This window comes from Novilysobacter erysipheiresistens, from assembly GCF_036663935.1.
Taxonomy (GTDB): Bacteria; Pseudomonadota; Gammaproteobacteria; order Xanthomonadales; family Xanthomonadaceae; genus Novilysobacter; species Novilysobacter erysipheiresistens.
In genome coordinates this window covers 1-114,949 of sequence record NZ_JAXGFP010000004.1, presented here as the reverse complement: position 1 = coordinate 114,949, position 114,949 = coordinate 1, and the positions used below count along the sequence as shown (strand labels likewise).

Here is a 114,949-nt window from a genome sequence, read left to right as displayed (position 1 = left end):
ATGCCGGTGATCGCCTCGATCGGCGTCGGCCCGCGGCGCCTGCTCAAGCCGCTGCTGCTGCTGGTAGTGCCGGTGGTGCTGGTGGTCGGGCTGTGTTCGCTGTGGCTGGGGCCGATGGCGGAGCGGATCTCGCGGCAGATGATCCAGGAGGCCAACCGCAACCTGGTGGTGTCGGGGCTGGAACCGGGCAGCTTCACCGAGTTGTCGGCGGGCGGAGTGGTTTACGTCGGCGCGATGTCGGCCGACGGCAGCCAGTTCCGCCGGGTCTTCATCTACCGCGAGTCCGAAGACCGGCTCGACGTCACCACCGCCACCACCGGCAAGTTGACCGTAGACGCCAAGGGCGAGCGCTACCTGACCCTGGACGAGGGTTTCCAGGTCGAAGGACCGATGGACGGCGGCCTCGACTACCGGCTGATGCGCTACGCCAGCAACGACGTGCGCCTGCCGGCCGGCGAGGCGCGGTTCGATCCCAACGACCCGGAAATCCTGCCGACCGGCGAGCTGCTGGGCGACGAGCGCCCGGGCGCCAATGCCCAGTTGCACGCCCGGCTGGCGCCGCCGCTGCTGACCCTGGCATTCGCGCTGATGGCGATCCCGCTGGCCCGCAGTACCCCGCGGCAGGCGCGCTACGGCCGGCTGATGATGGGCTTCCTCGCCTACCTGGTGGGGATGCAGATGATGCTGATGGGCACCGACTGGCTCGAAACCGGCCGCCTCGCGCCGGCACTGGGCCTGTGGTGGCTGGTGCTGCCGCTGCTGGGGCTGGCGCTGTGGCTGTATTTCACCGACGGCCGCATGCGCCGGTCGCGTGGGATCGTCGCGCCGCAGGAGGCGACGCCATGATGCCGTTCCCGAAGATCCACGACCTGTACCTGGGCAAGGTGGTCATCGGCACCGTGCTGCTGACGTGGGGCGTGCTGCTGGGGCTGGATTTCATGCTCAGCCTGGTCGGCGAGTTCGGCGATGTCGGCGAGGGCGATTACGGTGCGGTCGAGGCGTTCGCCTACATGCTCTACACCGTGCCGCGTCGGGCCTACACCCTGTTCCCGACCGCCGCAGTGATCGGCTCCCTGATGGCATTGGGACAGCTGGCGGCGACCTCCGAGCTGACCGCGTTGCGCGCGATCGGCCTGTCGCGTCGGCGCCTGACCGTCGCGGTCGCCGCCGCGCTGGCGATCCTGACCCTGCTGATGGTGGTCAACGGCGAGACCCTGGGGCCGTGGGGCCAGCGCCGCGCCGACGCACTGAAAGCCTCATCGCGCTCGGACGACCTGATCGTCGCCCAGTATTCCGGCGTGTGGGCACGCGAGGGCGACATCATCCTCAACGCCGAGGGCGGCGAGGAGCACGACGACGGCACCGACAAGTGGCTGGAGCTGCGTGACGTGCGGTTGTACGAGTTCGCCGACGATGGCCGGCTGGAGTCGCTGGCGCTGGCGAAGGTCGCCGAGCATCGCCCCGGCGGCTGGCTGTTGCGCGACGTCACCCGCACCACCTTCGGCGACGATTCGGTCAGCCGCACCAAGGTCGCCGAGGAGCGCTGGGAGTCGCAATTGGACGCGACCGCGCTGAGCGCCGATATCGACCGGCCGCGTTATCTGAGTTCGAGCGAGCTGCACGACGCAATCCAGTACCGCCAGCGCAACGCGCTGGATGCGGGCGAGTACGAGGAGCACTACTGGGGGCGCTGGTTCTATCCGCTCAACGTGCTGGCGCTGTGTCTGGCGGCGATCCCGTTCGCGTTCGGCAGCCTGCGCAGTGGCGGACTCGGCAAGCGGCTGTTCATCGGCATCATTTTCGCGTTGGGGTTCTGGCTGGTGCAGACGCAGTTCGTGAAGATGGCGAGCGCGTTCAAGTTCGACTTCCGCCTGGCGTATGCGTTGCCGACGGTGATCATGGTTGCGGTGTCGATGTTCCTGTTCAAGAAGCGCTCGGGCTGAGTTTCGCGACCGCGGCAGGCATCAGCGGCGGGACAGGAATAACGACGGCGACAGCAGCGCAACAACAACGCAACAGCAACAGCAAACTTCTCGGCTTCGGGCGGGAGCGCCGCCCTGTCCGGGCATTGCTACTCGGTTCGGGCGGCCATCCATGGCCGCACTCACCGCCGTGCGCCATCCATGGCGCACTCTCCGCAATACTCGGACAGGACGCCGCATCGCGCGTGTGGGGCGCGGGTTCCTGGTTGGATCTCGTCGTGGTGCATCCACCGGCTTTTGCTTAGCGTATGCGCGGGCTTCTGTAGGAGCGGCTTCAGCCGCGATCGGATAACCATTCGCCCGCGCCGACTCCAGATCGCGGCTAAAGCCGCTCCTACAAAAGCCCCAACACCCGCGCCGACATTCGCTCAGCCCCGATGTAGGAGCGACGTAAGTCGCGACCCGCCGAACCGTGAGGCGATGTACAGGTAGCGACTGACGTCGCTCCTACCCGAGGCCCGTCCCCGAAGCCGCAGACAACCGGGCAGGAGGTGGACGGCGGGGGGATTGCGCAAAAGCGGGCCAAGGATGGCCCGCGGCCCGCCTCAGGGCAGGATTGCCCTGACGAAGGGCTGGAGCAATCCCCCCGCCGGCCGCCTCCTGCGCGCGGTCCTTCCGAAGGTGCTGCTAAGCCTTAGCTTTACTCGTCGCCACCAGTCTGTGCGACGCCGTCACTACTTCGATTTCGGTTCCCGTCGAATCCGCGTCCCACTCGCGCGGTCATGCCAGGTCAACCGGTCGCGATCGAACCAGGCCCACCAGAAACCCAGCCCGCCCAACAGCAGGGAAACAGTTCCGACCGCGTACCGCTTCATCAGCGCGCGCAACGCCGGTGGCCTGCCATCGACACCGACCACCCGCAGCCGCCATGGCCGCATGCCCAATGTCTGGCCACCGCGACGCCAGCTGGTCACCGCGTAGCCACCCGCCAGCAGCCAGCACACCAGCCACAGCAGGATCTGCAATGGACTGAAGGGTGCGATGTTCTCGTGCGGGTCGTGGCCGGCAAGGGTGTAGCCGACCGCGAACACGGTGCCGGCGACCATCCACAGCGCCAGCACCGGCCACAGGTCGTACAGCAGGGCGAGCAGGCGCCAGCCGATCAAGGCGGCAGGGCGTGCGGCAGTCGCAGGCGGGGCGGAGTCGCTCATCTGGGGTCGAGGTGCAAACGGTGAAGTGGAAGCAGCGGTGGCAGTTTAGAGCAGCCGCGCGGCCGCACCCGGTCGTGTCCACGCGCGCAGATCGCAATAGCCGTTCGACTAAGCTTCCTGCATGAGCCCGCGCACGCCCGCCGATCGCCGCCAGACCGCCATGGCGTTGCCGCCGCTGCCCGAGGCGGACGCCGCTGCGATCAACGGCTTCCTCGATGCGATCTGGGCCGAGAACGGCCTCGCCCAGCCGACCCTTGACAGCTATCGGCGCGACCTCGAAGGCCTCGCCCGCTGGCGCGACGGCCGTGGCGGCGGACTGGCCGGGGCCGATCGCGGCGCCCTGTTCGATTATCTCGCCTGGCGCACCGGCCAGGGCTACTCGCCGCGCAGCAACGCCCGGCTGCTGTCGGCGCTGCGCGCGTTCTTCGGCTGGCGGCTGCGCCGCGGCGAGCGCGACGACGACCCGGCCGCGCTGCTGCAGCCGCCGAAGCTGCCGCGCTCGTTGCCCAAGGCGCTGGCGGAGAGCCAGATCGAGGCACTGCTGGCCGCCCCCGACATCGATACCCCGCTCGGTCTGCGCGACCGCGCGATGCTGGAGCTGATGTACGCCTGCGGCCTGCGCGTGAGCGAACTGGCCAACCTGCCGGCGACCGCGATCAACCTGCGACAGGGCGTGTTGCGGGTGATGGGCAAGGGCAGCAAGGAGCGGCTGGTGCCGCTGGGCGAGGAGGCCCAGCACTGGGTCGAGCGCTACCTCGCGCAGGCGCGGCCGCAACTGGCCGGCAAGCGCGCGCTGGCGCCGCTGTTCATCGGCGCCAACGGCGAGGCCCCGAGTCGCCAGCAACTGTGGCAACTGGTGAAGCGCCATGCCGCGGTGGCCGGCATCGATCCCTCGCGGATCAGCCCGCACGGCCTGCGCCACAGCTTCGCCACCCACCTGCTCAACCACGGCGCCGACCTGCGCGCGCTGCAGATGCTGCTCGGCCACAGCTCGCTTTCGACCACCCAGATCTACACCCTGGTCGCGCGCGAGCAGCTCAAGCAGCTGCACGCGAAACACCATCCCCGCGGCTAGCTGCTTTTGTAGGAGCGGCTTCAGCCGCGATCTGGAGCCGGAGCGGGTCGACGATTCCAGATCGCGGCTGAAGCCGCTCCTACAGGCAGGGGGGAGGCGTCCGTGGCCGTGCCACAATCGAACATTCCCCGACCGGGGCGGTCCAACCACCGCTCCCCGCCTGCAGGACATTCGATGAAGCGCATCCTCCTCGCCGCCGCGTTCGGCGCGATCAGCCTCTCCGCCTGTGCCAAGACCCCGGATCCGGCGGCTGGTGCCAACACCGCCGCGGCCGCGACCGCCACCACCGCGGCGGCGGTCAAGCCCGCGCCCGGTACCGCCGATGCGCGGGCGGTGGCGGCGATCGCCGGACTCAACCCCAATGTCACCGTCGAAACCGTCGGCGCGGCGCCGCTGCCGGGCTTCCGCGAGGCGATCGTCGGCGGTCAGGTGGTCTACGTCTCCGACGACGGCCGCTACATCTTCCTGCCCGGCGCCGGTGGCGCCCTGTTCGACAGCAAGGCCCAGAAGAACCTCAGCGAGGCCGCACTGGCCGGCATGCGCATCAAGCTGCTGGCGACGATCCCGCAGAGCGAGCGGATCGTGTTCGCGCCGGAGAACCCGGTGCACACCGTCACCGTGTTCACCGACGTCGAGTGCGGTTACTGCCGCAAGTTGCACAGCGAGATCGCCGAGTACAACGCCCAGGGCATCGCGGTCGAGTACCTGGCGTTCCCGCGGATGGGGATCGGCAGCGAGGATTTCGAGAAGATGGTCTCGGTCTGGTGCGCCGACGACCGCAAGGCCGCGCTGACCCGGGCCAAGGACAGCGGCAAGGTCACCGACAAGGACTGCAAGAACACCGTGACCATGCAGTACGACATCGGCCAGCGGGTCGGCCTGACCGGCACCCCGATGATCTTGGCCGCGGACGGCACCCAGCTCGGTGGCTACGTCCCGCCGAAGGCGCTGCGCGAGGCGCTGGACAAGCTGGCCGCGGACGACAAGGTCGCCGCCGCCGACGGCGCCTGACTTCTTATCGGAGCCTAATGTAGGAGCGACGTGAGTCGCGACCTGTACATCGCCTCAAGCGTTCGGCGGGTCGCGACTCACGTCGCTCCTACACGGCGGGGCTCCGGCGCCGGGGACCGCACGGCGGTCGCGTGACTGCCTTACAATAGCCGGCCCCGTCGACCTAACGGTTACCCCGGACATGATCGTCCTCGAGGGCGCTTCCGCCCTGTCCGCGTTCCGCCGCGAACGCCTGCAAGCCCGCCTCCAGACCATCCATCCGGACATCCGCGTGCTCGATGCATGGCCGGTCTACTGGGTCGAACCCAAAGCCGGCGCGACCCCGGACGATGCCGCCCTGTGGCGGATCCTGCAGGCCGAACCCGCGGCGGCCGACCGCGCAGACGGCGCGGTCTCGCGCTACGTCACCCCGCGCCTCGGCACGCTGTCGCCGTGGGCGAGCAAGGCCACCGAGCTGCTGCATGGCGCCACCCTGCCGGTCAAACGGGTCGAGCGCGGCACCCGCTACGACCTGCTCGGCTGGCCGTCCGACGCCGCCACCCAAGGCGAACTGGCCAGAGTCCTGCACGACCCGATGACCCAGTCGCTGCTGGAGTCGCGCGACGACGCGGCCGCGCTGTTCCAGGTGCCCGCGCGCGGCGAGCTCGAGCGCATCGCACTGGACGAGCTGGAAACCGCCAACGGGCGCCTCGGCCTGGCCCTGGCCGACGACGAGATCGCCTACCTGCGCGAGCGCTACGCCGCGCTCGGCCGGCAGCCGTCCGATGTCGAACTGATGATGTTCGCGCAGGCCAACTCCGAGCACTGCCGGCACAAGATCTTCAACGCCAGCTGGACCATCGACGGCCGCGAGCAGACCACCTCGCTGTTCAAGATGATCAAGCACACCCACGCGCAGACGCCCGAGAACACCCTGTCGGCTTACAGCGACAACGCCGCGGTGGTCGCCGGCTACACCTCGCAACGCTTCCGGCCCGACCCCGCGACCGGCGGCTACCGCGCCGAAGCGCCGGTGGAGTCGGCGTTCTGCATCAAGGTCGAGACCCACAACCACCCGACCGCAATTGCCCCTTTTCCAGGAGCCAGCACCGGCAATGGCGGCGAAATCCGCGACGAAGGCGCGACCGGCCGCGGCGGCAAGCCGAAGGCCGGCCTGTGCGGCTTCAGCGTCTCGCACCTGCGCATCCCGACGCTGCCGCAGCCGTGGGAAGGCGAACGCGCGCTCAACCCGCGGATGGCGCCGGCGCTGGAAATCATGCTCGACGGCCCGATCGGCGCGGCCGCGTTCAACAACGAGTTCGGCCGCCCGAACCTGACCGGTTACTTCCGCACGTTCGAGCTCGACGAGGGCGCGCATACCCGCGCCTACGACAAGCCGATCATGCTCGCCGGTGGCCTTGGCGCGATCGACCGCAGCCAGGTCGAGAAGCTCGGCCTCAAGCCCGGTTACGCGGTGATAGTGCTCGGCGGTCCGTCGATGCTGATCGGCCTCGGCGGCGGCGCGGCCAGCTCGGTCGCCTCCGGCGACAGCCACGAGGCGCTCGACTTCGCCAGCGTCCAGCGCGACAACCCGGAGATGGAGCGGCGCTGCCAGGAAGTGATCGACCGTTGCGTCGCCCTCGGCGACGCCAACCCTATCGCCAGCGCCCACGATGTCGGCGCCGGCGGCCTGTCCAACGCCATCCCCGAACTGCTGCACGACTCCGCTCTCGGCGGAGTCATCGATCTGGCCAAGGTGCCCAGTGACGACCCGTCGCTGTCGCCGATGCAACTGTGGTGCAACGAGTCGCAGGAGCGCTACGTGCTTGGCATGCCGGTCGCGCGTGTCGCCGAGTTCACCGCGATCTGCGAGCGCGAGCGCTGTCCGTTCGCGGTGGTCGGACATGCGACCGCCGAGGAGCGGCTGGTGGTCGGCTACGGCGCGACCGTCGAGTCGGTCTACGGCGACGAGGCGGTGGCGCAGGACTGGCCGATCGACCTGCCGATGGACCTGCTGTTCGGCAAGGCGCCGAAGATGCAGCGCGACACGCAGCGTCCCGGTGATGCGCCGTGGCCGTCGCTGGACTGGAGCGGGCTGGACCTGCACGACGCCGCGCTGCGGGTCATGGCGCACCCGACCGTCGCCTCCAAGCAGTTCCTGATCACCATCGGCGACCGCAGCGTCGGCGGTCTGACCGCGCGCGACCAGATGGTCGGCCCGTGGCAGGTGCCGGTGGCCGATTGCGCGATCACCTTCGCCGGTTTCGACGGCTTCGCCGGCGAGGCGATGGCGATCGGCGAGCGCACGCCGCTGGCTCTGCTCGATGCCGCCGCGGCGGCGCGGATGGCGGTGGGCGAGGCGATCACCAACCTGTGCGCGGCGCCGATCGAGTCGCTGCAGCGGATCAAGCTGTCGGCCAACTGGATGGCCGCGGCCGGGCATGACGGCGAGGACGCGCTGTTGTTCGACGCGGTCCGCGCGGTCGGACTGGAGCTGTGCCCGCAGATCGAGCTGAGCATTCCGGTCGGCAAGGATTCGCTGTCGATGCAGGCGCAGTGGCAGACGGACGGGACGCCGCAGAAATCGGTGTCGCCGGTGTCGCTGATCGTCAGTGCGTTCGCTCCGGTGCTCGACGTGCGCCAGCAGCTGACCCCGCTGCTCAATCGCGAAGAGGATTCGGAGCTGTGGCTGATCGGCCTCGGTGCCGGCAAGCAGCGCCTCGGCGGCTCGGTGCTGGCGCAGGTCCATCCGGAGGCCATCGGCGGCAATGGTGGTGACAACGCGTTGCCAGCGTTCGCCGGACAGTCGTCCGAGGACGGCCGCCGCAATGCCGGCGTGCCCGACCTCGACAACCCGCAGCGCCTGCGCGACTTTTTCGAACTGATCCGCGAGGCGCGCGAGGCCAACCTGCTGCAGGCCTACCACGACCGTTCCGACGGCGGCGCGTTCGCGGCGCTGTGCGAGATGGCGTTCTGCTCGCACCTCGGGTTGGAGATCAACCTCGACGGTTGGGGCCAGGATCCGTTCCGCACCCTGTTCAACGAGGAACTCGGCGCGATCGTGCAGGTCACCGCCGAGGACCGCGCCGACTTCGCCGACCTGGTCGCACGCCATGGCCTGATCGACTGCGCCCAGCGCATCGCCAAGCCGACCACCGCCGCCACCGTGCGCATCCGCGAGGACGGCGACACCCTGGCCGAGTGGCGCTGGGACGAATTGTTCGACGCCTGGTGGTCGACCAGCCACGCGATGCAGAAATTGCGCGACAACCCCGAGTGCGCCGACGAGGAACGCCTCGCCGCACGCGACTTCAATGCGCCGGGACTTGTGCCGAAGCTGGGCTTCGACCCAGCCGAGGACATTGCCGCGCCGTTCATCGCGACCGGCGCGCGGCCGAAGGTCGCGATCCTGCGCGAGCAGGGCGTCAACGGTCAGATCGAGATGGCGGCGGCGTTCGACCGTGCCGGCTTCGAGGCGTTCGACGTGCACATGAGCGACCTGATCGCCGGCCGGGTGCAACTGGCCGACTTCAAGGGTTTTGCCGCCTGCGGTGGCTTCAGCTACGGCGACGTGCTCGGCGCGGGTCGCGGCTGGGCGACCAGCATCCTCGAGCGCAGCGCGTTGCGCGAGCAGTTCGCGCAATTCTTTTACCGCGACGACAGCTTCGCTCTGGGTGTCTGCAACGGTTGCCAGATGCTCAGCCAGCTCAAGCCGATCATTCCCGGCGCCGAGCATTGGCCGACCTTCCTGCGCAACCGCAGCGAACAGTTCGAGGCGCGGCTGAGCCTGCTGGAAGTGGTCGAGTCGCCGTCGTTGTTCCTGCGCGGCATGGCCGGATCAAGGATCCCGGTGGTGGTCTCGCACGGCGAGGGCCGGGCGGTGTTCGACGGCAACCTCGACCAGGCCGCCGTGCGCACGTCTCTGCGCTACATCGACGGCGGGGGTTCCGTGGCCGGCCAGTACCCCGCTAACCCCAACGGCTCGACCGACGCCATCGCCGGCCTTTGCAGCGACGACGGCCGGGTGACCATCCTGATGCCGCATCCGGAGCGCACCCTGCGCACAGCCAACTTGAGCTGGGCGCCGGCCGAGTGGGGCGAGGATTCGCCGTGGCTGCGGATGTTCCGCAACGCGCGGGTGTTTGTCGGCTGATTCGCGAAGCGGGGCGCCGATGGGTGGCGCGCCGCGGGAGGCGCCCGGCGGGGTATTGCTGCAGCCCTTCATCAGGGCAATCCTGCCCTGAGGCGGGCCGCAGGCCATCCATGGCCGGCTTTTCCGCAATACCCCCGCCGGCCGCCTCCCGCCCCACCTTTTCGTTGGCCTCCGGAGAAGAGCCGTCGCCTGGTTGTAGGAGCGACGTGAGTCGCGACCTGTACCTCGTCCCCAGCGTTCGGCGGGTCGCGACTTACGTCGCTCCTACATCGGAATCGGCCCCTGTCGCACGAAGCGGCCGACACCTAAACACCGACGCGGCGTCCTGTCGGGGTCGGGCGAACAGTGCGCCATGGATGGCGCACGGCAGCGAGTCAGGCCAAGGACGGCCTGACCGAGCCGGGCAGCCCGACCCCGGCAGGTCGCCGCTCCCGCATGACGCCGGCTTTTGCTCCGCGCTTTGCTTCGCTTGTTTGCCTTTTCAACACAGACGGCACCCGTTTTTCGAACCCCGGAAACCGACTGAACCGCGAGCAAATAGACACCTCCGCCGACCTGCTAAAGTCGGCCGTTGAAGGACTCGGAGAGCGATGTGAACGCAACGGCAGACACACTCGCGGGCGGCACGGATGACCGCGGCATCGACAGCAATCCTGTCGAGGGCAATCCCGTGGAAGAACGGATCGTCGACGCCCTGCTCGCGAAAGGCCGGCTCAAGGAAGCCGACCTCGGCCGCGCGCGCCGCTTGCAGGCCGAGACCGGCGGCAGCCTGCTCGCGCTGCTGACCCGGCTCGGGCTGGTGTCCGAGCGCGACCATGCCGAGACCGTCGCCGAGGTGCTCGACCTGCCGCTGGTCAGCGCCAAGACCATGCCCGAGCTGCCGCCCGAAGGCGTATCGCTCACGACCAAGTTCATGAAGCAGTTCGCGGTCTGCCCGGTCGCCGAGACCGAGAGCAGCGTCGCGATCCTCGCCGCCGATCCGCAGGACCCCTACACCCTCGACGCGGTGCGGCTGGCGACCGGCCGCGAGGTCCATGCCAGCGTCGCCCTGCGCTCGGAGATCGACGAGCTGATCGAGCGCTGGCACGGCCAGGGCCGCAGCGCGATGGGCGCGATCATCGAGACCGCCGAGGGCGAGGGCAGCGACCTCGACGACGTCGAGCACCTGCGCGACCTCGCGTCCGAGGCGCCGGTGATCCGGTTGGTCAACCTGGTGATCCAGCGCGCGGTCGAGCTGCGCGCGTCCGACATCCACATCGAGCCGTTCGAGAACCGGCTGAAGGTGCGCTACCGCGTCGACGGCGTGCTGATCGACGGCGAGAGCCCGCCGGTCAACCTGACCGCGGCGGTGATCAGCCGCATCAAGATCATGGCCAAGCTCAACATCGCCGAGCGCCGGTTGCCGCAGGACGGCCGGATCATGCTGCGGGTGCAGGGCAAGGAACTCGACCTGCGCGTCAGCACGGTGCCGACCGCGCACGGCGAGAGCGTGGTGATGCGCCTGCTCGACCGCGAAACCGTGGTGCTGGACTTCCACGGCTTGGGCTTCACCGACGAATTCCTGCCACAGTTCCAGCACGTGTTGCAGCAGCCGCACGGGATCCTGCTGGTGACCGGCCCGACCGGCTCGGGCAAGACCACCACGCTGTACACCGCGCTGAGCAAGCTCAACACCCCCGACGTCAAGATCATCACGGTCGAGGACCCGGTCGAGTACCAGATCGAGGGCATCAACCAGATCCAGGCCAAGCCGCAGATCGGCCTCGATTTCGCCCAGGCGCTGCGCTCGATCGTGCGCCAGGATCCGGACATCATCATGATCGGCGAGATGCGTGATCTGGAGACCGCGCGCATCGCGATCCAGTCGGCGCTGACCGGCCACCTCGTGCTCAGCACGCTGCACACCAACAACGCCGCCGGCGGCATCTCGCGGCTGCTCGACATGGGGGTCGAGGACTACCTGTTGACCTCGACCGTCAACGGCATCCTCGCCCAGCGACTGGTGCGGCGGCTTGAGCCGACCCATGCCGAGAAATACCCCGCCTCGCCGGAAGAGATCGCCAAGTTCAACCTGCGCCGGCACCAGCCGCACGGCGACATCTTCCTGTACCGCCCGAAAAGTTCCGCGATCGCGCCCACCGGCTACCAGGGCCGCACCACGATCATGGAATTCATGGTCATGAACGACGAGCTGCGGCGCGCGGTGATGCGCCACGCCGGCATGGGCGAAATCGAGCAACTCGCGCGCGACGCAGGCATGCGCACGATGTACGAGGACGGCATCGTCAAGGCGCTGGCCGGGCTGACCACGATCGAGGAAGTGCTGCGCGTGACCGAGGACGCCTGATCGCATGGCGCTCTATACCTACAAGGCGCTCAACGCGCGCGGCGAGATGCTCGACGGCCAGATGGAAGCCGCCAGCGATGCCGACGTCGCGGCAAAGCTGCAGGAGCAGGGCCACCTGCCGGTCGAAGCAAAGCTGGCCAGCGAAGGCGGCGGCGCGTCGGTATGGAAAGACCTGTTCAAGCCGAAACCGTTCGCGGGCGAGCGCCTGGTGCAGTTCACCCAGCAGCTGGCGACGTTGCTCGGCGCGGGACAACCGCTCGACCGTGCATTGACGATCCTGCTGGAACTGCCCGAGGACGAGGCCGCGCGCCGTACCGTCAGCGACGTGCGCGACGCCGTGCGTGGCGGCACTTCGCTGTCGACCGCACTGGAACGGCAGCACGGCACGTTCTCGCGGCTGTACGTCAACATGGTCCGCGCCGGCGAGGCCGGCGGCAGCCTGCACGAGACGCTGGCGCGGCTGGCCGATTACCTGGAGCGTTCGCGCGCGCTGCAGGGGCGCGTGATCAACGCGCTGATCTACCCGGCGATCCTGCTGGTGATGGTCGGGTTGAGCCTGCTGTTCCTGCTCGGCTACGTGGTGCCGCAGTTCGCCCAGATGTACGAGAGCCTCGACGCCGAACTGCCGCTGTTCACCCAGATCGTGCTCGGCGTCGGCCTGTTCGTGCGCGACTGGTGGATCGTACTGGTGGTGGTGCCGGCGCTGGCGCTGCTGTGGATCGACCGCAAGCGCCGCGACCCTGTGTTCCGCGAGGCGCTCGACGGCTGGCTACTGCGCCGGCGGTTCTTCGGCGGGCTGTTCGCCAAGGTCGAGACCGCGCGGCTGGCGCGCACCCTCGGCACCCTGGTGCGCAACGGCGTACCGCTGATGACCGCGCTCGGCATCGCCCAGAAGGTCATGGACAACCGCGTGCTCGCCGCCGACGTCACCGCTGCCGCCGACGAGGTCAAGAACGGCGTCGCCCTGTCGACCGCATTGGGCCGCGGCAAGCGCTTCCCACGATTGGCGCTGCAGATGATCCAGGTCGGCGAGGAGTCCGGCGAACTCGACACGATGTTGGTCAAGACCGCCGAGACCTTCGAGCACCAGACCTCGCTGGCACTGGACCGGATGCTGGCCGCGCTGGTGCCGATCGTCACCGTGGTGCTGGCCGCCGTGGTCGGCATGGTGGTGATGGCGGTGCTGACCCCGCTGTACGACCTGACCAGCCAGATCGGTTGAGCGCCCTCCAACTTTTCCTTCCAAATACGGATAACCGCAATGCGAAACAGACGTTCCCTGACCCGAAATTTCCGCGCCCCCTCCGCCGCGCGCCAGGCCGGCATGAGCCTGATCGAGATCATCATCGTGATCGTGCTGATCGGCGCGGTGCTGACCTTCGTCGGCTCGCGGGTGCTCGGCGGCGCCGACCGCGCCAAGGCCAACCTGGCCAAGTCGCAGGTGACCACGATGGCGCAGAAGGTGCAGGCGTTCCAGATGGACACCGGGCGCCTGCCGCTGACGCTGGAGGAGCTGGTCACCGCGCCCGGCGATGCCGGCGGCTGGCTCGGCCCGTATGCCAAGGCGGCCGAGCTCAACGACCCGTGGGGCCATCCGATCGTCTACCGCGCGCCCGGCGACGGCCAGCCGTTCGACCTGGTGATCCTCGGCAAGGACGGCGAAGTCGGCGGCACCAGCGTCGACAGCGACATCGCCTACGAGTAACCGTGGCCGCCGCGCGCACATCGCAATGCCAGCGTGCGCGAGCGGCGATGACCGCGCGCAGGCGCAGCCAGGCCGGCGTCTCGTTGCTGGAGATGCTGCTGGTGGTCGCGCTGATCGCGGCCGCCAGCCTGCTCGCGGCGGCGGCGTTCAGCGGCGGCCTGAAAGGCATGGAGTTGCGCGCGACCGCCAAGGAGATTGCCGCGGAGCTGCGCTTCACCCGCACCCGGGCGATCGCCAGCGGCCAGCCGCAGCGTTTCGTGATCGACCCGGTCGCGCGCACTTGGAGCGCGCCGGATGACCATGCCGGGGAGATCCCCGAGGACCTGCAAGTGCGCTTCATCGGCGCGCGCGAGGTCCAGCCGCGCGAAGGCGAGGGCGCGGTGATGTTCTTCAACGACGGCGCTGCCACCGGTGGCCGGATCCAGCTCAGCCGCGAGGGCGCGGCCTGGAACGTCGACGTCGCCTGGCTGACCGGCGAGGTCACGTTGGCGCGGGCGGAGCCGGGCCCATGAGCGCAGGTCGCAACGCATCCCTTCGCGGCAGCCAGCGCGGCTACTCGCTGATCGAGGTGATCGTCGCGTTCGCCCTATTGGCGCTGGCGCTGACGATGCTGCTCGGCACGCTGTCGGGCGCGAGCCGGCAGGTGCGCTGGTCCGGCGACGCCGGCCGCGCGGCGCTGCACGCGCAATCGCTGCTCGACACGGTCGGCGTCGGCGCGCCACTGCAACCGGGGCAACGCACCGGAGAGTTCGACGACGGCCGCTATCGCTGGACCCTGCAGGTCAGTCCGTGGACGGATCCACTGGTCGCTGGCGCGCCCGATGCACCGGCGGCGCAACAGCTGTACGAACTGGCGCTGACGGTGCAATGGGACGACGGCGGCCCGCGCGAGCGCCTGCAGCTGCGCAGCCTGCGGCTGGCACCGCCCGACTTGCAGGCCGGCTTCCTGTGAGCACGCGGGCGCGCGGATTCACCCTGATCGAAGTGCTGCTGGCCACGGTGCTGCTCGCCGCCGGCCTGGCCATCGCGTTCTCGACCCTGACCGCGGCCGCCCAGACCGCCACCGGTGGCGAGGCGCTGGCCCAGCGCAGCGAGCGCATGCGCGCGGTCGAGGGCTTCCTGCGCAAGCGCCTGACCGCGGCGCGGCCGATCGCATTCGGTTCCGACGAGGCCACCCTGAACCCGCAGCTGTTCATTGGCACGGCCGACCGCATGCGCTTCGTCGCCGACCTGCCGGACTACCTCGGCCGCGGCGGGCCGTACCTGCATGACCTGCAGGTCGTGGACGACGGCGAAGGCCTGCGCATCGACCTCGCCCTGGCGATCGTGCTTGCCGGCGAGACCGTCGCCGATCCCGATGCGGTCCCGCCGGAAACGCTGGTCGACGAGCTGCAATCCGCGCGCTTCCGTTACCGCGGCCTCGATTCCGAAAGCGGTGAACTCGGCGAGTGGCAGGACAGCTGGGAAACCGTCGAGCAGTTGCCGCTGCTGGTCGAGGTCACCCTGGCCGGAATCGACGGCCACGAATGGCCGCCGCTGGTGGTCGCGCTGCCGCTGGCGGCGCACACCGTGCACGGCGGGCTGACGTTTTGATCGTGCAACGCCTCCGTTACTGCGGCGCCCCCGGCCCCTCGACCCGCATTGGCGGCGCGGCGTTGTTGCTGGTGCTGTGGCTGATCGTGCTGCTGACTGCGCTGGTCGGGGGCTTCGCCGTGGTCGCCCGGGTCGAGCGCCTGCAGGGTCGGGTACTGGTCGGCGGTCTCGAGGCGCGCGCCGCGGCCCGTGCCGGCCTCGAGTACGCCCTGACCCGGCTCGAGCAGGCCGATCCGCGCCTGCAATGGCGGCCCGACGGTCGTCCGTATTCGTGGCAGTACGCCGATGCGCAGCTCGAGATCCGGATCGTCGACGAGAACGGCAAGGTCGATCTCAACCAGGCCGACATCACCCTGCTGACCGAGTTGCTGCTGGCGCTGGGCAGCGAGCCGGCGGCGGCCGCGCAGGTGGCCTCGGCAATCGTCGACTGGCGCGACCCCGACGTGCTGACCCAGGCCGCCGGCGGCGCCGAGGACGGCGACTACGCCTCCGCCGGGCGTGCCTATGGTGCCAAGGACGGCGAGTTCGAGGGCATCGCCGAGTTGCAACAGGTACTCGGCGTCACCCCGGAGCTGTACGCCCGGCTGGCGCCGCACGTGACGGTGTTCAGCGGCCTGCCGCGACCGGACCCGCAATTCGCCTCGGCGCCGGTGCTGGACGCGATCGGCCTGGACGGCGCAGCGGTGATCGAGGCTCGTGCGCAGGCCGACCCCGTCACCGGCGCGCCCGCCGCGGGGTCGATGCCCGGTATCGGCCCACCCGGCGCGCGCGGCAGCGGCACGTATAGTATCGACAGCCTTGCACGGACCGCCGATGGCCGCGAGTCGCTGTTGCGGGCCGTGGTCCGCGCGGGCCAGGGCGTTGTCCCCGGTAGCGCGTACCTTCCGTTGCGTTGGGAAGAGGATTCGTCACGAAGATGAACTTGCTCGGGACCAGCTCTGGTGGTCGTCTCGGTCGACTTGGCGCGCAGTTGCGCCCGGGCGCGGGCGGCTTTCTGCGCTGGTGGGGACAGGCGCTCGCTTCCTGGCTGCCGATGCGCTGGCGACGCGCGCTCGGCCTCGACCGCGGCCGCCTGCTGCTGCAGGTCGACGGCGACGAGCTGCAACTGCGCCTGCAGCAACTCGGTGAACTGCGCGATCTCGGCCGGGTGCCGATGCCGCCGTCGGCCGCTGGCGCGGTCGCCGCCATCGACCCGCTGGCGCCGCTGCTGAATGCCCGCATCGCCGACCTGCCGCGCTGGCTGTTGCTGGCGCCGGCCCATGGCCTGCGTCGCCGGATCCACCTGCCGGCCGCGGCGGCCGATCGCCTGCGCGACGTGGTCGGCTTCGAGATCGACCGGCAGACCCCGTTCACTGCCGACGCAGTGGCGTTCGACGCCCGCGTGCTCGGCCGCCGCGAGGCCGACGGCCAGATCGAGGCCGAGCTGGTCGCGGTCCCGCGCCGCGTGCTCGACCCGCAACTGGCCGCGCTGGGCCCGCTGGCCACGACCCTGGCCGGTGTCGATGTCGCCGACGATGCCGGTCCGCTCGGGGTCAACCTGCTGGCGCCGTCGCAACGGCGACGCTACCGCGACCCCTGGACGCCGTGGAACCTGGCACTGGCGGCGGTTGCCGCGATCGCGGTGGCGGCGTTGCTGTGGCAGCTGTTGGCCAACCGCCGCGCCGCCGCCGATGCATTCGAGCAGCGCATCGCCGCCCAGGCCGACGCCGCCCGTCGCGCCGGCGCGCAGCGGCAACAACTGATCAACCTGATCGAAGGCCAGGCCTTCCTCGACCGCGCCCGCGCGCAGCGGCCGACCACCGTCGAGGTGATCGACGAGCTGACCCGGCGCCTGCCCGACGGCACCTACCTGGAAAAACTCTCGATCGACGACGAGGAGCTGATGCTGATCGGCCTGAGCCGCGAGGCCGCCGCGTTGATCGGGCAACTGCAGGACACCGAGCTGTGGACCTCGCCCGCACTGGCTGGCGCGTTGCAGCCCGACCCCGGCAGCGGCCGCGACCGCTTCACCCTGGTCGCCGACCTCGGCACGGCGCCGCCGGCGGCCCCGGCTCCCCCACCTGCGGCAAAGGAGGCCGACGATGGCCCGACCGACGCGGCCCGCTGAGGACGCCGGCAAGCGCGACCGCTGGCTCGCCCTGGGCCTGCTGCTGGCGTTGCTGGCGGTGGCCTATGCCGTCCTGATCCACCCTTGGTGGACGGTGCCGATGCTGGAAGCCGGCGCCCGGGTGGAATCGCTGCAAGAGCGCGAATTGCGCCAGCGCATGCAACTGCAGCAGGCGCCGCAGGTCGCCCAACGCCTGGCCGAGGTGAGCGCGCAGCAGGGCGCGCGCCCGGGCTTCCTGCCGCAGTCCAACCCGCAACTGGCCACCGCCGCCCTGATCCAGCGCCTCGAGACCGTGGTCGCCCAGGCCAGCCCCGGCAACCGCAGTTGCGCGATCACCAACCGCTCGCCGCTGGATCCGGGCACGCGCGAGCGTTACGCGCGGGTGGTGGTCCAGGTGCGGCTGCGCTGCGGCACGCGGCAACTGGCGACGGTGCTGCACTCGCTGGAAAGCGGCGCGCCGCGGCTGTTCGTCGACAACCTCAACATCCTCGCCCAGCGCATGTATTTCGATCCCGGCCGGGGTGCGCCCAGTGCCAATGGCGGGCTCGACGTCTCGTTCGACCTGTACGGCTACCTCGCCCCCTCAGCGGAGACGCCCCGTGCGCCTTGACGACGCCGGCCCGCGCACCTGGTTGCTCGCCGCCGTGGCCGGCTGGGCGCTGGCGGCCTGGCTGCTGGCTGCCGCCGGCATGGGTGGCGCGGTCGAGCCGCTGGCCGACGACCCCGGCCTGCTCGAGCCATTGCCGCCGGTGCGGCCGTCGCCGCCGCTGCGCCTCGGTCCGCTCGGCCAGTACGACGCCATCGCCAGCCGTCCGCTGTTCTCCGAGGACCGCGAACCGCAACCGTTCTTCCTGCAGGGCGAAGGCGAAGAGGCGGAAGAGCGGGCTTTCGACTACGTGCTGACCAGCGTGCTGATCACCCCGCAACTGGAAATGGCGATCCTGCAACCGCGCGAGGGCGGCGAATCGGTCCGGGTCCGGCTCGACCATGCACCGCAATCGCATCCGGGCTGGCGGCTGGTCGAACTGGACCAGCGCAGCGCGGTGTTCGAAGGTCCCGAAGGGCCGCTCACGCTGCAGTTGCGGGTCTACGACGGTGTCGGCGGCGAGCGGCCGACCGCGGTTGCCCGCCCGCAACCGGACCGGTCGCGGATCCCGATCATTCCGCCGCCGGTCAACCGGGTCGACGACGCCGTGGCCAAGCCGCCCGAAACGGTCGAATCGGCCGCCGAGGCGACGCCGCAAGCGCCGGCAGAGGAAGAGGCCGGGGATGACCCCGGTTTCGCCGACGAGATGACCGAGCAAGCCCAGATGGACGCCATCCGCGAGCGCATCGAGGCGCGTCGCAACCAACTGCGAAATGAACAGAAATCGAAACCGCCGGTCGATAGTCCCTAGAGTGCACGCATGAAGACTTCCCCCGCCAACATTAGCCAGCTGCCCCTCGCCGTCTGCATCGCCAGCCTGCTGGTCGCGTGCACCAGCACCCCGGTCGCCAGCGTCCGCCGCGACGGCGTCATGCCGCCCATCGACGTCGATATCCGCTCCGATGGCACCGATGCCATGGCCGCGCAGGCGGTTGTCGATGGCGTGGCGGGCGACGGCGTGCAGACCGAGGTGCTGGCCACCGACGACATCGGCGCGCAACCGCAGATCCGTCGCGGCACCGGCCAGGTGATCAACCGCGAAGCCGCCAGCGCGCCGCCGCCGAACCTCGGCGGCACCACCGGCGCCGCCACTTTCAACTTCGAGGGCGAGTCGTTGCACGCGGTGGTCAAGGCGGTACTCGGCGACATGCTCGGGCAGAACTACGTGATCGCGCCGGGCGTGCAGGGCACCGTGACCCTGGCCACGCCGAATCCGGTCAGCCCGGCCGAGGCGATCAGCCTCCTCAACCAGGTGCTGGGCTGGAACAATGCCCGCATGATCTACAGCGACGGCCGCTACAACATCGTCGCCGCCGACGCCTCGTTGTCGGGCAACGTCGCCGCGCGCACCGGCAGCGCCGCCAACGCGCGTGGCTTCGAGGTCCGCACGGTGCCGCTGCAGTACGTCTCGGCGACCGAGATGGAGAAGATCCTGGAGCCGTACGCGCGGCCCAATGCGATCGTCGGGGTCAACGCCGCGCGCAACGTGATCACCGTCGCCGGCACCCAGGCCGAGCTGCAGAACTACCTGCGCACGATCGAGGTGTTCGACGTCGACTGGCTGTCGGGCATGTCGGTCGGGGTGTTCCCGCTGCGCTCGGGCAAGGCCAGCCGGGTGGTCGCCGACCTCGAAAAAGTGTTCGGCGAAGCCAGCGAGTCGCCGGTCGCCGGGATGTTCCGCTTCATGCCGCTGGAAGGCGCCAACGCGGTGATGGTGATCACCTCGCAGGCCGACTACCTCGACGACATCCAGCAGTGGCTGGACAGGATCGACAACGCCGGCGGCGGCGTTCAGCTGTATTCGTACCAGCTCAAGTACATCAAGGCGCGCGACCTCGCCGACCGGCTGGCGGAGGTGTTCGGCGGCTCGTCCGGCGGCGGTGGTGCCGACAGCGGCGGCCGGCCATCGCTGATGCCGGGGCTGGACTCGGTCGAGATCGAGTCCGGCAGCGACGGCACCAGCAGCGTCAGCATCGGCGGCAAGGGCGGTGGCGGCTATGCCGGCGAAAGCGGCAGTGGCTCCGGCGGCAGCGGCTCGATGTCGCTGGGCGCCGACGAGGAAGGCAATGCCAGCGTCAACCTGGAGATCGACGGCAGCGAGGTCGGGGTGTCGGCGGTGGAGGAGACCAACGCCCTGCTCGTGCGCGCCAGCCCGCAGGCCTGGCGTGCGATCACCGACGTGATCGAGCAGCTCGACGTGATGCCGATGCAGGTGCATATCGAGGCGCAGGTGGTCGAGGTGCAGCTCAGCGGCGCCCTCGAGTACGGCGTCAACTGGTTCTTCGAGACCGCGGTGACCGATGCCGGCCTGCCCAGCGCGCTCGGTCGCGACACCTGGAGCACCATCAAGGGCAGCGTGACGTCCGCCGCCGGCAACCCGGCCGGCCTGGCCTGGACGTTCCTCGGCCGCAATGCCGCGGCGGTGATCAGCGCGCTCGACCAGGTCACCGACCTGCAACTGCTGCAGACCCCATCGGTGGTGGTGCGCAACAACGCCGAGGCGACGCTCAACGTCGGCAGCCGGATTCCGGTGTCGTCGGTCACGGTCGATCCCGGTGATGGCGGAGATACCCGCTACAGCCAGGTGCAGTACCTGGACACCGGCGTGATCCTCAAGGTGCGCCCGCGCGTCACCCAGGACGGCATGGTGTTCCTCGACATCGTGCAAGAGGTCTCCTCACCCGGTGGCGAGCGCGACGTGAACGGCAATGTCCGCATCGACACCCGCAAGCTCAAGACCGAGGCGGCAATCCAGAGCGGCGACACGGTGATGTTGGCCGGCCTGATCAGCGACGGGGTAACCCGTGGCTCGTCGGGTTTCCCCGGGCTGAGCCGGATCCCTGTGATCGGCGGCCTGTTCGGCACCCAGACGTCGCGGACCGACCGCAACGAGGTCATCGTGCTGCTGACCCCGACCATCATCCGCAACCCGATGGAGGCGCGTGAGCTGACCGACGAATACGGTCGCCGTTTCCGCGCGCTGGAACCCTTGCACCGCCAACCGGAGCCGTGACCCGGGCATGACGGTGACCATCGGGGGAGGTCGGTTGAACGGGTGGGACGGACGGCATGACTGAATTGCCGATCGTGGTGCTGCCGGTCGGCAGCGATGACGACGTGCTCGATGCCTGCCTGGCCGCGATCGACAGCGCCACCCCGGTTGGCACCCGGGTGTGGCTGGCCGACGACGCCCGATCCGGCCCGCGCGGCCACGCAATCATCGAGCGCTGGCTGCAGCGCACCGCGCTGAAAGCCGACTACACCCGGCGGCAGCGCTCGATCGGCGAGGTCGCCCACCTCGACGAGGTGCTGGCCGCGTGCGGCGCCGCCGATGTCGCCGTGCTCGCCGCCGATGCGCTGCCGTTGCCGGGCTGGCTGGAGCGGCTGGTGGGGTGCCTGGCCAGCGACGGCGCGATCGCCAGCGCAACCCCGTGGTGCAATGCCGGCGAGACCGCCGCATGGCCGCGCATCGGCGAGATCGCCGCGATGCCGTCCGACCCTTCCCGGTTGGCCCGCGCCACCGCGCAGATGCCGCCGACCCATCCGGAACTGCCGGCCGCCGTTGGCCATGCGGTGCTGCTGCGCGGCAACGCGCGCGAACGCGCGGGCGGACTGGATACCGCCAGCTATGGATCGTGGTACGCGGCCCTGATCGACCTGTCGCTGCGGTTGTCGGGACTGGGCTGGCGCAACGTGCTGTGCCAGTCGGCGTTCGTCGCCCGCCGCGGCGAAGGGAACGCGTTAGACGGCGACATGGACCGCCTTGCGGTGCGCTGGCCGGATTGGCATGCGCGTGTCGCTGGCTTCCTGATGCGTGATCCGCTGCGCGAGGCGCGCGAACGACTCGACCGGTTGGTCGCGACCATCGGCCCGCCGCCACCGCAACCGGACCTGTTTGCCCCCGCGCACGCCGACGCGCAGGCCGAAAGCGACGACGACACAGCCCCGGCGACCGCCACACGAATGTCATGACAACAGCGCCACTCCCTCCCACGACCGCCGGTCCCGATGCCGACATCGCCGTCGTCGTGGTCAGCCACCAGAGCGCCTCGACGCTGGACGACTGCCTGGCGCGCGTGCGCGCGGCGGCCGGCGTCGGTGCGATCCGGGTGGTCGACAACCAGTCCAGCGACGGCACCCTCGAGATCGCCCAGCGCCACGCCAGCGCCGACCCGCGGCTGCGCTTTATCGCCAACCCCGATAACCCCGGCTTCGCTGTTGCCTGCAACCAGGGCGCGAGCGATGCGGCGGCTGCCATGCACGCCTGCCGCTGGCTGGCCTTCGTCAATCCCGACGCGATGATCGAGGTGGACACACTGTCGCGGTTGCGCGAGCTGGCATCGCCGCTGGGCGACGCCTTGCTCGGCGTCGACCTGGTCGACGAGGCCGGCGTGCGCGACCCGGCGGCGCGTCGTCGCGACCTCGATTTCGGCGCGATGCTGGCCGGCGTGCTGAGGGTCGATGGGCGCACCGGCCGCGCGATGGCGGTGGCTCCCGACGATAGCTTGGCACTGCAGCCGGTTGCCGCGATCTCCGGCGCGTTGATGTTCATCAGTCGGGATCTGTTCGAGCGCCTCGACGGCTTCGACCCGGGCTACCGGCTGCACGCCGAGGACCTCGACCTGTGCCGCCGCGCGACCGCCGCCGGCGCGTCCATCGCGGTCGCCAACCGGGTGCGGGTGCTGCACGTGCGCGGCGTGTCCAGCCGCTCGCGGCCAATGTTCGTGGAGTGGCACAAGCACCGAGGGCTGTGGCGCTACTTCAACAAGTTCGAAGCGCCGCAGAGTACGGCATGGCTTCGCGCCGGCGTATTCGCCGCGATCTGGTTGCGCTTCCCGCTGGCGGCGGGGCGAGCCTGGCTCAAAAGTCGTTGATGCCGGCGCGAATTGCGGGCTTTTGTAGGAGCGGCTTTAGCCGCGATCTGAAGATCGTTCGCCCGCGCCGATTCCAGATCGCGGCTAAAGCCGCTCCTACAACCGCAGGAAGTCCAGTCGGACAAAAGCGCGTCACGCGCGATCGCGCCTTCAGCGATACCGATTGATCTGGTCACGCAGGCGCTTCGCCTCGGAGGCCGCCGCATCGGCAAAGTCCGCGCCATCCGACGCATACAACACCGCACGCGACGAACTCACCACCAGCCCAGTGCCGTCGGCGGTCTTCGCGTTGCACACCACCGCCTCGACATCGCCGCCCTGGGCACCGACACCGGGCACCAGGAACGGCACCTCGCCGACGATCTCGCGCACTTCGCGCAACTGCTCCGGCCAGGTCGCACCGACCACCAGCATGCAGTTGCCGTGGGTATTCCATTCGTTCGCAACCTTGGCCGCGACGTGCTGGTACAGCGGCCGCGCGTTGCCGTCGCCATCCTGCGCCACCAGGTCCTGCAAGTCGGCCGCGCCGGGGTTGGAGGTCCGGCACAGGATCACCACGCCGCGATCGCTGCAGTCGAGGAACGGCTGCAGCGAGTCGCGTCCAAGATACGGATTGGCGGTGACCGCGTCGGCGCCGTAGCGGTCGAACGCCTCGCTCGCGTAATGCTGCGCGGTGCTGCCGATGTCGCCGCGCTTGGAATCCAGGATCACCGGGATCTCCGGATGCGCGGCATGGATGTGCGTGACCAGCCGCGCCAGTGCATCCTCGGCGCCGAGCGCGGCGAAGTGGGCGATCTGCGGCTTGAAGCTGCACACGTAGGGCGCGGTCGCATCGACGATCGCGCGGCAGAAGTTGAACACCGCGTCGGGGTCGTTCGCGAACTGGGCCGGAAACTTCGACGGTTCGGGATCGAGCCCGACGCAAACCAGCGAGTCCGCGTCGTCCCAGCGTTGCCGCAATGCCTGCATGAAGCTCATGGTCGTGTCCTTCTCGTAGGAGCGACGTCAGTCGCGACCTGTACATCACATCCAACGTTCGGCGGGTCGCGACTTACGTAGCTCCTACATGAAGCCCATCTTTCGCGCCTATCCTAAAAACCGCGTCCGGAATCACCGCGGGCGCCACTCCATCACTTCAGCGCCTTGAACCGCAGGCGGTGCGGACGCGCGCCTTCCTCGCCGAGGCGACGCTTCTTGTCTTCCTCGTACTCGCGGTAATTGCCCTGGAAGAACTCCACGTGGCTGTCGCCCTCGAACGCGAGGATATGCGTCGCGATCCGGTCCAGGAACCAGCGGTCATGGCTGATCACCACCGCGCAGCCGGGGAACTCCAGCAGTGCGTCTTCCAGCGCGCGCAGGGTCTCGACGTCGAGGTCGTTGGACGGTTCGTCGAGCAGCAGCACGTTGCCGCCCTGCAGCAGGGTCTTGGCCAGGTGCAGGCGGCCGCGCTCACCGCCCGACAGGGTGCCGACCAGCTTCTGCTGGTCCTGCCCCTTGAAGTTGAAGCGGCCGATGTAGGCGCGCGACTGGATCTCGATGCCGTTGATGTTGAGGATGTCGGCGCCGCCGGAGACTTCCTGGAAGACGTTGTGGTTGCCCTCCAGCTTGTCGCGGCTCTGGTCGACGTAGGCGACCTTGGTCGATGGGCCGGTGACGATCTCACCCTTGTCCGGCGTTTCCTGTCCGGTGATCATCTTGAACAGGGTCGACTTGCCGGCGCCGTTGGGGCCGATGATGCCGACGATCGCGCCCGGCGGGATGATGAAGCTGAGGTCGTCGATCAGCAGGCGATCGCCGAACGACTTGGACACGTTCTTGAACTCGATCACCGAGTTGCCGAGGCGCTCGCCCGGCGGGATGAAGATCTCGTTGGTCTCGTTGCGCTTCTGGTACTCGACCGAGTTGAGCTCCTCGAACCGCGCCAGTCGCGCCTTGCCCTTGCTGCGACCACCCTTGGCGTTGCTGCGCACCCACTCCAGCTCCTTCGCCAGCGCCTTCTGCCGCGCCTTCTCGCCGGACTCTTCCTGCTTCAGGCGCTCGGACTTCTGCTCCAGCCACTGGGTGTAGTTGCCCTTCCACGGAATGCCGCGGCCGCGGTCGAGCTCGAGGATCCACTCGGCGGCATTCTCGAGGAAGTAGCGGTCATGGGTCACCGCGACAACGGTGCCGGTGTAGCGCGACAGGAACTGCTCCAGCCATTCGACCGACTCGGCGTCGAGGTGGTTGGTCGGCTCGTCGAGAAGCAGCATGTCGGGCTTCTGCAGCAGCAGCTGGCACAGCGCGACGCGGCGTTTCTCGCCGCCCGACAGCTTGCCGATCACGGCGTCCCACGGCGGCAGGCGCAGCGCGTCGGCGGCGATCTCCAGCTGGGTTTCGAGGGTGTGCGCGTCGCCACTGGCGAGGATCGCCTCGAGCCGCTGCTGCTCGGCGGCGAGCTTGTCGAAATCCGCGCCTTCCTCGGCATAGGCCTCGTAGACCCTGTCGAGCGCGGCCTGGGCGCTGAGCACGTCGCCGACACCGACCTCGACCGCCTCGCGCACGGTGTGCTCGGGATTGAGCTGCGGCTCCTGGGCGAGGTAGCCGACCTTGATGTCCTTGGCCGGGCGCGCCTCGCCGGTGAAGTCCTGGTCGACGCCGGCCATGATCTTCAGCACGGTCGACTTGCCGGCGCCGTTGAGGCCGAGCAGGCCGATCTTGGCACCGGGGAAGAACGACAGCGAGATGTCCTTGATGATCTGGCGCTTCGGCGGCACGGTCTTGGACACGCCGTTCATGGTGTAGATGTATTGCGACATGGTGACTCCGTGGATGCGGCGCCCGGGTCCGGAAGGGAGGGCGACGCAAGGGCGTACGGCGGCGACCTGCAGGTCGGGGCAGGGGCCGGAGGTGGTTCGGGAATTGCCCATTATCCCGGATGCGCGGGCCGGGTGCCATGTTGTTGGGCCGCGTCGAGGCTTGGGGCTTGGGGTTTTGGTGGAAGGAGCCCGCTCGCCACGAGGGGTTGCGCCGAGGTAAGTCGCGACCCGCCGAGCCCGTGAGGCGATATGCAGGTCGCGACTCACGTCGCTCCTACACGAAGCCAACTCCACGAAGCCGAGACATCCCGGGCAGGAGGTGGCCGGTGGGGGGGGGGCGGAAAAGCGGGCCATGGATGGCCCGCGGCCCGCCACAGGGCAGGATTGCCCTGACGAAGGGCTGGAGCAACACCCCACCGGCCGCCTCCTGCGCGAGAAACCCGCCCGAAGCCTGGTCTTGCTCTATGCATCGCCCGACCTAGCGCCACCCCCCCCCCAAACCCCAGTCGACGCTAAACTCGGAGTTTCTCCCCAACCCCACCCCGGAGTAGCAATGTTCCCGCGCGACGCACGTATCGAAGGTTATGACCCCGAACTCGCCCAGGCCATTGCCGACGAGGCGCGCCGCCAGGAAGACCACGTCGAGCTGATCGCGTCGGAGAACTACGCCAGCCCGCGGGTGATGGAGGCCCAGGGCAGCCAGCTGACCAACAAGTACGCCGAGGGTTACCCGGGCAAGCGTTATTACGGTGGCTGCGAATACGTCGACGTCGCCGAGAAGCTCGCGATCGACCGGTTGAAAGAATTGTTCGGCGCCGACTACGCCAACGTCCAGCCGCATTCCGGCTCGCAGGCCAACCAGGCCGTGTACCTGTCGCTGCTGCAGCCGGGCGACACCATTCTCGGCATGAGCCTCGCCCACGGCGGCCACCTGACCCACGGCGCCAAGGTCAACATTTCCGGGAAACTCTTCAACGCCGTGCAGTACGGCGTCGATGCCGATGGCCTGATCGACTACGACGAGATCCAGCGCCTCGCCACCGAGCACAAGCCGAAGATGCTGATCGGCGGCTTCAGCGCGTACTCGCAGAAGATCGACTGGGCGCGCATGCGTGCAATCGCCGACTCGGTCGACGCGATCTTCTTCGTCGACATGGCGCACGTCGCCGGACTGGTCGCGGCGGGCGTCTACCCGAACCCGCTGCCGCACGCGCACGTGGTCACCTCGACCACCCACAAGACCCTGCGCGGCCCGCGCGGCGGCATCATCGTGGCGAAGGATCCGTCCGATGACCTGGTCAAGAAGCTGCAGTCGATCGTGTTCCCCGGCATCCAGGGCGGCCCGCTGATGCACGTCATCGCGGCCAAGGCGGTCGCCTTCAAGGAAGCGCTCGATCCCGAGTTCAAGGCCTACCAGCAGCAGGTCGTGAAGAACGCGCAGGCGATGGCCGAGACCATCATCAAGCGCGGCTACAAGATCGTTTCCGGCGGCACCGAGAACCACTTGATGCTGGTCGACATGATCGGCAAGGGCATCACCGGCAAGGATGCGGAGGCGGCGCTGGGCAAGGCCCATATCACCGTCAACAAGAACGCGGTGCCGAACGATCCGCAGAAGCCGTTCGTGACCTCGGGCCTGCGCATCGGCACCCCGGCGGTGACGACGCGTGGCTACAAGGAGGCCGACTGCGTCGCGCTGGCCAACTGGATGTGCGATGTGCTCGATCACCCGGCCGACGACAAGGTCATCGCCGGGGTGCGCGAGAACGTGACGAAGCAGTGCGCGCAGTTCCCGGTCTACGGCTGAGCCGCGGCTAGCCCTTGCACTGCCCCTTCTGCCAGCACAGCGACACCCGCGTGATCGACTCGCGGGTGTCCGATGACGGCGCCACGATCCGGCGCCGCCGCGTGTGCGAGGCCTGCGGCGAGCGCTTCAGCACGCTGGAGACGATCGAGCTCAAGCTGCCGGTGATCATCAAGTCCGATGGCCGCCGCGAGGCGTTCGACGCACGCAAGCTGCGTTCCGGTTTCGACCGTGCGCTGCAGAAGCGGCCGGTCGCCGACGAGCAGATCGAGGCGGCGGTGCGCGCGGTCGTGCACCAATTGCGGATGACCGCCGAGCGCGAGCTGGCGTCGCTGCGGGTCGGCGAGTTCGTGATGGCCGAACTGCGCAAGCTCGACCACGTCGGCTACGTGCGTTTCGCCTCGGTCTACCGCGCGTTCGAGGATGTCGCCGACTTCCGCGAGGAGCTCGACCGCCTGGAGAACGACAGCTCCGGCGAAGGCCAGTTGCCGCTGCTCGACGGCGAGTCCGTGCCGCCGGCCAAGGGCCGCAAACGCTAGCGAAGCGCCGCATCGGCGGCGTGGCCGAACAACCAGACGAGGAACTGCCAACCGATGTCCGACTTCACCGCCACCGACCACCTGATGATGGCCCGCGCCCTGCGCTTGGCCGAGCGCGGCGCCTATACGACCCGGCCCAACCCGATGGTCGGCTGCGTGGTCGCGCATGGCGACGAAGTGGTCGGCGAGGGTTTCCACCAGCGTGCCGGCGAGCCCCACGCGGAAGTCATCGCGCTGCAGGCGGCGGGCAAGCGGGCCAAGGGCGCGACGGTCTACGTGACCCTGGAACCCTGCGCCCACACCGGCCGCACCGGGCCGTGCGCGGAGGCACTGGTCAAGGCCAAGGTGGCGCGGGTGGTGGCGGCGATGCGCGACCCGTTCCCGCAGGTCGACGGCGCCGGTTTCGACAAATTGAAGGACGCCGGCATCGAGGTCGCCAGCGGGCTGATGGAAGCGCAGGCGCGCGAGCTCAACCGCGGCTTCCTGTCACGCATCGTGCGTGGCCGGCCGTGGGTGCGGGTCAAGCTGGCGACCAGCCTCGACGGCCGCAGCGCGCTGGCCAACGGCGATTCCAAGTGGATCAGCGGCGAAGACTCGCGCGCCGACGTGCAACGCTGGCGCGCGCGCGCCGGGGCGATCGTGACCGGCGCCGGCACCGTATTGGCCGACGATCCCTCGCTGACCGTGCGGCTCGGCGACGACACACCGTTCGAGCCGCCGTTGCGGGTGGTGCTCGACCCCGGGCTGGCGACGGTCTCGCGCGGCAAGGTCCGCGAGGGCGAGGCGCCGACCTTGTATGTGCACGCACCCAACACCAAGCTCAGCCGCGGGATCGATGCGCAACTGGCGGTGGCCGATGTCGCGCACGGCGAGTTCGACCTGCTGGCGGTGCTCAAGCTGTTGGCCGATCGCGAGATCAACGAGATCCACGTCGAGGCCGGCGCGACCCTGGCCGCCTCGTTCCTGGAGGCCGGGCTGGTCGACGAGTTGCTGCTGTACGTCGCCCCGGTGATCCTCGGTTCGAAGGCGCGGCCGCTGTTCGACGGCCTCAACATCGACTCGATGGCCGACCGGCTGGAGCTCGACGTGGTCGAGTCGCGCCATTTCGGCCGTGACATCCGCGTGCTGTTGCGCTCGCGCGCGGCCGTTGCGTGAGCCAACCCGGCTTCAAGGACCACTTTTCCGGCGCCGCCGACGCCTATGCCAGCGCGCGACCGGAATACCCGGAGGCCCTGTTCGACGCCATCGCCGCGGTGGTGCCGGCATCGGCCGCGGTGTGGGAGGCCGGTTGCGGCAGCGGCCAGGCCACCCGCGGGCTGGCGATGCGATTCGCCCGGGTCCACGCGACCGACCCGAGCGCGCAGCAGCTGGCGCTGCATTGGGCGAATCACACGCCAGGCAACGTCACCGTCGCGGTCGAGCCCGGTGAATCCACCACGCTGGCCGAGGGCTCGGTACAGCTGGTCGCGGTGGCGCAGGCTCTGCACTGGTTCGATCGCAGGGCGTTCTTCGCCGAATGCGAGCGCGTGTTGGCGCCGGGCGGAGTATTGGCGACGTGGGGCTACCCCGATTTCATCATCCCCGACGGGATGGAGGCGGCCGTGGCCGACTACCGCGCCACCATCGAGCCGCACTGGCCGCCGGAGCGGGTCCAGGTCGACAGCCACTACGCCGGCTATGACTGGCCATTCCCCGCGTTGCCGGTGTCCGAGCTGGTGCTGGAAGCGACCTGGGCCCTGCCGCGGTTCATCGGCTACCTCTCCAGCAACTCCGCGCGGGCCCGCTGCCTCGCCGCCACCGGGGTCGACCCGGTGCAGCGTCACGGAGCGGCACTTGCCGCGGCGTGGGGCAATGCCGACAGCGAGCGCACGATCCGCTGGCCACTGTTCCTGCACCTGTGCCGCAAGCCGGATCGCTGACCGGGGCGACCAGGCCACCGGGCCCTTGTAGGAGCGGCTTCAGCCGCGATCTGGAATCGGCGCGGGTAGACAATTCTCCGATCGCGGCTGAAGCCGCTCCTACAAGATCTTGCCCCCGCCAACGCAGCGTTCCATCGGCGCGGCGGGCACCACTGGCGCGGATGCTAGAATCGCCATCGCCGCCCACGCGGCACACGTAACGTCTTCAGGGCGGGGCGAAACTCCCCACCGGCGGTAGGTCGCCCGGTTCCTCGAACCGCACGACAAGCCCGCGAGCGCCTCCGGCCACGCCGGAGGGTCAGCAGATCCGGTCCGATTCCGGAGCCGACGGTCACAGTCCGGATGAAAGAAGACGGCAAGTCCATGGCCTCCGTGGCCATGCGCATGCCATTGCCTTGTGACGTTTTTCGCCAGCCTTCCACGCGGGAAACGTTCCATGTCCAGTCCGATCAAGCACCTCTTGAACACCTCCCCGGGCCTTTTCCGGATGGAGGCGCGCTGATGTTCACCGGAATCATCGAAGGCGTCGGCCGGCTGGCCGCGCGCGACAGCATCGGCGGCGACGCCCGGTTGCGGATCGAGGTCGGCTCGCTGCCGTTCGATCGCGTCGCCCTTGGCGAGAGCATCGCGGTCAACGGCACCTGCCTGACGGTGGTCGCATTCGACGCCACCACGTTCGAGGCCGACGCTTCCAACGAAACCCTCGCGCTGACCACTCTCGGCCGGCTGCCGCTCGGCGCCGCGCTCAACCTCGAACGCGCGATGCGCCCCGACGACCGCCTCGGCGGCCACCTGGTCAGCGGCCATGTCGATGGCGTCGGCGCGGCCGCATCCATCACCGACGACGCCCGCGCGCAGCGCTGGCGCTTCAGCGCGCCGCCGGCAGTGCTGCGCTACGTGGCGAAAAAGGGCTCGATCTGCGTCGACGGCGTCAGCCTCACCGTCAACGAGGTCGACGCGACCGGTTTCGAGGTCGCGCTGGTGCCGCACACCGTCGCCCAAACCGCGTTCGCCACCACCGCGGTCGGCGACGCGGTCAACCTCGAGGTCGACCTGGTCGCCCGCTACGTCGAGCGCCTGCTCGGCCCCTCCGCATCGCAACCGGGAGCCACCCGATGAGCTTCGCCACCGTCCCCGAACTGCTGGAAGAGATCCGCGCAGGCCGCATGGTCGTGATCGTCGACGACGAGGACCGCGAGAACGAGGGCGACCTGATCATGGCCGCCGAGCTGGTCAAGCCGACCGACATCAACTTCATGGTCACCCATGCGCGTGGCCTGGTGTGCCTGTCGCTGACCCGCGAGCGCTGCGCCCAGCTCGGGCTGCCGCCGATGGTGCGCGACAACACCTCGGCCCACCACACCAACTTCACCGTCAGCATCGAGGCCGCAGAGGGCGTCACCACCGGCATCAGCGCCTACGACCGCGCCCACACCGTGCGCACCGCGGTGCGGCCCGACGCGTCGCCGGCGGACCTCAGCCAGCCCGGCCACATCTTCCCGCTGCAGGCCCAGCCCGGCGGTGTGCTCAACCGCGCCGGCCATACCGAGGCGGCGGCCGACCTGGCGTTGATGGCCGGCTTCGAACCCGCCGGTGTGCTGGTCGAGATCCTAAACGCCGACGGCAGCATGGCGCGGCGGCCGGAGCTGGAGAAGTTCGCCGCCGAGCACGGCCTCAAGATCGGCTCGATCGAGGAGCTGATCCGCTACCGGCTCGACACCGAGCACACAGTCGAGCGGATTGATGCGCGCGAGATCGAGACCGAGCATGGCCCATTCCAGTTGCTGACCTATCGCGACCGGCTCAGCCACGGCCTGCATTTCGCGCTGCTGCGTGGGGAGCCGGATCCGGAAACGCCGACGCTGGTCCGGGTCCATGTGCAGAACCCGCTGGCCGACGCGTTGCACTGGCGCCGGTCGGACTTCGGCCCGGCGGTCGGGGACGTGCTCGCCGCGATCGCCGCCGAGGGCCGCGGCGCGCTGGTTCTGCTGGGTGACCACGCCGACGCCGACGCGTTGCTGGCGCGGATTCGCCAGCAACCGCATGGCGACGGCAAGCCTTCGCGCGGGCATGCGCTCAGTGAATGGCGTCGCAACGGTGCCGGCGGCCAGATCCTCGCCGACCTCGGCCTCGGCAAGCTGCGCGTGCTCGGCACCCCGCGCAAGCAGATCGGCCTGGCCGGCTTCGGGCTGGAAGTCGTCGAGTACGTGTAAACCTCAGGGGTCGCTTGCCTGCGCCTCTCCCCGGGCTTTTGTAGGAGCGGCTTCAGCCGCGATCGTGGAATCGTCCGCTCGCGCCGGCTCCAGATCGCGGCTGAAGCCGCTCCTACAGGTCTCGCGCGCCGGCAGGGGCGCCCAAGCCGGCTAAACTACCCATCCAATCGCCACAGACCCGCCCATGCCCCACATCGAAGGCGACCTGCGCAGTCCCAAGGACGCGCGTTTCGCGATCATCGCCAGTCGCTGGAACCCGCGCATCACCGACACCCTGGTGGCCGGCGCGCGCAAGTGCTTCGCCGACCACGGCGTGGCCGAGGACGCGATCGACGTGGTCCGGGTCCCGGGCGCGTGGGAGCTGCCGCTGGCCGCCGCTCGCCTCGCCGGCGCCGGCAAGCATGCCGCGATCGTCGCCCTCGGCTGCGTGGTCCGCGGCGATACCCGCCACTACGAACAGGTCGCCGACGGTTGCTCCGACGGCCTGATGCGGGTCCAGCTCGACCACGGGTTGCCGGTCTGCAACGGCGTGCTGGCGGTGGAGAAGTTCGAGGACGCCCAGGCCCGCGCAGGCGGCAACCACGGCAACAAGGGCGAAGAGGCCGCGCTGGTCGCGATCGAGATGGTCGACCTGCTGGAGAAACTGCCATGAACCGTCGTCGTCCCGATGGCATCGACCCGGTCGCGCGCTCGCGTGCGCGTCGCCGCGCGTTGCAGGCGGTCTATGCCTGGCAGATGTCGGGTTCCAGCGCCCGCGAGGTGGTCGCCCAGTTCGCCCACGAGCAGGCCAAGGAAGTCGCCGACCTGGCGTATTTCGAAGACCTCGTGCACGGCGTCGACAAGCACCGCGACGAGCTCGACCGCGCGCTCAAGCCCTTTCTCGACCGCGAGATCGAGCAGGTCGACGCGATCGAACTGGCGGTGCTGCGCATCGCCGCCTACGAGCTGCGCCATCGCCCCGACGTGCCATACCGGGTGGTGATCAACGAGGCGATCGAGACGGTCAAGCGCTTCGGCGCCGAGCACGGCCACACCTACGTCAACGGCGTGCTCGACCACGCGGCCGCCGAGTGGCGCGCGACCGAGGTCAACGCCGCGCGTAGTCGGTAGACGCTGATTTGTCTTTCTCCCGCAAGCGGAGAGAGGGCGCATGCGAAGCGGAGGGAATCTTGGAATTCGACCTCATCGACCAGGTCCGCGCCCGCATTCACCCGCGCCCCGACGTCATCCTCGGCATCGGCGACGACGCCGCGATCCTGCAGGTGCCACCGGACCGGCAACTGGTCGTCGCCACCGACACCCTCAACGCCGGCGTGCACTTCCCGGTTGATACCGCGCCGGCCGACATCGGCTGGAAGGCACTCGCGGTCAACCTGTCCGACCTCGCCGCGATGGCCGCCGAGCCGGCCTGGTGCACGTTGTCGCTGTCGTTGCCGGATAGCGATGCGGACTGGCTCGACCGGTTCCTCGACGGTTTCCTTGACCTCGCCGCACGACATCGCATCGCGCTGGTCGGGGGCGACACCACCCGCGGCCCGTTGTCGATCGGCGTCACCGTGCACGGCCTGGTCGAGCCCGGCCGCGCGCTGCGCCGCGATGGCGCGCGGGTCGGCGACGACATCTGGGTGACTGGCTCGCTCGGCGACGCCGCCAGTGCGCTGGTGCTGCTGCAGCAGGCGTCGGAGCCGATGCTGGCGTCGGCCTGCGAAGCCGGGCCGATCCTGCCCGCCGATGATGCGGTGGATCTACGAATCGCCGAGGCATTGGCGGGACTGCGGTCACGACTGGATCGGCCGACGCCACGGGTCGAGATCGGCCGCGGTCTTGCTGGTGTTGCCCATTCCGGGATCGACATTTCCGACGGCTTGTTGGCCGACCTCGGCCACATCTGCCGCGGAAGTCGGCTCGCCGCCGAAGTCGAAGTCGACCGGTTGCCGTATTCGCCGGCTTTGGCCGAGAGCTTCGGCGATGCCCGGCGCTACGAGCTGCAGGCCACTGGCGGCGACGACTACGAGTTGTGTTTCACCGCAGAGTCGGCGATGCGGGAACGCATCGGGTTGATCGCGGTGGCGAACGCGACGCCGATCACCCGCATTGGCCGCATGATCGAAGGGGAGGGCGTGCGTGCGATTGGTCGTGACGGCGCGCCGTGGCACCCGCAGAGAGGTGGTTACGTCCACTTCTCCGATTGAGGACGGAAAACGGTTCGCGTTGTAGGAGCGACGTAAGTCGCGACCCGCCGAACCCTTGAGGCGATGTACAGGTCGCAACTTACGCCGCTCCTGCATCAACGCCAAGATTGCGGGCGATCGTCAGCGCGGCTGCAACAGCCCATCCACTTGTTCCCTCAACGTCGGCAACACCTCGCCCTCGAACCACGGGTTCGCCTTGAACCAGGCGACATTGCGCGGACTCGGGTGCGGCAGCGGCAGTTGCGACGGCAGGTATTCGCGCCACGCCCGCATGGTCGCGGTCAGGCTGCCCTTGCGCCGCGCGCCGAGGAAATATGCCTGCGCGTACTGGCCGGTCAGCAGGGTCAGTTCGACCTTGGGCAACAGCGGCAGCAATCGCGGATGCCAGGTCGCGCGGCATTCCGGCCGCGGTGGGGCATCGCCGGAGCCGGCCTTGCCGGGATAGCAGAAACCCATCGGCACGATCGCGACCTGTGATTCGTCGTAGAAGGTGCCGGCGTCGATCCCAAGCCACTCGCGCAGGCGCCGGCCGCTGGCGTCGTCCCACGGCACGCCGCTGGCATGGACTTTTGCACCTGGCGCCTGGCCGACGATCATCAGCCGTGCTTCGGCGCCCGCGCGCAGTACCGGCCGCGGACCCAGCGCCAGCTGCCCTTCGCAAATGCGGCAGGCGCGGATGTCGCGCAGCAGGTGGTCGAGTTCGGCGGTCACGCGAACGTCCCCATGCCGGTTACCGCGCCGCCCGTGTCGGCGCCGTCAGAACACGGCACGCATGCAACGGCGCTGCAGTCGAGCATCGAGCACATCACGGCGGCAGCAGCTTGCCGGGATTGAGGATGCCGTCCGGATCGAACGTCGCCTTGATCTGGCGCATCAGCGCGAGTGTTGGCGGGGTGATCGCGGTCGGCATGAAATCGCGCTTGGCCACGCCGATGCCGTGCTCGCCCGACAGCGTGCCGCCGAGCGAAATCGCGAGTTCGAACACCCGCGCCATCGCCGCCTTCGCGCGCGCATCCTGCGAGGCGTCGCCCGGGTCGTACATCAGGTTGACGTGCAGGTTGCCGTTGCCGGCGTGGCCGAAGCAGACGATCGGCAGGTCGAATCCGGCGGCCAGCGCCTGCACGCCGTCGACCAGTTGCGGGATCCGCGACACCGGCACCACCACGTCCTCGTTGATCTTGCCCGGTGCCAGTGTGCGCAACGCCGGCGACAGCGCCTTGCGCGCGGCCCACAACTGCGCGCGGCTGGCCTCGTCGGCGGCGTCGTCGAGCGAGACCAGGCCGTCGCCGCCGGCCGCGCGCATCAGTGCCTCGATGTCGTGCGGCAATGTTTCGGCGTCGCCATCGGCTTCGATCATCAGCAGTGCGCCGGCATCCGGTGGCAGCTCGGCGCCGCCGACATCGCGCGCCAGCCGCACCGCGTGCGCATCCATGAACTCCAGCATCGACGGGGTCACCGGTTGCGCCATCAGCCGCGCGACCGCCAGTGCCGCGCTCGAGACGTCGCGGTAGATCGCGCGGATGGCGCGGCGCGCGGTCGGCGCCGGGGTCAGCCGCAGCGTGGCCTCGACGATCAGCGCCAGGGTGCCCTCGCTGCCGACCAGCAGCCGTTGCAGGTCGTAGCCGGTCGACCCCTTGGTGCTCGACGTGCCGCATTCGATCAGTTCGCCGGCGCCGGTGACCGCGGTCAGCGCCAGCACGTTGTCGCGGCTGGCGCCGTACTTGACCGCGCGCGGGCCGCCGGCGTTGCAGGCGAGGTTGCCGCCGACGGTGCTGTAGGCGGCGCTGGTCGGGTCGGGCGGCCAGAACAGGCCATGCGGGGCCAGCGCGGCCTGCAGGTCGCCGTTGAGCACGCCGGGCTCGACCACGGCGCAGCGGTCGCCTGGACGCAGCTCGATGATCCGGTCCATGCGCTCGAACGACACCACCACCCCGGCCGCGACCGGCACCGCCGCGCCTGTGGTGTTGGTGCCGCGGCCGCGCGCGACCACCGGCACCCGATGCGCGCGGCAGGCGCGGACCAGCGCGCCTACCTGTTCGCGCGTGGTCGGCAACGCCACCGCATCGGGCAGCGACTGGCGCCGCGAGTTGTCGTAGGCGTAGGTCAGTCGCTCGGCGGGGTCGACCAGCCAGCCGCTGCCGAGCAGGGCGGCCATCTCGTCGTACAGGGAAGCGGGCAGGGACATGTGTCGGGCGTTTTCGGCAACTGCGAAGATTGCGGTCAGCAATCGTCCGCCCGGAACGCGTCGCGCAGCCAATTCAGCCGCGGCGCAGCGGGATCGCCGTCGGCCTCGACCACGTCGAAGCGACATGGCGAATCGGCAAATCGCCGGTTGCGCAACAGGAACACCTGCGCCGCGCGCACCAGCTTGCGTTGCTTGCGCCAATCGACCGAGGCCGCGCCACCACCGAAGCGGCTGTCGCCACGGTAGCGCACCTCGACGAACACCACGATGGTGCCATCGCGCCCACTGTCGTCGAGCATGACCAGGTCGATCTCGCCACAGCGATAGTTGGCGTTGGCCGCGAACGGGCGCAGGCCGGCCTGCAACAGGTAATCGCGGGCGGCGGCCTCGACCGCCGCACCACGACCGCGTCGGTCAATAGCGGCCGGCATTGCCCAGCGACACCGGCACGCCACCGCTGAAGGTCGACCACGCCGGCGTGCGCTGGATATTGCCGAAGCCGTCGATCCGCAGGGTGCCGGTCGCACCCTCGACATGGCCGTCGGCCGACAGCGCCAGCTTCTCCAGGTAGGCGGTCAGCAGCCAGGCGTCATATCCGAACGCGAACAACCGGCTCGCGCCACCGCGCGCGGTCGGCAGGGTCTGGGCGACGGTGGCTTCCGGCGCCAGCCCGGCGACATGGCCGCCGCTGGTCCAGGGTTCGGTCGGGAACGCGATGCCATCGAGCACCCGGTCTTCCTCGGCCTTGCCGGTTCCAGACAGCAATTGCGAAGTGGCGACGCGCGGCTTGCCGGCAAGTCCCGCCAGCGCCAGCTTCGGCATCAGCTCGCGCGCCGCGCTGCCGCGCACGGCCAGGAACACCGCGTCGATGCCGCCTTCCTTCTGCGCGAACGGGACCAGGTCGGCGATGCCGACGTTGACCACGTCGGTGACCACCGCGCCGCGCTCGCCGAGCCGGTCGCGCAGCGCATCGACCGAGCGTCGCTGGCTCGCGTCGTTGCCGGCGATCACCAGCACCCGGCGCGCGCCGCGTTCGATCAGCAGCTCGGCCGCGGCGACACCCTCGTCCTCGGGCGACAGCGAGAAGCTGGCGTTGCCGGCGGGTGGGCGCCCGTTGCCGCGGTTGAGCGCGAGTACCGGCACCGGCAACGCGGCCCGGTCGAACAACGCGCTGACCTGCTCGCGGCCCAGCGGGCCGACCACGAAATCGTTGCCGGCGGCTGCCGCCTGGTCGTAGGCGGATAGGGCGCCACCGGTGGTGCCGTGGGTGTCGTAGAACTTCACCTCGGGCCGACGACGGTCCTCGCCGTAATAACCGGCGAGGAAGCCATCGCGCACCGGTGCGGCCGCCTTCGACATCTCACCCGACAGCGGTAGCAGCACCGCCAACCGCAGTGGCGGGCGGTAGCCGTCGGCTGCGGCCGGTGGCCGACTGCTGGCATCGAACTGCCAGGCGCTGCGATCGAATGGCCGGGGCAATGGCAGCCCGCGCCGCAGCAGTGCGCGGCCGACGTAGTTGTACAGCGGGTCGCCGGCGGCCAGTGCGGCGGCTTCGGCGGCGAGGGTGGCGTCGTCGAGCTGCGACAGCAGCGCGTCGATCTGGTCGGCATTGGCACTGCCGCCGGCCTGCGCCAAAGGGCTGGCCTGGGCGATCAGGGGATGCTGGGCGCGCGGCGCGGGTGCGTCGGTGGTGGTGCGGCTCGGCATGACCGTGCAACCGCCGAGCACGGTGGCGGTGATTGCCAGGGCAAGCAATCCGCGCAATCGGAGGCGGCGGAAACGGCAGGTATGGGCTGCGGAATTCATCGGCATGCGCGCGCCGCGAGCGGCGTTCCAGTGGGGACGGTCGATTCTAACGAACCGCAGGCGCGGCGTCCGGCGGCCATGGCGGAAGACATCGGCGACGGCGGCCCCTACCATCGTGGCGATGCAGACTCCCGGCACCCTCCACATCGTCGCCACGCCGATCGGCAATCTCGGCGACCTGTCGCCGCGCGCGCTCGACATCCTGAAAACCGTCCAGGCGATCTGCGCCGAGGACACCCGGCATACCCGGCAATTGCTGTCGCACTTCGGGCTGGAACGGCCGTTGCTGGCGTTGCACCAGCACAACGAGGAGGCGCAGGCGGCGCAACTGGTCGCGCGATTGCAGGCTGGCGACTCGCTGGCGTTGGTGTCGGATGCGGGGACTCCGCTGGTCAGCGATCCAGGCTACCGGCTGGTTCGCGCCGCGCGCGCGGCCGGGGTGCGGGTGTCGCCGGTGCCCGGCGCCTGCGCGGCGGTGGCGGCATTGAGCGTGGCGGGGATCGCGTCGGACCGGTTCGTGTTCGAAGGATTCCTGCCGGCCAAGGCCGGGGCGCGTCGCGAGCGCCTGGCGCGGCTGGCCGCTGAGCCGCGTACGTTGATCTTCTACGAGTCGGCGCACCGGATCGAGGAGTCGCTGGGCGACCTGGCCGCGGCGTTCGGCGACGACCGGCCGGCGGTGCTGGCGCGGGAATTGACCAAACTGTTCGAGACGGTGCTCGATGGCGGCCTGGCGGAGTTGCGCGAGCGGGTGGCGGCCGATCCGAACCAGCGCAAGGGCGAGTTCGTGCTGATCGTCGAAGGTGCGGGTGACGACACCGACGCGCGACTGGTCGAGGGGCGCCGGCTGTACCGGAAGCTGTCCGAACACCTGCCACCGTCCGCCGCGGCGAAACTCGCGGCGGAATTGAGCGGCGCGCCGCGCAAGGAGCTGTACGGGACGACGGGCTGAGTGGGGACAGGACGCCGCGTCGCGCGTGTGGGGCGCGGTTCTCAATGGATCTGTTGTGGGGCAGCACCGGCTTTTGCTTAGCGTCTGCGCGGGGTTTTGTAGGAGCGGCTTCAGCCGCGATCGGACAATTGCTCGTTCGCGCCGACTTCAGATCGCGGCTAAAGCCGCTCCTACAAAAAGCGCCGACATTCTCAGCCCCGATGTAGGAGCGACGTAAGTCGCGGCCCGCCTCAGGACAGGGTGAGCGCAGGCGGCTTGCGCGGCGCTGCCGCGCGCCTGCGCGAACGCCCGGCGCGCTGCGCCGGGCCGGACCGCGGAGCGGGCCCTGACGAAGGGCTGGAGCAATTCCCCCGCCGGCCGCCTCCTGCGTAACGAACGCACCCGAAGATCGCCCTTGCTCTGAACGAACCCTCCGGATAAAGGCATCACAACCCACCTGCAACCTGCATCACCCGCTAAACTGCACGCGGCGGAGTCGGCCAGGCAGTCGCGTCACCGGATCGGGTTTACCCGTGACGGTGCCGAGGAAAGTCCGGGCTCCACAGGGCACGGTGCCAGGTAACGCCTGGGCGGCGCGAGCCGACGGAAAGTGCAACAGAGAGCAGACCGCCGAACGGCCTGGTGTTCGAAAGGATGCTGGGTGCGTGGCAAGGGTGAAACGGTGCGGTAAGAGCGCACCGCGAGTCTGGCAACAGACCGGCACGGCAAACCCCACCGGGAGCAAGACCAAATAGGGACCTAATGGCGCGGCCCGCGTCGGGTCCGGGTAGGTTGCTTGAGCGTATCGGTGACGATGCGCCTAGAGGAATGACTGCCCACGACAGAACCCGGCTTACGGCCGGCTCCGCCCCTGTCCACAGCGCGTGTTGCGCGCTGTGGACAGGGGCGGGCGCCACACGCGCTCTGCGCGAAATTGAGCATGCTGTGCTGCGCGCGAAACCTACCATGCTGCGCTTCCGGGTCGCCGCACATTGCGCGCGACCTCTTCACGCCTCTGTAGGAGCGGCTTTAGCCGCGATCTGAAGGTTGGTCGTCCGCGCCGACTCCCGATCGCGGCTAAAGCCGCTCCTACAAAGACCACCGCCAGCGATTGAGCGCCGATTGCTGCGCTGCGTCATGTCGCGGGAGTCAGTGGGGACGGGTTCCTGAACCGAATTTCACATCTGTCCTAACGCCCTCCAGTCTCAAAATATGAGACTAAACAAGGGTTAGTGGATAAGTCTTGAATAAGACTCTGAAGTTCGCTGCAACTTATTGATCCCGTTAATGAAATTGCGCCCGCAAAGTTGTTGACAAGCCATTTTGGCCTGCCTAAGGTGGGCCCCAGAGGGAAAACCGGGTTTTTTGTGGTTTTCAGTGGCTACATCGGACTTTCCTAGCCCGATGTCCGACAGGCAAACCGTCCGCAGAGACGGGCCAACAACCAGGTGCGCAATGTTCCAGGGCGAGACCGCCATCACGATAGACGACAAGGGCCGGCTGGCGGTGCCCACCGCCCACCGCGATGTTGTCGCGCGTGAGTGCGGCAACCATCTGGTGATCACCTACAACCCGTTCGAATCCGGTTCCCTCTACATCTACCCGCTGGCGATCTGGGAACGCGTGCGCGACCAGGTCAACAAGCTGCCCCGGGCCAAGAAGGTCAATCGCAACCTGCAACTCAAGCTGGTCGGTGCGGCCACCTTCGTGGAGCTCGACGGCAACGGCCGCATCACCGTCCCGGCCAGCCACCGCGCCGCGGTCGGGATCGAGAAGAAGGCCGTGCTGCTGGGCATGGGCGACAAGTTCGAATTGTGGAGCGAGCAGGCGCATCACGCGCAGATCCGTCAGACGGTCTCCGATGACGACCTGAGCGACGAACTGCTCGACCTGCAGCTATGACGGGCGGTGGCATGGAGCGCAACGCGACCTCCGGCCACCTCCCCGTGATGTATCGGCAGGTCCTCGATGGCCTGCGGGTGGGCGGGAGTGGCACCTACCTGGACGGTACGTTCGGGCGCGGTGGCCATGCGCGTGGCGTGCTCGAACAACTCGGCCCCGGAGGCCGGCTGCTGCTGATGGACAAGGATCCCGACGCGATTGCCGTGGCCGAACGCGAGTTCGGGACGGATCCGCGCGTGTCGATCTTCCGCGGCAGCTTCGCCGACCTCGGTAATTGGGACGCGGCCGCCGCCGGCCTCGACGGCGTGCTGTTCGACCTCGGGGTGTCGTCGCCACAGCTCGATGTCGCCGAGCGCGGCTTCAGTTTCGGCAAGGACGGTCCGCTCGACATGCGGATGGATCCCGACAACGGCCAGAGCGCGGCCGAATGGCTGGCGAGCGCGGACGACCGCGAGATCGCCGACGTGCTGTGGACCTATGGCGAGGAGCGCCAGTCGCGCAAGATCGCGCGCACGATCGTCGCCCGCCGCGAGGAGCAGCCGCTGGTTCGCACCGCGCAGCTGGCGGAACTGATCGCCTCGGTGATGCCGCGCGGCAAGGACAAGATTCATCCCGCGACTCGCAGCTTCCAGGCGATCCGGATTTTCATCAACCGCGAACTGGCCGACCTCGAGGCCGGCCTCGACGCGGCGATGGCGCGGCTCAAGCCCGGCGGACGCCTGGCCGTGATCAGCTTCCACTCGCTGGAAGACCGCATCGTCAAGCAGTTCATCAACCGCCACGCCAAGGCGCCGCCGAGCAATCGCCGGCTGCCGGTCGAGGTCGAGTTCATCCCGGCGCTGCAGGCGATCGGCGGCGCGCAGAAGGCCGATGACGACGAGACCGCGAGCAATCCGCGCGCGCGCAGCGCGGTGCTGCGGGTCGCCGAGAAGCTCGCCGTGCGGGAGGCCGCATGAGCGCCCGACTGCTGCTGACCGTGCTGGTGCTGGCCGTCGTCGTCAGCGCGCTCGGCGTGGTCCATGCGCGGCATCGCCACCGGGTGTTGTTCGTGCAGGTCAGCCAGTTGGAGAAGGCACGCGACGAACTGAACATCCAGTTCGGCCAGTTGCAGCTGGAACAGGCAACCTGGGCCGAGAGCAACCGCATCGACCAGGTCGCGCGCGACCGTCTCGGGATGAAGTTTCCTGAAGGCGCCGAAATCGTGGTGATCCGTCCATGAGTTGGCGCGACGGCCCGCGCAAGCCACGTCGCGATGATCGCGGCGGTCGCGACGGCGGCCGCGGTGATTCGGGCCTGTCGTGGCGCGCGCTGTCGGCGCTGTTCGCCAGCGACGACAGCCGCCCGCGCCGCGGCGTTCGCTACAACCCGCGCCAGCGCGTGACGCTGGTCGGCGGCACCCTGGCGCTGTGCTCGGTCGCGCTCGTCGGCCGCGCGTTCGACGTGCAGGTGCTCAACAACGATTTCTACGTCGAGCAGGGCGACGCCCGCGCGCTGCGCGAGATCCCGATCCCGACCTCGCGCGGCATGATCACCGACCGCAACGGCGAGCCGCTGGCGGTGTCGACCCCGGTCGAGTCGATCTGGGCCAACCCGCAGGAGTTGCTCAAGCACCCGGGGCAGATTCCCGAGTTGGCCGAGATCCTCGGCCTCAACGCCGACGACCTCGGCCGCCGCCTGAGCCAGCGCGCCGACAAGGAGTTCATGTACCTCAAGCGCCGGATCAGCCCGGCGCAGGCGCAGCGCGTGCTGGCCCACGAAATCCCCGGCGTGTTCTCGCAGCGCGAGTTCCGCCGCTTCTACCCGCAGGGCGAGGCGCTGGCCCACGTGCTGGGCTTCACCAACATCGACGACCGCGGCCAGGAAGGGCTGGAGCTGGCGTTCGACGAGTGGCTGCGCGGGACCCCGGGCTCCAAGAGGGTCGTCCGCGACGGCCAGGGCCGGATCATCGAGAACGTCGACCTGATCCGCCCGGCCCAGCCCGGCCACGACCTGACCCTGACCATCGACCGCCGGATCCAGTACCTCGCGTTCCGCGAATTGCGCCGTGCGTTGCAGGAACATTCCGCGTCCAGCGGCTCGGCAGTGGTGCTCGACGTCGACACCGGCGAGGTGCTGGCGATGGCCAACCTGCCGAGCTACAACCCGAACGACCTCGAGGGCGGGCGCCAGGACGCACGCCGCAACCGCGCGGTGACCGATGTGGTCGAGCCGGGTTCGACGATGAAGCCGATCACGATCGCGGCCGCGCTCAACGCCGGCATCGTCGAGCCGAATACCCCGATCAACCTGTCGCCGGGCTACATCGTGGTCGGTGGCTACACGATCAACGACTTCCGCAACTACGGCCTGCAGACCACCACCGGGGTCATCACCCACAGCTCCAACGTCGGCGCGGTGATGCTGTCGTCGCGGCTGAAGAACGACTACTTCTACGATTTCGTGCGCAGCTTCGGTTACGGCAGCAAGCCCGGCAGCGGCTTCCCCGGCGAGGCGTCGGGCCTGCTCGCCGCGCCCGACCAGTGGAGCGGCTCGACCAAGGCCAGCATGTCCTACGGTTATGGCCTGTCGGCAACGCCGCTGCAGATCGCGATGGCGTACGCCGCGCTCGCCAACGGCGGCCGGCTGATCGCGCCGACCTTCGTCAAGGGCCAACGCAATCCGGCCGAGCAGGTGCTCGACCCGACCACCGCCCGCCAGGTCATGCGGATGATGCAGACCGTGACCGAGACCGGCGGCACCGCCACCGGCGCGGCGATCCTCGGCTATCACGTCGGCGGCAAGACCGGCACCGCGCGCAAGTTCAGCCCGAGCGGTGGCTACTCCGACGAGTACATCGCCCTGTTCGCCGGGGTGGTGCCGGTCGAGAACCCGCGCTTCGCGATGGTGGTGGTGGTTAACGAACCCGACGCCAGCGCCGGCCACGGTTACGGCGGCGGCGCGGTCGCCGCACCGGTGTTCAGGAACGTCATGGCTGGCGCGTTGCGGCTGATGGACGTGCCGCCGGACGACATCGAAACCTGGCTGGCGGCGCAGGCCGCCGACCAGGCCAAGCGGATCCGCGCCAACGGCGGCCGGCCCGGCGAAGACACCCCGGTGCTGCCGGCGGTGGCGAACGTCGAAACCATCGACGACAGCGGCCTGCCCGACCCGGTCACGATCGGGGGTGCGCGATGAACCGGCGCATGGCCCTGGCCGAACTGTTGCCGGACGTCGCCGGCATCGACCCCGGTCTGGTCATTACCGGGCTGGTGCTGGACAGCCGCGCGATCAGGCGCGGCGATGCATTCGTCGCGATCGGCGGCTTCGGCACCCATGGCCTGAAGTTCGTCGAGCAGGCCCGCGCCGCCGGTGCCAGCGCGATCCTGTTCGAGCCGCCGGCATCGATCGAGATCCCCGCACCCGACGACGCGATCGCGGTGCCGAACCTGCGCGCGCGCCTGGGTGAGCTGGCCGACCGCTTCCACGGCCGGGTCAGCGATTCGATGACAGTGGTCGGGGTCACCGGCACCAACGGCAAGACCTCGACCGTGCAACTGCTCGGCCAGGCTTGGCACCTGCGCGGCGTGCGCGGCGCGACCATCGGCACGCTTGGCGCGGGCCTGTACGGCGAGGTCAAACCGACCGGCTTCACCACTCCTCTGGTGCTGCAGTTGCACGACCTGATCGATGAACTGCACGACGCCGGCGCGCAGGCGCTGGCGATGGAGGTCAGTTCGCACGCGCTCGACCAGGGCCGGGTCGATGGCGTGCATTTCGACGTCGCCGTGTTCACCAACCTCAGCCGCGACCACCTCGATTACCACGGCGACATGGCTGGCTACGGCGCCGCCAAGACGCGGCTGTTCCTGTGGCCGGGACTGAAGGCGGCGGCGATCAATCTCGATGACGCCCACGGCCGGGCGATGCGCGATGCGCTGCCGGCCGACGTGCGGGCGATCGGGCTGAGCTCGCGCGACCAGCTCGGCGCCGATGTGCGCGCCGACGCGCTGCGCTTCGACAACGTCGGGATCGGTTTCGACCTGGTGATCGACGATGAGCGCCATCCGGTGCAATCGCCGCTGCTCGGCCGCTTCAACGTCGACAACCTGCTCGCGGTTGCCGGCGCGCTGTACGCGCTGGATGAAACCCCGGCGCAGATCGCCGACGCGCTGTCGCAACTGCAGCCGGTGCATGGCCGCATGAACCGGCTCGGTGGCGATGGCCGCCTGCCGCTGGTGGTGATCGACTACGCCCATACGCCCGACGCGCTGGAGCAGGCGCTGGTGTCGCTGCGCGCGCACGTCGGCGCGCGGCTGGTCTGCGTGTTCGGCTGCGGCGGCGAGCGCGACCGAGGCAAGCGGCCGCAGATGGCCTCGATCGCGCAGACCCATGCCGACGTGGTGATCGTCACCGACGACAACCCGCGGCGCGAGGACGGCGATGCGATCGTCGCCGAGATCATGGCCGGCTTCATCGGCGCCGACGTGGTGACCGTGCAGCGCGATCGCGCCGCGGCGATCGCCCGCGCGGTCGGCGAAGCCGGGCCGGACGACGTCGTGCTGATCGCCGGCAAGGGTCACGAGCCGTACCAGGACATCAACGGCGTGATGCATCCGTTCGACGATACGCAGGTCGCCCGCGCGGCGATGGAGGCGCGGGCATGAGGCCTCTGTCGCTGTCCGAAATCGCGCGCATGACCGGCGGTCGCCTGCAGGGCGACGACGCCACCATCGATGCGGTCGCGACCGACACCCGTGCGTTGCCGGCGGCCGGCACGGCGCTGTTCGTCGCGCTCAAGGGCGAGAACTTCGACGGCCATGACCATGTCGCCGCCGCGGCCGACGGCGGGGTGACCGCGGCGCTGGTCTCACGATTGGTCGACGTGGCGATCCCGCAGGTGCTGGTCGCCGACACCGAGCGCGCGCTGGCCGACTTCGCCACCGCGATGCAGGCCGGGCGCGACACCCGGGTCGCCGCGATCACCGGCAGCAACGGCAAGACCAGCGTCAAGACCCTGCTGCTGGCGATCCTTCAGGCCAGCGATGGGTTGGTGTACGCCAACCCCGGCAACCGCAACAACGAGATCGGCCTGCCGCTGGCGGTGCTCGACGCGCCGGAGGACGCGCGCGTCGCGATCTACGAAATGGGCGCCGGCAAGCCCGGCGACATCGCCTACCTGACCGCGGTGGCACGGCCCGACGTGGCGCTGGTCAACAACATCGCCCCCGCGCACCTGGAGCGGATGGGCAGCCTGCTCGGGATCGCCGACACCAAGGCGGCGATCTATGACGCGTTGCCGGCCGACGGGGTTGCGGTGGTCAACGCCGACGACGCGTTCGCGCCGTACTTCGGTGAACGCGCGCACGGCCGGCGGCTGATCCGGTTCGGGCTGGAGGCCAGCAGCGATGTCGGCGCGCGCGATATCGTCGTCACCGCCGATGGCTCGCGTTTCACACTGGTGGCGCCCGGTGGTGAGGTCGCGATCGCGCTGGCGATGCCGGGTCGGCACAACGTGCGCAATGCGCTCGCCGCCGCGTCGATGGCGCTCGGCCTCGGCGCCTCGCTGGAGGCGATCGCGCGGGGCCTGAACGAAGCGCGCCCGGTCGCCGGCCGGCTGGTCGCGCATACCCTGCGGGGCGGTGCGGTGCTGGTCGACGACAGCTACAACGCCAACCCCGGTTCGCTCGCCGCGGCGATCGATGCGCTGGCCGAGGCGCCGGGCGAGGGCTGGCTGGTGCTCGGCGACATGCGCGAGCTCGGCGACGACGCCGAGGCGATGCACGCGCAAGCCGGGCGTCGGGCGAAGGCGGCGGGGATCAAGCGACTGTTCGCGCTGGGCGATCTCAGCGCCGCCGCGGCGCGCGCGTTCGGCGAAGGCGGGCAGGTGTTCGGCAGTCATGCCGCGCTGATCGACGCGCTTCGTAACGAGTTGGCTGGTGTAGGAGGGGCTTCAGCCCCGATCGAGAACCGGCTTCAGATCGGGGCTGAAGCCCCTCCTACAAGAGCGGGCAGCCGCGAATCGAGCGCGGATCAAACGGGCAGCCGCGAATCGGGTGCCGGCATCCGGATTCTGGTGAAAGGTTCGCGCGGCAGCGCGATGGACAAGGTCGTGACGGCGCTGCTGTCCGACAACGAAGGGGATACCGATGCTGCTTGAACTGGCACGCTGGCTCGAACAACTGCAGAGCAGCTTCGCGCTGTTCGGCTACCTGACCTTTCGCGGCATCCTCAGCGCGCTGACTGCACTGGCGCTGTCGCTGTGGTGGGGGCCGGCGGTGATCCGCAAGCTGGCCCAGTACAAGGGCGGCCAGCCGATCCGCAGCGACGGCCCGCAGAGCCACTTCTCCAAGGCCGGCACCCCGACCATGGGCGGCGCCCTGATCCTGTTCACCGTGCTGGCCTCGGTGCTGCTGTGGGGCGACCTGCGCAACAAATACGTGTGGCTGGTGCTGGCGGTGATGGTCGCGTTCGGTGCGATCGGCTGGTGGGACGACTGGATCAAGATCGTCCATCGCGATCCCAACGGTATGAAGTCGCGCTGGAAGTACCTGCTCCAGTCGCTGTTCGGGTTGGCCGCGGGCGTGTTCCTCTACGTCACCGCCGACGCGCCGTCCGCGACCACCTTCTACGTGCCGCTGTTCAAGGCGCTGGCGCTGCCGCTGGGCGCCGGCCTCATCGTGATCGCCTACTTCTGGATCGTCGGCTTCTCAAACGCGGTCAACCTGACCGACGGCCTCGACGGCCTGGCGATCATGCCGACGGTGCTTGTCGCCTGCGCTTTAGGCGTCTTCGCCTACGCGTCCGGCCACGCCGAGTTCTCCGAATACCTGCAGATCCCGCCGGTGCCCGGGGCCGGTGAACTGGTGATCATCTGCGCGGCGATCGCCGGCGCCGGGCTCGGCTTCCTGTGGTTCAACACCTACCCGGCGATGGTGTTCATGGGCGACATCGGCGCGCTCGCGCTGGGTGCGGTGCTCGGCACCATCGCGGTCATCGTCCGCCAGGAACTGGTGCTGGTGATCATGGGCGGCATCTTCGTGATCGAGACACTGTCGGTGATGATCCAGGTGGCGTCGTTCAAGCTCACCGGCAAGCGCGTGTTCAAGATGGCGCCGATCCACCACCACTTCGAGCTCAAGGGCTGGCCGGAGCCGCGCGTGATCGTGCGCTTCTGGATCATCTCGGTGGTGCTGGTGCTGGTTGGCCTGGCGACGTTGAAGGTGCGCTGATGACCGAAACCGCGCGCCAGGCGACACGTCTCGACGCGATCAGCGGTCATTACGACCGCTGGTTGCTCGGCGCCGTGTGCGCGTTGGCGTGCCTGGGCGTGGTGATGGTCGGCTCCAGCTCGATTGCGATCGCGCTCGACTACGGCGTCGGTCCGTTCCATTACCTGATCCGCCATGTCGCGTTCCTCGGCATCGGCGCGGGGCTCGCAGTGTGGTTGATGCGCACCGAGCTCAAGACCATCGAGTCGCACAACCACTGGCTGCTGCTGGGCTGCTTCGCGCTGTTGATCGCGGTGTTCATTCCCGGCCTCGGCGACGAGGTCAACGGCGCGCGGCGCTGGATCAACCTGGGGGTGTCGAGCTTCCAGGCGGTCGAGGCGGTCAAGCTGCTCTACATCATCTGGCTGGCGAGCTATCTCAAGCGCTACAGCGAGGAAGTCACCGCGACCTGGTCGGCGATGCTGAAGCCGCTCGGGGTCGCGCTGCTGATGGTGGTGCTGCTGATCCTGCAGCCGGATTTCGGCTCGCTCGCGCTGATCCTGGCGATCACCGGCGGCATGCTCGTGCTTGGCGGGGTCAACATGCCGCGGATGTTCGGGCCGGTGCTGGTGCTGCTGCCGTTGCTGGCGGTGGTGGCGATCGCCGAGCCGTATCGCGTGCGCCGGCTGACCTCGTTCCTTGATCCGTGGGCCGATCCGTTCAACTCCGGCTACCAGCTGACCAACGCGCTGATGGCGGTCGGTCGCGGCGAGTGGTTCGGGGTAGGTCTCGGCGGCTCGGTGCAGAAGCTGTCGTACCTGCCGGAAGCGCACACCGACTTCATCCTCGCGGTGATCGCCGAGGAGCTCGGCTTCGTCGGCGTGTGCGCGGTGATCGGGTTGTATGCGCTGCTGGTCGGACGCGCGCTCTGGCTGGGTTTGAAGTGTGTCGAGATGCGCCGTCATTTTTCCGGCTACTGCGCGTTCGGCATCGCCTTGTGGATCGGCCTGCAGAGCTTCGTCTCGATCGGGGTCAACCTCGGGCTGCTGCCGACCAAGGGCCTGACATTGCCGCTGATCTCGTCGGGTGGCTCCAGCGTGTTGATGACCTGCGCGGCGATGGGTCTGCTGCTGCGGGTGTCGTACGAACTCGACCGCGCGCGGCGCCAGGTCGCGCGGCTGCGCGGCGATTCGGGCGTTCCGATCGATGCGTCCCCGGCGGCGACGCCCGCGACGTCGCGCGCCGGTCACGGCCGATCCGCGCCCGCACCGGCCACGTCGCCCAGTGCCGTGCGTGGCACCAGTCGCCTGCGCCAGCGGGTCGAGCCGATCCTCGGGAGGCTCGGATGAGCGTCCCGACCCAACAGCACGATTCGCGTCCGGTGATGATTCTCGCTGGTGGCACCGGCGGTCATATCTTCCCCGGCCTCGCGGTCGCACGCGCGTTGATTGAACGCGGCGTGCCGGTGACCTGGCTCGGCGCCGAGGGTGGCATGGAAACCCGGCTGGTGCCGCAACATGGCATCGAGATCGACACGATCGCGGTGCGCGGCCTGCGAGGCAAGGGCGTGGCGACACTGCTCGGCGCGCCGTTGAAGGTCGTCGGCGCGGTGCGTGCGGCGGCGACCGTGCTGCGTACGCGGCGTCCACGCGCCGTGGTCAGCTTCGGAGGCTACGCCGCCGGACCGGGCGGACTGGCGGCCCGGCTCGCCGGCATTCCGCTGGTCGTGCACGAGCAGAACCGCGCCGCCGGCATGACCAACCGGGTGCTGGCGAAGTTCGCCGGTGCCGTGCTGAGCGGTTTCCCCGGCACGTTCGCCAACGAGCAGGTGGTCGGCAACCCGGTGCGCACCGAGATCGCCGCGGTCGCGCCACCCGAAGTGCGTTTCGCCGGGCGCAGCGGCGCGCTGCGGATCCTCGTGCTCGGTGGCAGCCAGGGCGCCCGCGCGCTGAACCAGGCGGTGCCGCGGGCATTGGCCGGCCTGCGCGGCCGGATCGACGGCTTCGAGGTGCGCCACCAGTGCGGCGACAAGCAGGCCGACGACGCCCTCGCCGCGTATGTCGAGGCCGGCGTCGAAGCCAGCATCGAGCCGTTCATCGCCGACATGGCCGCGGCCTACGGCTGGGCCGACGTGGTGGTATGCCGGGCCGGCGCATTGACCCTGGCCGAGTTGTGCGCGGTCGGCGTCGGCAGCGTGCTGGTGCCGTTCCCGCAGGCGGTCGACGACCACCAGACCAAGAACGCGCAGTTCCTGGTCGATCGCGGTGCCGCGCATGTGCTGCCGCAAGGCGGTGACCCGCGCGGCGACCTCGCCCAGCGACTGTCGGCGACCCTCGAGATCCTGTCCCAACGCATCGACCTGATGCCGATGGCGCAGGCCGCGCGTGCGCTGGCCCGCCCCGATGCGGCCGCGCGGGTGGCCGCGATCGTGATCGATACCGCGTCCAACACCTCGTCCAACACCCCCTCAAACCAGGAGCCCGCTGCATGAGCAGTACCGTGCGCCGTCGGCTGCAGCACAGCGGCGATCTCGCCAAGGCCTTTCCACGCGTCCACTTCGTCGGCGTCGGCGGCACCGGCATGAGTGGCATCGCCGAGGTGATGTGCACGCTCGGCTACCAGGTGTCGGGGTCGGACAAGGCCGACAATGCGGTAACCCGTCGCTTGGCCAAGCTCGGCATCGCGGTGCAGCGCGACCACGCCGCGGCGAATGTCCTTGGCACCGACTGCGTGGTGGTGTCCAGCGCGATCAAGGCCGACAACCCGGAATTGCTGGAGGCGCGCGCGCAAGGCATTCCAGTAGTCCCGCGCGCGGAGATGCTGGCCGAGCTGATGCGCTTCAAGCGCGGCATCGCCGTCGCCGGCACCCACGGCAAGACCACCACCACCTCGCTGACCGCCAGCGTGCTGGCCGAGGGCGGCATCGACCCGACCTTCGTGATCGGCGGGCAACTGCTCGCCGCGGGTGCCAACGCCCGGCTCGGCGGTGGCGACTGGCTGGTCGCCGAGGCCGACGAGAGCGACGGCAGCTTCCTGCGGCTGAATCCGCAGATCGCGATCGTCACCAACATCGACGCCGACCACCTCGAGAACTACGGCGGCGACTTCGCCCAAGTCCAGGCCGCGTTCGACGAGTTCATGCACCGGCTGCCGTTCTACGGGCTGGCGGTGCTGTGCATCGACGACCCCGAAGTCGCTGCGCTGGCCGAGCGCACCCCGCGCCACGTAATGACCTACGGCTTCAGCGAGGACGCCGACGTGCGCGCCGAGGACGTCAGCCAGCAGGGCGCGCGCATGCACTTCACCCTGAGCCTGCCCGACGGCGTGCGCTGCCCGGTGACGCTGGCGCTGCCGGGCCGGCACAACGTCCAGAACGCGCTGGCCGCCGCGGCGGTGGCATGGCAGCTCGGGGTTGAGGCGACCGCGATCGCACGCGCGCTGGAAGGTTTCGCCGGCATCGGCCGTCGCTTCAACCTGCTGTCGCAGACGCCGCTGGCAAAGGGTGGCACGGTCACCGTGGTCGACGATTACGGCCATCACCCGAAGGAACTGGAAGCGGTGTTCAGCGCCGCCCGCGGCGGCTGGCCGGACAAGCGCCTGGTGGTCGCATTCCAGCCGCATCGCTACAGCCGCACCCGCGACCTGTTCGACGATTTCGCCGCGGTGCTGTCGAGCGTCGACGCGCTGGTGCTGACCGAGGTCTATGCCGCCGGCGAGACTCCGGTGACCGGCGCCGACGCCAGGTCGCTGGCCCGCGCGATCCGAGCGCGCGGTCGGATCGACCCGGTCGTGGTCGGCGCGGTCGGCGAGTTGCCGGCGGTGCTCGGCGACGTGCTCGAGGACGGCGACCTGCTGCTGATGATGGGCGCCGGCGATATCGGCCAGGCCGCCCAGCACGTGGCGATGCACGGCTTCGTCGCACCGAACGGAGATGCCGCATGAACGCCGCGCTGTCGCTGCCGCGCACCACCGACCCGACCGCGTTCGGCCGCGTCGCGGTGCTGATGGGCGGCACCAGTTCCGAGCGCGAGGTCTCGCTCGACTCCGGCCGCAACGTGCTGGAAGCGCTGCAGTCGCGCGGGGTCGACGCGTTCGCGGTCGACGGCATTCCGGCGCTGGTCGATGCGATTCGTGCCGGCAAGGTCGACCGCGTCTTCAACATCCTCCACGGCAACAAGGGCGGTGGCGAGGACGGCGTGTTGCAGGGCCTGCTCGATGCGCTGAAGGTGCCGTACACCGGTTCCGGCGTGCTCGGTTCGGCGCTGAGCATGGACAAGATCCGGACCAAGCAGGTGTGGCTCAGCGTCGGCCTGCCGACACCGGGCTACCTGCGGCTGGGCAAGGGCGACGACGTGCATGACGCCGCGCGCAAGGTCGGCATGCCGCTGATCATCAAGCCGTCGTGCGAGGGTTCCAGCGTCGGCATCTCGCGGGTGTTCGACGACGCCGGACTCGACGACGCGGTGTCGCTGGCAGCGCGCTACCCCGGTGAACTGTTGATGGAGCAGATGGTGGTCGGCGACGAACTGACCGTCGGCATCCTCGCCGACGGCGGCGGCCACGTCGCGCTGCCGTCGATCCGCATCGTGCCCAAGGGCGAGTGGTACGACTACAACGCCAAGTACGTCGCCGAGGACACCCAGTACCTGTGCCCGGGACTCGACGGCGCCGCCGAGGACGAGATTCGCGCGATCGCGCTGGCCGCGTTCGAGGCCGCCGGCTGCAACGGCTGGGGCCGGGTCGACGTGATGCGCGACCGCGCCAGCGGCGCGTTCTTCCTGCTGGAGGTCAACACCGCGCCGGGCATGACCAGCCACTCGCTGGTGCCGAAGGCGGCGCGCGAGGTCGGCGCCGATTTCGAGGAGTTGTGCTGGCGCGTGCTGGAGACGTCCTTGTGAGCGCCCTCATCCACGCGGCGCGCGCAGACATGCTCCAAGTACGGGTTGCGTCGCAGCCTTGTTGTAGGAGCGACGTGAGTCGCGACCCGCCGCACGTTGGAGGTGATGTACAGGTCGCGACTTACGTCGCTCCTACGTGCAACCACTTGGGGGCAAGGCTGTGAACGCCTTGCTGCGCCTGTTCGGCTGGACCCTCGCGGTGGCGCTGGTAGCGCTGCCGCTGGTGGCCGTGCTCAACGGCTGGGTCGGCGCCGAGCACTGGCCGCTGACCAGGCTGCGCGCGACCGGCCAGTTCGACCGGGTCGACGACGCGCAGCTGCGCAAGACCCTGATGCCGTACGCGCGTCAGGGTTTCTTCGCGGTGCGGCTCGACGAGGCGCAGGCCGCAGTGGCGAAGCTGCCGTGGGTCGAGCATGCCGAAGTGCGCAAGCGCTGGCCCGACGTGCTCGAGGTCAGCGTGGTCGAGCACGTGCCATTCGCGCGCTGGGGCGAGGCGCAGGTGCTGTCGGAGCACGGCCGCATCTTCCCGGCGACCGGCATCGAAGTTCCAGCAGGCCTGCCGCGGCTGCACGGCCCGGAAAGCCGGGTCGAAGACGTCGTCGCGCTCTACAACGAGGCGCAGGTGCTGTTCGGCCCGCTCGGCATCCGGGTCGAGGCGGTTGAGCTCGATCCACGCGGCAGCTGGACGCTCGGCCTGGGCAACGGCGCGCAGGTCTTGGTCGGCCGCAGCGAGGCGCGCGCACGGCTCGGCCGGTTCGTGCGGCTGATGCCGCAGTTGCTGGCCCAGCAGGTGCAGCGGCTGGTGCGCGCCGACCTTCGTTACACCAATGGTTTCGCGCTGAGCTGGACCCCGATCACGGGTGCCGGCGCGGCGGACAAGCAGGGAAAGTCATGAATCGCAAAGGCGACAAATCGCTGATCGTCGGGCTCGACATCGGCACCTCCAAGGTGGTCGCGCTGGTCGGCGAGTACTCACCCGGCAATCCGATCGAGGTGATCGGCATCGGCTCGCATGAATCGCGCGGCCTGCGTCGCGGCGTGGTGGTCGACATCGAGTCGACCGTGCAGTCGATCCAGCGCGCGATCGAGGAGGCCGAACTGATGGCCGGCTGCGAGATCCGCTCGGTCTACGCCTCGATCTCCGGCAGCCACGTGCAATGCCGCAACTCGCAGGGCATCGCGCCGATCCGCGACGGCGAGGTCAGCTTCAACGACCTCGACCGCGTGCTGGAGGCGGCCAAGGCGGTCGCGATCCCGGCCGACCAGAAGATCCTGCACGCGATCCCGCGCGACTACGTGCTCGACGACTCGCAGGAGGGCATCCGCAACCCGGTCGGCATGACCGGTGTGCGTCTGGAGGTCCACGCCCACTTGGTGGTCTGCGCGCAGTCGGCGGCGGCCAACGTCAGCAAGTGCGTGCAGCGCTGCGGACTGCAGGTCGACGACCTGATCCTCGGGGTGCTGGCGTCGGCCAACGCGGTGCTGACCAGCGACGAGCGCGAGCTCGGCGTGGTGCTGGTCGACATCGGCGCCGGCACCACCGACATCGCGGTGTTCGTGCAGGGCGCGATCGCGCACTCGGCCAGCCTCGGCATCGCCGGCGACAAGGTCACCGAGGACATCGCCCACATGCTGCGCACGCCGACCCCGGAGGCCGAGCAGATCAAGGTCCGCTACGCCTGCGCGCTGGCGCAGATGGCGACCGCCGAGGAGTCGATCCAGGTGCCGTCTGTCGGCGACCGCCCGCCGCGCCGGATGCCGCGCCACTCGCTGGCGCAGGCGGTGCAGGCGCGCTACGAGGAGATCTTCGAAATGATCCAGGCCGAGTTGCGTCGCAGCGGGTTCGAGCAGCACGTGCGCGCCGGCATGGTCCTGACTGGCGGCGCCTCGAAGATGGAAGGCGTGGTCGAACTGGCCGAGGAAATGCTGCAGATGCCGGTCCGCGTCGGCATCCCGCAGCACGTGACCGGCCTGGGCGAGGTGGTCGGCAATCCGGTCCACGCCACCGGCGTCGGCCTGCTGCTGATGGGCAGCCAGATCGAGAACCCGCGGCGCCCGACGATCAACACCGGCCGCGCGGGCAGTTTCCTCAACCAGCTCAAGAACTGGTACCGCGGACATTTCTGAACAAGACAAAGGCCGGCGCGAGGGCGCGGCGGCCAGGAGCAGGGGCGGCAGTAGACGGCAGCAACGCGAAGCACGGCAGCACCACATAACTAGACATACGAGGACACGGACATGGCGCACTTCGAACTGGTAGAAAACATGGCACCCAACGCGATCATCAAGGTGATCGGCGTCGGCGGCGGCGGCGGCAACGCGGTCGCCCACATGGTCAGCGGCAACGTCGACGGGGTGGAATTCATCACCGCCAACACCGACTCGCAGGCGATCAAGAACTGCGGCGCCAAGCTGCAGCTGCAGCTCGGCAGCAATGTCACCAAGGGCCTAGGCGCAGGCGCGAACCCGGAAGTCGGCCGTCAGGCCGCGCTGGAGGACCGTGAGCGCCTGATGGACGCGATGCAGGGCGCCGACATGGTGTTCATCACTGCCGGCATGGGCGGCGGCACCGGTACCGGCGCGGCGCCGGTGGTCGCGCAGCTGGCGAAGGAGATGGGCATCCTGACCGTCGCCGTGGTCACCAAGCCGTTCCCGTTCGAAGGGCGCCGGCGCATGCAGGTCGCGCTCAAGGGCATCGAGGAGCTGAGCCACCACTGCGACTCGCTGATCACCATCCCCAACGAGAAGCTGATCACCGTGCTTGGTCGCAACGCCACCATGATCCAGGCCTTCCGCGCCGCCAACGACGTGCTGCTCGGCGCCGTGCAGGGCATCGCCGACCTGATCGTGCGACCGGGCCTGATCAACGTCGACTTCGCCGACGTCCGCACCGTGATGTCCGAGATGGGGCTGGCGATGATGGGCAGCGGCTCCGCCCGCGGCGACGACCGCGCCCAGGCCGCGGCCGAGGCGGCGGTGCAGAACCCGCTGCTCGACGACGTCAACCTGCAGGGCGCCAACGGCATCCTGGTCAACATCACCGCCGGCCCGGACTTCACCATGGCGGAGTTCGACGAGGTTGGCCGCACCATCGAGGCCTTCGCCTCGGAGGACGCGACCGTGGTCATCGGCACCGTGCTCGACCCGGACATGCAGGACGAGGTCAAGGTCACCGTGGTCGCCACCGGCCTCAACCGCGCCGTCGCCCGCCAGGGTCGGCCGAACGAGAACCGCGCGCCGATCCAACTGGTCCGCGACGGCACCACCGGCCAGCCGATGTTCCCGATGGACGACGCGGTCGCCGCACCGATGCCCAGTTTCGGCGGCAGCCTGCGCGGCAGTGCCGGGCGCTCCGAGGCCCCGGCTACGGCACCGGCGTCGGCGGCGGCCGATTTTGGCAGCGACAGCAGCTACCTCGACATCCCGGCGTTCCTGCGCCGCCAGGCCGACTGAGGCGGCGGTTCCGATATGCGGTAACCATGCAGTAACCATGTCCGCAAGTTTGGTCCCGGGGCCCCCATGCCCGGGGCATTTGGACCGGTCGGCCGCCCGCGCGGTGGCCGACCGGTCGGTTTAGCGCCACCCCTCACAGATCCTTCCACCCGGATTCAGCACCCGGGGTGTTAATCTTCCCGCCCGAAAACAAAGGCCCGTCCCCAGCCGATGCTGCGCCAGCGCACCCTCAAGAACGTGATCCGCGCCACCGGCGTGGGCCTGCACAGTGGCGAGAAGGTCTTCCTCACCCTGCGTCCGGCCCCGGTCGATGCCGGCATCCTGTTCCGCCGGGTCGACCTCGATCCCGTGGTCGAGATTCCCGCGCGCGCCGAGCTGGTCACCGAGACCGTGCTGTGCACCGGCCTCAGCCAGGGTGCCGGCAAGGTCATGACCGTCGAGCACCTGCTGTCGGCACTGGCCGGGCTGGGTATCGACAACTGCTATATCGACCTGTCCGCGCCGGAAGTGCCGATCATGGACGGCTCGGCCGGGCCGTTCGTGTTCCTGCTGCAGTCGGCCGGCGTCGCCGAGCAGGAGGCGCCCAAGCGCTTCATCCGCATCAAGCACCCGGTCGAGGTCCGCGACGGCGACAAGCTCGCCCGGTTTGAGCCCTACGATGGCTTCCGCCTCGGCTTCACCGTGGTGTTCGACCATCCGGCGATCCCCGAGACCCAGTCGCGCGCCGAGGTCGAGTTCTCGACCGCCAACTACATCAAGGAAGTCAGCCGCGCCCGCACGTTCGGCTTCATGCACGACCTGGAATACATGCGCGAGCGCAACCTCGGCCTCGGCGGCTCGATGGACAACGCGATCGTGCTCGACGAGTTCCGCGTATTGAACGAGGACGGCCTGCGCTACGCCGACGAGTTCGTCCGCCACAAGATCCTCGATGCGGTCGGCGATCTCTACCTCGCCGGCCACGCCATCATCGGCGCCTACGAGGGCCACAAGTCCGGCCACGCCCTCAACAACAAGCTGGTGCGCGCGTTGCTGGCCGAACAGTCGGCTTGGGACATCGTCAGTTTCACCGACGAGAACGGCGCCGTACCGATGGCCTACAGCCGCCCCGCGGCGATCTGAAGTCGGGTAGGAGCGACGTGAGTCGCGACCTGTACATCGCCTCGAGGGTTCGGCGGGTCGCGACTCACGTCGCTCCTACAACAGAACCGGCTGCTGAAATCGGGGACTGAACCCCCGGTCGCTGTTTCCCGGTGCGCTCCATCACGGATGTGAACACCCCGTGACATCTTAACTATTCTTTAACTAAACTCTTCTTGTTTCTTAACAAGCAGAGCCATCGCGCGTTCTAGGATGCCCCGTCGATGGTCATTGGGTCTTCACGACAAACGTGCATCGCGCCGCAGACCGGCCGAACCCGACGACTCATCCGGCCTCATCCGGCCCCGACGGCTTGCCGGGTTTGAGTGAGGCCAAGGCGGCCTGCAGGGCTTCTTTTGCGGCCGGCGACATGGTCACGGTTTTCCGGGGCGCCTGCAGGGGCGGCGTGTTCGGAACGAGGCTCGTCTTGACGACGAACTCGGCCGGAGCCAACCCGATGGATCGGGCGGCGTCGAGCAGTTCCGGGGCGAGCAGGCGAAGCCTGGCCCGCCATACCGGGGCATCGACCACAAATACGAGCCTGCCGCGCTCGTAGTTCGCCAGCCGCGCATGCGCGGCGAGCGGGGGCGGCAGGAGGGGGCGTAACCGACGGTCCAACTCGTCAAGCCACATGGCACGACGGATCGGGTCGCCAGCGGACTCCGCCAGCAGCGCATCGAGCGCGGCGGTGGGGGTCGAGGGACGACGCGGTGGGTTGGACCTGGAATCAGACATCGGACATATGACCTACACCAACATGTTGGACAAATCGCGTGAAGCGCTGGCGACCCAGGCCAGCCGCTTCGCAAACTTCCTCGCCCATCATGGCGCGCGGCGCCCGGGCGTGGCCAGCGCCTTGCTGCTGGGTACCGGCCTGGCGGTCGGCATCGGCGGCGGCATCGCCGGCAACCTCAGCCTGCGTGCGCAGGTCGAGCAACAGCAGGCCCAGATCGAGGCCACCCGCGCCGATGCCCAGCGCGAGATCAACGCCCTCGCCGCGCGCCTCGGCGAGCTGCAGGCCGAGGCCAACCGCCTCAACGCCCTCGGCGAGCGCCTGACCCGGATCGGCCAGCTGCAGGACGGCGAGTTCGACTTCAACAAGCCGGTCGGCGTCGGCGGCACCGGCGAGGTCGAGGACATGCCCAAGGCCGAGCTCGACAGCGGCCTGGCCCAGCTCGACGCCCAGTTCGAGGCCTCCGGCGAGCAGTTGTCGGTGCTCGAGTCGCTGCTGTTCAACCGCCAGCTGGACATGAACGCGGTGCCCTCGCGCGAGCCGATCGACAGCTACATCACCTCCAACTACGGTGGTCGCGCCGACCCGATCCGTGGTGGTCGCGCCTTCCACAAGGGCATCGACTTCGAAGCCGACGTCGGCGACCCGGTGATGGCGGTGGCCGACGGCGTGGTCAGCTTCTCCGGCCGCCGTTCGGGCTACGGCAACACCATCGAGATCGACCACGGCAACGGCTACGTGACCCGCTACGCCCACAACTCCCGGCTGGAGCGCAAGGTCGGCTCGCTGGTCCGGGCCGGGCAGGAGATCGCCAAGGCCGGCTCGACCGGTCGTTCGACCGGCGCCCACGTGCACTTCGAGGTGTGGAAGAACGGCGCCGCGGTCAACCCGAAGCAGTTCCTGCAGCAGCAGTCGCCGCTGCGCGGCTGAGCGGCTGCGGGCCCCGCCTGCCGCGATGCCCTTCCGGCCATCGCAAGCAAGATTTTCGTCGGCCCACGACGCCACACGGCGCCGTGGGCTTTTTTGTTTTGGGTAGGAGCGACGTGAGTCGCGACCTGTACACCGCCTCAAGGGTTCGGCGGGTCGCGACTCACGTCGCTCCTACATCGGGGACGGATTCGGGACAGCCGGCACCTTGCAAGCACCCAATGCCACCCCCACGCTAGAATGAACGTTTCGCCACGACGGGGCGCCCAGCGCCCCGTTTGCGTTGGCCGACCGTCTTCGGCCCCCCAATCGGACCGCACATGCTCAACAACCTGCTTACCAGCGTCTTCGGCAGCCGCAACGACCGCCTGTTGCGCCAACTGCAACGCTCCGTCACCAAGATCAACGCGCTCGAGCCGGAGATGCAGAAGCTCAGCGATGCCGAGTTGCAGGCCAAGACGCCGGAGCTGCAGCAGCGCCTGAAGGACGGCGCCAGCCTCGACCAGTTGTTGCCGGAAGCATTCGCGGTCTGCCGCGAGGCCAGCGTCCGGGTGCTGGGCATGCGCCACTACGACGTCCAGCTGATCGGCGGCATGGTCCTGCACCTGGGCAAGATCGCCGAGATGCGCACCGGCGAGGGCAAGACCCTGGTCGCGACCCTCCCGGTCTACCTCAACGCCCTGACCGGCGACGGCGTCCACGTCGTCACCGTCAACGACTACCTGGCGCGGCGCGACTCGGCGTGGATGGGCAAGCTGTACAACTGGCTCGGCCTGTCGGTCGGGGTGGTCTACCCGGGCATGCCGCATTCCGACAAGGCCGCGGCCTACAACGCCGACATCACCTACGGCACCAACAACGAGTTCGGCTTCGACTACCTGCGCGACAACATGGCGCTGTCGAAGCAGGACCGCCACCAGCGCGGCCTCAACTTCGCGATCGTCGACGAGGTCGACTCGATCCTGATCGACGAGGCGCGCACCCCGCTGATCATCTCCGGTCCCGCCGACGAGTCGCCGGAGCTGTACATCAAGGTCAACCGGCTGGTTCCGTCGCTGATCAAGCAGGAGACCGAGGAAGGCGAGGGCGACTACTGGGTCGATGAGAAGGGCAAGCAGGTCCACCTGTCCGAGGACGGCCAGGAGCATGCCGAACAGCTGTTGCGCGATGCCGGGATCCTCGGCGGCGGCGAGGAGGAGGGGCTATACAGCCCGCAGAACCTCAGCGTGGTGCATCACCTCAACGCGGCGATGCGCGCGCACGCGATCTACCAGCGCGACGTCGACTACATCGTCCGCGACGGCGAGGTGGTGATCGTCGACGAATTCACCGGCCGCACCCTGGCCGGGCGCCGCTGGTCCGACGGCCTGCACCAGGCGGTCGAGGCCAAGGAAGGCGTGCCGGTCCAGCGCGAGAACCAGACGCTGGCCAGCATCACCTTCCAGAACCTGTTCCGGATGTACAACAAGCTGGCCGGCATGACCGGCACCGCCGACACCGAGGCGTTCGAGTTCCAGAGCATCTACAGCCTGGAAGTCGTGGTGATCCCGCCCAACCGCCCGGTGCAGCGCAAGGACAGCCCGGACGCGGTGTTCCTCAACCGCGCCGGCAAGTACCGCGCGGTGCTGGCCGAGATCAAGGAAGCCAACGCCAAGGGCCAGCCGGTGCTGGTCGGCACCACCTCGATCGAGGTCTCGGAGATGCTCTCCGAACAACTGCGCGAGGCCGGCATCCACCACGAGGTGCTCAACGCCAAGCAGCACGAGCGCGAGGCGACCATCGTCGCCCAGGCCGGCCGTCCCGGCGCCATTACGATTGCCACCAACATGGCCGGTCGCGGCACCGACATCGTGCTCGGCGGCTCGTGGGAGAACGAGATCGAACAGATGGAAGCCGCCAGCGGCGAGCCGGTCGACGACGCCACCCGCGAGCGCCTGAAGGCCGAATGGCGCGAGCGCCACGAGGCGGTCAAGGCCGCCGGCGGCCTGCACATCGTCGGCACCGAACGCCACGAGTCGCGCCGCATCGACAACCAGTTGCGCGGCCGCGCCGGCCGCCAGGGCGACCCGGGGTCCTCGCGCTTCTACCTGTCGCTGGAAGACAACCTGATGCGGATCTTCGCCGCCGACTGGGTTCAGCGGGTAATGGCGCGGATGGGCCTGAAGGAAGACGACATCATCGAAAGCCCGCTGGTGACCAAGCAGATCGCCAGCGCCCAGCGCAAGGTCGAGGCCCACAACTTCGACATCCGCAAGAACCTGCTCGACTTCGACGACGTCAACAACGACCAGCGCAAGGTGATCTACAGCCAGCGCGACGAACTGCTGGACGCCGAGGACGTGCGTGACAACATCGAGGGCATCCGCGAGGACGTGATCGCCGACACCGTGGCGCGGTTCGTGCCGCCCAACTCGGTCGACGAGCAATGGGACCTGCCCGGGCTGGAGACTGCCCTGGCCCAGGACTTCGGCGTGCGCACCGATCTGCAGGGCGTCGTCCGCGAACGCCAGGACATCGACGCCGACGAAGTCGCCGAACACGTACAGGCCGAGGTCCTGCGTCACGTCGCCGAGCGCGAGGCCCAGCTCGGCGCCGAGACCATGCGCATGCTCGAGAAGCACATCATGCTCAACGTGCTCGACCAGAGCTGGAAGGAGCACCTCGCGCAGATGGATTACCTGCGCCAGGGCATCCACCTGCGCGGCTACGCCCAGAAGCAGCCCAAGCAGGAGTACAAGAAGGAGGCCTTCGAGCTGTTCAGCGACATGCTGGAGAAGGTCAAGCGCGAAGTCGTGACCCTGCTTGCCCGCGTGCGTATCCGCAGCGAGGAGGAGATCGCCGCCCTCGAAGCGCAGGAACGCGCACAGGCCGAGGCGCGTGCCCGGCAGATGCAGTTCCAGCACGCCGACGCCGGTGGCCTGGGCGCCGACGAGGAGGCCGAGCAGGCCGCGGCGGGTCAGGCGCGGGCGGCATCGCAGGCCAACCAGGCGTTCGCCAACATCGGCCGCAACGACCCGTGCCCGTGCGGCAGCGGCAAGAAGTACAAGCACTGCCATGGGCAGCTGGCCTGAGAAGCGCCCTCATCCGCCCTGCGGGCACCTTCTCCCGCAAGCGGGAGAAGGGAATGGCTTGCGGCGCCGCGCTTGGCCCCCTCTCCCGCTTGCGGGAGAGGGCTGGGGTGAGGGCACGCGACACCCGAGCGACGGCGCGACCCACCCGTGAGTGACGATCCCCCCACGCGAATCGTCGAAGTCGTCGCCGGCGTCATCCGTGACGCCCGCGGCCGGGTGTTGCTGACCCGGCGCACCGAAGGCCGGGACCTTGCCGGCCTGTGGGAATTCCCCGGCGGCAAGCGCGAGCCCGGCGAGTCGCCGGAAGCCGCGCTCGCCCGCGAGCTCCACGAAGAGCTGGGCATCACCGTCGAGATCGGCGCTCCGCTGATCAACGTCCCGCAGATCTATCCCGACAAGCGCCTGCGGCTGGACGTGCGCCTGATCCGGGACTGGCATGGCCCTGCCCGTGGCCGCGAAAGCCAGGCACTGGCCTGGGTGCCGCCAAACAAACTCGGCACCTATTCGATGCCGCCGGCCGACCGGCCGGTGGTCGGCGCGCTGCTGCAGCCCGACCGCTACCTGGTCACGCCACCGCCGGGCGACGACAGTTCCTGGCTGGCGGCGCTGGATCGCGCGCTTGCTGCCGGCATCCGCCGAATCCACCTGCGGGCTCCCGCGAGCGATCCGCAGCGGTGGTCGGCACTGGTTGGCCGCGCCGTGCGTCGCTGCCGCAAGGCCGGCGCGCACGCGATGGTCAACGGCGACATCGAGCTTGCCCGCGAACACGGTGTCGGCCTGCACCTGCGCGCCGCCCAATTGGCGGGCCTCGATTCGCGGCCCGTCGCCGCCGATGTGATGCTCGCGGCGTCCTGCCACCACCTGGACGACCTGCGCGCGGCCGAAGCGGTCGGTTGCGACTTCGCCGTGGTCGGAACGATCAAGCCGACCCCGAGCCACCCCGGCATGGCCGGTATCGGCTGGGACGGCTTCGCCCGCCTGCGCGAACACGTCTCGCTACCGTTGTACGCGATCGGCGGACTCGGCCCGGACGACCTGGCCGAAGCCCGAAGCCACGGCGCCCAAGGCATCGCCGCAATCCGGGGCCTGTGGCCGGCCTAACCCGCGGTTGGATTCGTTGTAGGAGCGACGTAAGTCGCGACCTGTACGTCGCCCCAAACGTTCGGCGGGTCGCGACTTACGTCGCTCCTACAAGAGCCCGCCGGCAGCCAGCGCCCGATAGCGCCGATCCAACGCCCCTACATGCGGCCCAAGCGTCTCCAGCGGCCCGTCATTGACGATCACGTCGTCGGCGACCGCCAACCGCTGCTCCCGCGTCGCCTGCGCCGCGATCATCGCCCCGGCCAGCGCTGCGTCCACCCCGTCCCGGCGCATCAACCGCTCGTGCTGCACCGCCACCGGCACATCGACCACCAGCACCCGGTCCAGCCACGGATAGGCCGCACGACCGCCGCCCTCGGCGAGCAGCGGGATGGCGGCGATCGCGTAGGGACCATCCGCGGCGGCGCACAATGCCTGCAGTCGTGCCCGCACCCGCGGGTGGATGATCGCCTCCAGCTGCGCCCGTGCCGCGGCGTCGACGAACACCCGCTGGCGCATCGCCGCCCGATCGAGGCCGCCGTCGTCGGACAGCACCTCCCGTCCAAACGCCCGCACCACCTCGGCCAGGCCCTCCGAACCGGCCATTACCGCCTCGCGCGCGGCAAGGTCGGCATCGGCGACCTCGACACCCAGTAACTCGAAATGCCGGGTAACGGTGCTTTTGCCGGAAGCCACTCCGCCGGTGACGCCGATGATGTAGTTGCTCATGCAGCGCAGGATGCCATGCCGGCCGATGGTTTCGCGCTGGGCGCCCTATCAGGTTCCGACTGTAGGAGCGACGTAAGTCGCGACCCGCCGAACGCTGGGGAGCATGTACAGGTCGCGACTTACGTCGCTCCTACCCCAGCCCCGAAATCCGCATGTAGCCATCCACCATCTGCTCGCCCCAGAAAAATGCGATCCAGCCGGCGATCGCCAGGTACGGGCCGAACGGAATCGGGGTCGCCTTGTCGCGGCCCTTCATCGCCAGCCAGACCGAGCCGATGACCGCGCCGACCAGTGACGACAGCAGCACCGTTGGCAGGATCCCGTTGAGGCCGGTCCAGGCGCCGATCGCGGCGAGCAGCTTGAAATCGCCGTGGCCCATGCCTTCCTTGCCCGTAACCTGCTTGAACACCCACCAGACCAGCCACAGCGACAGGTAACCCACCACCGCGCCGATCAGCGCCGGCTTGGCCGGCATGTACAAATTGTCGACTGCGGCGATCAGTCCCAGCCACATCAGCGGCAAGGTCAACTGGTCGGGCAGCAACTGGGTGCGCAGGTCGATCCCCGACAGCGAGATCAAAAAGCCGGTGAACACCATCGCGCCGAAGCCCTGCCAGCCGAAGCCGAAGCGCCACACGCAGGCGACCATCAGCACCGCGGTCAGCAGCTCGACCAGCGGGTACTGCGGCGAGATGGTCACTTTGCAGTTGCGGCACTTGCCGCGCAGCGCCAGCCAGCTGAACACCGGGATGTTCTCGTACCAGCTCAGCTGGTGCTTGCAGTGCGGGCAGTGCGAGCGCTCGACCACGATGCCGGGTGGTGGCGGGTCGTAGTTGTCAGGCTCGCCGAGCACCTCGCGGCTGTCGCGCTGCCACTGCCATTCCAGCCGCCGCGGCAGGCGCAGGATCACCACGTTGAGGAAGCTGCCCAGCAGCAGGCCGAAACCGGCGACGAGCGGATAGCCGATTTCGGGGTTCTGATCGAGGAATGCCATCCGGTGAGCTTAGCCGACCACCGCGCCGAGCTTGAAGATCGGCAGGTACATCGCGATCACCATGCCGCCGACAACCACACCGAGGAACACCATGATCAACGGTTCCAGCAGGCTCGACAACGCATCGACCGCGTTCTCGACCTCCTGCTCGTAGAACTCGGCGATCTTGAACAGCATGGTGTCGAGCGCGCCGGCCTCCTCGCCGATCGCGGTCATCTGTACCACCATGTGCGGAAACAGATTCGTTTGCTTCATCGCCATGTTGACCGAATAGCCGACGGCAACGTCGTCGCGGACACGATGGACGGCCTTCTCGTAGACCGTATTGCCCGTCGCGCCAGCCACGGTATCCAGGCCCTCGACCAGCGGCACACCGGCTTTGAAAGTCACTGCCAAAGTGCGGGCAAACCGGGCGATAGCGGAATTGTGGATGATCTGACCGATCACGGGCAGTTTCAGGATCGTGCGATCGAGGAAGTGTTGGAAAGCAAGGGAGCGGTTCTTCGCCATGATGAAAGCGGTCGCCGCGCCGACGATGGCCAGCAAGACCAGCCACCACCAAGTCACCATGAAGTCGCTCATTCGAATGACAAGTTGGGTAAACGCTGGCAACTCCGCGCCAAACCCTGCAAAAACTTCCTCGAACATCGGGACAACGAAGATAAGCAGGATCGCGCTGACGATTAGTGCCACCGCGACAACCATCGCGGGGTAGAACATAGCCTTCTTGATCTTGCCTTTCAGCGCTTCGAGGTTCTCTTTGTATGTTGCGATCGTATCGAGCACGGTCTCCAGCACACCAGCCGATTCGCCGGCCCGCACCAGGTTGCGAAACAGTTCGTCGAACTGGACAGGATGTTTGCCGATCGCCTCGCTCAACGACGAGCCGCTCTCGACGTCGGCACGGATCGTATTGACCAGCTTCTGCATCTTGGGGTTCTTGTTGCCACTGGAGATGATCTCCAAGGCACCGACGATCGGCACGCCGGCCTTCATCATCGTCGCGATCTGACGGCTGAAGATGGCGATGTCGAGTGGGGTAACCGTCTTGCCGGCGCCGCCGAACAATGGCTTCGGCTTGACCTTCACTACCTTCGGCGTTAACCCCTGCCGACGCAGCTCGGCGCGCAGAAAGTTGGCGTTCTTGGCGACCTGCTCGCCCTTCATGACGACGCCGCGCTTGTCGGTACCTTCCCAGACAAACATCGTCAGCGCCTCGGCACGACGCACGGGGTTGGCGCTGGCGGACTTCACAGCGGTTCGGCTAACGGACATGACGTGGATCCCCAAGTAACGCGTAATGACTCAATCTGCATCAATGCGCACCGGCCGGTACGCACCTCCCCAAAACGCAGCCCCGGGCAAATCCCCTGTCCGGGCGTGACGTACGGCAGCATATCCCGACCTTCCGCGTCGTGGTAGCAACCGCCGTCACACTGGGTGATGGCCCCACATGGGAGCTGCCCAGGTCAGTCCTTGGTCACCCGGTTGATCTCGGCCAGGCTGGTGACGCCATTGCGGACCTTGAGCAAGGCTGACTGGCGCAGGTCGGCGACCCCGGCCCGCTGGGCCGCTTCGGCGATCTGCATCGCATTGCCGCCGGCCAGAATTATGGTCTGGATCTCGTCGCTCATCGGCATCACCTGATAGATACCCGTCCGGCCCTTGTAGCCTTCGGTACAGTCCGGACAGCCGACGGCCTCGTACAGCTTGAACGCGGGGTCGGCGATCTCCGCGGCGCTGAAGCCTTCCGCCAGCAGCGCATGCTCAGGCAGGTGCACTTCCTTCTTGCAGGAATGCAGCCGCCGCGCCAGGCGCTGGGCGATCACCAGGGTCACCGACGAGGTGATGTTGAACGGCGCCACGCCCATGTTCATCAGGCGGGCGATGGTCTGCGGGGCGTCGTTGGTGTGCAGGGTCGACAGCACCATGTGGCCGGTCTGGGCGGCCTTGATGCCGATCTCGGCGGTCTCCAGGTCGCGGATCTCGCCGACCATGATCACGTCCGGATCCTGTCGCAGGAAGCTGCGCAGCGCGGCGGCGAAGGTCATGCCGCGTTTGAGGTTCATCTGCACCTGGTTGATGCCCGGAACGCGGATTTCGACCGGGTCCTCGACCGTGGAAATGTTTCGGGTCTCGTCATTGAGGATGTTCAGCGCGGTGTACAGCGACACCGTCTTTCCCGAGCCGGTCGGGCCGGTGACCAGCACCATGCCGTAGGGCTTCTGCACCGCGGCCAGGAACAGGTCGCGCTGGGCGTCCTCGTAACCGAGCTTGTCGATGCCCAGCTTGGCGGCGCTGCCGTCGAGGATACGCAGCACGATCTTCTCGCCGAACAGGGTCGGCAGGGTGCTGACGCGGAAGTCGATCTGCTTGGTCTTGCTCAGGTTGAGTTTGATGCGGCCGTCCTGCGGCACCCGCTTCTCGGCGATATCGAGCTGCGCCATCACCTTCAGACGCGCGGAGATACGCTGCTGCAGCTTGACCGGCACCTTGGCGACCTGCTTGAGCAGGCCGTCGATGCGCAGGCGCACCCGGTATTCGGTCTCGTAAGGTTCGAAGTGGATGTCCGAGGCGCCACGGCGGATCGCATCGACCAGCACCTTGTTGATGAACTTGACTACCGGAGTGTCGTCGGTCTTGGCATCGACCCCGCTGTCGCTGGAAACGTCGTCGTCCTTACCGACTTCCAGATTCTCCAGTCCTTCGTCGTCGCCGCCGACCGCATCGCCAAGGGTGTCGGCAGTCTCAAGCCAGCGGTCGAGGTGCCGTTTGATGCTCTCCTCGTCGACCAGGATCGCCTCGATCGCGAGGTTGGTCTGGAACTTGATCTCATCCAGCGCTTGGGTGTCGGTCGGGTCGGCGATGCCGACGAACAGACGGTTGCCGCGCTTGAACAGCGGCAACACGACATGCTTGCGCAGCAATTCTTCCTTGACCAGCTTGACCGCAGACTGCGCCGGGTCCATCGCGGCCGCGTCGAACAGCGGCACCCCGAACTCGACAGAGTTGGCCGCGGCCAAGTGGGCCGGGGTGACCAGGCGGTTGTCAACAATGTAGCTCGCCAGCGGCTTGCGCTCGGCAGTGGCGGCGCTCATCGCCTCCCGGGCGCGCGCTTCATCTAGGGCGCCATCCATGACCAACCGGCGGGCGATGCCGGTAATTCCCACAAGATTGGCGGTGGCGACGACGCTCATGAGGTCCCCTCAATTTTCCCGTTATAGACTCTACCGCAAGGTAGGCCGCTCTCGCCGATCCACTTCGAAATTGCAACGCCCGCGCAATCGGCGACGGTGTGGGCCGCATGCGTCTTGGGGGCCTAAGAAAAAGAAACCCCGCCAGTTGGCGGGGTTTCGGGGGGTCAAAATGAAACTGATCCCGTTTTCATCTAAGGCTTAAGGAGCGGGAGCGGCGTCGGCTTCGCGGCAATCGGCCGGAACGTGTTCCGGCTGCCCGGCGGTGTAGTCGCAATCCCACACCGTTCCAGCTGCGCCGGTACCCACGCTCGGGGTGTAGGTAAGGGTTACAGAGCCGGCGCGGGCGGTGGTCGCGACGGTGATCATGCCGCTCGCATCGGCACAAGCGAACGTGGCGACGTTATCGGTCGCGGGAGCAGCGGTATCCACCCCTGCGCAGGCGCCCGCTGCGATCACGCCGCCGTTGTTGGCGATGTTTTCGGCAACCGTCGCCTTGGCGCCGGACGCCAGGACAGCAGCTTCCGACACGCGTGCACGGATGGTGTAATCCTGATACGCCGGCAGCGCAATTGCGGCCAGGATCGCGATGATCGCAACAACGATCATCAGCTCGATCAGGGTGAAGCCTTGCTGGTTGTTCTTCATGGTGTTTCCCCTAGGAGTGATTGTTACTTCACGTACCTGCAGGTCCGGCTGTTCCGGTCCTTCGGCGTTGCCGTGCATGCTGCACGTGCAGGGAAGAGTACGCAGGACGCGTGCCAAGTACAGGGCCGCCGCACTTCGGGATCGGCCGGATACCCAAACTGAATATCGGGTCACGTTTGGATCGGGCCGCCGTTCGGCCGGGTGACGCGAAAGGTCGGTTCGGCTGCTGGCCATGTGACGATTTGCGTCACTTTGGTGGCCATCCCACTACAGGTTGTTCCTCAGCGCTTCGGTGGTGACCTCTTCAATGAAATCGAAGGCAGCCTCCGGGACGCGTGGTCGGAACTGGTCCCGGCGACGTTTGGACACCTTTCCCTGATGGTCCCAGGCGCTCAGTACCAACGTTGCCAGATCGCTGCCTCGCAGATCGAACCGCTCGTTCACCTGCCGGGTGATGGCGTCATAGCTGGCAAGGAATTCGGCTTCGCTGCGCAGCTCCACTTCCAGCGCCTGTTCCGCCATGCGGAAGCTGAATTCGACAGCCTCGGTGGCATCCCAGTATCGATAGATTCCATGGCGCGGGTCACCTCGATAGTCGAAGGCATACCTGCCTTCGTCCAGCCATTCGACCTTCCACCGTTCGCGTACCGGACGGGAGAATTCCTGCAGGGTTCTGAGGTATTCGACTTCGTGCTTCTTCATGGCCACTGATACCGGCAGGATCAAGCCGTCCTGCAGCGCTCCGGCACGACACAACGCATGGTGGAAGAGGAAACGCGACAGGCGCCCGTTGCCGTCCATGAAGGGGTGGATGAATACGAAGCCGAAGGAGACGATGGCGGCGTTGACGAGGGCGGGCACCTCGTCCGGGGCGTGGTTGGCGAATGCCATCAGGCCGTCCATGAGGTCGACCACCAGTTCGGGTGGCGGCGGTACGTAGGTGATGCCTGCGGCGCCGCGCAAGGGGCCTTGCAGCCAGTTCTGCTCTTGTCGAAAGCCGGCCGCGCGGTCGTAGGCGTTGCTGACGGTGGCCTGCTGCAGGTCCACCAGATAGTCCTCGTCGAGCGGGCGTCGCTCATGGGCCTGGTGCAAAAGGGCAACGAAGGCGCGCGCGCGATCCTCGCTCGGTGCTTCGCGTTCGATTGCGAAGGAGTCCCGGGTCTCGTGCAGGTATGCCCAGGCCAGCGCGCGGTCGCGCATCACGCCGCCGAGGCTGGCAGCGTAGTGGTTGGCCCGCCCGGGCAAATCGGCGTCAAGACCAGCCTGGACAGCATCGGTGCGTTCGACGGTGGCGCAATAATCGAGCGTGCCAAGGCCGTTGAAATCGACCCGCCAGCGTGCATTGCGCTGCCCTGGACCGGTGACGTAGCGATCAGGGTCGAACAGCGGGGTGACCGTGCCGGATGGGGGCGGTGCGTCGTCCAGGTTGGCGTTGTTGGCATGTTCCCAGAGGAAGCATGCTTGCCGGATGTATGCACCGCTCGGCGTCCGCGCCAACTCCGCGAGCAAACGCGATGCCGGGATCTGGCCAAGCGCTTCGATCAGGATCGCAAGATCCGTCCCTTCGTGCTTGAGGGCGAACAGCAAGTGCGCGAGCGGGTCGTCGAATGACGGCGCGACCGTCGCCGGTATTGCAACCCGGTCGGTGGAGCGCTCAATCCGGGTGACGGGCTTGATCACGGCAATGCGGCGCGGGGGCAATGCTGCCAGGCCGAGGTGTTGGCGCAGGAACTCGTATCCGACGACCGACATTTTTTGCTCCCGCACGGATTTTTTTACAAATGTACCGTAACCGGGATATTTTTTAATCGATCCCCAGCTTTTTGAGCTTGTACCGCAACGCCCGGAACGTGATCCCCAGGGCCGCCGCTGTACGGGTCTTGTTGTAGCGGTTTTCCTGCAGCGCGTGGTTGATCGCGGCGCGCTCGATCTCCTCGATGTACGAGGGCAGGGCGCTGGTGGCGGTGTCGCGCGGGTCGACGGTGCGCGGGTCGATGCCTGCGGCGGCGGCGTTGGCGTGCGGAGTCTGGCGGCCGAACGGTGGCGGTGAATGCGGCTGCGACGGCGACGGCGCGTCGGTGTTGCCGGCGGGCTGGGGCAGGCGCAGATCGCCGGCGTCGAGGCAGTCGCCCTCGGCCAGGGCCAGGGCGCGCTCGAGGATGTTCTCCAGTTCGCGCACGTTGCCGGGGAACGGGTAGTTCTGCAGTGCCTCCAGGGCGTCGTCGCACAGGCGCGGGGCCTCGCGGCCGAGGCCGGTGGCGAGGCGCTGCAGGATCTTCTGCGACAGGCCGGGCAGGTCTTCCAGGCGCTCGCGCAGCGGCGGCACGCGCAACTCGATGACGTTGATGCGGTAATAGAGGTCCTGGCGGAAGCGGCCGTCGGCCACCATTGGCGCGAGGTCCTTGTGGGTCGCCGACAGGATGCGCACGTCGACCACGACCTCGGCATTGGCGCCGACCGGCTTGATCGATTTTTCCTGGATCGCGCGCAGCAGCTTGACCTGCATCGCCAGCGGCAGTTCGGCGACCTCGTCGAGGAACAGGGTGCCGCCGTCGGCGCTCTGGAACAGGCCGGGCTTGTCGGCGTGGGCGCCGGTGAAGCTGCCCTTCTTGTGGCCGAAGAACTCGCTTTCCATCAGCTCCGACGGGATCGCGCCGCAGTTGACCGGCACGAACGGTCCGCCGGCGCGGCCGCCCTCGGCGTGGATGGTGCGGGCGACCAGCTCCTTGCCGACGCCGGACTCGCCGGCGATGTAGACCGGGGCCTGGCTGCGGGCGACCTTGGCGATGGTCTGGCGCAGGTTGTCCATCGCCGGCGACTGGCCGTACAGGCGCGAGGCGACGGCGTCGGCGGCGGGGGTGTTGCGGGCCTCGTTGAGCTCCAGCGCGTGGCGGACCAGGTCGCGCAGCACCGCCAGTTCGACCGGCTTGGCGACGAAGTCGAATGCCCCGGCCTTCAGCGCCTCGACCGCGGCTTCGACGTTGCCGAAGGCGGTGATCATGGCGACCGGGGTATCGGGGTGCTGCTGGGTGATCTCGGCGATCAGGTCGATGCCCGAGCCGTCCGGCAGGCGCATGTCGGTCAGGCACAGGTCGTACTGGTTGCGCGCCAGCTGGTTGCGCGCGTCCGCAAGGCTGGACGCGGTATCGCAACGCAGGCCCATCCGGCCCAGGGTCATGACTAGCAACTCGCGGATGTCGCGCTCGTCGTCGATCACCAGTGCACTACGTGTTTCTGCCATCCGATCCTCCGCTGAGCACCATATATTAAGCCGTCGTGAAGGACCACGGGAGTGACTTCCGGCCTATTTTGGGCGCTTGTCGCTGCTGTTGGGCCCAAATGGCCGCGACGGCCGCCAAGGCGACGTTAACGGTCAGTCCGGCGCTTTCTTGAGCGCGGGCCCGGACAGGCGGATCCGGAAGCAGCTGCCGCCGGCAGGCAACGGCACGTAATCGAGCGCGGCCTGGTTGGCCCGGCACAGCTCGCGGGCGATGTACAGGCCCAGGCCGGTACCGTGGCCGGAGGTGGTGAAGAACGGCCGGAACAGTTGCTGCGCCACCCGTTCAGGGATGCCGGGGCCGCGGTCGACGACGTCGACCACCGGGTGCCCGTGGTCGTCGAGGTGCACGTGCAGGCCCACCCGCGCCGGTTCGCCGGCGACGCGGCCGTAGATCAGGGCGTTGTGGACCAGCACGGTCAGGACCTGGTGCAGCTGGCGCGGGTCGATCAGGGTGCCGATCCGCGGCTGGGTCGCGGTTGCCCGCAGGGTGTCGTCCTCCAGCGGATGGCCGGCGCGGTAGTCGTCGACGAAGTGGCGGGTGAAGGCGACCAGCTCGACATGGTCGGGCTTGGCCGGTTCGCGCCGGGCCAGGCCGAGCACGTTCTCGACGATGCCGTTCATGCGCACGCCCTGCTGGCGGATGATCTCCAGCAGGCGGCGATCGGCGGTCGCGACGTCGTCGGATTCCTCCAGCAGCTGGACGGCGTAGTTGATCGCCGCCAGCGGGTTGCGGATCTCGTGGGCGAGGCTGGCCGAGAACCGGCCGAGCGTGGCCAGGGTCATCGACTCGGCGCGGCGCGAGACCAGCGACGTGTCGTCGAGGAACACCAGGGTCTGGTCGCTGCCGGCCAGCAGGCGGGTGAAGCGCGGCACCACCTCGGGCTGGTCGGGCGCAACCTGCAGCGGCGATTCGTCGGCCTTGCCGTCCTCGCGCCATGCCGCCAGGCGCTTGGACAGCTCCGGCAGGGCCATGCCGAGGTCGCGGTGGCCGTCGCCGGCGTCACCGAGCAGCAGGGTCGCGGCTTCGTTGGCCAGGCGCACGCGGTTGTGGCCGTCGACCAGCAGCACGCCGGTGCGCAGGCGGCGGATGATCAACTCGTTGACTTCGGTGAGCTGCGCCGTCTCGACCCCGCGGCGCTCGGCCAGGTCGTAGCTGCTGCGCATCTGCCGGCCGAGGATGCTGGTCAGGGTGGCGATGGCGAGGTAGCCGATCGAGAACATGATCGGCTCGGCCAGCAACCGGCTGCTCTCGTCGAGGGTGGTGCTCCAGAAGTACTCGACCATGATGCCGAGCACCGCCACCAGCGCCGCGCCGAGGCCGAGCCGCGCCGGCAGCAGCAGCGCCGCGGCGCCGACGTTGAAGATCAGCATCAGGGCGATGCCGGTGCCGGCGGCCGGGACCGCGTGGATCGCCAGGAAGCCGAAGAACAGGTCGGTCGCGATGCCCGCCAGCGCGTGCCCGCGCAGGTCGCCGGCGCGGCGACCGAACAGGAACAGCAGCGTCGCCAGGAACAGGTAGGACAGCGCCACCGCGCGCGCCAGCAGGTCGTGTCGCGGCGGCCCGAGCATGTCGGCGACCGGCCCGAACAGCACCAGCACCAGCATCGCTGCTTCGAGCAGGCGGTACAGGGTGAAGAAGTACAGTTCCCGGCGCAGTGCGCGATCGGCGTCGTCGACCTCGATGGCGGCGATGGCTGGCGGCAAGCGTGATTCCTGGATAGTGGCCCCGCCCGAGTATAGACACCGATCCGTGCCGGTTTTGCCCGTCCCGCCCCGATCGGCGACAATGGCCGGCCCCCTCGCGCCTGCGCCGCCTGCCGACGCCCGCCGCGTTGGGTAATCCGTTCGTTGTCTTCAACTCCCCTCGGTGACGCATGAACTTTCACGAATACCAGGCAAAGCAGCTGTTTGCCGACTACGGCATCGCGGTGCCGGCCGGGCGCATCGCCCGCACCCCCGAAGAAGCCGTCGAAGCGGCCAAGTCGATCCCCGGTGACCTCTGGGTGGTCAAGGCCCAGATCCACGCCGGCGGCCGCGGCAAGGCCGGTGGCGTCAAGCTGGCGAAGAACTTCGACGAAGTGAAGCAGTACGCCGCGGCGATGCTCGGCAGCAAGATGGCGACCTACCAGACCGCCGGCGTCGAACTGCCGATCGACAGCGTGCTGGTGTGCGAAGGCACCGACATCGACAAGGAGCTGTACCTGTCGGTGCTGGTGGACCGCAGCACCCGCTCGGTCACCTTCATCGCCTCGGCCGAGGGCGGCATGGACATCGAGCAGGTCGCCGCCGAGAAGCCCGACGCGATCAAGACCATCAACGTCAACTACGTCGAGGGCCTGCAGCCGTACCAGTGCCGTGCCCTGGGCTTCGAGCTGGGCCTGACCGCCAAGCAGTCCAACCAGCTGGCCAAGATCATGCTGGGCCTGTTCAAGCTGTTCCACGAGAAGGACCTGGCGCTGGTCGAGCTGAACCCGCTGGCGATCCTCACCAACGGCAACCTCGCCGTGCTCGACGGCAAGGTCGACTCCGATGACAACGCGTCGTTCCGCCACCCGGAGCTGGTCGCGATGCGCGACATCCGCCAGGAGGACGAGACCGAGGTCAAGGCCAGCCAGCACGACCTCAACTACGTGACCATGGACGGCAACATCGGCTGCATGGTCAACGGCGCCGGCCTGGCGATGGCGACCATGGACGTGATCAAGCTGGAAGGCGGCGAGCCGGCCAACTTCCTCGACGTCGGCGGCGGCGCCACCAAGGAGCGCGTGACCGAGGCGTTCAAGCTGATCCTGTCGAGCGACAAGGTGAAGGCGATCTTCGTCAACATCTTCGGCGGCATCGTGCGCTGCGACATGATCGCCGAGGGCATCATCGGCGCGGTCAAGGAAGTCGACGTCAAGGTGCCGGTGATCGTGCGCCTGGAAGGCACCAACGTCGAAGCCGGCAAGGAACTGCTGAAGAATTCCGGCCTGGCGATCACGCCGGCCGACGACATCAACGATGGCGCCAAGAAGGCGGTTGCCGCCGTCTCGGGCAAGTGAGGCGGAGCTGACATGAGCGTTTTGATCAACAAGAACACCAAGGTGATCGTGCAAGGATTCACCGGCACGCAGGGCACCTTCCACGCCGAGCAGATGCTCGAGTACGGCACCAAGGTCGTGGGCGGCGTGACCCCGGGCAAGGGCGGCACCGAGCACCTCGGCCTGCCGGTCTTCAACACCGTCGCCGACGCGGTCGACGACACCGGCGCCGACGCGTCGGTGATCTACGTGCCGCCGCCGTTCGCGGCCGACGCGATCCTGGAGGCGGCCGACGCCGGCATCCGGGTCATCGTCTGCATCACCGAGGGCATTCCGGTGCTGGACATGCTGCGGGTCAAGAACGTACTGGCCGACTACGACGACGTCGTCCTGATCGGCCCGAACTGCCCCGGCGTGATCACTCCCGGCGAGTGCAAGATCGGCATCATGCCCGGCCACATCCACATGCCCGGCAAGATCGGCATCGTCTCGCGCTCGGGCACGCTGACCTATGAAGCGGTCAAGCAGACCACCGACGCCGGCCTCGGCCAGTCGACCTGCATCGGCATCGGCGGCGATCCGATCAACGGCACCAACTTCATCGACGCGCTCAAGCTGTTCCAGGACGACCCGCAGACCGAGGGCATCATCATGGTCGGTGAGATCGGCGGTTCGGCCGAGGAAGAGGCGGCCGAGTTCATCGCCGAGTACGTGACCAAGCCGGTGGTCGGCTTCATCGCCGGCGCGTCGGCCCCGAAGGGCAAGCGCATGGGTCATGCCGGTGCGATCGCGTCGGGCGGCTCGGGCACCGCCGAGGGCAAGTTCGAGGCGATGGAGAAGGCCGGCGTGACCACTGTGAAGTCGCCGGGCGACCTCGGCGCGGCGATCGCCAAGCGACTAGCGAAGTAAGCCGGCTGCGACGCCACGAAGAAGGCCACCTCCAGGTGGCCTTTTTTTATGGCGGCATCTGCGGCCGGTGCCTTCACGGCGCGCGCCGTACCGTGGGCATTCTGGAACAATGTCCGCTCGAACCCACACGACACCGCCATGAGCCAGCCCATCCGTATCGCCCTAGCCCAGTTCGATTTTCCGGTCGGCGCCGTGTTCGACAACGCCGAGCGGATCATCGAGTTCATTGCCGAGGCGCGCGACGAGTGCGGTGCCGATCTGGTGCTGTTCCCGGAACTTGCGCTCAGCGGCTATCCGCCGGAAGACTTGTTGCTGCGACCTGGGTTCCTGCACGACTGCCACCGCGCGATGGAGCGCATCGCCGCGGCGGCGACCGGCATCACCGCGATCGTCGGCTGGCCCGAGACGGCGGGTTCGGTGGTCTACAACGCGGCGAGCGTCCTGCGTGGCGGAAGGATCGAGCGGACCTATCGCAAGCGCGAGTTGCCGAACTACGCGGTGTTCGACGAGCGTCGTTATTTCGTGGTCGACCCCGACGGTGGCGACTGCGTGTTTGAGCTCAACGGCGTCCGCTGCGGGGTGTTGATCTGCGAGGACATGTGGTTCGCCGAACCGCTGCACACCACGGTGGAAACCGGTGCCGAGTTGATCCTGTCGATCAATGCCTCGCCGTTCGAGCGCGACAAGCACGCGCGCCGCGATGCGTTGCTGGAGGACGCGACGCGCCGGTTCGGCGTGCCGATCGCCTACGTCAATTGCGTCGGCGGGCAGGACGCGGTGGTGTTCGACGGCGGCTCGCTGGTGGCCGACGGCGACGGTACGGTGCGACCCGCCGCGGCGGCGTTCACCGAACAGATGCTGGTGGTCGACTTCGATCCCGAAACCCGCGGTTTCCGTGCGGTGGAGTGGATGGAGGATGGCGACGAAAGCCGCGACGCGCTGGCTTGGCGCGCAGTGGTCCGCGGCACCCGCGACTATGCGCTCAAGAACGGGTTCAAGAAGGCCTGGCTGGGCTTGTCGGGCGGGCTGGATTCGGCGGTGTGCCTGGCGATCGCGGTCGATGCGCTGGGCGCGGAGAACGTCACCGCGGTGCGGATGCCGTCGCGCTACACCGCCGACCTGTCCAACGACCTCGCCGCCGAGCAATGCGCCGAGCAGGGCGTGCAGCTGCTGACGCTGCCGATCGAGAAGCCGTTCCAGGGCTACCTCGACACGCTGGCGGAACTGTTCGAGGGCGAGCCGGTCGACACCACCGAGGAGAACCTGCAGTCGCGCACCCGCGGCGCGATGCTGATGGCGCTGACCAACAAGTTCCACGGACTGCTGCTGACCACCGGCAACAAGAGCGAGTACGCGGTCGGCTACGCCACGATCTATGGCGACATGGCCGGCGGATACGCGCCGCTGAAGGACCTGTACAAGACCGAGGTCTACGAGCTGGCGCGCTGGCGCAACACCGTCGGCGACCCGGTGATCCCGGTCGGGGTGATCGAACGGCCGCCGTCGGCCGAGTTGCGTCACGACCAGAAGGATCAGGACTCGCTGCCGCCGTACGATGTGCTCGATGCGATCCTGTCGCGCTACATCGACCTGGAACAGTCGCGCGAGGACATCACCGCCGCGGGGTTCGCCGCCGAGACGGTCGACCGGGTGTTGCACCTGGCCCGGATCAGCGAGTGGAAGCGCCACCAGGCCGCGCCGGGGCCGAAGGTCTCGCGGCGCGCGTTCGGGCGCGAGCGTAGGTATCCAATCAGCAACGGTTACAAGGGGTAAATTGGCGCGGACCGCGTCGTCGTACAAAAACGCCGCCCGGAGGCGGCGTTTTCGTTTGTCGATGCAGAAACGACCTACTCGTCGTTGTCCAGCGCCGACTTGCCGCCGGCGAATGGGTTGAGCTTGCGCAGGTTGCTGGGGTAATCCGGCCAGTCGCCGACCAGGTACGGATGGTCGGGCTCGTTCTGCTGCAGCACGCGGCGGGCGTCGGCGGCCAGGGTTTCGTTTCCCAGGCCTTCGTAGGCCGCCGCCAGCAACGCAACGGCATCGTTCTGGTAGCGGCTCTGCGGGTAGGTTTCCAGCAGGTAGGTGGCGCGGTCGGCGGCCGCCACGTAGGCGGTTCGGCGCAGGTAGTACAGCGCGGTCTCGAGCTCGTGGCGAGCGAACAGGTCGCGCAGCTCGGCCATGCGCAGCTTGGCATCGGCGGCGTAGCGGCTGTTGGGGTAGCGATCGACCACGATCGAGAAGTCGTTGTGGGCCTGGGTCGGCGTCGACAGGTCGCGGCGGCTGGCGTCCAGCTTCCAGACCTTCTGCAGGAACACGGTATCGCGGCTGGAGTTCACCAGGCCGCGCAGGTAGTACATGTACGAGGCCAGCCGGTGGGTCGGGTAGGTGCGCAGGAAGCGGTCGATGCTGCTGATCGCCTCCTCGTGCTTGCCGGCCTTGTGCTGGGCGTAGGCGGTCTCGACCAGCGCCTGCTCGGTGTAGGGGCCATACGGATACTGCGCGACGAGGCGCTTGAAAGTGGTTTCGGCGCTGGACCAGTTGCCGTGGGTCATCGCGGCGTGGGCCTTCCTGTACAACTCCTCCACCGGCACGCCTTCGTTGGCGTTCTCGTCCTTGAACATCTTGCTCATGCGGGCGCAGCCGCTGGCGAAGACGAGCAGGGCCAGCAGCAGGACGAAGGTGCGCATGAACGGGCGCAGCGGGGCGAAGCGATGGGTCATGGTCGGGATCAACGGGCGCCGGGGGCACGAAGCGCCGATAATAGCAGTCCCGCGCCGCGCGCCCTTAACCGCGCCCAGCTCGCGCCCTCCACCAGGCCTGACATGACCGAACCCGCCGTTGCCCTCCACGCCGTGGTCCCTGACGAGGCCGCCGGCCGCCGTTTCGACGCCGTATTGGCCGAGTTGTTCCCGGACTACTCGCGCTCCCGGCTGTCGGCCTGGATCAAGTCCGGCGACGCCCTGCTGGACGGTCGCGAGGTGCGCCCGCGCGACCCGGTGCGTGGCGGCGAGGCGGTCAGCCTGAGCGTGGTGCTGGACGTGCAGACCCATTCGGAGCCCGAGGACATTGCGCTCGACGTGCTGTTCGAGGACGAGCATGTGATCGTGATCGACAAGCCGGCCGGGCTGGTGGTGCATCCGGGCGCCGGCAACCCGACCGGCACCCTGGTCAATGCGCTGCTGCATCGCGACCCGGGCCTCAACGCGCTGCCGCGCGCCGGCATCGTGCACCGGCTCGACAAGGACACCTCCGGGGTCATGGTGGTGGCGCGGACGCTGGTGGCGCATACCGCGCTGGTGGCCCAGCTGTCGGCGCGCGAAGTGCACCGGCAGTACCTGGCGGTGGTCGCCGGGGCGCTGGTCTCCGGCGGCACCGCCGACGCCGCGATCGACCGCCACCCGCGCGACCGCATCCGCATGGCGGTGCGCGAGGACGGCCGCGACGCGATCACCCATTTCCGCCTGCGCGAACGCTTCCGTGCCCACACCCTGGTGGAATGCCGGCTCGAGACGGGCCGCACCCACCAGATCCGCGTGCACATGGCGCACCTCAAACATCCGATCATCGGCGATCCGCTGTATGGCGGTTCGCTGAAGTTGCCGCGCGGCGCGTCCGACGAGCTGGTCGCGGCGTTGCGCGGCTTCAAGCGGCAGGCGCTGCATGCCGAGACGCTGGAGTTCGTCCATCCGGTCAGCGCCGAGCCGGTGCGCTGCAGTACGCCGATGCCGGCCGACATGCAGGCCTTGGTCAAGGCGTTGCAGGACGACACCGCCGCGTTTGCCGAGCGGAGCCGCTGAGCGATGGCACGCGCGCTGCTGCCGGCCGACTGGCCCGCGCCGCGCCAAGTGCGTGCGTTCACGACATTGCGTCATGGCGCCGGAGTGTCGGAGTCGCCGTTCGATGACTTCAACATGGGGTCGCGTTGCGGCGACGCGGCCGAGGCGGTGGCGCGCAACCGGGCGGAATTGATCGAGGCCGGGGGACTGCCGTCGGCGCCGGTGTGGCTGCGGCAGGTGCATGGAGTGCAGGTGTTTCGTGCTGACGCGAGTGTGGGCGAAGCGGAGCCGGAAGCTGATGCGGCGGTGACGTCTGCGCCTGGCACGGTCCTGGTCATCCTCACCGCCGACTGCCTGCCGGTGCTGTTTTGCGCCGACGACGGCAGCGAAGTCGGTGCCGCGCACGCGGGCTGGCGCGGGTTGGCCGCCGGTGTGCTCGAAGCGACGGTCGCGGAGATGCGTACCCCGCCGGAACGTTTGCTGGCCTGGCTCGGCCCGGCCGCGGGGCCGGAGAGCTATGAAGTCGGGGTCGAGGTCTACGACGCTTTTGTCGCCCAGGACTGGACTGCCGGCAGCGCTTTCACCAGCACCCGGCCGCATCACTGGAAGGTCGATCTGTACGCGCTCGCCGGGCGGCGGCTCGAACGCGCCGGGGTCAATGCGGGCCGCATCCACGGCGGCGGACTCGACACGATCGGCGAGCCGCAGCGGTTCTACTCGCACCGCCGCGACCAGCGCACCGGACGAATGGCATCGCTGGTGTGGATCGAGCCGGCGCGGTAGCCGTCGCCTGTATGGGCTTTTTGTAGGAGCGGCTTCAGCCGCGATCGGATAGTCGGTTGCCCGCGCCGATTCCGGATCGCGGCTGAAGCCGCTCCTACAGGTTCTACGCTGCCCGCAGTGCCTCCAGGTAGCTGCGGCGCCAGGCGGTGATGTCGTACTCGCGCAGCCGAGCCATCATCGGCTGCCAGCGTTCGCGACGCTCCTGTCGCGGCATGGTGATCGCCTGCGCGATCGCGGCGGCGACACCGTCGAGGTCATAGGGATTGACCAGCAGCGCGCCGCCCAGTTCGCGAGCGGCGCCGGCGAAGGTCGACAGCACCAGCACGCCGGGGTCGTCGGGGTCCTGCGCGGCGACGTACTCCTTGGCGACCAGGTTCATGCCGTCGCGCAACGGCGTCACCAGTCCGACTTCGGCGAGGCGGTAGAAGCCGGTCAGCGAGGCGTGCGGGAAGTTGCGGTTGACGTAGCGCATCGGCGTCCATTCCGGCTCGGCATGGCCCCCGTTGATGTGGCCGGACAGCCGCTCCAGTTCGCTGCGCAGGCTCTGGTATTCGAGCACGTCACCGCGCGACACCGGTGCGATCTGCAGGTAGGTCAACTTGCCCAGGAGGTCGGGATAGCGCCGCAGGAAGCGCTCGAACGCGCGGAAACGCTCGGGCAGGCCCTTGGAATAGTCCAGCCGGTCGACCCCGATCGCCAGCGCGCGCCCCGACATGCTGCGCGCCAGGCGCTGGAAGCTGGGCTTGTCGACCGCGGCGGCGGCCTGGTCGGCGATGTGCGCGGTATCGATGCTGATCGGGAATGCGCCGGCACGCAGCAACCGGCCGCCGGGCGTTTCCAGCACGCCGCTCTCGATCACCCGGCCACGGCCGAACAGGCGCACGTAGTCCTGGAACCGCTCCAGGTCGCGCTCGGTCTGGAAGCCGACCAGGTCGTGCGCCGACAAGCCCTCGAACAACCGCTTGTGGTGTGGCAGCGCGGCCAGCAGGTCCGACGACGGCATCGGCACGTGCAGGAAGAAACCAAGCTTGCAGCGCACGCCGTGTTCCCGGAGCAGTGCGGCCAGCGGGATCAGGTGGTAATCGTGGATCCAGACGATGTCGTCGTCGCGCAGCAGCGGCGCGAGCTTCTCGGCGAACAGCGCGTTGACCCGGCGGTAGGCGGCGTAGGTCTCACGGCTGTAGTCGACCAGGTCCACCCGGAAGTGCAGCAAAGGCCACAACGTGCGGTTGGCGAAGCCGTTGTAGTAGTCGTCGTGGTCGCGCTGCGACAGGTCGATGGTGGCGTAGTCGATGTCGCCATGGCTCAGCTCGTGCAACTGCCCGGATTGCCTGGGGTCGATCCGCCCGCTCCAGCCGAACCACAAGCCGCCGGTCTCCTCAAGCGCGGCCTGCAAGGCCACCGCCAGGCCGCCGGACCGGGGCTGCTCGGGCAGGGCCACGCGGTTGGAGACCACCACCAGCCGGCTCACGTCGCCTCCTGCCAGGAGCGGCTCAGGCGCATTGCGGCGATGATCAGGCCGACGTGCGAATAGGTCTGCGGGAAGTTGCCCCAGGCTTCGCCGTCCTCGAACGCGAGGTCCTCCGACAGCAGCCCGAGCGGGTTGCGTCGCAGCAGCATGGCTTCGAACAGTTCGCGCGCCTCGCCCCTCCGGCCGATCGCGGCGAGCGCGTCGATGTACCAGAACGTGCAGATGGTGAAGCTGGTCTCGGGCACGCCGAAGTCGTCCGGCGCGATGTAGCGGAACAGGCCGTGGCCGCGCTTGAGGTCGCGGCCGATCGCCTCGACCGTGCCGACGAACCGCGGATCGTCTGCGCTGATGAAGCCGAAGTCGGCCAGCAACAGCAGCGAGGCGTCGAGCCGCTCGCCGCCGAAGGTGTCGACGAAATGACCCCGCGCGGCATCGAATCCCTCGGCGATGATCCGCGCGTGGATCGCATCGGCGCGCTGGCGCCAGTGGCGCACGCGCTCGGGCAGGCGCAGGTGCACCGCGATCCGTGCCAGCCGGTCGCAGGCCGCCCAGCACATCACGCTGGAATAGGTGTGGACCTCGGCGCGGCCGCGGAACTCCCACAGGCCGGCGTCGGGCTGGTCGTGCAGGGCGAACGCACGCTCGCCCAGCGGCTCCAGCCGCGCGAACATCGCCGCGTCGCCCGGGTGCTCCAGCCGCTGGTCGAAGAACAACTGGGTCGAGGCCAGCACCACGCTGCCGTAGACGTCGTGCTGCTTCTGCAGCCAGGCCAGGTTGCCGCGCCGAACCGGCCCCATGCCGCGGTAGCCGGCGAGGTCGTCGACCGCCTCCTCGGCCAGCTCGGCCTCGAAGCCGATGCCGTACAGCGGCTGCAGTTCGGCGTCCTCGGTGCTGGCGATGTTGAACACGTAGCGCAGGTAGCCTTCCATCGTCCGGGTCGCGCCGAGCCGGTTGAGCGCGCGTACCACGAACGCGGCGTCGCGCAGCCAGCAGTAGCGGTAATCCCAGTTGCGCTGGCTGTGCGCGGCTTCCGGGATCGAGGTGGTCATCGCCGCGACCACCGCCCCGGTTTCCTCGTACTGGCACAGTTTCAACGTGATCGCGCTGCGGATCACTGCCTCCTGCCAGTCCAGCGGAATCGACAGCGAGCGCACCCAGTCGCGCCAGTAGGCGATGGTGCGCTGCTGGGCGTTGTGGACGAAATCGCCGATCGACTGGGTCAGGGTTTCGTCGGGACCGAGGATCAGGTGGCATTTGCGGTCGAGCACGAACGGCTGCTGTTCGCGCACCAGCCGCACCGGCGCGTCGGTGGTCAGGCGCAGCGTGAAGCCTGGCACCAGGTAGCGGATGTGGTTGCTGCCCGAGGTGGTGTCGGGCTGCTGCGCACCATAGTCCGCCAGCGGCCGCAGGCGGATCCGGATGCGCGGGCTGCCGGCCAGCGGCCGCAGCCGTCGCACCAGCATCACCGGGCGATAGAAGCGGTCGTTCTGGTACCAGCGCGGGACGAAATCGATGATCTCGACCGCGCCGCCGTGGACGTCGCGCAACACCGTGCGGAGCACCGCGGTGTTGGTCAGGTAGTGCTGTTCGGCGCTGGCGAAATCCTCCAGCTCGATCGCGAAGTCGCCGCCGGGATGCGCGGTCGGCTGCATCAGCGCGCAGAAGGTCGGGTCGCCGTCGAACGCCGGCACGCAGCCCCAGACCACCCGCGCGCGTGCGTCCAGCAACGCGGCGAAGCTGCCGTTGCCGACCATGCCGAGGTCGAGTGTCTGGGGGTCGGGCGCGTTGTCGGGCGCGGTGCTCATGCGCCCGCGGCCAGCCACGCCAGTACCGCGGCCGGATCATGCAGGCGGTGGCGTGCGCGGCTGGGTTGGCGGTTGCCGACCAGCACCGCCATGCCGCCGCGGTCGAGCACCACCTCGAAGCCGTGCTCGTCGGTCAGGTCGTCGCCGACGAACACCGCGTGGCGCCCGGCGAACGGCGCCTCGTCAAGCAGTGCGGCAATCGCATCGCCCTTGTCGGTGCCGACCGGGCGCACCTCGATCACCCCGTCGCCGGGTTGCAGCCGGTAGTCGTGCAGCCACGGCAGGGCGGCTTCGGACAGCTCGCGCAGGGCCTGTTCGGCATGCGGGTTGCCGCGCCAGTGCAGGGCGATGGTCGAGTCCTTGTCCTCCACCAGCGCACCCGGATAGCGCTCGGCCACCAGTTCGGCCTTGCGGTGGAACACGGCCAACAGCGATGGCGGCGTCGGCGGGTCGATGTGGTTGTCGGCGTGGCGGCGCTCCAGCCCGTGCAGGCCGGCGGCGGGCAGCTTCAACGGCGCGAACAGCGCGTCCAGTTGCGCCAGCCGGCGGCCGCTGACCAGGGCCAGCGCGCCGTCGAGGCGCTGCTGCAGCGAGGCGAGCGCATCGATCAGGCCGGGTGGCACCCGTACCGCGTCCGGTGTGCCGGCGATCGCCAGCAGGGTGCCGTCGACATCGAGGAACAGCGCCCAGTCGTCGGCAATCGCCGGGGGTGGCGGCAGATGGGCGGGGGCATCCATGCACGCGATTGTGAAGAGGCGGATGTAAGGATGGGGTGGACGCGGACGGGTGACTTGAACGGTGGCGCTGGCGGCCGCATTTCCGGGACATCGCGGCGTGCACGCGCCGCCCGCCATCGAGGACCCAGCCATGCGAATGGACAAGCTGACTTCACGCTTCCAGCAGGCGCTCGCCGACGCGCAATCGCTCGCGGTCGGGCGCGACCACAGCGTGATCGAACCCGCCCACCTGATGACCGCGCTGGTCGACCAGCCCGGCGGCAGCACCAAGCCGCTGCTGTCGCAGGCCGGCGTCAACGTGCCGCTGCTGCGCGAGCGGCTCGGCGAGGCGCTGGAGAAGCTGCCGAAGGTGACCGGCCAGGCCGGCAACGTCAGCGTCGGCAACGACCTGTCGCGGCTGCTCAACGTCACCGACAAGCTCGCCCAGCAGCGCGGTGATGCGTTCATCGCGTCGGAACTGTTCGTGCTCGCGGCGCTGGAGGACGGCGGCGAACTCGGCCGCGCGCTCAAGGCCGCCGGCGCCGACAAGGCGCGTATCGAGGCGGCGATCGACAAGGTCCGCGGCGGCGAGAGCGTGCAGTCGGAGAATGCCGAGGACCAGCGTCAGGCGCTGGAGAAGTTCACCATCGACATGACCGCGCGCGCGGAATCCGGGAAGCTCGATCCGGTGATCGGTCGTGACGAGGAGATCCGCCGCACGATCCAGGTGCTGCAGCGCCGGACCAAGAACAATCCGGTGCTGATCGGCGAGCCCGGCGTGGGCAAGACCGCGATCGTCGAGGGGCTGGCCCAGCGCATCATCAACAACGAGGTGCCCGAGGGCCTGCGCGGCAAGCGCCTGCTGTCGCTCGACATGGGCGCGTTGATCGCCGGGGCCAAGTTCCGCGGCGAGTTCGAGGAACGCCTGAAGGGCGTGCTCAACGACCTGTCGAAGAACGAGGGCCAGATCATCCTGTTCATCGACGAGCTGCACACGATGGTCGGCGCGGGAAAAGCGGAAGGCTCGATGGACGCCGGCAACATGCTCAAGCCCGCGCTCGCCCGCGGCGAGCTGCACTGCATCGGCGCGACCACGCTCGACGAGTACCGCAAATACGTCGAGAAGGACGCCGCGCTCGAACGGCGGTTCCAGAAGGTGTTTGTCGGCGAGCCGTCTGTGGAGGACACCATCGCGATCCTGCGCGGGCTCAAGGAGAAGTACGCGGTCCACCACGGCGTCGAGATCACCGACCCCGCGATCGTCGCCGCGGCCACGCTGTCGCACCGCTACATTGCCGACCGCCAGTTGCCCGACAAGGCGATCGACCTGATGGACGAGGCGGCGTCGCGCATCCGCATGGAGATCGACTCCAAGCCCGAGGAGCTTGATCGGAAAGAACGGCGGCTGATCCAGCTGAAGATCCAGCGCGAGGCCCTGAAAAAGGAAAAGGACGCCGAATCGAAGAAGCGCCTGGCCGACCTGCAGGCCGAGATCGACACGCTGGAGCGCGAGTTCAACGACCTCGAGGAGGTCTGGAAGGCCGAGAAGGCGACCCTGCAGGGAGCGACGAAGATCAAGGAGCAGATCGAGGCCGCCAAGCTCGAACTGGAGGCCGCCCAGCGCCGGCAGGACTACGCGCGCATGAGCGAGATCCAGTACGGCCAGTTGCCGCAACTGGAAACCCAGCTCAAGGCCGCGCAGGAAGCCGAGACCCAGGGTTTCACCCTGCTGCAGGACCGCGTCACCGCCGAGGAGATCGCCGAGGTGGTCGCGCGATGGACCGGCATCCCGGTGTCGAAGATGCTCGAAGGCGAGCGCGAGAAGCTGCTGAAGATGGAGGACGCGTTGCACGCGCGCGTGGTCGGCCAGGACGAGGCGATCAAGGTCGTGTCCGACGCGGTGCGGCGGTCACGTGCGGGTTTGAGCGACCCGAACCGGCCGTCGGGCTCGTTCCTGTTCCTTGGCCCCACCGGCGTCGGCAAGACCGAGTTGTGCAAGGCGCTGGCCGAGTTCCTGTTCGACAGCTCCGACGCGATGGTGCGGATCGACATGAGCGAATTCATGGAGAAGCACGCGGTCAGCCGGCTGGTCGGCGCGCCGCCGGGCTACGTCGGCTACGAAGAAGGCGGCTATCTCACCGAAGCAGTGCGGCGGCGGCCGTACAGCGTGATCCTGCTTGACGAGGTCGAGAAGGCGCATCCGGACGTGTTCAACATCCTGCTGCAGGTGCTCGACGACGGTCGTTTGACCGACGGGCAGGGCCGCACGGTCGACTTCCGCAATACCGTGATCGTGATGACCAGTAACCTGGGTTCGCAGATGATCCAGGAGATGGATGCGGATACCCCGGAGACTTACACCCAGATGAAGGCCGCGGTGATGGGCGTGGTGCAGAACCATTTCCGCCCGGAGTTCATCAACCGGCTCGACGACATCGTCGTGTTCCATCCGCTCGACAAGGCGCAGATCAGGGAGATCGCCAGGATCCAGATGACTGGCCTTGAACGGCGCCTGCACGAGCGCGGACTGGCGCTGGAGTTGTCGGATGCGGCGCTGGCGTTGCTCGCCAATGTCGGCTTCGACCCGGTCTACGGCGCGCGGCCGCTCAAGCGTGCGATCCAGCAGCAGTTGGAGAACCCGCTGGCGCAGAAGATCCTGTCCGGCGAGTTCACCAGCGGAGATACCATCCACGTCGATGCCGAAGGCGGGGCGCTGGTGTTCCGCACGGGGTAGGCCGGGCGACGCGGCGATGTATGGCGCCCTCGGAGCCTTGGCGCCTTTGGTAGGAGCGGCTTCAGCCGCGATCTGGAGCCGAGCGCCCGCGCCAATTTCAGATCGCGGCTGAAGCCGCTCCTACAACAGCACCGACATCCCGGGGCAGCTCCGTTGTAGGAGCAACGTGAGTCGCGACCCGCCGCACCCCTGAGGCGATGTACAGGTCGCGCCTTACGTCGCTCCTACCCGAAGCTTTCGCGTGTCGAACCTCACGCCACCGCGGGCGGCAAATGGCTGTCGCCGCGGTACGGCGGCGTCGCCATCACCATTTCCGCGAGGCTGTGCGCCAGCTCGCGTTCGGCCATTACCGCACCGTCGGCACCGTGTTCAAGCAGGTGCCGGACCTGACCGTCGCTGTGCGCGCGCGCCAGCACGGTGATCGCCGGATTCAATTCCTTCAGCCGGGCGATCGTCTCGCCGGCTTCCAGTGCCTGCGGGATCGCGAACACCGCCATCCGGGCGCGCTCCGGCGCGGCTTCGAGCATCACCCGGCGGTCGGCGGCGTTGCCGCGGATCGCCAGTATTCCCGCCGCCCGCGCCTCCTCGACCCGATCGGCATCGTCCTCGATCACCACCAGCGGCACCCCGCGCTGGTGCAGCAGTCGCGCCAGCTGGCTGCCGACCCGGCCGTAGCCGACCAGGATCGCGTGGCCGCCGATGTCCATCGGCACCACGTCCGGCTCCGGCGGCGCGTTGCGCCGGTCGCGCTCGTCGCTGCGCGCCTGCCAGCGGTCCAGCGCCACGAACAGCAGCGGGTTGAGCATGATCGAGATCAGCGCGCCGGCCAGCACCAGGTCGTGGCCTTCGCGCGGCAGGATTTCCAGGGACAATCCGAGGCCGGCGATGATGAACGCGAACTCGCCGATCTGGGCCAGGCTGGTGGAGATGGTCAGGGCGGTCGAGTTGGGATGCCCGAACGCGCGCACGATCACGAACGCGGCGATCGACTTGCCGAACACGATGATCAGGGTGGTCGCCAGCACCTGCAGCGGGTGCTCGACCAGGATCGTCGGGTCGAACAGCATGCCGACCGAGACGAAGAACAGCACCGCGAACGCATCGCGCATCGGCAACGAATCCTGCGCCGCCTGGTGGCTGAATTCGGACTCGTTGAGCAGCATGCCGGCGAAGAACGCGCCGAGTGCGAACGACACCCCGAACAGCGCCGCCGACCCGAACGCGATGCCGAGGGCGATCGCCAGCACGCCGAGCGTGAACAGCTCGCGCGAACCGGTGCCGGCGACGCGTTCGAGGATCCACGGGATCACCCGTCGACCGACGATCAGCATGAAGGCGACGAACGCCGCGACCTTGCCCAGGGTCCACAGCAACGCCACCCACAGGTTGCCGCCACCGGAGTCGCCTTCGCCGCCGCTCAGCTCCGCCAGTGACGGGATCAGCACCAGCGCCAGCACGCACGCCAGGTCCTCGACGATCAGCCAGCCGACCGCGATCTTGCCGCGCCGGGTATCCAGCAACCGCCGCGCCTCCATCGCCCGCAACAGCACCACCGTGCTGGCGGTGGCCAGCGAAAACCCGAAGATGATCCCGTGCAGGGTCGGCCAGCCCATCAACGCCGCCAACCCCCAGCCGAGCAGGGTCGCGACGCTGATCTGGGCGACGGCGCCGGGAATGGCGATGTTCTTCACCGCCATCAGGTCGCGCAGCGAGAAGTGCAGGCCGACCCCGAACATCAGCAGGATCACGCCGATTTCCGCCAGTTGCGGCGCCAACTCCGGGTCACCGACGAAACCGGGTGTGAACGGCCCGGCGATCACGCCCGCGATCAGATAGCCCACCAGCGGCGACAGCCGCAGCCGCTGCGCCAGCAGGCCGAAAATGAACGCCAGCACGAAGCCCCCCACCAGCATCGCGATCAGAGAGGTGCTGTGGGCCATCGGGATTCCTGTGCGCCGGGACGCCCAAGAATGTGGGGAGAGCGGGGATGGCGCAAGCGCGAACCCCGGTCCTGCCGGCCCGCGCACGTACAATGGCGGCATGATTGCCTTCAAGAATTTCGCCCTGCGGCGCGGCGAACGCCTGCTCCTGTCCAACGTCGACCTGGTCCTGCAGACCGGCTGGCGGGTCGGCGTGATCGGCCGCAACGGCACCGGCAAGTCATCGCTGTTCGCCGCGGTGCAGGGCGAACTGGAGGCCGACAAGGGTGACCTCGGCATCCCCAACAAGGTGCGCATCGCCAGCGTCGCCCAGGAAACCCCGTCGCTGCCGGACCCGGCGCTGGACTTCGTGCTGTCGGGTGACGTCGAGGTGCACGCGGCGATCCAGGCCGAGGCGAATGCCTTTGCCAACGAGGACTGGGAGGCCGTCGCCGAGGCCCACCACCGGCTGGAGGAACTCAACGGCTACGACGCCAGCGCCCGCGCCGGCAAGTTGCTGCACGGCCTCGGCTTCGGCGCCGACACCCACCAGCGTGCGGTCAGCAGCTTTTCCGGCGGATGGCGGGTGCGGCTGAACCTGGCCCGCGCGCTGATGACGCCGTCGGACCTGCTGCTGCTCGACGAGCCGACCAACCACCTCGACCTCGACGCGGTGCTGTGGCTGGAGCAGTGGTTGCTGAAGTACCCGGGCACCCTGCTGCTGATATCGCATGACCGCGAGTTCCTCGACGAGGTCACTACCCATACGCTGCACCTGCACGACGGCAAGGCAAAACTCTATTCGGGCGACTACACGGCGTTTGAAAGACAGCGCTCCGAACACCTGCGGCTGCAGCAGATCACCCACGAGAAGGCACAGGCCGAGCGCGCCCACCTGCAGAGCTTCATCGACCGCTTCAGCGCCAGCGCGGCCAAGGCCAAGCAGGCACAGTCACGGGTCAAGCGCTTGGCCAAGATGGCCGGCACCGAGGCGGTGCGGGTCGAGCGCGCGTTGCGGATCGAGTTCCCGGCGCCGGCCAAGCTGCCGCATGCGTTGCTGCGGCTGGCGCATGCCGACTGCGGCTATGCGGGCGACGACGGCGCGACCACGATCCTGCACGATGTCGGCTTCATCCTCGAGGCCGGCGACCGCGTTGCCCTGCTCGGTCCCAACGGCGCCGGCAAGTCGACCCTGGTCAAGTCGCTGGTCGGCGAACTGCCGTTGCTGGCCGGCGAGCGCGGCGGCCACCCCGACCTGCGGATCGGCTACTTCGCCCAGCACACGGTCGAGTCGCTGCGTGCCGGCACCAGCGCGATCGACCACCTTGCCGACATCGCGCCCGGTGTCGCGACTCAGCAGCTGCGCGACTTCCTCGGCAAATGGAACTTCCCCGGCGACCGCGCGTTCGAGTCGGTCGACGTGTTCTCCGGCGGCGAGCGCGCCCGCCTCGCGCTGGCCCTGATTGCCTGGCGCCAGCCCAACGTCCTGCTGCTCGACGAGCCGACCAACCATCTCGACCTCGACATGCGCGAGGCGCTGGCCGAGGCGTTGGCGCAGTTCGACGGCGCGATCGTGCTGGTCTCGCATGATCGCCATCTGATCGGCCTGGTCTGCGACACGTTCTGGCGGGTCGCCGACGGTGTCGCCCAGCCGTTCGACGGCGACCTGGACGCCTACGCCAGCTGGCTGCGCTCGCGCGACAACTCCAACGACGGCAAGGGCCGGGCGGCGGTGAAACCCGCCGAAGCCTCGCCCGTCGCGGCGCCCGCCAAGCCGCGTCGTGGCAAGGCCAACCCGCACAAGCTGGCCAAGGTCGAGTCGCGGGTAGCGGAACTGGAGGCGCAACTGGCGGCGATCGAGACCGAGCTGGCCGACCCGGCCGTCTACGCCGACGGCGGCGCGCGCAGCGCTGAGTTGGGCAAGCAGCAGACGGCGTTGCGCGCCGAGCTGGAGCAGGCCGAAGCCGAATTGCTGGCGCTGTATGAGGCTGACGCGGCGTAGGCCAACGCCAGCGTCGTACCTGGAATTTCGGGCTCTTGTGGGAGCGGCTTTAGCCGCGATCGGTAATCGGCGCGGGCGAACGGTTTCAGATCGCGGCTAAAGCCGCTCCTACAGTTCGCGCACGGTAGCCTGTCCTCAATCGCGCAGGAAATACTCCACCGTCGTCACCACCCGCACCCGCTTGACCTGCGGGCTGCTCTGGTCGCGGTCGCTGATCGTCACCACGCCCTGGTTGGCGCTGCGGATGCCGCCCAGCCGCGAGTCGGAATCCTTGGCGAACTGCACCGCCGAATCGCGCGCGGCGGCGGTCGCCTCGGCGATCAACGCCGGCTTGATGTCGTTGAGCTTGGTGTAGTCGAAGTCCGGTGCGCTGCCCTCACCGATCATCACCCCCTGCGCGACCAGCTCGCCGCTGCGGCGCAGCACGCTGAGCGCCTTGGCCACGTCGGTGGTGCGCAGGCTGACGGTGGTCGAGTAGCGGTAGCGCTCCGGTGGCCGGCTGTCGCCGTAGGCATACGCCCAGCGATCCTCCAGCCGCGGCGGCGAGACCACGATCTCGTCGGGCTCGAAGCCGGCGTCGACGAAGAATTTGCGGATCGCCGCGGTGTTGGCCTCCAGTTGCTGCTGCACCTGCGCCAGGTCGTTGCCACCGACGGTGTGCGGCAGCGGCCACACCACGCGGTCGGCCTCGACGATCTTCTCGGCCGAGCCCTTGACGGTGACATAGCGGTCGGCGGTCTTCAGCCGCGCCATGCCCTGCGCGGCGAACCAGCCGGCGAGGGCGAAACCGACCGCGAGCAACGCGGCGGAAACCAGGAGGGTGAAACTGGGGCGGCGGTCGGACATGGGGCGGTTCCTGGCGGGTGGAAGTCCACCGCAGCGTATCGCGTGTCCGTGAGGTCCGCATGTCCTGGTCGAGCGCGATCGGCGCGGACGGACGGGGTTGCCTGCCGTGGCCGTTTGCATCGACCATGCCGCGAACGCACGGGCCGGGCCGCATGAGCAACGAACTGATCTACCTGCTGTTGATCTTCGGCCTGCTGGTCATCCCGCGGGCGCTGCAGCGCTTCAAGCTGCCGGCGCCGATCACCTGTTTGATCCTCGGCGTCGGCGCGATGCTGGCGTTCGGCGAGCGCGTCCACGATCCGGTGATCACGCTGTTGTCGACGCTGGGCATCTCCTCGCTGTTCCTGTTTGCCGGCCTCGAAGTCGACCTGCACGCGTTGCGCAAGGGCCTGGGCCGGCTGGTGGTCCACCTGCTGATCCGGACCGTCTCGCTGGTCGGCGTGGCGTGGCTCGCGTGGCGCTACCTCGAGCTGGGCTGGCAGGCGGCGGCGCTGGTGTCGCTGGCGCTGCTGACGCCGTCGACCGGCTTCATCCTCGACACCCTGGAGCGGCTCGGCCTCGACGAGGAGGAGCGCTTCTGGGTGACCAGCAAGGCGATCGCCGGCGAGTTGATGGCGCTGGCGGCGCTGTTCGTGGTACTGCAGGCGGGCGACCCGATGCAGCTCGGGGTGTCGTCGCTGGTGATGACGGCGATGATCGTCGGCCTGCCGTTGCTGTTCATCGCGCTCGGGCGCTGGGTGGTGCCGCATGCGCCGGGCTCGGAGTTCTCGCTGCTGGTGATGGTCGGCATGGTCGCGGCGTTCATCACCTTCAAGCTCGGCGTGTACTACCTGGTCGGTGCGTTCATCGCCGGGCTGGTCGCGCGCATGCTGCGGTTGCGGATGCCGCGGCTGGCCTCAGACGACAACATGCACGCGCTGCGGCTGTTCGCGACGTTCTTCGTGCCGTTCTACTTCTTCCACGCCGGCACCCTGATCTCGCGCGATGCGTTGACCTGGGAGGCGGCCGGGCTCGGCATCGTCATCACTTTGGTGGTGCTGCCGCTGCGGGTCGGGGTGATATGGCTGCAGCGGCGGATGATGTTCCGCGAGGAGCGCGGCAAGAGCCTCAAGGTCTCGGTGGCGCTGGCGCCGACGCTGGTGTTCACCCTGGTGCTGGCGACCATCCTGTACACCCGCTTCGACCTGCCGGGCACGCTGTTCGGCGCGTTGATCCTGTACACCACGCTCAACACGCTGCTGCCGTCGCTAGTGCTGCATTCGCCGTTCGACGTCGACCCGATGGACACCCGGCCGGTGTCGCATCCGGAAGACCGCATGCGCGCCGAGAGCGCGACGGCGCGGGCGCCGGTGCCGTCGATCACCGACTGACGCCACCGCAGGAGGTCCGGCTCGGGCCCGGTTCAAGCCTGGCGCGGCACCAGTGGGGCGATGTGCGAGCCCAGCACCGCGTGGCCGACGATGGCGACCGCGACCGGCTCGGCGTCTTCGACCCGGACCTCGACGTCGACAAACCCGCCGCGCCCGGACGCGGCCTGTTGGCGGCCACGGAACCCGGCCAACCCGTGCTCGGCGGACAGCAGTCCGTAACGGACCAGGTAGGCGCCGAGCGGGCCGTTGGCGTTGCCGGTCACCGGGTCCTCGTCGACCCCAATCGCCGGGGCGAACATGCGGCCGTGGGTCAGCGCGTCGTCGCCGTCCTCCGATTCCAGGGTGAACACGAAATAGCCGTTGCTGCCGACGGCCGGGCTCAACGCCGCCAGCCGCGCCAGGTCCGGTGCCAACGCGGTCAGGCAGTCGCGGCGGCGCAGCCCGACCAGCAACTTGCCGTGGCCGGTGCTGACGCACTGCAACGGGCAACGGAAGTCGAGGTCTTCGCCCGACACGCCGAGCGCGGCCATCACCTCGGGGACCAGGTCCGGCGTCAGCGGCGGTTCGAACCGCGGCGACCCCTGCTCGATCCGGACCACGAAATCGCCATTGCGGGCCACCACTTCGACCCGCTGCACCCCGGCCCCGGTGAGTTGGCGCCGGAGCCCGACGGTGCCGTTCTCCAGTGCCAGCGCGTAGTGCGCGCCGACCGTGGCGTGGCCGCAGACCGGGACTTCGGTGGTCGGGGTGAAAAAGCGCAGTTGCAGGTCGTGGTCGGCGCCGCGCGCCGGCAGCACGAACGCGGTTTCGGAGAACCCGAGCTCGTGTGCGATCTCCTGCATCCGCGCCGCGTCCAGCCCGCGTGCGTTGGTGACCACCCCGGCCGGGTTGCCGCGCCCGGGCTCGGTGGTGAAGGCATCGATGCGGTAGGTCCGCAGTGGATCCATCGGCTGCTCCCGCGGGATTGATGTGGCCAGTCTATGTCTCGCCGGTGCAGTGCGCGTGCAGGCTGGCGTGGCTGCTTCAGGCCGACACTTTGCCGGCCTGCCCCCTGGCGTCGGAATCGGTGGCATGCGGTTCCGGCAGCAGTTCCAGCGCCGACGGCGTGGTGCGCAGCATCGGGTGGAAGTGCGCGGGGTGGCTTCGCTCGCGATGGCGCAGCAGGCGACGCCCGGCGGCGACGACCGCGAGCAGGCCGAACGCGATCGCGAAGAAGCCGGGCAGGGCGCCCGCGCCGAGCCGTTCCATCGCCGCGCCGGCGATCGCCGGGCCGAGCGCCGAGCCCACGCCGTTGAGCAGCAACAGGCTGCTGCAGCCCGACAGCATGTCCTCGGGCGGAAGGTGGTCGAGCAGGTGGGCCACGCAGATCGGATAGACCGTGAACACCAGGCCGCCGTAGACGAAGAACAGGCCGTACAGCAAATGACGGTCATGGTCGCCGGCCAGTGCCAGCGCGATCGCCACCGCGCTGGCCAGCAGGCTGACCAGGGCCATCGCGGTGCGTCGGTCGCCGCGGTCGGACAGCCGGCCGATCGGCCACTGCATCAGCGCGCCACCGACGATGGTGAGGAACACCAGGGTCGCGACCTGTGCCACGTCGAGCCCGATCCGGGTCGCGTACACCGCACCCAGGCCCCAGAAGCCGCCCATCGCCAGTCCCGACAACAGTGCGCCGCTGGCCGCGGCCGGGGCGGTGCGATAGATCGTGGGCAACGCCAGCCGCGGGCTGTGCGGCAATTCCGGCTGGGTCATCCGGCTGGCGGTGACCGGCAACGCGGCGAGGCAGACCAGCACCGCGACCAGGCTGAAGGGCACGAAGCTGGCCGGGTCGGACAGCCCGAACAGCACCTGCCCCAGCGCCAGCCCACCGAGGTTGACCGCCATGTACACCGCGAACACCTGGCTGCGCTGCGCCGCCGGCGCGGCCGCGTTGAGCCAGCTTTCGATGACCGTGTACAGGCCGACCAGGGCGACACCGGTCAGGGCCCGCAACAGGCCCCATGCCAGCGGCTCCGGCCGGATCGCATGCAGCAACACGGTGGCGGCGACCAGCGAGGAATAGAACGCGAACGCGCGGATGTGGCCGATCCGGCGGATCAGGTTGGGGGCGAGGTAGGTGCCAAGCAGGAAGCCGACGAAATACGCCGACATCACCAAGCCGAAGGTCGCCGGGTCGTAGCTTTCGATCTGGCCGCGCACCGCCAGCGTGCTGCCGAGCAGGCCACTGCCGGTCAGCAGCAGCGCCGCGCCCGCCAGTAGCGCAGCCATGGGGCGAACGGCAGCGATCATCGGTCCTCCGCGGCTAAGTCGGGCGAAAACCGTAACACATTGAAAACACGGGCCAATTTGCGGCCGCTGGCAGGTTCGGCGGGTGCTTCCACGGCCGCGCGACTTGATTCGCGCGGCGCGGCCCCCACACTCCGCGCAACGATTGTCGCCGCCCGTGAATTGTCCATGCCGATCTACGCCTTCGAGTGCGCCGCCTGCGGCCACAGTTACGACCGCCTGCAGAAGTTGTCCGACGCCGATCCGGTCGACTGTCCGGAGTGCGGCGAGCCGCGCATCCGCCGACAACTGACCGCGCCGCAGTTCCGCCTTGCCGGCGGTGGCTGGTACGAGACCGATTTCAAGAAGGACGGCGACAAGAAGCGCAACCTGGCCGGTGACGGTGGTTCTGGCAAGGCGGCCGATTCCAAGGGCGATGCTGCGGCTGCGTCGAAGCCGGCTGAGAGCAAGCCGGCTGCCAAAGTTGAACCGAAGCCTGCTGCCTGAAACGGGGCTTCGGAGGGGTGCGTAGAGGGCCGCGGGTGAAGGGGTCGGCTACTCCCCTCGGTCAGGGCTTCCTGCCCTGACTCGGGGCCGCCGGCCATCCATGGCCGGCTTTCCGCGCGACCCCCTCCACCCACGTCCCCTCCGATTGGCACCGCTTCGCTGTAGCTAAAGCCAGAGCCGGAGCAGTCGCGAGCCGCTGTGGCAGGCACTGGCTGCTGGTGTTGTGCGCGAAATGCATGGGCGCGAACACCCGGATAGGCAGACACACGGATGCCGACGCGGTGTCCGGTGTGGGTGCTGCGTACAGCAGGCCATGGATGGCCTGCGGCGGTGAGTCAGGGCAGGAAGCCCTGACCGAACCGGGGAGCAGCACCCACATCGGGCGTCGCCCCACCCGAAGCCGCCGATCCACGCCTGCCCAAACCGGCGATCCCGAATACCCGGACGCCAAAGTAGCCACACCCGAAGCCAGCTAAACTAAGCGGCTTTCCGGCCCTAGCAGCCGTTGTTTCCCCGGAGCCCCCATGCGTACCAACTTCTGCGGCCTGATCGACGAGGCGCTGATCGGCCAGACCGTCACCTTGTGCGGCTGGGCCGATGTCGCCCGCGACCTCGGCGGCCTGTGCTTCATCGACCTGCGCGACCACGAGGGCATCGTACAGGTCGTCGCCGAGCCGTCGGATGCCGAAGGCAACGCCGCCGTCATCGCCACAGCCGCGCAGGTCGGTTACGAGGACTGCCTGCGGGTGACCGGCACGATACGCAAGCGCGAGTCGGTCAACAACAAGATCAAGACCGGCCAGGTCGAAGTGGTCGCGAGCGCCATCGAGGTGCTCAACAAGGCCGAGCCGCTGCCGTTCCATGCTCACGAGAACCCCGGCGACGACATCCGCCTGAAGTACCGCTACCTCGACCTGCGCACCCCGGCGATGCAGCGCAAGATGCGCATCCGCACCCGGCTGGTCGCGGCGTTGCGGCGCTGGCTCGATGCGCGCGACTTCCAGGACATCGAGACCCCGATCCTGACCAAGGCCACGCCCGAGGGTGCGCGTGACTTCCTGGTGCCGGCGCGGATGCATCCCGGCGAGTTCTACGCGCTGCCGCAGTCGCCGCAGCTGTTCAAGCAGATCCTGATGATGGCGGGCTTCGACCGCTACTACCAGATCGCGCGCTGCTTCCGCGACGAGGCGTTGCGCGCCGATCGCCAACTCGAGTTCACCCAGCTCGACATGGAGTTCGCCTGGGTCGAGGAGCGCGACGTGCAGGACAGCACCGAGGCGATGATCCGCGAGGTGTTCCGCGAGGTCATGGATGTGGAGCTCGGCGAATTCCCACGCATGACCTACGCCGAGGCGATGCGCCGCTACGGTTCGGACAAGCCCGACCTGCGCATCGCGATGGAGTTCACCGATATCGCCGAACTGGTCAAGGGCTGCGAGTTCAAGGTGTTCACCGACTGGGCCAACCATGCCGACGGCCGGGTCATTGCGTTGCGTGCGCCCGGTGCGGCGGCGTTGTCGCGCAAACAGATCGACGAGCTCGGCGCGCACGCGGCCAAGTACGGCGCCAAGGGCGTGGCGTGGATGAAGATCGAGGATCCGGCCAAGGGCCGCGAGGGCGTCAGTTCGCCGATCGCCAAATTCCTCGACGACGCCACTCTAGCGGCAATCCTGCAGGCCACCGGCGCGCAGGGCGGCGACGCGATCTTCTTCGGCGCGGCGACGTACAAGGTCGCCTCCGACTTCATGGGCGCGCTGCGGCTCAAACTCGGCAAGGACCTCGGGTTGGTCGAGGACAGCTGGAAGCCGCTGTGGGTCACCGACTTCCCGATGTTCGAGTGGGACGACGAGGCCAACCGTTACGTCGCGCTGCACCACCCGTTCACCGCGCCGGCGGTCGACGATGTCGCCGACCTCAAGTCCAACGCGATGACCGCGGTCAGCCGCGGCTACGACATGGTCCTCAACGGCAACGAGATCGGTGGTGGCTCGATCCGTATCCACCGTTCGGCGATGCAGTCTGCGGTGTTCGAGTTGCTCGGGATCGGCGCCGAGGAAGCCCAGGCCAAGTTCGGCTTCCTGCTCGACGCGCTCAAGTTAGGCGCGCCGCCGCACGGCGGCATCGCATTCGGCATCGACCGCATCGCCGCGCTGATGGCCGGCACCGAGTCGATCCGCGACGTCATCGCGTTCCCCAAGACCACCGGTGGGCAGTGCCTGATGACCGACGCGCCGTCGCCCATCGCGGAGGCGCAGTTGGCCGAAGTCCACATCGCCGTGCGGCCGAAGCCGGCCAAGGCCACCGCCGAGTAGATGGGCGGCGAGCCGCTCATCCGCCGCGCCACCCCGGACGATGCCGGGGTGCTGTCGCCGCTGGCCGCGCAGACGTTCACCGAGACCTTCGGCCACCTGTACCCGGCCGACGACCTGCAGGCCTTCCTCGCCGAAAGCTACGCGATCGAGCGCCAGCGGGTCATCCTTCAACACCCCGACTATGCCGTGTGGTTGCTGGAGCAGGACGGCGAGGCGATCGGCCACGCCGCCGCCGGACCGTGCGGGCTGCCGCATCCGGACGTTGCGCCCGGCGACGGCGAGCTCAAGCGTCTGTACGTGCTGCAGGCCCGGCAGAACGGCGGCTGGGGCGGACGCCTGTTTGCTACCGCGCAGGACTGGCTGCTGCGCGATGGCCCGCGCACGCTGTGGATCGGCGTCTGGTCGCAGAACCTCGGCGCCCAGCGCTTCTACGCCCGCCACGGCTTCGTCCACGTCGGCGACTACGAGTTCCCGGTTGGCCGGGTGCGCGACCACGAGTTCATCCTGCGGCGGGAGGCCTGTTGAGCCATCACGGCCGCCGCGTCGTCCTCCTGCATGGTTTGTGGATGCCGCGCGCGTCGATGCAATGGCACGCGCGCCAGCTGCGCAAGGCCGGCTACGCACCGCACATCTTCAGTTACGCGACGGTGGCCGGCGGCCCCGAAACGGCCGTTCCGGCGCTGCTGCAGGAGCTGCGTGAACCCTGCGACATCCTAGCCCACAGCCTCGGCGGCCTGGTCGCGGTGCATGCGCTGCAGCAGCATCCAGAGTTGCCCGTGCGGCGCGTGGTCTGCCTGGGCTCGCCACTGTGCGGCAGTGCCGCGGCCAGCGGCATGGCGCGATTGCCGCTGGGCGCGCGGACGCTCGGCCGCAGCGCGGCGCTGCTGCGCGACGGCTGCCAGCCTTGGACCGGACCGGCGGAGTTGGGAATGGTGGCCGGCGATGCACCGATCGGGCTGGGGCAGATGTTCGGCCGGTTCGCCAGTCGCAGCGACGGCACAGTGGCAGTCGCCGAGACCCGGATCGACGGCCTGGCCGACCATATCGTGGTGTCGACCAGCCACAGTGGCCTGTTGCTGTCGGCGCGCGCCGCCCGGCAGGCCGCGCATTTCCTCGCCCAAGGGCGGTTTGCCCACGAAAACGGGTGAGGCAGGCGGGCCGAGTCAGCAGGTCGGACAAGCGAGTACAATCCCGCCCCTTCCATCGCAAAGTCCGGAAATTCCCATGGGCCGAGGTCCGTCGATCGAGGGGCGCAAGAACGCCACCGATGCCAAGCGCGGCAAGATCTTCACCAAGATCATCCGCGAGGTCACCGTCGCCGCGCGCGCCGGTGGAGGCGACCCCGGCGGCAACCCGCGCCTGCGTACCGCGATCGACAAGGGTCTGTCGGCCAACATGTCGAAGGACGTGATCGAGCGTGCGATCAAGAAGGCGACCGGCGAGCTGGAAGGCGTCGAGTACGAGGAAATCCGCTACGAGGGCTACGCGCCCGGCGGCATCGCGGTGATCGTCGACTGCCTGACCGACAACAAGGTCCGCACCGTCGCCGACGTGCGCCATGCGTTCGGCAAGTTCGGCGGCAACCTCGGCACCGACGGCTCGGTCGCCTTCATGTTCAACCGGGTCGGGGTGCTGAGCTACGCCGCCAACGCCGACGAGGAAGCGATCACCGAGGCCGCGATCGAGGCCGGCGCCGACGACGTGGTGGTGTATCCCGAGGACGGCGCGATCGACGTGCTGACCTCGCCCGATGCGTTCGAGATGGTCAAGGCGGCGATGCTCGCCGCCGGCCTGGAACCCGGCCACGCCGAAGTGACCTACCGCGCCGACAACGACGTCGCGGTCGAAGGCGACACCGCCGAGCAGGTGGTCAAGCTGCTTGATTGGCTGGAAGACCTCGACGACGTGCAGAACGTCTATTCCAACGCCGACCTCGGGGATGCTCGCGCCTGAGGGCGTAAGCTGGCGACGTGATCCGCATCCTCGGCATCGACCCCGGTTCGCAGCGAACCGGCATCGGCGTGATCGACGTTGGCGCCGATGGCCGCTGCACGTTCGTCCATTGCGAGGCGCTGAAGCTGCTCGACGCCGCCGATTTCCCGTCGCGGCTGGGCCTGCTGTGCGAAGGGCTTGAGCGGGTGCTCGACGAATGGCAGCCGCAGCAGGTCGCGATCGAGACGGTGTTCATGGCCAAGTCGGCGACCTCCGCGCTCAAGCTCGGCCACGCCCGCGGCGCGGCGCTGGCGACCGTGGTCCGGCGCAAGCTGGCGATCAGCGAGTACGCGCCGCGGGTGATCAAGCAATCGCTGGTCGGTGGCGGCGCCGCCGACAAGACCCAAGTCCAGCACATGGTGCGGCTGCTGTTGAAGCTGCCGGACGCCAGGCTGCAGGCCGACGCCGCCGACGCGCTGGCGGTCGCCCTGACCCACGCCCACATGAGCGCGACGGTGATGCGCACCGGCGTGGCGATACATCAATTGCGGAGGCGCGGCACATGATCGGTCGTCTGAAGGGCATCGTCGTCCACAAGCAACCGCCGTGGCTGGTGGTCGACGTCAACGGCGTCGGCTACGAGCTCGAGGCGCCGATGAGCACGTTCTACGACCTGCCGGAGATCGGCCGCGAGGTCTCGCTGTTCACCCACTACGCGCAGAAGGAGGACAGCGTGTCGCTGTACGGCTTCCTGCGCGAGGTCGAGCGGCGGCTGTTCCGCGACGTGCAGAAGGTCAGTGGTATCGGCGCGAAGATCGCGCTGGCGGTGCTGTCGGGCGTCAGCGTCGACGAGTTCGCGCGTATGGTCCAGGCCAGCGACGTCACCGCGCTGACCCGCATCCCCGGCATCGGCAAGAAGACCGCCGAGCGCATGGTGGTCGAGTTGCGCGACCGCGCGGCCGATTTCAGTGGCGGCGGTGCGGTGCTCAACGCCAACGGCGGTCCCGGCGACCCGCAGACCGAAGCGGTGATCGCGTTGCAGCAACTGGGCTACAAGCCCGCCGAGGCCGTGCGCATGGCGCGCGAGGCCACCGCCAGTGGTGACGACGTCGCCACGATCATCCGCAAGGCGCTCCAATCGGCGCTTCGCTGAGCCGACTGAGGACGGCACAGGACACTCATGGCCATTTCCAGCAACACCCCCCGACACCAGAACGGTTCTCATGGCCACGGCCAGGTCGGCCTCGCCGGCCTGATCGTCGGCGCGATCGGCGTCGTCTTCGGCGACATCGGCACCAGTCCGCTGTACACGTTGAAGGAGGCGTTCAGCCCGCACTACGGTCTGGTCGCCAACCACGACACCGTGCTCGGCATCCTGTCGCTGATGTTCTGGTCGCTAATGCTGGTGGTCACGTTGAAGTACGTGACCATCATCCTGCGCGCCGACAACGAAGGCGAGGGCGGCATCATGGCGCTGATGGCGCTGAGCCAGCGCATCCTGCCGCGCCAGTCCAAGTCGCTGTACGTGGTGGGGATTCTCGGCATCTTCGGCGCGTCGATGTTTTTCGGCGACAGCGTCATCATGCCGGCCATGACGGTGCTGTCGGCCATCGAGGGACTGGAGGTGGTGGCGCCACAGCTGGGCAACTGGGTGATCCCGATAACCATCGCAGTGCTGATCGCCCTGTTTGCCACGCAGCGGTTTGGCACGGAGAAGGTCGGCAGGGCGTTCGGGCCGATCATCTGCATCTGGTTCCTGGCGTTGGCGGTGATCGGTGTCCTCAACATCCTGCACGAGCCGGAGGTAACCCAGGCGCTGAACCCGTGGTACGCCATCCGCTTTTTCATCGATCACAGCTGGGGCGGCATCTTCATTCTCGGAGCGGTGGTGCTGACGGTCACCGGCGGCGAGGCGCTGTATGCAGACATGGGGCATTTCGGGGCCAAACCGATCCGTTACGCCTGGTATTTCCTGGTGCTGCCGGCGTTGATGCTCAACTATCTCGGACAGGGTGCACTGATACTCGAAGACCCCACCGCGATTCGCAATCCGTTCTATCTCGGCGTGCCGCAGTGGGGGCGGGTGCCGATGATCGTGCTGGCCACCGCGGCCGCGGTGATTGCTTCGCAGGCGGTGATCACCGGCGCATATTCGGTGGCGCGGCAGGCGATGCAGTTGGGCTATATCCCGCGCCTGGCGACCAAGCACACGTCCGAGGAGACCATCGGCCAGATCTACATCCCCTGGATCAACTGGGTGCTGATGATCGCGGTGATCGCGCTGGTCCTGGTGTTCCGCGAATCCACCGCACTGGCTTCTGCGTACGGCGTGACCGTATCGGGCACCATGCTGATCGACACTCTATTGCTGGCGCTGGTCGCACAGGCAATGTGGCCAAGTTGGCGTTGGTGGGTGCTGCCCTTGTGCGTGCTGTTTTTCATCATCGACCTGGCGTTTCTCATCGCCAACGGCGTCAAGTTCTTCGATGGCGCGTGGTTCCCGGTTGCGCTCGGCGTGGTCGTGTTCACCCTCTTGCGTACATGGCGCCGCGGTCGCCAGTTGCTGCGTGAGGAAATCCAGAAGGAAGGCATCAAGATCGACAGCTTCCTGCCGGGGCTGATGCTGGCGCCACCGGCGCGGGTGCCGGGCACTGCGATCTTCCTGACCGCCGACAAGGGCGTGGTGCCGCATGCGCTGATGCACAACCTCAAACACAACAAGGTGCTGCACGAGCGCAACGTGTTCCTGACGGTGGAGACTTTGTCGGTGCCGTATGCGCCGAAGGAGAAGCGGCTCAGCATCGATGCGATCGGCGATGAGTTCTACCGGGTGGTGGTCCGCGCGGGCTTCATGGAAACCCCGGACGTGCCGCTGGCGCTGATGCGTTCATGCGATGCCGGCGGGATCCATTTCGATCCGATGGAGACCACCTACTTCGCCAGCCGCGAGACGGTGGTGGCGATCGCGCATCGCGGGATGCCGGTGTGGCGGGACAAGCTGTTCGCGGTCATGCACCGCAACGCGGCGCCGGCGACCGGGTTCTTCCGGATCCCGGGGAATCGGCTGGTGGAGCTGGGTGCGCAGGTGGAGATTTAGGGCGGCGGTAGCAGCCGCCGCCGAGCCAGCTAATGCCAGCCCCGTTTCTTGGCTTCGGGCGGGAGCGTCGCCCTGTCCGGGTATTGCTACTTGGTTCGGGCGGCCATCCATGGCCGCACTCACAGCCGTGCGCCATCCATGGCGCACTCTCCGCAATACCCAGACAGGACGCCGCGTCGCGCGTGCAGGGCGCGGTTTCCTGGTTGGATCTCGTCGTGGTGCATCCGCAGTCTTGGCTTCGTAGCGTATCCACGGGCTTCTGTAGGAGCGACTTCAGCCGCGATCGGATAACCATTCGCCCGCGCCGACTCCAGATCGCGGCTGAAGCCGCTCCTACAAAAAAGCGCCGACATCCGCCTAACTCCGATGGAGGAGCGACGTAAGTCGCGACCCGCCGAACCCGTGAGGCGATGTACGGGTCGCGACTGACGTCGCTCCTACCCGAAGCCCCACCACGAAGCCGCAGACATCCGGGCAGGAGGTGGACGGCGGGGGAATTGCGCAAAAGCGGGCCATGGATGGCCCGCGGCCCGCCTCAGGGCAGGATGCCCTGACGAAGGGCTGGAGCAATTCCCCCGCCGGCCGCCTCCTGCGCGACGACGCATCCGAAGAACCGCTTTGGCCCTTCGGCCAGCTTGGTTCGCTTGGTCAGGTGGGCCGGTTGGTCGGTTGGTCGGTTGGCAGCTTGAGCTGCTCCAGCCGCTTGTGCCGCTTGCTCAGCGGCCGCCCCCTGGCCGGGCATCAAATACCACCATTTCTGCCAACCCGGCCCTACGCGACCACCTCGCCCGCATGCGACCATAGGTCGATGAACGACGAGCGCATCATTGCCGCTGGCGCGACCTTCGAAGACGATGCGGTCGAGGCGTCGATCCGCCCCAAGCGGCTGGACGAATACCTCGGCCAGCAACCCGTCCGCGAGCAGATGAAAATCTTCATCGAGGCCGCCAAGGGCCGTGGCGAGGCGCTCGACCACGTGCTGATCTTCGGCCCGCCCGGCCTCGGCAAGACCACCCTCAGCCACGTCATCGCCAACGAACTCGGGGTCGGCCTGCGCCAGACCTCGGGCCCGGTGATCGAGAAGGCCGGCGACCTCGCCGCGCTGCTGACCAACCTGCAGCCGCACGACGTGCTGTTCATCGACGAGATCCATCGCCTCTCGCCGGTGGTCGAGGAGGTGCTGTACCCGGCGATGGAGGACTACCAGATCGACATCATGATCGGCGAGGGGCCTGCCGCGCGCTCGATCAAGATCGACCTGCCGCCCTTCACCCTGATTGGCGCGACCACCCGCGCCGGGCTGCTGACCGCGCCGCTGCGCGACCGCTTCGGCATCGTCCAGCGGCTGCAGTTCTACAGCGCCGAGGAATTGACGAAGATCGTCCGGCGCTCGGCCCAGATCCTCGACATCGACTGCGCCGCCGATGGCGCGGCCGAGATCGCAAAGCGCTCGCGCGGCACCCCGCGGATCGCCAACCGGCTGTTGCGCCGGGTACGCGACTATGCCCAGGTGCGCGCCGACGGATCGATCACCCGCGATACCGCCGATGCCGCGATGGCGATGCTCAAGGTCGACCCGGAAGGCTTCGACGAGCTCGACCGGCGCCTGCTGCGCACCATCATCGAGTCCTTCGACGGCGGTCCGGTCGGGGTCGAGTCGCTGGCGGCCGCTCTCAGCGAGGAACGCGGCACGCTGGAGGACGTGATCGAGCCCTACCTGATCCAGCAGGGCTACCTGGTCCGCAGCGCCCGCGGGCGCATGGCGACGCCCAAGGCCTACCGGCATATCGGCCTGAAACCCAAGCCCGGCGCGGCCGGATTGTTCGAGGATGCTGACAGTGGAAATTGAGCCCGCGTTCAGCTGGCCCACACGCGTGTACTGGGAAGATACCGACGCCGGTGGCGTGGTCTACCACGCGCAGTATCTGGCGTTCCTCGAGCGCGCGCGCAGCGAATGGATGCGCGCGCAGGGGTACGGCCAGGAACTGTTGCGGCTCGAGCACGGTCTGGTATTCGCGGTGCGCGCGATGCAGATCGATTTCCTCAAGCCCGCCCGGCTCGACGACGCGCTGCAGGTAGGCGCGTCGCTGCACGAATGCCGCCGCGCCAGCGCGGTGTTCGCGCAGGACATCCGCCGCGATGGCGAGTTGCTGCTGACCGCGCAGGTGCGCGTCGCCGCGCTCGACCGGCGTGGCTTCCGGCCGCGGGCGATCCCGCAGCCGCTGTACGACGAACTCAAGGCGCTGGAGCGGGCCTGAGTTTCCACCAGACATCACGAACTCGAATCCACGAACTTCGCCCAGCTCCACGGGCCCCGGAGACCCTCGCATGACCCCATTGTTGAGCCTGGCGCAGGCCGCCACCGTCGTCGAACCGCTGCCGGAAGAGGCCGCCACCGCGGCCAGCGACGCCGTGGCCACGTTGCCCTCCGCCGCCGTCGAAAACGGCAGCCTCGACCTGCTGCAACTGCTGCTGCACGCCAGCCTGCCGGTGCAACTGGTGATGCTGCTGCTGCTGTTCGCGTCGGTCGCCTCGTGGGTGATCATTTTCCGCAAGAAGAAAGTGCTCGACCGCGCCGACCGCGAGTCCGCGCAGTTCGAGGAGCGCTTCTGGTCCGGCGCCGACCTGACCAAGCTCTACGCCGGCGCCAGCCAGCGCAACCGCGATGTCGGCGGCATGGAATCGATCTTCGAAGCCGGCTTCCGCGAGTTCTCGCGCGAGCGCCGCGTCGCTGACAGCCGCCTGCAACTGGAAGGTGCGCAGCGCGGCATGCGGGTCGCCACCGCGCGCGAACTCGACGGCCTGGAGCACAACCTCGAGTTCCTCGCCAACGTCGGTTCGATCAGTCCCTACGTCGGCCTGTTCGGCACCGTCTGGGGCATCATGATTTCGTTCCAGAGCTTGGCCAACGTCACCGAGGCGACCATCGCCAGCGTCGCGCCCGGCATCTCCGAGGCGCTGATCGCGACCGCGATGGGCCTGTTCGCGGCGATCCCGGCGGTGTGGGCCTACAACCGCTTCGCGACCAAGGTGGAGCGCATCGCGGTGCGCTACGACGCGTTCTCCGAGGAGTTCTCCTCGATCCTCGAACGCCAGTCGCACCAGGGCTGATCGCCATGTCCGTCGCCACCGGTCGTCGCCAACGCAAGCGCAAGCTCAAGGCCGAGATCAACGTCGTGCCCTACATCGACGTGATGCTGGTGCTGCTGATCATCTTCATGGTCACCGCGCCGCTGCTGAACCTCGGCGTCGATATCGAGCTGCCCAAGTCCAACGCCAAGACCATCGCCCAGAAGCAGGAGCCGGTGATCGTCAGCGTCGATGCGGCCGGCAACTATTTCCTGACCCTGCAGGGCGCCGAGCAGGAGGCGCTGGGCGCCGAGGCGCTGCAGGCCAAGGTCGCCGCGTTCGTGCGCCAGAACCCGGACGTGCCGGTGTATGTCGCCGGTGACCGCGCCGCCAACTACGAAGTCGTGCTGCAGGCAATGGTGCTGCTGCAGAACGCCGACGTGCCGCGGGTCGGGCTGATGAGCGCGCCGTCGGAGGCCGTGGCCCAGTGAGGGAAACCCGCGCCGATACCCGGCAGGCGGTCGTCCTCGCGATCGGCCTGCACATCGTGCTGTTCGCGCTGATGTTCGCCGGCCTGTGGTGGACCCGCAGCGCGGTGCCGGTGTCGGCCGCCGGTTCGCCGATCGAGGCGACCCTGGTCGATGCCAACGCCTTGTCGGCGCCGATGCGCGAGGCCCTGCGCGATCGTCCCGAGCCGGTGGTCGAACCGCAACCCGAACCATTGCCCGAGCCGGTCGAGGAAGAGGTCGCGCCACCGCCGCAGCCGATCCCCGAGCCGGTGCCGGAGGATGCGCCGACCCCGCCGCAACAGCAGGCCCAGGATTTCATCCCCGAGCCCGATACCCGCGAGCAGGACGAGGTGGTCGACGCACCGACGCCGACGCCGTCGGACGAGGAAAAGCTGCAGGAAGAAAAGCGCCGCCAGGCCCAGGTCGACCTGACCGAGAAGAAACGCCAGGAGGAAGCCGAGCGCAAGCGCCGGCTCGCCGCCGAGGCCGAAGCGCGCCAGGCCAAGCTCGCCGAGATCCGCAAGAAGCGCGCCGACGCGGCCCGCGCGGCCGAACTGGCCGAGCAGAAACTGCAGCAGATCGCCGACGCCCGCGCCGCCCAGAGCAGCGACAACGCCAGCGCCGCCAGCCCGCCGCCGGGCAACTACGGCGGCGATACCGGCTTGCAGGCGCGGTACGCCGCCGCCTTGCAGGAAGTGATCCTGTCCAAGTGGACCCGGCCAGAAACCGTGCCGCTGGGCAGTCGATGCACGCTGGTGATCAAGCAGCTGCCGGGCGGCGAGGTCATGAGCGCGGAAGTGTCATCGCCGTGCGCCTATGACGAGATGGGCCAGCGCTCGATCGAGGCCGCCGTGCTCAAGGCGCAGCCGCTGCCGTATGCCGGATTCGAGAAAGTGTTCCGGCGCACGCTGATCCTCAACTTTGAAGCCCGGGACCGCTGACGCGACTCCAACCGCCGCCCATCCAATGGTCCACGGCCAATTCAGCTTTGAGAAAGCGTTCACGTGGATGCTGTTAAACAGTTCAGCTTGATCTTCAGGAACCGCCGATGAATCGATTTGTCCCCCGACTGCGCGCGCGATTCGCGCTGCTCCTCTTGACCTTGGTCCTTCCGCTCGTCGCCGTGGCCCAGGAGGGACTGGAACTCGACATCGTCGGCGGCAACGCCGCGGCCCTGCCGATCGCGGTGGTGCCCATGCCGTACCAGGGTGGCGGTACCGCACCGGACACCGACGTCGCGGCGGTGGTCGCGGCCGATCTCAACCGGTCCGGCCAGTTCCGCAGCCTGCCCGAATCGGACCTGGTGGAACGCCCGACCCGCGGCAGCGAGGTCAACTACCCGACCTGGCGCGCGCTCAACCAGGACTACCTGGTGGTCGGCCGGGTGGTTGACGGCGGCAGCGGCAGTTACCGGGTCGAGTACGAGCTGTTCGACGTCGCCACCCAGCAGCGGCTATTGGGCTTCGCCCTGACCGCGCGCAGCAATGCCATGCGCGACGTGGCCCACCAGATCGCCGACGCGATCTACGAGAAGATCCTTGGCGTCCCCGGCGCGTTCTTCACCCGGATCGCCTACATCACCGCCACCGGCGTCGGCGCCAACGCCGAATACGCGCTGATGGTCGCTGACTCGGACGGCTACAACCCGCAAACCGTAGTCAGCTCGCCCGAGCCGCTGCTGTCGCCGTCGTGGAGCCCGGACGGCAACAAGCTGGCCTACGTCAGCTTCGAGGGCGGCAGCTCTTCGATCTACATCCAGGACATCAGCTCCGGCAGCCGCCAGCTGGTCGCCAAATTCCGCGGCATCAACGGTGCGCCGGCGTTCTCGCCCGACGGCAACCGCCTGGCGCTGACCCTGTCGCGCAGCGGCAATCCCGAGATCTACGTGATGAACCTCGGCAGCAAGGCGCTGAGCCAGGTCACCAACCATTTCGCGATCGACACCGAGCCGACCTGGAGTGCCGACGGCGGCAGCATCTATTTCACCTCCGACCGTGGCGGCCAGCCGCAGATCTACAAGGTCGCCGCCGGCGGTGGCAGCCCCAGCCGGGTGACCTTCCAAGGCAGCTACAACGCCAGTCCGACGGTGTCGTACGACGACAAGAAGATCGCCACCGCGCAAGGCGCCGGCAATACTTACCGCATCGCGATGATGGACAGCAGCCTCGGCTCGCCGCGCTGGAGCCTGCTGTCGCCGGGCTCGCTCGACGAGTCGCCGAGCTTTGCCCCAAATGGCGCGATGATCATCTATGCTGCGCGTGAAGGCGGGCGCGGCGTGCTGTACGCGGTGTCCGCCGACGGCCGGGTGCGACAGCGCCTGGTGCTGGCCGGCGGCGATGTTCGCGAACCGGCCTGGGGGCCGTTCCGCAAGCCGTAGTGCCGCCGTCGAACATCGAGAGAGTGTTCGACCTTTCCATTGCTCCACAAGCCAAGACGAGGAACCGACGATGAACAGCACCACGCGCATCCTGCTTACCGCTCTGCTTTGCACCGCAGCCGTCGCCTGCTCCAAGAAGGTCAAGGAAGAGGCTCCCCCGGTCGACACCACCCCGGCCCCGGTCACCGAGACCCCGCCGGCCACCTCCGGCGTGTACGGCCCGGCCGACCTCGACACCGACGCCTGCCTGCGCCAGCGCACGGTCTACTTCGACCTCGACCAGGACGTGCTGCGTCCGGAGTTCCAGGAAGTGGTCGGCTGCCACGCCAAGTACCTGCGTGACCGTCCGTCCTCGCGCATGACCCTGGAAGGCCATGCCGACGAGCGCGGCAGCCGCGAATACAACGTTGCCCTCGGCGAGCGCCGTGGCAACTCGGTGTCCTCGGCGATCCAGGCCAACGGCGGCTCGGGCAGCCAGATGACCGTCGTCAGCTACGGCGAAGAGCGTCCGACCTGCACCGACTCCAGCGAAGACTGCTGGGCCAAGAACCGCCGTGTCGAGATCATCTACACCGCGAAGTAAGAAGAAGGGCAATCCATGATGCGCAAACTGTCGATCACACTTGCGACATCGCTGGTTGCAGCGGCGGCCCTGGTGGCCGCCGCACCTGCCTCGGCCCAGCGCATGAGCCTGGCCGAGCGGGTCGCCCTGCTGGAACAGCAGCAAGGCAACAACCAGGCCACGGTCGACCTGCTGCGACAGGTCAACCTGCTCAAGGACGAGGTGACCTCGCTGCGTTCGCAGGTCGAACAGCTCAACCACGAGCTGGAGCAGCTCAAGGGCACCAGCCGCGCGCAATACCTCGATCTCGATGGCCGGTTGAACCGGATGCAGGGTGGCGCCACGCCGGCGCTGGATCCCGACGCGCCGCTCGAGGTTCCGACCGATCCAGCAACCGGTGGCACCGCCATTCCGGCCGCCGCTGCCGCATCGACCATGCCGGCTGCGTCTGCGCCCGCGGTCTATGGCGACCCCGGCAAGCTCGACCAGCTCGCCGGCGAGCGCGAGGCCTACGAAGTGGCATTCGATGCCCTGCGTAGCGGCCAGTACGCCGAATCGGCGCGGCTGTTCCAGTCCTTCCTTGGCACTTTCCCCGGCGGCGCCTACGCCCCCAACGCCCTGTACTGGCTGGGCGAGAGCTATTACGTCACCCAGAACTACAAGCTCGCACTCGAGCAGTTCGAGGCGCTGCTGCAGCGCTACCCGACCCACGACAAGGCGGCCGGGGCGATGCTCAAGGTCGGGCTGTCGCAGCAGGGCATGGACCAGCTCGACGCCGCCGAGCGTACCTTCGCCGAAGTCGCCAGCCGCTACCCCGGCACCGATGCCGCCCGCGTCGCCAGCGACCGCTTGGGCGCGATCCAACTCGGACGCCTGCGCTGAAGCACCCCCGGTCGATGCGGCGCGACCGGCGCCGCTCGGCTAAAATGACCGCATGAACGCCGTTATGCCCGTCGCCCCCGAGGCGGCCGCGGCGTCGCCCGAGCGGCTGCGCCTGACCGAGATATTCCTGTCGCTGCAAGGCGAGTCGCGCAGCATCGGCTGGCCGACCGTGTTCGTGCGCCTGACCGGTTGCCCGTTGCGCTGCCAGTACTGCGACACCGCCTACGCCTTCCACGGCGGGCAGTGGTGGGACTTCGACGCCATCCTCGCCGAGGTCGCCCGCCACGGGGTCCGCCACGTCTGCGTCACCGGCGGCGAGCCGCTCGCGCAGAAGCGCTGCATCGGCCTGCTGCAGCGGCTGTGCGACGCCGGCTACGAGGTTTCGCTGGAGACGTCGGGCGCACTCGATATCGGCGAGGTCGACCCGCGGGTCGCGCGCGTGCTCGACATCAAGACCCCGGGCTCGGCCGAGGTCGAGCGCAACCTGTGGAGCAACCTGGCGTTGCTGACCGCGCACGACCAGGTCAAGTTCGTGATCTGTTCGCGCGAGGACTACGACTGGGCCAAGGCGGTGGTCGCCGAACACCGCCTGGACGGGGTTTGCGAGGTCCTGTTCTCGCCGAGTTTCAGCCAGCTCCGCGCGCGCGACCTGGCCGACTGGATCGTCGCCGATCGCCTGCCGGTGCGCTTCCAGCTGCAGTTGCACAAGATCCTGTGGGACGACGCCCCCGGCCGCTAAATGGCGGCGGTCGCGAACCCCTGTAGGAGCGGCTTCAGCCGCGACCTGGAGTCGGTCCTGGCGACCTATTGTCGGATCGCGGCTGAAGCCGCTTCTACAAGACCCCGAACAACAACCGCATGAGCCCGCCCATGAAAAACGCCGTCGTCCTCGTCTCCGGAGGCATGGACTCCGCCGTCGTCCTCGCCATCGCCCGCGCCCGTGGCTTCGCCGTGCACGCGCTGAGCGTGCGCTACGGCCAGCGCCATACCTCCGAGCTCGACGCCGCCGAACGGGTGGCGCTGGCGCTCGGCGCGGTCGCGCACAAGACCGTCAGCGTCGACCTGCGCAGCATCGGCGGTTCGGCACTGACCGACGAGACAATCCGGATTCCACTCGACCATCCCGCTGCACCGGACGAGATCCCGGTGACCTACGTGCCCGCCCGCAACACCATCATGCTGTCGATCGCGCTCGGGTGGGCCGAGGTCATCGGCGCGGCCGACATCTTCTGCGGGGTCAACGCGGTCGACTACTCCGGTTACCCGGACTGCCGCCCGGAGTTCATCGAGGCGTTCGAACGCCTCGCCAACCTCGCGACCAAGGCCGGCATCGAAGGCGCCGGCATTCATGTGCACGCGCCGCTGCAGCACATGAGCAAGGCCGACATCGTCCGCGAAGGCCTGCGCCTGGGCGTCGATTTCGCCGCCACCGTCTCCTGCTACCAGGCCGATCCGGACGGTCGCGCCTGCGGCCATTGCGACGCCTGCCGCCTGCGCGCCGAAGGGTTCGCCGCCGCCGCGGTCGTCGACCCGACGCGCTACGTCTGAGTCATCTGGATAGCCCAACTGCGGCAAATCGCCATTCAGCTGGCGGCCCGTAGCTGCCACGAATCAGTGAGGTCCGCCCCCGTACGCGTGTGACCGTCGTATCGGTCGTGTAGTTACGCGTCTGGTTTCCCAAGTCAGGTCGGTGAATCGTTCACCAAGGTCACTTTGTGCCCCATTTGAAAACCTGACCGGGGGCTCGGTTTGGCGGCTCGGTCCTTTGGAATGATGCGCTCGCCCGCAGTGTCAACGTCTTGTGAAGACTGCACGCGGTTACGCCAAGCAACTTTCCGAACGCACTGATGAGGCTATTTTTTTCATGAACCGCGACAACCAGGCAGTACAGATCGTGAACGACCCAACGACGCCCCGCAGGACGTTCCTGCGCAACTCGTTGTTGCTGGCCGTTCCGCTCGTCATGGGGGGTACTGCCTTCTCGGCAGCGGCAGCCGTATTTGTTCCGCCGACCCGCACCCGCGGCACCGCGGTAATCAACGTCCGCGACCACGGCGCGACCGGCAACGGCAGCACCGACGATACCGCCGCGTTTGCCCGCGCGATTGCGGCGTTGCCGGACACCGGCGGCACCGTGGTGGTGCCCGAGGGCGACTATCTGCTCGACGCGAGCCGCAGCCTGCGCCTGCGCAGCCGCATGCACCTGCAACTGGCCCCGACCGCCAGGCTGGTCGCCAAGCCCAATTCGCTTGATCGCTACTACGTGCTGGATGTGCATGAGGCCGACGACGTCGAGATCTCCGGCGGCCAGATTGTCGGCGAGCGACACCAGCACCTCGGCACCACCGGTGAGTGGGGCCAAGGCATCATGGTCCGCGGCTGCAATCGGGTCACCATCCGCGACATCCGCATCTCCGATTGCTGGGGCGACGGCATCTCGGTCGCCGGCGTCAAGGTAACCACTCGCACCGCGCCGTGGCGGCCGTCCGATGACGTGGTCGTCGCCAACGTCGTGTGCACCGGCAACCGGCGCCAGGGCATGTCGATCGGTGCCGTGCGCAACATGAAGGTCTACGACTCGGAGTTCAGCAACACCCGCGGTATCGAGCCGGGCTGTGGCATCGACATCGAGCCCAACAAGTTCAACCTGGATCGCGCCGAGAACATCCAGATCGAGAACTGCCTCATCCGCGGCAACGAAGGCAACGGCATCCTGGTCTACCACCGGGTCAAGTACGTGACCATCAAGCGCTGCCAGATCGAGCACAACGACGGTTTCGGCGTGTTGACGATGGGTGCCACCAAGGGCTACGTGGCCCTCAACCGGATCAAGCACAACCGCCTCGACGGCCTTTGCGTCGGCGGCGGCACCGCTGATTACACGGTTTCCGGCAACTACTTCCGCAACAACACCACCCGCAACCAGGGACTGGTCGGGGTCGATGCGACCTGGGCGGGCACCAACTGGACCGCCATGACCGGACTCGTGGCCGGCCGCAACGGCAACCAGTCGCATATCAGCGTGATCGACACCGCGACCAATACCCGGATCAACCGGAACTTCTATTCGAAGTAGAAAAGGCGGTATCGGCTGGGTGGGGTGCCACCGAGTCGATTTCCAAACGAGCCGGGCGCGTCGACGCGCCCGGTTTTTTTTGTCCGAACTGCGGATTGGTCGCAATCCATGGGGTTCTGCGACGGCTTTATTTTTCCAATGTGACAGGCGTCAATCGTCCCGACGTACCACTCATCTCGTAAACCAACCGCTCCACCCCGCGGAAATCCCAGTCAACAACATTAATTATTCATCTCCATGTACGTGTATTCAGGGCGCCGCGTGCACGGTTCACGGTTTCGATAATCCGGGTTTGGAATCAACGAAAGGCCGTGTCAAGGTCCTGTGAAGAGAAACACGGCCGATTCGCTCCAATTCTTCCCTTGAATCGAGATTGCCCCGTCTGGATTTGCACATCGCGGGTTGGCCGTGAAATCCGACGGGCGCTTTAAATTGAGGTATTTGAATGAACGTCGAGAACGAAGCAATACAGATACTGGCCGATTCGGCGCCGCGCAGAGCCTTTTTGCGCAACTCACTTTTGCTGGCCGTTCCGGTGGTCCTGGGGGGCACCGCATTCTCGGCGTCCGCGGCTACCTTCGACCCGCCGAATCGCCGACGCGGCGGCGCATCGATCAATGTCCGCAACCACGGTGCGCGTGGCAATGGCAGCGCCGATGACACCGCGGCCTTCCAGCGGGCGATCAATGCCCTGCCGTCCACCGGCGGCACCGTGGTCGTGCCCAACGGCACCTACATGATCGACGCGGTCCGCAAGGTCCGGCTGCGCA

General features: G+C 68.5%; 98 protein-coding genes, 1 other RNA gene and 1 riboswitch (1 of these 100 cut by a window edge). Of the genes, 75 read left to right on the top strand and 24 right to left on the bottom strand.

All coding sequences use genetic code 11. The annotated features are described in order from the left end of the window. Positions 1 to 846: the 3' portion of an LPS export ABC transporter permease LptF gene (lptF, locus tag SNE34_RS08850; protein ID WP_332616620.1), read on the top strand. It extends 255 nt beyond the left edge of the window; 846 of the gene's 1,101 nt are visible here — the last part of the coding sequence; its start codon lies beyond the left edge, outside the window; it ends in the stop codon at positions 844 to 846. Next, a complete protein-coding gene (gene lptG / locus SNE34_RS08845) occupies positions 843 to 1,943 on the top strand; it encodes an LPS export ABC transporter permease LptG (protein WP_332616619.1) in 1,101 nt (366 codons plus the stop codon). The genes lptF and lptG overlap by 4 nt, the downstream gene beginning before the upstream one ends. A 713-nt stretch (positions 1,944 to 2,656) precedes the next feature. Here the strand turns inward: lptG and SNE34_RS08840 are convergent. Continuing rightward, positions 2,657 to 3,133, bottom strand: coding sequence for an RDD family protein (locus SNE34_RS08840; RefSeq protein WP_332616618.1), 477 nt, complete (start codon positions 3,131 to 3,133; stop codon positions 2,657 to 2,659). 121 nt (positions 3,134 to 3,254) lie between these two features. Between SNE34_RS08840 and xerD the strand changes: the two genes are divergently transcribed. From xerD to SNE34_RS08760, 16 genes are all read left to right on the top strand, one after another. Continuing rightward, positions 3,255 to 4,208, top strand: a complete 954-nt coding sequence (xerD, locus tag SNE34_RS08835; protein WP_332616617.1) for a site-specific tyrosine recombinase XerD — start codon at positions 3,255 to 3,257, stop codon at positions 4,206 to 4,208. Positions 4,209 to 4,382: 174 nt separating this feature from the next. Next, positions 4,383 to 5,219, top strand: a complete 837-nt coding sequence (locus tag SNE34_RS08830; protein ID WP_332616616.1) for a DsbC family protein — start codon at positions 4,383 to 4,385, stop codon at positions 5,217 to 5,219. A 181-nt stretch (positions 5,220 to 5,400) separates the two neighbouring features. Continuing rightward, positions 5,401 to 9,351 (top strand): phosphoribosylformylglycinamidine synthase, encoded by a 3,951-nt coding sequence (gene purL / locus SNE34_RS08825; protein ID WP_332616615.1) that lies wholly within the window; start codon positions 5,401 to 5,403, stop codon positions 9,349 to 9,351. 640 nt (positions 9,352 to 9,991) lie between these two features. Next, positions 9,992 to 11,698 carry a type II secretion system ATPase GspE gene (gene gspE / locus SNE34_RS08820; protein WP_332616841.1) on the top strand — a complete coding sequence of 569 codons (1,707 nt, stop codon included), beginning with the start codon at positions 9,992 to 9,994 and terminating at the stop codon, positions 11,696 to 11,698. A 4-nt stretch (positions 11,699 to 11,702) separates the two neighbouring features. Beyond that, positions 11,703 to 12,920 carry a type II secretion system protein XpsF gene (gene xpsF / locus SNE34_RS08815; protein ID WP_332616614.1) on the top strand — a complete coding sequence of 406 codons (1,218 nt, stop codon included), beginning with the start codon at positions 11,703 to 11,705 and terminating at the stop codon, positions 12,918 to 12,920. Positions 12,921 to 12,959: 39 nt separating this feature from the next. Further along, positions 12,960 to 13,403: a type II secretion system protein GspG gene (locus SNE34_RS08810; RefSeq protein ID WP_332616613.1), complete on the top strand. Its 444-nt coding sequence runs from the start codon at positions 12,960 to 12,962 to the stop codon at positions 13,401 to 13,403. 47 nt (positions 13,404 to 13,450) lie between these two features. Next, positions 13,451 to 13,915 (top strand): type II secretion system protein XpsH, encoded by a 465-nt coding sequence (gene xpsH / locus SNE34_RS08805; protein WP_332616611.1) that lies wholly within the window; start codon positions 13,451 to 13,453, stop codon positions 13,913 to 13,915. Continuing rightward, a complete protein-coding gene (gene xpsI / locus SNE34_RS08800; RefSeq protein WP_332616610.1) occupies positions 13,912 to 14,355 on the top strand; it encodes a type II secretion system protein XpsI in 444 nt (147 codons plus the stop codon). Before xpsH ends, xpsI begins: the two co-directional genes overlap by 4 nt. Further along, positions 14,352 to 14,996, top strand: a complete 645-nt coding sequence (locus SNE34_RS08795) for a prepilin-type N-terminal cleavage/methylation domain-containing protein (protein ID WP_332616609.1) — start codon at positions 14,352 to 14,354, stop codon at positions 14,994 to 14,996. The genes xpsI and SNE34_RS08795 overlap by 4 nt, the downstream gene beginning before the upstream one ends. Positions 14,997 to 14,998: 2 nt before the next feature. Continuing rightward, positions 14,999 to 15,916, top strand: a complete 918-nt coding sequence (locus tag SNE34_RS08790) for a type II secretion system minor pseudopilin (protein ID WP_332616608.1) — start codon at positions 14,999 to 15,001, stop codon at positions 15,914 to 15,916. Further along, entirely contained in the window at positions 15,913 to 17,103 is a 1,191-nt protein-coding gene (locus SNE34_RS08785) for a PilN domain-containing protein (RefSeq protein ID WP_332616607.1), read from the top strand. Before SNE34_RS08790 ends, SNE34_RS08785 begins: the two co-directional genes overlap by 4 nt. Beyond that, positions 17,078 to 17,713 (top strand): type II secretion system protein GspM, encoded by a 636-nt coding sequence (gspM, locus tag SNE34_RS08780; RefSeq protein ID WP_332616606.1) that lies wholly within the window; start codon positions 17,078 to 17,080, stop codon positions 17,711 to 17,713. Before SNE34_RS08785 ends, gspM begins: the two co-directional genes overlap by 26 nt. Continuing rightward, positions 17,703 to 18,500, top strand: coding sequence for a hypothetical protein (locus SNE34_RS08775; RefSeq protein ID WP_332616605.1), 798 nt, complete (start codon positions 17,703 to 17,705; stop codon positions 18,498 to 18,500). Before gspM ends, SNE34_RS08775 begins: the two co-directional genes overlap by 11 nt. A gap of 9 nt (positions 18,501 to 18,509) precedes the next feature. After that, complete coding sequence (gene gspD, locus SNE34_RS08770; RefSeq protein WP_332616604.1) at positions 18,510 to 20,762, top strand: type II secretion system secretin GspD; 2,253 nt, start codon at positions 18,510 to 18,512, stop codon at positions 20,760 to 20,762. A 56-nt stretch (positions 20,763 to 20,818) separates the two neighbouring features. After that, positions 20,819 to 21,721: a glycosyltransferase gene (locus SNE34_RS08765; protein ID WP_332616603.1), complete on the top strand. Its 903-nt coding sequence runs from the start codon at positions 20,819 to 20,821 to the stop codon at positions 21,719 to 21,721. Beyond that, complete coding sequence (locus SNE34_RS08760; protein ID WP_332616602.1) at positions 21,718 to 22,623, top strand: glycosyltransferase family 2 protein; 906 nt, start codon at positions 21,718 to 21,720, stop codon at positions 22,621 to 22,623. Before SNE34_RS08765 ends, SNE34_RS08760 begins: the two co-directional genes overlap by 4 nt. Before the next feature lie 150 nt (positions 22,624 to 22,773). Here SNE34_RS08760 and pyrF read toward each other — a convergent pair whose 3' ends face one another. Next, positions 22,774 to 23,601, bottom strand: coding sequence for an orotidine-5'-phosphate decarboxylase (pyrF, locus tag SNE34_RS08755; RefSeq protein WP_332616601.1), 828 nt, complete (start codon positions 23,599 to 23,601; stop codon positions 22,774 to 22,776). Positions 23,602 to 23,753: 152 nt separating this feature from the next. Continuing rightward, positions 23,754 to 25,418 carry an energy-dependent translational throttle protein EttA gene (gene ettA, locus SNE34_RS08750; protein ID WP_332616600.1) on the bottom strand — a complete coding sequence of 555 codons (1,665 nt, stop codon included), beginning with the start codon at positions 25,416 to 25,418 and terminating at the stop codon, positions 23,754 to 23,756. Positions 25,419 to 25,971: 553 nt separating this feature from the next. Here ettA and glyA point away from each other — a divergent pair. The 9 genes from glyA to thiL all read left to right on the top strand — a co-directional run bounded on the left by glyA (position 25,972) and on the right by thiL (position 34,085). After that, complete coding sequence (glyA, locus tag SNE34_RS08745) at positions 25,972 to 27,225, top strand: serine hydroxymethyltransferase (protein ID WP_332616599.1); 1,254 nt, start codon at positions 25,972 to 25,974, stop codon at positions 27,223 to 27,225. 14 nt (positions 27,226 to 27,239) lie between these two features. Further along, positions 27,240 to 27,761, top strand: coding sequence for a transcriptional regulator NrdR (gene nrdR, locus SNE34_RS08740; protein WP_332616598.1), 522 nt, complete (start codon positions 27,240 to 27,242; stop codon positions 27,759 to 27,761). 54 nt (positions 27,762 to 27,815) lie between these two features. After that, entirely contained in the window at positions 27,816 to 28,916 is a 1,101-nt protein-coding gene (ribD, locus tag SNE34_RS08735; RefSeq protein ID WP_332616597.1) for a bifunctional diaminohydroxyphosphoribosylaminopyrimidine deaminase/5-amino-6-(5-phosphoribosylamino)uracil reductase RibD, read from the top strand. Beyond that, positions 28,913 to 29,680, top strand: coding sequence for a class I SAM-dependent methyltransferase (locus SNE34_RS08730; RefSeq protein WP_332616596.1), 768 nt, complete (start codon positions 28,913 to 28,915; stop codon positions 29,678 to 29,680). The genes ribD and SNE34_RS08730 overlap by 4 nt, the downstream gene beginning before the upstream one ends. A gap of 197 nt (positions 29,681 to 29,877) precedes the next feature. Further along, a riboswitch (FMN riboswitch) is annotated at positions 29,878 to 30,038 on the top strand. Positions 30,039 to 30,181: 143 nt separating this feature from the next. Beyond that, positions 30,182 to 30,799 (top strand): riboflavin synthase, encoded by a 618-nt coding sequence (locus tag SNE34_RS08725; protein WP_332616595.1) that lies wholly within the window; start codon positions 30,182 to 30,184, stop codon positions 30,797 to 30,799. After that, on the top strand, positions 30,796 to 31,893 hold the full coding sequence (gene ribB / locus SNE34_RS08720; protein WP_332616594.1) for a 3,4-dihydroxy-2-butanone-4-phosphate synthase: 1,098 nt from the start codon (positions 30,796 to 30,798) through the stop codon (positions 31,891 to 31,893). Before SNE34_RS08725 ends, ribB begins: the two co-directional genes overlap by 4 nt. Before the next feature lie 184 nt (positions 31,894 to 32,077). Further along, complete coding sequence (ribH, locus tag SNE34_RS08715; RefSeq protein ID WP_332616593.1) at positions 32,078 to 32,545, top strand: 6,7-dimethyl-8-ribityllumazine synthase; 468 nt, start codon at positions 32,078 to 32,080, stop codon at positions 32,543 to 32,545. Further along, positions 32,542 to 33,003: a transcription antitermination factor NusB gene (nusB, locus tag SNE34_RS08710; RefSeq protein WP_332616591.1), complete on the top strand. Its 462-nt coding sequence runs from the start codon at positions 32,542 to 32,544 to the stop codon at positions 33,001 to 33,003. Before ribH ends, nusB begins: the two co-directional genes overlap by 4 nt. Positions 33,004 to 33,059: 56 nt before the next feature. Next, positions 33,060 to 34,085: a thiamine-phosphate kinase gene (gene thiL, locus SNE34_RS08705; RefSeq protein WP_332616840.1), complete on the top strand. Its 1,026-nt coding sequence runs from the start codon at positions 33,060 to 33,062 to the stop codon at positions 34,083 to 34,085. 120 nt (positions 34,086 to 34,205) lie between these two features. On the opposite strand, the gene SNE34_RS08700 is transcribed toward thiL, so the two are convergent. The 4 genes from SNE34_RS08700 to SNE34_RS08685 form a co-directional block, all read right to left on the bottom strand. Further along, positions 34,206 to 34,796, bottom strand: coding sequence for a uracil-DNA glycosylase family protein (locus tag SNE34_RS08700; protein WP_332616590.1), 591 nt, complete (start codon positions 34,794 to 34,796; stop codon positions 34,206 to 34,208). A 94-nt stretch (positions 34,797 to 34,890) separates the two neighbouring features. Further along, complete coding sequence (locus tag SNE34_RS08695; protein ID WP_332616589.1) at positions 34,891 to 36,270, bottom strand: FAD-binding oxidoreductase; 1,380 nt, start codon at positions 36,268 to 36,270, stop codon at positions 34,891 to 34,893. 35 nt (positions 36,271 to 36,305) lie between these two features. Beyond that, on the bottom strand, positions 36,306 to 36,701 hold the full coding sequence (locus SNE34_RS08690) for a YraN family protein (RefSeq protein ID WP_332616588.1): 396 nt from the start codon (positions 36,699 to 36,701) through the stop codon (positions 36,306 to 36,308). Next, positions 36,685 to 38,025 carry a penicillin-binding protein activator gene (locus SNE34_RS08685; RefSeq protein ID WP_425604489.1) on the bottom strand — a complete coding sequence of 447 codons (1,341 nt, stop codon included), beginning with the start codon at positions 38,023 to 38,025 and terminating at the stop codon, positions 36,685 to 36,687. The genes SNE34_RS08690 and SNE34_RS08685 overlap by 17 nt, the downstream gene beginning before the upstream one ends. Positions 38,026 to 38,197: 172 nt before the next feature. Between SNE34_RS08685 and rsmI the strand changes: the two genes are divergently transcribed. From rsmI to lpxC, 17 genes are all read left to right on the top strand, one after another. Beyond that, positions 38,198 to 39,025: a 16S rRNA (cytidine(1402)-2'-O)-methyltransferase gene (rsmI, locus tag SNE34_RS08680; RefSeq protein WP_332616587.1), complete on the top strand. Its 828-nt coding sequence runs from the start codon at positions 38,198 to 38,200 to the stop codon at positions 39,023 to 39,025. 471 nt (positions 39,026 to 39,496) lie between these two features. Further along, an RNA gene (gene rnpB, locus SNE34_RS08675) (RNase P RNA component class A) lies at positions 39,497 to 39,875 on the top strand. Between the two features lie 584 nt (positions 39,876 to 40,459). Continuing rightward, positions 40,460 to 40,906, top strand: coding sequence for a division/cell wall cluster transcriptional repressor MraZ (gene mraZ, locus SNE34_RS08670; protein ID WP_332616586.1), 447 nt, complete (start codon positions 40,460 to 40,462; stop codon positions 40,904 to 40,906). A gap of 11 nt (positions 40,907 to 40,917) precedes the next feature. Further along, positions 40,918 to 41,862: a 16S rRNA (cytosine(1402)-N(4))-methyltransferase RsmH gene (rsmH, locus tag SNE34_RS08665; RefSeq protein ID WP_332616585.1), complete on the top strand. Its 945-nt coding sequence runs from the start codon at positions 40,918 to 40,920 to the stop codon at positions 41,860 to 41,862. Then, positions 41,859 to 42,125: a cell division protein FtsL gene (gene ftsL / locus SNE34_RS08660; RefSeq protein WP_332616584.1), complete on the top strand. Its 267-nt coding sequence runs from the start codon at positions 41,859 to 41,861 to the stop codon at positions 42,123 to 42,125. Before rsmH ends, ftsL begins: the two co-directional genes overlap by 4 nt. Next, a complete protein-coding gene (locus SNE34_RS08655; protein WP_332616583.1) occupies positions 42,122 to 44,080 on the top strand; it encodes a peptidoglycan D,D-transpeptidase FtsI family protein in 1,959 nt (652 codons plus the stop codon). Before ftsL ends, SNE34_RS08655 begins: the two co-directional genes overlap by 4 nt. Then, the gene (locus SNE34_RS08650) at positions 44,077 to 45,549 is read left to right on the top strand and encodes a UDP-N-acetylmuramoyl-L-alanyl-D-glutamate--2,6-diaminopimelate ligase (protein ID WP_332616582.1); all 1,473 of its coding nucleotides are present in this window, start codon (positions 44,077 to 44,079) and stop codon (positions 45,547 to 45,549) included. Before SNE34_RS08655 ends, SNE34_RS08650 begins: the two co-directional genes overlap by 4 nt. Beyond that, complete coding sequence (locus SNE34_RS08645) at positions 45,546 to 47,042, top strand: UDP-N-acetylmuramoyl-tripeptide--D-alanyl-D-alanine ligase (RefSeq protein ID WP_332616581.1); 1,497 nt, start codon at positions 45,546 to 45,548, stop codon at positions 47,040 to 47,042. Before SNE34_RS08650 ends, SNE34_RS08645 begins: the two co-directional genes overlap by 4 nt. Continuing rightward, positions 47,032 to 48,114 (top strand): phospho-N-acetylmuramoyl-pentapeptide-transferase, encoded by a 1,083-nt coding sequence (gene mraY, locus SNE34_RS08640; protein ID WP_332616580.1) that lies wholly within the window; start codon positions 47,032 to 47,034, stop codon positions 48,112 to 48,114. The genes SNE34_RS08645 and mraY overlap by 11 nt, the downstream gene beginning before the upstream one ends. Next, on the top strand, positions 48,114 to 49,442 hold the full coding sequence (gene ftsW / locus SNE34_RS08635; RefSeq protein ID WP_332616579.1) for a putative lipid II flippase FtsW: 1,329 nt from the start codon (positions 48,114 to 48,116) through the stop codon (positions 49,440 to 49,442). Before mraY ends, ftsW begins: the two co-directional genes overlap by 1 nt. Then, the gene (gene murG, locus SNE34_RS08630; protein WP_332616578.1) at positions 49,439 to 50,584 is read left to right on the top strand and encodes an undecaprenyldiphospho-muramoylpentapeptide beta-N-acetylglucosaminyltransferase; all 1,146 of its coding nucleotides are present in this window, start codon (positions 49,439 to 49,441) and stop codon (positions 50,582 to 50,584) included. The genes ftsW and murG overlap by 4 nt, the downstream gene beginning before the upstream one ends. Positions 50,585 to 50,592: 8 nt before the next feature. Continuing rightward, positions 50,593 to 52,035, top strand: coding sequence for a UDP-N-acetylmuramate--L-alanine ligase (murC, locus tag SNE34_RS08625; RefSeq protein ID WP_332616839.1), 1,443 nt, complete (start codon positions 50,593 to 50,595; stop codon positions 52,033 to 52,035). After that, positions 52,032 to 52,991, top strand: coding sequence for a D-alanine--D-alanine ligase (locus SNE34_RS08620; RefSeq protein ID WP_332616577.1), 960 nt, complete (start codon positions 52,032 to 52,034; stop codon positions 52,989 to 52,991). The genes murC and SNE34_RS08620 overlap by 4 nt, the downstream gene beginning before the upstream one ends. Before the next feature lie 160 nt (positions 52,992 to 53,151). Further along, positions 53,152 to 53,886 (top strand): cell division protein FtsQ/DivIB, encoded by a 735-nt coding sequence (locus tag SNE34_RS08615; protein WP_332616576.1) that lies wholly within the window; start codon positions 53,152 to 53,154, stop codon positions 53,884 to 53,886. Further along, positions 53,883 to 55,118 carry a cell division protein FtsA gene (gene ftsA / locus SNE34_RS08610; RefSeq protein ID WP_332616575.1) on the top strand — a complete coding sequence of 412 codons (1,236 nt, stop codon included), beginning with the start codon at positions 53,883 to 53,885 and terminating at the stop codon, positions 55,116 to 55,118. The genes SNE34_RS08615 and ftsA overlap by 4 nt, the downstream gene beginning before the upstream one ends. A 111-nt stretch (positions 55,119 to 55,229) precedes the next feature. Further along, positions 55,230 to 56,444 (top strand): cell division protein FtsZ, encoded by a 1,215-nt coding sequence (ftsZ, locus tag SNE34_RS08605; RefSeq protein WP_332616574.1) that lies wholly within the window; start codon positions 55,230 to 55,232, stop codon positions 56,442 to 56,444. A gap of 210 nt (positions 56,445 to 56,654) precedes the next feature. Continuing rightward, on the top strand, positions 56,655 to 57,566 hold the full coding sequence (gene lpxC / locus SNE34_RS08600; RefSeq protein ID WP_332616573.1) for a UDP-3-O-acyl-N-acetylglucosamine deacetylase: 912 nt from the start codon (positions 56,655 to 56,657) through the stop codon (positions 57,564 to 57,566). A gap of 303 nt (positions 57,567 to 57,869) precedes the next feature. Here lpxC and SNE34_RS08595 read toward each other — a convergent pair whose 3' ends face one another. Next, on the bottom strand, positions 57,870 to 58,319 hold the full coding sequence (locus SNE34_RS08595; protein ID WP_425604488.1) for a DciA family protein: 450 nt from the start codon (positions 58,317 to 58,319) through the stop codon (positions 57,870 to 57,872). Between the two features lie 7 nt (positions 58,320 to 58,326). Between SNE34_RS08595 and SNE34_RS08590 the strand changes: the two genes are divergently transcribed. From SNE34_RS08590 to SNE34_RS08580, 3 genes are all read left to right on the top strand, one after another. Beyond that, a complete protein-coding gene (locus tag SNE34_RS08590; RefSeq protein WP_332616572.1) occupies positions 58,327 to 59,247 on the top strand; it encodes a peptidoglycan DD-metalloendopeptidase family protein in 921 nt (306 codons plus the stop codon). Between the two features lie 317 nt (positions 59,248 to 59,564). Continuing rightward, a complete protein-coding gene (gene secA, locus SNE34_RS08585) occupies positions 59,565 to 62,315 on the top strand; it encodes a preprotein translocase subunit SecA (RefSeq protein ID WP_332616571.1) in 2,751 nt (916 codons plus the stop codon). Positions 62,316 to 62,462: 147 nt separating this feature from the next. Beyond that, positions 62,463 to 63,416: a Nudix family hydrolase gene (locus tag SNE34_RS08580; protein ID WP_332616570.1), complete on the top strand. Its 954-nt coding sequence runs from the start codon at positions 62,463 to 62,465 to the stop codon at positions 63,414 to 63,416. Between the two features lie 87 nt (positions 63,417 to 63,503). Here SNE34_RS08580 and coaE read toward each other — a convergent pair whose 3' ends face one another. The 8 genes from coaE to SNE34_RS08540 form a co-directional block, all read right to left on the bottom strand. Further along, complete coding sequence (gene coaE, locus SNE34_RS08575; RefSeq protein ID WP_332616569.1) at positions 63,504 to 64,124, bottom strand: dephospho-CoA kinase; 621 nt, start codon at positions 64,122 to 64,124, stop codon at positions 63,504 to 63,506. Positions 64,125 to 64,254: 130 nt separating this feature from the next. Further along, a complete protein-coding gene (locus SNE34_RS08570) occupies positions 64,255 to 65,118 on the bottom strand; it encodes a prepilin peptidase (RefSeq protein WP_332616568.1) in 864 nt (287 codons plus the stop codon). Positions 65,119 to 65,127: 9 nt separating this feature from the next. Beyond that, positions 65,128 to 66,393: a type II secretion system F family protein gene (locus SNE34_RS08565; RefSeq protein ID WP_332616567.1), complete on the bottom strand. Its 1,266-nt coding sequence runs from the start codon at positions 66,391 to 66,393 to the stop codon at positions 65,128 to 65,130. 194 nt (positions 66,394 to 66,587) lie between these two features. Next, a complete protein-coding gene (gene pilB / locus SNE34_RS08560) occupies positions 66,588 to 68,315 on the bottom strand; it encodes a type IV-A pilus assembly ATPase PilB (RefSeq protein ID WP_332616566.1) in 1,728 nt (575 codons plus the stop codon). 198 nt (positions 68,316 to 68,513) lie between these two features. After that, on the bottom strand, positions 68,514 to 68,960 hold the full coding sequence (locus tag SNE34_RS08555; RefSeq protein ID WP_332616565.1) for a pilin: 447 nt from the start codon (positions 68,958 to 68,960) through the stop codon (positions 68,514 to 68,516). 267 nt (positions 68,961 to 69,227) lie between these two features. Beyond that, complete coding sequence (locus SNE34_RS08550) at positions 69,228 to 70,712, bottom strand: Fic family protein (RefSeq protein ID WP_332616564.1); 1,485 nt, start codon at positions 70,710 to 70,712, stop codon at positions 69,228 to 69,230. A gap of 52 nt (positions 70,713 to 70,764) precedes the next feature. Beyond that, positions 70,765 to 72,201, bottom strand: coding sequence for a sigma-54-dependent transcriptional regulator (locus SNE34_RS08545; protein WP_332616563.1), 1,437 nt, complete (start codon positions 72,199 to 72,201; stop codon positions 70,765 to 70,767). Between the two features lie 132 nt (positions 72,202 to 72,333). Further along, complete coding sequence (locus SNE34_RS08540) at positions 72,334 to 73,944, bottom strand: sensor histidine kinase (protein ID WP_332616562.1); 1,611 nt, start codon at positions 73,942 to 73,944, stop codon at positions 72,334 to 72,336. A 170-nt stretch (positions 73,945 to 74,114) separates the two neighbouring features. On the opposite strand from SNE34_RS08540, the gene sucC reads away from it, so the two are divergent. From sucC to SNE34_RS08525, 3 genes are all read left to right on the top strand, one after another. Continuing rightward, on the top strand, positions 74,115 to 75,281 hold the full coding sequence (sucC, locus tag SNE34_RS08535; RefSeq protein ID WP_332616560.1) for an ADP-forming succinate--CoA ligase subunit beta: 1,167 nt from the start codon (positions 74,115 to 74,117) through the stop codon (positions 75,279 to 75,281). A 12-nt stretch (positions 75,282 to 75,293) separates the two neighbouring features. Continuing rightward, complete coding sequence (gene sucD, locus SNE34_RS08530; RefSeq protein WP_332616559.1) at positions 75,294 to 76,169, top strand: succinate--CoA ligase subunit alpha; 876 nt, start codon at positions 75,294 to 75,296, stop codon at positions 76,167 to 76,169. A 138-nt stretch (positions 76,170 to 76,307) separates the two neighbouring features. Then, on the top strand, positions 76,308 to 77,942 hold the full coding sequence (locus SNE34_RS08525) for an NAD+ synthase (RefSeq protein WP_332616558.1): 1,635 nt from the start codon (positions 76,308 to 76,310) through the stop codon (positions 77,940 to 77,942). A gap of 74 nt (positions 77,943 to 78,016) precedes the next feature. On the opposite strand, the gene SNE34_RS08520 is transcribed toward SNE34_RS08525, so the two are convergent. Continuing rightward, positions 78,017 to 78,889 (bottom strand): outer membrane protein assembly factor BamD, encoded by an 873-nt coding sequence (locus SNE34_RS08520; protein ID WP_425604487.1) that lies wholly within the window; start codon positions 78,887 to 78,889, stop codon positions 78,017 to 78,019. 102 nt (positions 78,890 to 78,991) lie between these two features. Here SNE34_RS08520 and rluD point away from each other — a divergent pair, with 102 nt between their 5' ends. Further along, positions 78,992 to 79,966: a 23S rRNA pseudouridine(1911/1915/1917) synthase RluD gene (gene rluD / locus SNE34_RS08515; RefSeq protein WP_332616557.1), complete on the top strand. Its 975-nt coding sequence runs from the start codon at positions 78,992 to 78,994 to the stop codon at positions 79,964 to 79,966. Positions 79,967 to 79,969: 3 nt separating this feature from the next. Next, positions 79,970 to 80,728, top strand: a complete 759-nt coding sequence (pgeF, locus tag SNE34_RS08510; protein ID WP_332616556.1) for a peptidoglycan editing factor PgeF — start codon at positions 79,970 to 79,972, stop codon at positions 80,726 to 80,728. A gap of 103 nt (positions 80,729 to 80,831) precedes the next feature. On the opposite strand, the gene otsA is transcribed toward pgeF, so the two are convergent. The 3 genes from otsA to otsB are packed head-to-tail and all read right to left on the bottom strand — an operon-like array spanning position 80,832 to position 84,741. Continuing rightward, positions 80,832 to 82,199, bottom strand: a complete 1,368-nt coding sequence (otsA, locus tag SNE34_RS08505) for an alpha,alpha-trehalose-phosphate synthase (UDP-forming) (RefSeq protein WP_332616555.1) — start codon at positions 82,197 to 82,199, stop codon at positions 80,832 to 80,834. Then, a complete protein-coding gene (locus SNE34_RS08500; RefSeq protein WP_332616554.1) occupies positions 82,196 to 84,004 on the bottom strand; it encodes a glycoside hydrolase family 15 protein in 1,809 nt (602 codons plus the stop codon). Before SNE34_RS08500 ends, otsA begins: the two co-directional genes overlap by 4 nt. Then, complete coding sequence (otsB, locus tag SNE34_RS08495; RefSeq protein WP_332616552.1) at positions 84,001 to 84,741, bottom strand: trehalose-phosphatase; 741 nt, start codon at positions 84,739 to 84,741, stop codon at positions 84,001 to 84,003. Before otsB ends, SNE34_RS08500 begins: the two co-directional genes overlap by 4 nt. Positions 84,742 to 84,871: 130 nt before the next feature. Here otsB and clpB point away from each other — a divergent pair, with 130 nt between their 5' ends. Continuing rightward, entirely contained in the window at positions 84,872 to 87,454 is a 2,583-nt protein-coding gene (gene clpB / locus SNE34_RS08490) for an ATP-dependent chaperone ClpB (RefSeq protein WP_332616551.1), read from the top strand. Between the two features lie 251 nt (positions 87,455 to 87,705). On the opposite strand, the gene ybaL is transcribed toward clpB, so the two are convergent. After that, positions 87,706 to 89,394, bottom strand: coding sequence for a YbaL family putative K(+) efflux transporter (gene ybaL / locus SNE34_RS08485; RefSeq protein ID WP_332616550.1), 1,689 nt, complete (start codon positions 89,392 to 89,394; stop codon positions 87,706 to 87,708). A 100-nt stretch (positions 89,395 to 89,494) separates the two neighbouring features. Between ybaL and SNE34_RS08480 the strand changes: the two genes are divergently transcribed. After that, positions 89,495 to 91,375, top strand: a complete 1,881-nt coding sequence (locus SNE34_RS08480; RefSeq protein ID WP_332616549.1) for an ABC-F family ATP-binding cassette domain-containing protein — start codon at positions 89,495 to 89,497, stop codon at positions 91,373 to 91,375. Between the two features lie 135 nt (positions 91,376 to 91,510). On the opposite strand, the gene SNE34_RS08475 is transcribed toward SNE34_RS08480, so the two are convergent. After that, complete coding sequence (locus tag SNE34_RS08475) at positions 91,511 to 92,221, bottom strand: SIMPL domain-containing protein (protein WP_332616547.1); 711 nt, start codon at positions 92,219 to 92,221, stop codon at positions 91,511 to 91,513. 152 nt (positions 92,222 to 92,373) lie between these two features. On the opposite strand from SNE34_RS08475, the gene SNE34_RS08470 reads away from it, so the two are divergent. Next, positions 92,374 to 93,591, top strand: coding sequence for a cation:proton antiporter (locus SNE34_RS08470; protein ID WP_332616546.1), 1,218 nt, complete (start codon positions 92,374 to 92,376; stop codon positions 93,589 to 93,591). Between the two features lie 32 nt (positions 93,592 to 93,623). Here the strand turns inward: SNE34_RS08470 and SNE34_RS08465 are convergent, their stop codons facing one another. Both SNE34_RS08465 and SNE34_RS08460 read right to left on the bottom strand, forming a co-directional pair. Then, positions 93,624 to 94,538: a PhzF family phenazine biosynthesis isomerase gene (locus tag SNE34_RS08465; RefSeq protein ID WP_332616545.1), complete on the bottom strand. Its 915-nt coding sequence runs from the start codon at positions 94,536 to 94,538 to the stop codon at positions 93,624 to 93,626. 76 nt (positions 94,539 to 94,614) lie between these two features. Next, positions 94,615 to 95,859 carry an MFS transporter gene (locus SNE34_RS08460; protein WP_425604486.1) on the bottom strand — a complete coding sequence of 415 codons (1,245 nt, stop codon included), beginning with the start codon at positions 95,857 to 95,859 and terminating at the stop codon, positions 94,615 to 94,617. 60 nt (positions 95,860 to 95,919) lie between these two features. On the opposite strand from SNE34_RS08460, the gene SNE34_RS08455 reads away from it, so the two are divergent. The 20 genes from SNE34_RS08455 to SNE34_RS08360 all read left to right on the top strand — a co-directional run. Beyond that, positions 95,920 to 96,363: an FmdB family zinc ribbon protein gene (locus SNE34_RS08455; RefSeq protein ID WP_425604485.1), complete on the top strand. Its 444-nt coding sequence runs from the start codon at positions 95,920 to 95,922 to the stop codon at positions 96,361 to 96,363. 524 nt (positions 96,364 to 96,887) lie between these two features. Further along, entirely contained in the window at positions 96,888 to 98,675 is a 1,788-nt protein-coding gene (aspS, locus tag SNE34_RS08450) for an aspartate--tRNA ligase (RefSeq protein ID WP_332616543.1), read from the top strand. Beyond that, positions 98,676 to 99,200, top strand: coding sequence for a GNAT family N-acetyltransferase (locus tag SNE34_RS08445; protein ID WP_332616542.1), 525 nt, complete (start codon positions 98,676 to 98,678; stop codon positions 99,198 to 99,200). 41 nt (positions 99,201 to 99,241) lie between these two features. After that, complete coding sequence (locus tag SNE34_RS08440; RefSeq protein WP_332616541.1) at positions 99,242 to 99,823, top strand: esterase/lipase family protein; 582 nt, start codon at positions 99,242 to 99,244, stop codon at positions 99,821 to 99,823. 76 nt (positions 99,824 to 99,899) lie between these two features. After that, on the top strand, positions 99,900 to 100,628 hold the full coding sequence (locus SNE34_RS08435) for a YebC/PmpR family DNA-binding transcriptional regulator (RefSeq protein WP_332616540.1): 729 nt from the start codon (positions 99,900 to 99,902) through the stop codon (positions 100,626 to 100,628). Between the two features lie 17 nt (positions 100,629 to 100,645). Then, positions 100,646 to 101,173: a crossover junction endodeoxyribonuclease RuvC gene (gene ruvC, locus SNE34_RS08430; protein WP_332616539.1), complete on the top strand. Its 528-nt coding sequence runs from the start codon at positions 100,646 to 100,648 to the stop codon at positions 101,171 to 101,173. Continuing rightward, on the top strand, positions 101,170 to 101,760 hold the full coding sequence (gene ruvA / locus SNE34_RS08425; protein WP_332616538.1) for a Holliday junction branch migration protein RuvA: 591 nt from the start codon (positions 101,170 to 101,172) through the stop codon (positions 101,758 to 101,760). Before ruvC ends, ruvA begins: the two co-directional genes overlap by 4 nt. Positions 101,761 to 101,787: 27 nt before the next feature. Beyond that, positions 101,788 to 103,704 carry a potassium transporter Kup gene (locus SNE34_RS08420; protein WP_332616537.1) on the top strand — a complete coding sequence of 639 codons (1,917 nt, stop codon included), beginning with the start codon at positions 101,788 to 101,790 and terminating at the stop codon, positions 103,702 to 103,704. A gap of 808 nt (positions 103,705 to 104,512) precedes the next feature. After that, positions 104,513 to 105,553 carry a Holliday junction branch migration DNA helicase RuvB gene (ruvB, locus tag SNE34_RS08415; RefSeq protein ID WP_332616536.1) on the top strand — a complete coding sequence of 347 codons (1,041 nt, stop codon included), beginning with the start codon at positions 104,513 to 104,515 and terminating at the stop codon, positions 105,551 to 105,553. Continuing rightward, on the top strand, positions 105,543 to 105,962 hold the full coding sequence (gene ybgC, locus SNE34_RS08410) for a tol-pal system-associated acyl-CoA thioesterase (protein WP_425604484.1): 420 nt from the start codon (positions 105,543 to 105,545) through the stop codon (positions 105,960 to 105,962). The genes ruvB and ybgC overlap by 11 nt, the downstream gene beginning before the upstream one ends. 70 nt (positions 105,963 to 106,032) lie before the next feature. Next, positions 106,033 to 106,815, top strand: a complete 783-nt coding sequence (gene tolQ, locus SNE34_RS08405) for a protein TolQ (RefSeq protein ID WP_332616534.1) — start codon at positions 106,033 to 106,035, stop codon at positions 106,813 to 106,815. A gap of 5 nt (positions 106,816 to 106,820) precedes the next feature. Next, on the top strand, positions 106,821 to 107,264 hold the full coding sequence (gene tolR, locus SNE34_RS08400; protein ID WP_332616533.1) for a protein TolR: 444 nt from the start codon (positions 106,821 to 106,823) through the stop codon (positions 107,262 to 107,264). Beyond that, entirely contained in the window at positions 107,261 to 108,223 is a 963-nt protein-coding gene (gene tolA / locus SNE34_RS08395; protein WP_332616532.1) for a cell envelope integrity protein TolA, read from the top strand. Before tolR ends, tolA begins: the two co-directional genes overlap by 4 nt. 107 nt (positions 108,224 to 108,330) lie before the next feature. Then, positions 108,331 to 109,659, top strand: a complete 1,329-nt coding sequence (tolB, locus tag SNE34_RS08390; RefSeq protein WP_332616531.1) for a Tol-Pal system beta propeller repeat protein TolB — start codon at positions 108,331 to 108,333, stop codon at positions 109,657 to 109,659. A gap of 70 nt (positions 109,660 to 109,729) precedes the next feature. Then, positions 109,730 to 110,242 (top strand): peptidoglycan-associated lipoprotein Pal, encoded by a 513-nt coding sequence (gene pal, locus SNE34_RS08385; protein WP_332616530.1) that lies wholly within the window; start codon positions 109,730 to 109,732, stop codon positions 110,240 to 110,242. An 18-nt stretch (positions 110,243 to 110,260) separates the two neighbouring features. Beyond that, the gene (gene ybgF, locus SNE34_RS08380; protein ID WP_332616835.1) at positions 110,261 to 111,103 is read left to right on the top strand and encodes a tol-pal system protein YbgF; all 843 of its coding nucleotides are present in this window, start codon (positions 110,261 to 110,263) and stop codon (positions 111,101 to 111,103) included. 52 nt (positions 111,104 to 111,155) lie between these two features. After that, entirely contained in the window at positions 111,156 to 111,842 is a 687-nt protein-coding gene (queE, locus tag SNE34_RS08375) for a 7-carboxy-7-deazaguanine synthase QueE (protein ID WP_425604483.1), read from the top strand. Between the two features lie 131 nt (positions 111,843 to 111,973). Beyond that, positions 111,974 to 112,651, top strand: a complete 678-nt coding sequence (queC, locus tag SNE34_RS08370) for a 7-cyano-7-deazaguanine synthase QueC (RefSeq protein ID WP_332616529.1) — start codon at positions 111,974 to 111,976, stop codon at positions 112,649 to 112,651. A gap of 316 nt (positions 112,652 to 112,967) precedes the next feature. Beyond that, on the top strand, positions 112,968 to 114,179 hold the full coding sequence (locus tag SNE34_RS08365; protein ID WP_332616528.1) for a right-handed parallel beta-helix repeat-containing protein: 1,212 nt from the start codon (positions 112,968 to 112,970) through the stop codon (positions 114,177 to 114,179). Positions 114,180 to 114,624: 445 nt separating this feature from the next. Next, a partial coding sequence (locus tag SNE34_RS08360; RefSeq protein WP_332616527.1) for a glycosyl hydrolase family 28-related protein occupies positions 114,625 to 114,949 on the top strand: 325 nt, incomplete at its 3' end.

What these genes read in the sequence shown, in the direction of transcription:
- SNE34_RS08545 (WP_332616563.1), bottom strand. Translation starts at nt 72,201, where the DNA reads ATGGCAGAAACACGTAGTGCACTGGTGATCGACGACGAGCGCGACATC.
- SNE34_RS08555 (WP_332616565.1), bottom strand. Translation starts at nt 68,960, where the DNA reads ATGAAGAACAACCAGCAAGGCTTCACCCTGATCGAGCTGATGATCGTT.
- SNE34_RS08595 (WP_425604488.1), bottom strand. Translation starts at nt 58,319, where the DNA reads ATGTCTGATTCCAGGTCCAACCCACCGCGTCGTCCCTCGACCCCCACC.
- SNE34_RS08590 (WP_332616572.1), top strand. Translation starts at nt 58,327, where the DNA reads ATGACCTACACCAACATGTTGGACAAATCGCGTGAAGCGCTGGCGACC.
- aspS (WP_332616543.1), top strand. Translation starts at nt 96,888, where the DNA reads ATGCGTACCAACTTCTGCGGCCTGATCGACGAGGCGCTGATCGGCCAG.
- SNE34_RS08475 (WP_332616547.1), bottom strand. Translation starts at nt 92,221, where the DNA reads ATGTCCGACCGCCGCCCCAGTTTCACCCTCCTGGTTTCCGCCGCGTTG.
- gspD (WP_332616604.1), top strand. Translation starts at nt 18,510, where the DNA reads ATGAAGACTTCCCCCGCCAACATTAGCCAGCTGCCCCTCGCCGTCTGC.
- purL (WP_332616615.1), top strand. Translation starts at nt 5,401, where the DNA reads ATGATCGTCCTCGAGGGCGCTTCCGCCCTGTCCGCGTTCCGCCGCGAA.
- SNE34_RS08420 (WP_332616537.1), top strand. Translation starts at nt 101,788, where the DNA reads ATGGCCATTTCCAGCAACACCCCCCGACACCAGAACGGTTCTCATGGC.
- ftsZ (WP_332616574.1), top strand. Translation starts at nt 55,230, where the DNA reads ATGGCGCACTTCGAACTGGTAGAAAACATGGCACCCAACGCGATCATC.
- SNE34_RS08645 (WP_332616581.1), top strand. Translation starts at nt 45,546, where the DNA reads ATGAGGCCTCTGTCGCTGTCCGAAATCGCGCGCATGACCGGCGGTCGC.
- ruvB (WP_332616536.1), top strand. Translation starts at nt 104,513, where the DNA reads ATGAACGACGAGCGCATCATTGCCGCTGGCGCGACCTTCGAAGACGAT.
- ruvA (WP_332616538.1), top strand. Translation starts at nt 101,170, where the DNA reads ATGATCGGTCGTCTGAAGGGCATCGTCGTCCACAAGCAACCGCCGTGG.
- SNE34_RS08500 (WP_332616554.1), bottom strand. Translation starts at nt 84,004, where the DNA reads ATGAGCACCGCGCCCGACAACGCGCCCGACCCCCAGACACTCGACCTC.
- queC (WP_332616529.1), top strand. Translation starts at nt 111,974, where the DNA reads ATGAAAAACGCCGTCGTCCTCGTCTCCGGAGGCATGGACTCCGCCGTC.
- xpsI (WP_332616610.1), top strand. Translation starts at nt 13,912, where the DNA reads ATGAGCGCAGGTCGCAACGCATCCCTTCGCGGCAGCCAGCGCGGCTAC.
- SNE34_RS08525 (WP_332616558.1), top strand. Translation starts at nt 76,308, where the DNA reads ATGAGCCAGCCCATCCGTATCGCCCTAGCCCAGTTCGATTTTCCGGTC.
- SNE34_RS08760 (WP_332616602.1), top strand. Translation starts at nt 21,718, where the DNA reads ATGACAACAGCGCCACTCCCTCCCACGACCGCCGGTCCCGATGCCGAC.
- pyrF (WP_332616601.1), bottom strand. Translation starts at nt 23,601, where the DNA reads ATGAGCTTCATGCAGGCATTGCGGCAACGCTGGGACGACGCGGACTCG.
- gspM (WP_332616606.1), top strand. Translation starts at nt 17,078, where the DNA reads ATGGCCCGACCGACGCGGCCCGCTGAGGACGCCGGCAAGCGCGACCGC.
- SNE34_RS08650 (WP_332616582.1), top strand. Translation starts at nt 44,077, where the DNA reads ATGAACCGGCGCATGGCCCTGGCCGAACTGTTGCCGGACGTCGCCGGC.
- SNE34_RS08620 (WP_332616577.1), top strand. Translation starts at nt 52,032, where the DNA reads ATGAACGCCGCGCTGTCGCTGCCGCGCACCACCGACCCGACCGCGTTC.
- SNE34_RS08690 (WP_332616588.1), bottom strand. Translation starts at nt 36,701, where the DNA reads ATGCCGGCCGCTATTGACCGACGCGGTCGTGGTGCGGCGGTCGAGGCC.
- sucD (WP_332616559.1), top strand. Translation starts at nt 75,294, where the DNA reads ATGAGCGTTTTGATCAACAAGAACACCAAGGTGATCGTGCAAGGATTC.
- lptG (WP_332616619.1), top strand. Translation starts at nt 843, where the DNA reads ATGATGCCGTTCCCGAAGATCCACGACCTGTACCTGGGCAAGGTGGTC.
- ribD (WP_332616597.1), top strand. Translation starts at nt 27,816, where the DNA reads ATGTCCGACTTCACCGCCACCGACCACCTGATGATGGCCCGCGCCCTG.
- murG (WP_332616578.1), top strand. Translation starts at nt 49,439, where the DNA reads ATGAGCGTCCCGACCCAACAGCACGATTCGCGTCCGGTGATGATTCTC.
- pilB (WP_332616566.1), bottom strand. Translation starts at nt 68,315, where the DNA reads ATGAGCGTCGTCGCCACCGCCAATCTTGTGGGAATTACCGGCATCGCC.
- SNE34_RS08520 (WP_425604487.1), bottom strand. Translation starts at nt 78,889, where the DNA reads ATGACCCATCGCTTCGCCCCGCTGCGCCCGTTCATGCGCACCTTCGTC.
- ribH (WP_332616593.1), top strand. Translation starts at nt 32,078, where the DNA reads ATGCCCCACATCGAAGGCGACCTGCGCAGTCCCAAGGACGCGCGTTTC.
- SNE34_RS08570 (WP_332616568.1), bottom strand. Translation starts at nt 65,118, where the DNA reads ATGGCATTCCTCGATCAGAACCCCGAAATCGGCTATCCGCTCGTCGCC.
- SNE34_RS08725 (WP_332616595.1), top strand. Translation starts at nt 30,182, where the DNA reads ATGTTCACCGGAATCATCGAAGGCGTCGGCCGGCTGGCCGCGCGCGAC.
- otsB (WP_332616552.1), bottom strand. Translation starts at nt 84,741, where the DNA reads ATGGATGCCCCCGCCCATCTGCCGCCACCCCCGGCGATTGCCGACGAC.
- SNE34_RS08550 (WP_332616564.1), bottom strand. Translation starts at nt 70,712, where the DNA reads ATGTCGGTCGTCGGATACGAGTTCCTGCGCCAACACCTCGGCCTGGCA.
- coaE (WP_332616569.1), bottom strand. Translation starts at nt 64,124, where the DNA reads ATGAGCAACTACATCATCGGCGTCACCGGCGGAGTGGCTTCCGGCAAA.
- ftsA (WP_332616575.1), top strand. Translation starts at nt 53,883, where the DNA reads ATGAATCGCAAAGGCGACAAATCGCTGATCGTCGGGCTCGACATCGGC.
- SNE34_RS08445 (WP_332616542.1), top strand. Translation starts at nt 98,676, where the DNA reads ATGGGCGGCGAGCCGCTCATCCGCCGCGCCACCCCGGACGATGCCGGG.
- clpB (WP_332616551.1), top strand. Translation starts at nt 84,872, where the DNA reads ATGCGAATGGACAAGCTGACTTCACGCTTCCAGCAGGCGCTCGCCGAC.
- SNE34_RS08830 (WP_332616616.1), top strand. Translation starts at nt 4,383, where the DNA reads ATGAAGCGCATCCTCCTCGCCGCCGCGTTCGGCGCGATCAGCCTCTCC.
- SNE34_RS08810 (WP_332616613.1), top strand. Translation starts at nt 12,960, where the DNA reads ATGCGAAACAGACGTTCCCTGACCCGAAATTTCCGCGCCCCCTCCGCC.
- pgeF (WP_332616556.1), top strand. Translation starts at nt 79,970, where the DNA reads ATGGCACGCGCGCTGCTGCCGGCCGACTGGCCCGCGCCGCGCCAAGTG.
- glyA (WP_332616599.1), top strand. Translation starts at nt 25,972, where the DNA reads ATGTTCCCGCGCGACGCACGTATCGAAGGTTATGACCCCGAACTCGCC.
- xpsF (WP_332616614.1), top strand. Translation starts at nt 11,703, where the DNA reads ATGGCGCTCTATACCTACAAGGCGCTCAACGCGCGCGGCGAGATGCTC.
- SNE34_RS08565 (WP_332616567.1), bottom strand. Translation starts at nt 66,393, where the DNA reads ATGTCCGTTAGCCGAACCGCTGTGAAGTCCGCCAGCGCCAACCCCGTG.
- lpxC (WP_332616573.1), top strand. Translation starts at nt 56,655, where the DNA reads ATGCTGCGCCAGCGCACCCTCAAGAACGTGATCCGCGCCACCGGCGTG.
- SNE34_RS08840 (WP_332616618.1), bottom strand. Translation starts at nt 3,133, where the DNA reads ATGAGCGACTCCGCCCCGCCTGCGACTGCCGCACGCCCTGCCGCCTTG.
- xerD (WP_332616617.1), top strand. Translation starts at nt 3,255, where the DNA reads ATGAGCCCGCGCACGCCCGCCGATCGCCGCCAGACCGCCATGGCGTTG.
- rsmI (WP_332616587.1), top strand. Translation starts at nt 38,198, where the DNA reads ATGCAGACTCCCGGCACCCTCCACATCGTCGCCACGCCGATCGGCAAT.
- tolR (WP_332616533.1), top strand. Translation starts at nt 106,821, where the DNA reads ATGTCCGTCGCCACCGGTCGTCGCCAACGCAAGCGCAAGCTCAAGGCC.
- SNE34_RS08365 (WP_332616528.1), top strand. Translation starts at nt 112,968, where the DNA reads ATGAACCGCGACAACCAGGCAGTACAGATCGTGAACGACCCAACGACG.
- pal (WP_332616530.1), top strand. Translation starts at nt 109,730, where the DNA reads ATGAACAGCACCACGCGCATCCTGCTTACCGCTCTGCTTTGCACCGCA.
- rluD (WP_332616557.1), top strand. Translation starts at nt 78,992, where the DNA reads ATGACCGAACCCGCCGTTGCCCTCCACGCCGTGGTCCCTGACGAGGCC.
- nusB (WP_332616591.1), top strand. Translation starts at nt 32,542, where the DNA reads ATGAACCGTCGTCGTCCCGATGGCATCGACCCGGTCGCGCGCTCGCGT.
- SNE34_RS08440 (WP_332616541.1), top strand. Translation starts at nt 99,242, where the DNA reads ATGCCGCGCGCGTCGATGCAATGGCACGCGCGCCAGCTGCGCAAGGCC.
- ettA (WP_332616600.1), bottom strand. Translation starts at nt 25,418, where the DNA reads ATGTCGCAATACATCTACACCATGAACGGCGTGTCCAAGACCGTGCCG.
- tolQ (WP_332616534.1), top strand. Translation starts at nt 106,033, where the DNA reads ATGACCCCATTGTTGAGCCTGGCGCAGGCCGCCACCGTCGTCGAACCG.
- ybaL (WP_332616550.1), bottom strand. Translation starts at nt 89,394, where the DNA reads ATGGCCCACAGCACCTCTCTGATCGCGATGCTGGTGGGGGGCTTCGTG.
- ftsL (WP_332616584.1), top strand. Translation starts at nt 41,859, where the DNA reads ATGAGCGCCCGACTGCTGCTGACCGTGCTGGTGCTGGCCGTCGTCGTC.
- SNE34_RS08435 (WP_332616540.1), top strand. Translation starts at nt 99,900, where the DNA reads ATGGGCCGAGGTCCGTCGATCGAGGGGCGCAAGAACGCCACCGATGCC.
- mraZ (WP_332616586.1), top strand. Translation starts at nt 40,460, where the DNA reads ATGTTCCAGGGCGAGACCGCCATCACGATAGACGACAAGGGCCGGCTG.
- SNE34_RS08470 (WP_332616546.1), top strand. Translation starts at nt 92,374, where the DNA reads ATGAGCAACGAACTGATCTACCTGCTGTTGATCTTCGGCCTGCTGGTC.
- SNE34_RS08695 (WP_332616589.1), bottom strand. Translation starts at nt 36,270, where the DNA reads ATGTCCCTGCCCGCTTCCCTGTACGACGAGATGGCCGCCCTGCTCGGC.
- SNE34_RS08655 (WP_332616583.1), top strand. Translation starts at nt 42,122, where the DNA reads ATGAGTTGGCGCGACGGCCCGCGCAAGCCACGTCGCGATGATCGCGGC.
- rsmH (WP_332616585.1), top strand. Translation starts at nt 40,918, where the DNA reads ATGGAGCGCAACGCGACCTCCGGCCACCTCCCCGTGATGTATCGGCAG.
- SNE34_RS08765 (WP_332616603.1), top strand. Translation starts at nt 20,819, where the DNA reads ATGACTGAATTGCCGATCGTGGTGCTGCCGGTCGGCAGCGATGACGAC.
- tolB (WP_332616531.1), top strand. Translation starts at nt 108,331, where the DNA reads ATGAATCGATTTGTCCCCCGACTGCGCGCGCGATTCGCGCTGCTCCTC.
- secA (WP_332616571.1), top strand. Translation starts at nt 59,565, where the DNA reads ATGCTCAACAACCTGCTTACCAGCGTCTTCGGCAGCCGCAACGACCGC.
- ftsW (WP_332616579.1), top strand. Translation starts at nt 48,114, where the DNA reads ATGACCGAAACCGCGCGCCAGGCGACACGTCTCGACGCGATCAGCGGT.
- SNE34_RS08785 (WP_332616607.1), top strand. Translation starts at nt 15,913, where the DNA reads ATGAACTTGCTCGGGACCAGCTCTGGTGGTCGTCTCGGTCGACTTGGC.
- ybgF (WP_332616835.1), top strand. Translation starts at nt 110,261, where the DNA reads ATGCGCAAACTGTCGATCACACTTGCGACATCGCTGGTTGCAGCGGCG.
- sucC (WP_332616560.1), top strand. Translation starts at nt 74,115, where the DNA reads ATGAACTTTCACGAATACCAGGCAAAGCAGCTGTTTGCCGACTACGGC.
- SNE34_RS08465 (WP_332616545.1), bottom strand. Translation starts at nt 94,538, where the DNA reads ATGGATCCACTGCGGACCTACCGCATCGATGCCTTCACCACCGAGCCC.
- queE (WP_425604483.1), top strand. Translation starts at nt 111,156, where the DNA reads ATGAACGCCGTTATGCCCGTCGCCCCCGAGGCGGCCGCGGCGTCGCCC.
- SNE34_RS08460 (WP_425604486.1), bottom strand. Translation starts at nt 95,859, where the DNA reads ATGGCTGCGCTACTGGCGGGCGCGGCGCTGCTGCTGACCGGCAGTGGC.
- mraY (WP_332616580.1), top strand. Translation starts at nt 47,032, where the DNA reads ATGCTGCTTGAACTGGCACGCTGGCTCGAACAACTGCAGAGCAGCTTC.
- ribB (WP_332616594.1), top strand. Translation starts at nt 30,796, where the DNA reads ATGAGCTTCGCCACCGTCCCCGAACTGCTGGAAGAGATCCGCGCAGGC.
- xpsH (WP_332616611.1), top strand. Translation starts at nt 13,451, where the DNA reads ATGACCGCGCGCAGGCGCAGCCAGGCCGGCGTCTCGTTGCTGGAGATG.
- SNE34_RS08480 (WP_332616549.1), top strand. Translation starts at nt 89,495, where the DNA reads ATGATTGCCTTCAAGAATTTCGCCCTGCGGCGCGGCGAACGCCTGCTC.